90 protein-coding genes and 3 tRNA genes (2 of these 93 cut by a window edge) are annotated in these 115,343 nt (G+C 44.8%); 41 read left to right on the top strand and 52 right to left on the bottom strand.

All coding sequences use genetic code 11. The features are described 5' to 3' along the window. The coding region annotated (locus ABHV44_RS08290; protein WP_459074204.1) for a PPC domain-containing protein crosses the window boundary (this coding region is incomplete at its 3' end): on the bottom strand, positions 1-1,646 show 1,646 of its 6,110 nt. 4,464 nt of the annotated region lie to the left of the window's left edge. 385 nt (positions 1,647-2,031) lie between these two features. On the opposite strand from ABHV44_RS08290, the gene ABHV44_RS08285 reads away from it, so the two are divergent. From ABHV44_RS08285 to aroB, 3 genes are all read left to right on the top strand, one after another. Beyond that, positions 2,032-2,946, top strand: coding sequence for a hypothetical protein (locus ABHV44_RS08285; protein WP_459074203.1), 915 nt, complete (start codon positions 2,032-2,034; stop codon positions 2,944-2,946). 92 nt (positions 2,947-3,038) lie between these two features. Continuing rightward, positions 3,039-3,111: transfer RNA gene (locus ABHV44_RS08280), tRNA-Phe, on the top strand. Next, positions 3,082-4,260 carry a 3-dehydroquinate synthase gene (aroB, locus tag ABHV44_RS08275; RefSeq protein WP_459074202.1) on the top strand — a complete coding sequence of 393 codons (1,179 nt, stop codon included), beginning with the start codon at positions 3,082-3,084 and terminating at the stop codon, positions 4,258-4,260. Before ABHV44_RS08280 ends, aroB begins: the two co-directional genes overlap by 30 nt. Here aroB and ABHV44_RS08270 read toward each other — a convergent pair. Continuing rightward, positions 4,250-4,990, bottom strand: coding sequence for an RDD family protein (locus tag ABHV44_RS08270; RefSeq protein WP_459074201.1), 741 nt, complete (start codon positions 4,988-4,990; stop codon positions 4,250-4,252). The two genes, aroB and ABHV44_RS08270, sit on opposite strands and share 11 nt — an antisense overlap. A 55-nt stretch (positions 4,991-5,045) precedes the next feature. Here ABHV44_RS08270 and ABHV44_RS08265 point away from each other — a divergent pair, with 55 nt between their 5' ends. The 9 genes from ABHV44_RS08265 (at position 5,046) to ABHV44_RS08225 (ending at position 15,463) form a co-directional block, all read left to right on the top strand. Beyond that, positions 5,046-6,920 carry a stage II sporulation protein M gene (locus tag ABHV44_RS08265; RefSeq protein ID WP_459074200.1) on the top strand — a complete coding sequence of 625 codons (1,875 nt, stop codon included), beginning with the start codon at positions 5,046-5,048 and terminating at the stop codon, positions 6,918-6,920. Then, positions 6,904-7,647 (top strand): DUF4129 domain-containing protein, encoded by a 744-nt coding sequence (locus ABHV44_RS08260; protein ID WP_459074199.1) that lies wholly within the window; start codon positions 6,904-6,906, stop codon positions 7,645-7,647. The genes ABHV44_RS08265 and ABHV44_RS08260 overlap by 17 nt, the downstream gene beginning before the upstream one ends. Next, on the top strand, positions 7,634-8,935 hold the full coding sequence (locus ABHV44_RS08255; protein ID WP_459074198.1) for a DUF4350 domain-containing protein: 1,302 nt from the start codon (positions 7,634-7,636) through the stop codon (positions 8,933-8,935). Before ABHV44_RS08260 ends, ABHV44_RS08255 begins: the two co-directional genes overlap by 14 nt. 159 nt (positions 8,936-9,094) lie before the next feature. Then, on the top strand, positions 9,095-10,108 hold the full coding sequence (locus ABHV44_RS08250) for an AAA family ATPase (protein WP_459074209.1): 1,014 nt from the start codon (positions 9,095-9,097) through the stop codon (positions 10,106-10,108). Between the two features lie 15 nt (positions 10,109-10,123). Continuing rightward, complete coding sequence (locus ABHV44_RS08245; RefSeq protein WP_459074197.1) at positions 10,124-11,467, top strand: DUF58 domain-containing protein; 1,344 nt, start codon at positions 10,124-10,126, stop codon at positions 11,465-11,467. An 86-nt stretch (positions 11,468-11,553) separates the two neighbouring features. Next, complete coding sequence (lpxD, locus tag ABHV44_RS08240; RefSeq protein ID WP_459074196.1) at positions 11,554-12,603, top strand: UDP-3-O-(3-hydroxymyristoyl)glucosamine N-acyltransferase; 1,050 nt, start codon at positions 11,554-11,556, stop codon at positions 12,601-12,603. Between the two features lie 23 nt (positions 12,604-12,626). Then, complete coding sequence (locus ABHV44_RS08235; protein WP_459074195.1) at positions 12,627-14,027, top strand: bifunctional UDP-3-O-[3-hydroxymyristoyl] N-acetylglucosamine deacetylase/3-hydroxyacyl-ACP dehydratase; 1,401 nt, start codon at positions 12,627-12,629, stop codon at positions 14,025-14,027. Between the two features lie 36 nt (positions 14,028-14,063). Beyond that, positions 14,064-14,837 carry an acyl-ACP--UDP-N-acetylglucosamine O-acyltransferase gene (gene lpxA / locus ABHV44_RS08230; protein ID WP_459074208.1) on the top strand — a complete coding sequence of 258 codons (774 nt, stop codon included), beginning with the start codon at positions 14,064-14,066 and terminating at the stop codon, positions 14,835-14,837. Between the two features lie 5 nt (positions 14,838-14,842). After that, entirely contained in the window at positions 14,843-15,463 is a 621-nt protein-coding gene (locus ABHV44_RS08225; RefSeq protein ID WP_459074194.1) for an ABC transporter ATP-binding protein, read from the top strand. 2 nt (positions 15,464-15,465) lie between these two features. Here the strand turns inward: ABHV44_RS08225 and ABHV44_RS08220 are convergent, their stop codons facing one another. The 3 genes from ABHV44_RS08220 to ABHV44_RS08210 form a co-directional block, all read right to left on the bottom strand. After that, positions 15,466-16,938, bottom strand: coding sequence for a DUF4301 family protein (locus ABHV44_RS08220; protein ID WP_459074193.1), 1,473 nt, complete (start codon positions 16,936-16,938; stop codon positions 15,466-15,468). A gap of 96 nt (positions 16,939-17,034) precedes the next feature. Next, on the bottom strand, positions 17,035-17,394 hold the full coding sequence (locus ABHV44_RS08215) for an Hpt domain-containing protein (RefSeq protein WP_459074192.1): 360 nt from the start codon (positions 17,392-17,394) through the stop codon (positions 17,035-17,037). Between the two features lie 92 nt (positions 17,395-17,486). Continuing rightward, positions 17,487-17,870, bottom strand: coding sequence for a hypothetical protein (locus ABHV44_RS08210; RefSeq protein ID WP_459074191.1), 384 nt, complete (start codon positions 17,868-17,870; stop codon positions 17,487-17,489). 155 nt (positions 17,871-18,025) lie between these two features. On the opposite strand from ABHV44_RS08210, the gene galE reads away from it, so the two are divergent. Further along, positions 18,026-19,051 carry a UDP-glucose 4-epimerase GalE gene (gene galE / locus ABHV44_RS08205; RefSeq protein ID WP_459074190.1) on the top strand — a complete coding sequence of 342 codons (1,026 nt, stop codon included), beginning with the start codon at positions 18,026-18,028 and terminating at the stop codon, positions 19,049-19,051. After that, the gene (locus tag ABHV44_RS08200) at positions 19,038-19,721 is read left to right on the top strand and encodes a porin family protein (protein ID WP_459074189.1); all 684 of its coding nucleotides are present in this window, start codon (positions 19,038-19,040) and stop codon (positions 19,719-19,721) included. The genes galE and ABHV44_RS08200 overlap by 14 nt, the downstream gene beginning before the upstream one ends. Before the next feature lie 34 nt (positions 19,722-19,755). Here ABHV44_RS08200 and ABHV44_RS08195 read toward each other — a convergent pair whose 3' ends face one another. The 4 genes from ABHV44_RS08195 to ABHV44_RS08180 form a co-directional block, all read right to left on the bottom strand. Next, on the bottom strand, positions 19,756-20,376 hold the full coding sequence (locus ABHV44_RS08195; protein WP_459074188.1) for a hypothetical protein: 621 nt from the start codon (positions 20,374-20,376) through the stop codon (positions 19,756-19,758). A gap of 13 nt (positions 20,377-20,389) precedes the next feature. Next, a complete protein-coding gene (rpoN, locus tag ABHV44_RS08190) occupies positions 20,390-21,835 on the bottom strand; it encodes an RNA polymerase factor sigma-54 (RefSeq protein ID WP_459074187.1) in 1,446 nt (481 codons plus the stop codon). A 186-nt stretch (positions 21,836-22,021) separates the two neighbouring features. Next, entirely contained in the window at positions 22,022-23,461 is a 1,440-nt protein-coding gene (gene asnS / locus ABHV44_RS08185) for an asparagine--tRNA ligase (RefSeq protein WP_459074186.1), read from the bottom strand. 69 nt (positions 23,462-23,530) lie between these two features. Then, positions 23,531-24,235 (bottom strand): ABC transporter ATP-binding protein, encoded by a 705-nt coding sequence (locus ABHV44_RS08180; RefSeq protein WP_459074185.1) that lies wholly within the window; start codon positions 24,233-24,235, stop codon positions 23,531-23,533. Between the two features lie 174 nt (positions 24,236-24,409). Between ABHV44_RS08180 and ABHV44_RS08175 the strand changes: the two genes are divergently transcribed. Then, entirely contained in the window at positions 24,410-27,019 is a 2,610-nt protein-coding gene (locus ABHV44_RS08175; protein WP_459074184.1) for a choice-of-anchor L domain-containing protein, read from the top strand. A 149-nt stretch (positions 27,020-27,168) separates the two neighbouring features. Next, on the top strand, positions 27,169-29,298 hold the full coding sequence (locus ABHV44_RS08170) for a choice-of-anchor L domain-containing protein (RefSeq protein ID WP_459074183.1): 2,130 nt from the start codon (positions 27,169-27,171) through the stop codon (positions 29,296-29,298). A 94-nt stretch (positions 29,299-29,392) separates the two neighbouring features. Here the strand turns inward: ABHV44_RS08170 and gpmI are convergent, their stop codons facing one another. The 4 genes from gpmI to ABHV44_RS08150 all read right to left on the bottom strand — a co-directional run bounded on the left by gpmI (position 29,393) and on the right by ABHV44_RS08150 (position 33,277). Further along, on the bottom strand, positions 29,393-30,907 hold the full coding sequence (gpmI, locus tag ABHV44_RS08165; RefSeq protein WP_459074182.1) for a 2,3-bisphosphoglycerate-independent phosphoglycerate mutase: 1,515 nt from the start codon (positions 30,905-30,907) through the stop codon (positions 29,393-29,395). Further along, on the bottom strand, positions 30,907-31,860 hold the full coding sequence (locus ABHV44_RS08160) for a sensor histidine kinase (protein WP_459074181.1): 954 nt from the start codon (positions 31,858-31,860) through the stop codon (positions 30,907-30,909). The genes gpmI and ABHV44_RS08160 overlap by 1 nt, the downstream gene beginning before the upstream one ends. 66 nt (positions 31,861-31,926) lie before the next feature. Continuing rightward, positions 31,927-32,424, bottom strand: coding sequence for a hypothetical protein (locus ABHV44_RS08155; RefSeq protein ID WP_459074180.1), 498 nt, complete (start codon positions 32,422-32,424; stop codon positions 31,927-31,929). A 58-nt stretch (positions 32,425-32,482) separates the two neighbouring features. Then, entirely contained in the window at positions 32,483-33,277 is a 795-nt protein-coding gene (locus ABHV44_RS08150) for an O-methyltransferase (RefSeq protein WP_459074179.1), read from the bottom strand. Between the two features lie 174 nt (positions 33,278-33,451). Between ABHV44_RS08150 and ABHV44_RS08145 the strand changes: the two genes are divergently transcribed. The 3 genes from ABHV44_RS08145 (at position 33,452) to ABHV44_RS08135 (ending at position 33,917) form a co-directional block, all read left to right on the top strand. Beyond that, positions 33,452-33,526: transfer RNA gene (locus ABHV44_RS08145), tRNA-Val, on the top strand. 73 nt (positions 33,527-33,599) lie between these two features. Next, positions 33,600-33,851 (top strand): GIY-YIG nuclease family protein, encoded by a 252-nt coding sequence (locus ABHV44_RS08140; RefSeq protein WP_459074178.1) that lies wholly within the window; start codon positions 33,600-33,602, stop codon positions 33,849-33,851. After that, positions 33,851-33,917 (top strand) — tRNA-Lys (locus ABHV44_RS08135). The genes ABHV44_RS08140 and ABHV44_RS08135 overlap by 1 nt, the downstream gene beginning before the upstream one ends. A gap of 85 nt (positions 33,918-34,002) precedes the next feature. Here the strand turns inward: ABHV44_RS08135 and ABHV44_RS08130 are convergent. The 9 genes from ABHV44_RS08130 to ABHV44_RS08090 all read right to left on the bottom strand — a co-directional run bounded on the left by ABHV44_RS08130 (position 34,003) and on the right by ABHV44_RS08090 (position 42,952). Continuing rightward, a complete protein-coding gene (locus ABHV44_RS08130) occupies positions 34,003-34,830 on the bottom strand; it encodes a universal stress protein (protein ID WP_459074177.1) in 828 nt (275 codons plus the stop codon). Between the two features lie 15 nt (positions 34,831-34,845). Continuing rightward, entirely contained in the window at positions 34,846-35,712 is an 867-nt protein-coding gene (locus ABHV44_RS08125; RefSeq protein ID WP_459074176.1) for a universal stress protein, read from the bottom strand. Between the two features lie 42 nt (positions 35,713-35,754). Then, complete coding sequence (locus ABHV44_RS08120; RefSeq protein WP_459074175.1) at positions 35,755-36,984, bottom strand: bifunctional folylpolyglutamate synthase/dihydrofolate synthase; 1,230 nt, start codon at positions 36,982-36,984, stop codon at positions 35,755-35,757. Positions 36,985-36,987: 3 nt separating this feature from the next. Next, positions 36,988-37,767 carry an energy transducer TonB family protein gene (locus tag ABHV44_RS08115; RefSeq protein ID WP_459074174.1) on the bottom strand — a complete coding sequence of 260 codons (780 nt, stop codon included), beginning with the start codon at positions 37,765-37,767 and terminating at the stop codon, positions 36,988-36,990. Between the two features lie 4 nt (positions 37,768-37,771). After that, a complete protein-coding gene (locus tag ABHV44_RS08110; RefSeq protein WP_459074173.1) occupies positions 37,772-38,173 on the bottom strand; it encodes an ExbD/TolR family protein in 402 nt (133 codons plus the stop codon). 48 nt (positions 38,174-38,221) lie between these two features. Beyond that, positions 38,222-38,935, bottom strand: coding sequence for a MotA/TolQ/ExbB proton channel family protein (locus ABHV44_RS08105; protein ID WP_459074172.1), 714 nt, complete (start codon positions 38,933-38,935; stop codon positions 38,222-38,224). A gap of 192 nt (positions 38,936-39,127) precedes the next feature. Continuing rightward, a complete protein-coding gene (gene nhaD / locus ABHV44_RS08100) occupies positions 39,128-40,522 on the bottom strand; it encodes a sodium:proton antiporter NhaD (protein ID WP_459074171.1) in 1,395 nt (464 codons plus the stop codon). Between the two features lie 27 nt (positions 40,523-40,549). Then, a complete protein-coding gene (locus ABHV44_RS08095; RefSeq protein ID WP_459074170.1) occupies positions 40,550-41,779 on the bottom strand; it encodes a Glu/Leu/Phe/Val dehydrogenase dimerization domain-containing protein in 1,230 nt (409 codons plus the stop codon). 102 nt (positions 41,780-41,881) lie between these two features. Next, positions 41,882-42,952: an anhydro-N-acetylmuramic acid kinase gene (locus tag ABHV44_RS08090; protein ID WP_459074169.1), complete on the bottom strand. Its 1,071-nt coding sequence runs from the start codon at positions 42,950-42,952 to the stop codon at positions 41,882-41,884. Positions 42,953-43,095: 143 nt separating this feature from the next. Here ABHV44_RS08090 and ABHV44_RS08085 point away from each other — a divergent pair, with 143 nt between their 5' ends. Then, entirely contained in the window at positions 43,096-44,238 is a 1,143-nt protein-coding gene (locus tag ABHV44_RS08085) for an acyl-CoA dehydrogenase (RefSeq protein WP_459074168.1), read from the top strand. Positions 44,239-44,400: 162 nt separating this feature from the next. Next, positions 44,401-47,097 (top strand): hypothetical protein, encoded by a 2,697-nt coding sequence (locus tag ABHV44_RS08080; protein ID WP_459074167.1) that lies wholly within the window; start codon positions 44,401-44,403, stop codon positions 47,095-47,097. A 2-nt stretch (positions 47,098-47,099) separates the two neighbouring features. Here the strand turns inward: ABHV44_RS08080 and recG are convergent, their stop codons facing one another. From recG to cdd, 4 genes are all read right to left on the bottom strand, one after another. Beyond that, positions 47,100-49,202, bottom strand: a complete 2,103-nt coding sequence (gene recG, locus ABHV44_RS08075) for an ATP-dependent DNA helicase RecG (protein WP_459074166.1) — start codon at positions 49,200-49,202, stop codon at positions 47,100-47,102. A gap of 114 nt (positions 49,203-49,316) precedes the next feature. Next, positions 49,317-50,633: a pyruvate dehydrogenase complex dihydrolipoamide acetyltransferase gene (locus ABHV44_RS08070; RefSeq protein WP_459074165.1), complete on the bottom strand. Its 1,317-nt coding sequence runs from the start codon at positions 50,631-50,633 to the stop codon at positions 49,317-49,319. Positions 50,634-50,677: 44 nt separating this feature from the next. After that, on the bottom strand, positions 50,678-51,751 hold the full coding sequence (pdhA, locus tag ABHV44_RS08065) for a pyruvate dehydrogenase (acetyl-transferring) E1 component subunit alpha (RefSeq protein WP_459074164.1): 1,074 nt from the start codon (positions 51,749-51,751) through the stop codon (positions 50,678-50,680). A 65-nt stretch (positions 51,752-51,816) separates the two neighbouring features. After that, complete coding sequence (gene cdd / locus ABHV44_RS08060; protein WP_459074163.1) at positions 51,817-52,311, bottom strand: cytidine deaminase; 495 nt, start codon at positions 52,309-52,311, stop codon at positions 51,817-51,819. Positions 52,312-52,399: 88 nt separating this feature from the next. Here cdd and ABHV44_RS08055 point away from each other — a divergent pair, with 88 nt between their 5' ends. Then, entirely contained in the window at positions 52,400-53,149 is a 750-nt protein-coding gene (locus ABHV44_RS08055; protein ID WP_459074162.1) for a polyphosphate polymerase domain-containing protein, read from the top strand. Beyond that, a complete protein-coding gene (locus ABHV44_RS08050; RefSeq protein ID WP_459074161.1) occupies positions 53,133-53,840 on the top strand; it encodes a DUF4956 domain-containing protein in 708 nt (235 codons plus the stop codon). Before ABHV44_RS08055 ends, ABHV44_RS08050 begins: the two co-directional genes overlap by 17 nt. Before the next feature lie 16 nt (positions 53,841-53,856). Here ABHV44_RS08050 and ispF read toward each other — a convergent pair whose 3' ends face one another. The 3 genes from ispF to porU all read right to left on the bottom strand — a co-directional run bounded on the left by ispF (position 53,857) and on the right by porU (position 59,545). Continuing rightward, positions 53,857-54,333: a 2-C-methyl-D-erythritol 2,4-cyclodiphosphate synthase gene (ispF, locus tag ABHV44_RS08045; RefSeq protein ID WP_459074160.1), complete on the bottom strand. Its 477-nt coding sequence runs from the start codon at positions 54,331-54,333 to the stop codon at positions 53,857-53,859. Positions 54,334-54,338: 5 nt separating this feature from the next. Beyond that, entirely contained in the window at positions 54,339-55,577 is a 1,239-nt protein-coding gene (gene porV, locus ABHV44_RS08040) for a type IX secretion system outer membrane channel protein PorV (RefSeq protein ID WP_459074159.1), read from the bottom strand. 62 nt (positions 55,578-55,639) lie between these two features. Beyond that, positions 55,640-59,545 (bottom strand): type IX secretion system sortase PorU, encoded by a 3,906-nt coding sequence (gene porU, locus ABHV44_RS08035; RefSeq protein WP_459074158.1) that lies wholly within the window; start codon positions 59,543-59,545, stop codon positions 55,640-55,642. Between the two features lie 143 nt (positions 59,546-59,688). Between porU and ABHV44_RS08030 the strand changes: the two genes are divergently transcribed. The 4 genes from ABHV44_RS08030 to tyrS all read left to right on the top strand — a co-directional run bounded on the left by ABHV44_RS08030 (position 59,689) and on the right by tyrS (position 65,135). Then, the gene (locus tag ABHV44_RS08030; RefSeq protein ID WP_459074157.1) at positions 59,689-60,675 is read left to right on the top strand and encodes a PorP/SprF family type IX secretion system membrane protein; all 987 of its coding nucleotides are present in this window, start codon (positions 59,689-59,691) and stop codon (positions 60,673-60,675) included. Positions 60,676-60,719: 44 nt separating this feature from the next. Beyond that, positions 60,720-62,465 (top strand): SUMF1/EgtB/PvdO family nonheme iron enzyme, encoded by a 1,746-nt coding sequence (locus ABHV44_RS08025; protein ID WP_459074156.1) that lies wholly within the window; start codon positions 60,720-60,722, stop codon positions 62,463-62,465. Between the two features lie 66 nt (positions 62,466-62,531). Further along, a complete protein-coding gene (locus ABHV44_RS08020) occupies positions 62,532-63,815 on the top strand; it encodes a UDP-N-acetylmuramoyl-tripeptide--D-alanyl-D-alanine ligase (protein WP_459074155.1) in 1,284 nt (427 codons plus the stop codon). 39 nt (positions 63,816-63,854) lie between these two features. Then, positions 63,855-65,135 (top strand): tyrosine--tRNA ligase, encoded by a 1,281-nt coding sequence (gene tyrS, locus ABHV44_RS08015; RefSeq protein WP_459074154.1) that lies wholly within the window; start codon positions 63,855-63,857, stop codon positions 65,133-65,135. Between the two features lie 39 nt (positions 65,136-65,174). Here the strand turns inward: tyrS and ABHV44_RS08010 are convergent, their stop codons facing one another. From ABHV44_RS08010 to ABHV44_RS08000, 3 genes are all read right to left on the bottom strand, one after another. Then, positions 65,175-70,667 (bottom strand): fibronectin type III domain-containing protein, encoded by a 5,493-nt coding sequence (locus tag ABHV44_RS08010; protein WP_459074153.1) that lies wholly within the window; start codon positions 70,665-70,667, stop codon positions 65,175-65,177. 277 nt (positions 70,668-70,944) lie between these two features. Next, the gene (locus ABHV44_RS08005) at positions 70,945-71,469 is read right to left on the bottom strand and encodes a hypothetical protein (RefSeq protein WP_459074152.1); all 525 of its coding nucleotides are present in this window, start codon (positions 71,467-71,469) and stop codon (positions 70,945-70,947) included. A gap of 69 nt (positions 71,470-71,538) precedes the next feature. Beyond that, positions 71,539-72,507 carry a LuxE/PaaK family acyltransferase gene (locus ABHV44_RS08000; protein WP_459074151.1) on the bottom strand — a complete coding sequence of 323 codons (969 nt, stop codon included), beginning with the start codon at positions 72,505-72,507 and terminating at the stop codon, positions 71,539-71,541. Between the two features lie 63 nt (positions 72,508-72,570). On the opposite strand from ABHV44_RS08000, the gene ABHV44_RS07995 reads away from it, so the two are divergent. After that, complete coding sequence (locus ABHV44_RS07995; RefSeq protein ID WP_459074150.1) at positions 72,571-73,077, top strand: hypothetical protein; 507 nt, start codon at positions 72,571-72,573, stop codon at positions 73,075-73,077. Here ABHV44_RS07995 and ABHV44_RS07990 read toward each other — a convergent pair. After that, positions 73,074-74,765 (bottom strand): Na/Pi cotransporter family protein, encoded by a 1,692-nt coding sequence (locus tag ABHV44_RS07990; RefSeq protein ID WP_459074149.1) that lies wholly within the window; start codon positions 74,763-74,765, stop codon positions 73,074-73,076. The genes ABHV44_RS07995 and ABHV44_RS07990 overlap by 4 nt on opposite strands. A 236-nt stretch (positions 74,766-75,001) precedes the next feature. On the opposite strand from ABHV44_RS07990, the gene ABHV44_RS07985 reads away from it, so the two are divergent. Together ABHV44_RS07985 and ABHV44_RS07980 are read left to right on the top strand one after the other, a co-directional pair. Beyond that, a complete protein-coding gene (locus tag ABHV44_RS07985; RefSeq protein WP_459074148.1) occupies positions 75,002-75,334 on the top strand; it encodes a carboxypeptidase-like regulatory domain-containing protein in 333 nt (110 codons plus the stop codon). Positions 75,335-75,549: 215 nt separating this feature from the next. Further along, positions 75,550-76,011 (top strand): toxin-antitoxin system YwqK family antitoxin, encoded by a 462-nt coding sequence (locus tag ABHV44_RS07980; RefSeq protein WP_459074147.1) that lies wholly within the window; start codon positions 75,550-75,552, stop codon positions 76,009-76,011. A 309-nt stretch (positions 76,012-76,320) separates the two neighbouring features. Here ABHV44_RS07980 and ABHV44_RS07975 read toward each other — a convergent pair whose 3' ends face one another. The 3 genes from ABHV44_RS07975 to ABHV44_RS07965 all read right to left on the bottom strand — a co-directional run bounded on the left by ABHV44_RS07975 (position 76,321) and on the right by ABHV44_RS07965 (position 81,425). Then, positions 76,321-79,482: a lamin tail domain-containing protein gene (locus ABHV44_RS07975; RefSeq protein ID WP_459074146.1), complete on the bottom strand. Its 3,162-nt coding sequence runs from the start codon at positions 79,480-79,482 to the stop codon at positions 76,321-76,323. 240 nt (positions 79,483-79,722) lie between these two features. After that, positions 79,723-80,280: a hypothetical protein gene (locus tag ABHV44_RS07970; RefSeq protein WP_459074145.1), complete on the bottom strand. Its 558-nt coding sequence runs from the start codon at positions 80,278-80,280 to the stop codon at positions 79,723-79,725. Between the two features lie 65 nt (positions 80,281-80,345). Then, entirely contained in the window at positions 80,346-81,425 is a 1,080-nt protein-coding gene (locus tag ABHV44_RS07965) for a T9SS type A sorting domain-containing protein (protein ID WP_459074144.1), read from the bottom strand. Between the two features lie 141 nt (positions 81,426-81,566). Between ABHV44_RS07965 and ABHV44_RS07960 the strand changes: the two genes are divergently transcribed. From ABHV44_RS07960 to ABHV44_RS07925, 8 genes are all read left to right on the top strand, one after another. After that, positions 81,567-82,712, top strand: a complete 1,146-nt coding sequence (locus ABHV44_RS07960) for a 5-(carboxyamino)imidazole ribonucleotide synthase (RefSeq protein WP_459074143.1) — start codon at positions 81,567-81,569, stop codon at positions 82,710-82,712. A gap of 88 nt (positions 82,713-82,800) precedes the next feature. Continuing rightward, positions 82,801-83,595 carry a thymidylate synthase gene (locus tag ABHV44_RS07955; protein WP_459074142.1) on the top strand — a complete coding sequence of 265 codons (795 nt, stop codon included), beginning with the start codon at positions 82,801-82,803 and terminating at the stop codon, positions 83,593-83,595. 13 nt (positions 83,596-83,608) lie between these two features. Continuing rightward, complete coding sequence (locus ABHV44_RS07950; RefSeq protein ID WP_459074141.1) at positions 83,609-84,118, top strand: dihydrofolate reductase; 510 nt, start codon at positions 83,609-83,611, stop codon at positions 84,116-84,118. A 29-nt stretch (positions 84,119-84,147) separates the two neighbouring features. Then, the gene (locus ABHV44_RS07945) at positions 84,148-84,954 is read left to right on the top strand and encodes a hypothetical protein (RefSeq protein WP_459074140.1); all 807 of its coding nucleotides are present in this window, start codon (positions 84,148-84,150) and stop codon (positions 84,952-84,954) included. Positions 84,955-84,993: 39 nt separating this feature from the next. After that, on the top strand, positions 84,994-85,590 hold the full coding sequence (locus tag ABHV44_RS07940; protein ID WP_459074139.1) for a HupE/UreJ family protein: 597 nt from the start codon (positions 84,994-84,996) through the stop codon (positions 85,588-85,590). A 26-nt stretch (positions 85,591-85,616) separates the two neighbouring features. Next, the gene (yidD, locus tag ABHV44_RS07935) at positions 85,617-85,910 is read left to right on the top strand and encodes a membrane protein insertion efficiency factor YidD (RefSeq protein WP_459074138.1); all 294 of its coding nucleotides are present in this window, start codon (positions 85,617-85,619) and stop codon (positions 85,908-85,910) included. Continuing rightward, a complete protein-coding gene (gene hemB, locus ABHV44_RS07930) occupies positions 85,910-86,890 on the top strand; it encodes a porphobilinogen synthase (RefSeq protein WP_459074137.1) in 981 nt (326 codons plus the stop codon). Before yidD ends, hemB begins: the two co-directional genes overlap by 1 nt. A gap of 22 nt (positions 86,891-86,912) precedes the next feature. Further along, entirely contained in the window at positions 86,913-88,190 is a 1,278-nt protein-coding gene (locus tag ABHV44_RS07925) for a sialidase family protein (protein ID WP_459074136.1), read from the top strand. Here ABHV44_RS07925 and ABHV44_RS07920 read toward each other — a convergent pair. The 8 genes from ABHV44_RS07920 to ABHV44_RS07885 form a co-directional block, all read right to left on the bottom strand. After that, the gene (locus tag ABHV44_RS07920) at positions 88,187-88,576 is read right to left on the bottom strand and encodes an HIT family protein (protein WP_459074135.1); all 390 of its coding nucleotides are present in this window, start codon (positions 88,574-88,576) and stop codon (positions 88,187-88,189) included. The two genes, ABHV44_RS07925 and ABHV44_RS07920, sit on opposite strands and share 4 nt — an antisense overlap. After that, positions 88,576-89,052 (bottom strand): transcription elongation factor GreA, encoded by a 477-nt coding sequence (gene greA / locus ABHV44_RS07915; RefSeq protein WP_459074134.1) that lies wholly within the window; start codon positions 89,050-89,052, stop codon positions 88,576-88,578. The genes ABHV44_RS07920 and greA overlap by 1 nt, the downstream gene beginning before the upstream one ends. Positions 89,053-89,153: 101 nt before the next feature. Next, positions 89,154-90,200, bottom strand: a complete 1,047-nt coding sequence (locus ABHV44_RS07910; protein ID WP_459074133.1) for a PorV/PorQ family protein — start codon at positions 90,198-90,200, stop codon at positions 89,154-89,156. A 41-nt stretch (positions 90,201-90,241) separates the two neighbouring features. Next, positions 90,242-94,378: a T9SS type A sorting domain-containing protein gene (locus ABHV44_RS07905; RefSeq protein WP_459074132.1), complete on the bottom strand. Its 4,137-nt coding sequence runs from the start codon at positions 94,376-94,378 to the stop codon at positions 90,242-90,244. A gap of 41 nt (positions 94,379-94,419) precedes the next feature. Continuing rightward, the gene (locus ABHV44_RS07900) at positions 94,420-98,118 is read right to left on the bottom strand and encodes a carboxypeptidase regulatory-like domain-containing protein (protein WP_459074131.1); all 3,699 of its coding nucleotides are present in this window, start codon (positions 98,116-98,118) and stop codon (positions 94,420-94,422) included. 285 nt (positions 98,119-98,403) lie between these two features. After that, positions 98,404-98,709 (bottom strand): hypothetical protein, encoded by a 306-nt coding sequence (locus ABHV44_RS07895; protein ID WP_459074130.1) that lies wholly within the window; start codon positions 98,707-98,709, stop codon positions 98,404-98,406. A gap of 8 nt (positions 98,710-98,717) precedes the next feature. Continuing rightward, positions 98,718-99,632 (bottom strand): hypothetical protein, encoded by a 915-nt coding sequence (locus ABHV44_RS07890; RefSeq protein ID WP_459074129.1) that lies wholly within the window; start codon positions 99,630-99,632, stop codon positions 98,718-98,720. Next, a complete protein-coding gene (locus tag ABHV44_RS07885; RefSeq protein ID WP_459074128.1) occupies positions 99,629-101,647 on the bottom strand; it encodes a thioredoxin domain-containing protein in 2,019 nt (672 codons plus the stop codon). The genes ABHV44_RS07890 and ABHV44_RS07885 overlap by 4 nt, the downstream gene beginning before the upstream one ends. Positions 101,648-101,767: 120 nt before the next feature. Here ABHV44_RS07885 and glyA point away from each other — a divergent pair, with 120 nt between their 5' ends. Continuing rightward, positions 101,768-103,042: a serine hydroxymethyltransferase gene (gene glyA / locus ABHV44_RS07880; RefSeq protein WP_459074127.1), complete on the top strand. Its 1,275-nt coding sequence runs from the start codon at positions 101,768-101,770 to the stop codon at positions 103,040-103,042. Positions 103,043-103,052: 10 nt separating this feature from the next. Here glyA and ABHV44_RS07875 read toward each other — a convergent pair whose 3' ends face one another. The 6 genes from ABHV44_RS07875 to fahA form a co-directional block, all read right to left on the bottom strand. Beyond that, a complete protein-coding gene (locus tag ABHV44_RS07875) occupies positions 103,053-104,639 on the bottom strand; it encodes an OstA-like protein (protein WP_459074126.1) in 1,587 nt (528 codons plus the stop codon). A 37-nt stretch (positions 104,640-104,676) separates the two neighbouring features. Next, positions 104,677-105,957: an adenylosuccinate synthase gene (locus ABHV44_RS07870; RefSeq protein ID WP_459074207.1), complete on the bottom strand. Its 1,281-nt coding sequence runs from the start codon at positions 105,955-105,957 to the stop codon at positions 104,677-104,679. Positions 105,958-105,961: 4 nt separating this feature from the next. Then, positions 105,962-106,315 (bottom strand): STAS domain-containing protein, encoded by a 354-nt coding sequence (locus ABHV44_RS07865; protein WP_459074125.1) that lies wholly within the window; start codon positions 106,313-106,315, stop codon positions 105,962-105,964. Then, a complete protein-coding gene (locus ABHV44_RS07860; RefSeq protein WP_459074124.1) occupies positions 106,315-106,767 on the bottom strand; it encodes a Fur family transcriptional regulator in 453 nt (150 codons plus the stop codon). The genes ABHV44_RS07865 and ABHV44_RS07860 overlap by 1 nt, the downstream gene beginning before the upstream one ends. Positions 106,768-106,848: 81 nt before the next feature. Then, on the bottom strand, positions 106,849-109,074 hold the full coding sequence (locus tag ABHV44_RS07855) for a RelA/SpoT family protein (protein WP_459074123.1): 2,226 nt from the start codon (positions 109,072-109,074) through the stop codon (positions 106,849-106,851). 58 nt (positions 109,075-109,132) lie between these two features. Beyond that, a complete protein-coding gene (gene fahA, locus ABHV44_RS07850; RefSeq protein ID WP_459074122.1) occupies positions 109,133-110,404 on the bottom strand; it encodes a fumarylacetoacetase in 1,272 nt (423 codons plus the stop codon). Between the two features lie 90 nt (positions 110,405-110,494). Here fahA and ABHV44_RS07845 point away from each other — a divergent pair, with 90 nt between their 5' ends. Together ABHV44_RS07845 and ABHV44_RS07840 are read left to right on the top strand one after the other, a co-directional pair. Then, positions 110,495-111,076: a DUF5819 family protein gene (locus tag ABHV44_RS07845; protein WP_459074121.1), complete on the top strand. Its 582-nt coding sequence runs from the start codon at positions 110,495-110,497 to the stop codon at positions 111,074-111,076. Continuing rightward, the gene (locus tag ABHV44_RS07840) at positions 111,073-111,954 is read left to right on the top strand and encodes an HTTM domain-containing protein (protein ID WP_459074120.1); all 882 of its coding nucleotides are present in this window, start codon (positions 111,073-111,075) and stop codon (positions 111,952-111,954) included. Before ABHV44_RS07845 ends, ABHV44_RS07840 begins: the two co-directional genes overlap by 4 nt. Positions 111,955-111,987: 33 nt before the next feature. Here the strand turns inward: ABHV44_RS07840 and ABHV44_RS07835 are convergent, their stop codons facing one another. Further along, positions 111,988-112,797 (bottom strand): peptidase associated/transthyretin-like domain-containing protein, encoded by an 810-nt coding sequence (locus tag ABHV44_RS07835; RefSeq protein ID WP_459074119.1) that lies wholly within the window; start codon positions 112,795-112,797, stop codon positions 111,988-111,990. A 184-nt stretch (positions 112,798-112,981) separates the two neighbouring features. Then, on the bottom strand, positions 112,982-115,343 hold the 3' portion of the coding sequence (locus tag ABHV44_RS07830) for a TonB-dependent receptor (protein ID WP_459074118.1). It continues 539 nt past the right edge of the window; the window shows 2,362 of its 2,901 coding nt (coding positions 540-2,901); its start codon lies off the right edge, out of view; it ends in the stop codon at positions 112,982-112,984.

Genomic DNA, 115,343 nt, shown 5'->3' with positions numbered 1-115,343 from the left:
CCTTCGCACTCATCGTTTTCTGGCCCAACAACTTCGTATTCACAAAGCTCTTCGTTGTCACCACATACTGCTTCCGGATCGAAGTTCAAAGCTTCTTCATCCGTACATCCAGCTTGTTCGCGAACAACTGTAATTGGGTTTGAAAGATCGAAACAACCTTCGAGGTCGTTTGCATTCTCTCCAACTTCAGCTCCTACTAGACCGTCATCAAATGACAGGTGCCAGATCAGGCAAGTACCCGCACCAGCTCCTTCAAGATCAAATGGCGATCCTTCTGGAAGTGCAAGAATGTTTCCATCGGCATCGGTGATAACCCAAGCCATGTTAGGACCTTCAGCTCCTTCTAGAGTAACGTCAATCGGATCGGCAACACCGTCACCAGCGCAAATTGTTGTTTCGCTTTCTGTCGAGATTTGACCTCCGTTAACGATAACACAAGACCCGTCATCTACATCCGCTTCTGGATCGTAGTTACAAGCTGTTTCATCTGTACACCCTTCTACTGGGAATACACATGAACCATCGTCACACTGAGCGTTTTCGTCATAATTAGACGCCTCTGGATCTGTACATCCAGCTTGCTCACGAACTACAGCAATTGGTTCTGAAAGATCGAAGCAACCTTCGAGGTCGTTCGCATTCAAACCAACTTCAGCTCCTACGAGCCCATCGTCAAACGACAGGTTCCAAATGAGGCAAGTTCCTGGCTCAGCACCTTCAAAATCAAAAGGCGGTGCAGCAGGAAGATCAAGGATGTTTCCATCTTCGTCTGTAATTACCCATGCTGTGTTAGGACCTTCAGCTCCTTCAAGTGTTACGTTGATCTCATCTGCAATTCCGTCACCAGCACAAATAGTTGTAGCGTCATCTGTTGAGATAACACCTCCATCAACAATGATACAAGACCCATCGTCAATAGTCGCTGCCGGATCGTAGTTACAAGCCGCTTCAACTGTACAACCCTCTACCTGAGCAGGAATTGGGTAAATACATCCAAGCTGTGAACCATCGATCTCTTCATAACCCTGACCTTCTTCATTAATTGGGTTTTCCCAAACATAACGAAGGCTTCCTTCAGGACCACCAATACCACCATTCAATACCTGAACGTTGATCTTGTAGCTGAATTCACCATCAGTTACGAATTGACCCAACATGATTTGGTTGTTCTCATTGTTTGTGAGATTTGGATTACCAGGAGTACCGAACCATGCACCGTCATCCATAACAAGGCTCTCACCGTTGTTTTCGAATGGTGCAAACGGACTTCCTACAGTCCCTTCACCAGGAACCTCCTGAATACCACTTGCACATGGATCACCTACAGTTAAATAGGTATCATATTCAAGTTCTGGCACAATAGGAAAGAAACCACACTGAGCCCCGATGAGCAACCCCTGAGGGTTTTGATAAAAACTAGTGGTCGTCATCACCTCCATTGGGTGAACACCATAAGCGGCTACCGCGGTAAGGATGTCGTCATCCGACTCCAGCTCGGCATAGACCCTGTAGGCCGTATATCCTGTGAAGTCGGTGGACCCAATCTCACCGCCCAGAGGAATCTCCTCAACAGTGATCCCAACTAATTGGGAACGAGCCGTTACGACACAACACAGTGCCATTAATAAGAATAGAAGTTTTTTCATAATTAAGCATTTTTTTTGGCTATTAGACAATACATTAATTTTTAGAAGGCATACTTAAGGATCTCAAAAGTAGCAAATAAAATCCAGTTTCAAAAAAAAATTTTTAAAATATCGATGCTATTCGGTGATTCATCGAATATTTGAGCTAATCCATCTACAGTGTTCCATCGAAGCAAATTCAAAATTATTTGATCTATTCATTAACCGTGTGATCAAAATATTAACTCCACGACACCAATTGTTTAACCACACAAACAAGAACCAACATGAGTGCAACTAACTCTTTTTGTGGTATTAAGAATAGTTAGCAATACAAATTCTACCAAGTTCGTGCTCTACTAATGCGAAGTGATTATCTTCACTGCCACAACCCCTAAAGTTGAGCATGAAAAAATTGAAATTAAAAAATTCACTCTTTGCGGCATTCACTGTTGTCGCACTTCTCTTTACTGACAGCCAATGTTTGGCTCAAGGCGATTCCACGATAACCAGAAGCTTCAAACAGACCTTCCAGATGGAAGCCGATGGACTTTTCGATGTCAACTTGCAGTATTCTCAATTAAAAGTTGTCAACTGGGACAGTAGCGCTGTGAGCATTGAAGGCATGGTTGAAGCACTCACAGCTGACTCTGCTGAAGCTGAAGAAATTTTTAATCTTTTGACTGTAGATATGTATAGCAGTCCGCTCGAAACCGGACTATCGACCCGAGTGGACGCTGAGTATAAAGAGCGTGAAAAGCAACCTTTCACCATCACTTTCACAGTGAAGCTACCAAAATCTGTGGGCGTACTCGGCCGGTTCGATTTCTGTAAGGTTGACGTTCCGACTCTTTCAGGACCGACTGACCTGAAGTTCAACTACACGGACCTCACCGCAGATAGCCTCAACTTTAACAAGTCAGAAGTAGCCGGAAAACACAGCACAACAGAAATTTCCAATTTTGCCGGAAATATGATCGCCAGTCAGTATGGAACTCTCAAAGTGGGTACAATTACTGACTCTACCGAAGTGATTAACGAATATGGTACTGCAGATATAAATAAGTTATCAAACTCTTGTCGTTGGTTGAAACTCGTCAACGATTTTGGTGACATCCAGATCACAGTATCCGATTCGATTTCTTACAAAATGGATGTAGACTCGAGCTACGGTACTCTGATCTTTCCCGAAGAAGATGAAGACATGCCTCTCACCGATCCGGCAAAAGAAACTGAATGGCAAGCTACATTTGGAAGCGCCAAAGAGGAGGCGATCCTGAAAATCGACAACGAATTCGGGTCTATTACATTCACGAGATAGACTGCGAATCGGGCATTTACAAATCTTCCTGAAAAAAAGTTGCCCCACAGTTTTGCCGAGACAAAATATTTATAAATTTGCCCCTCCATTTCGGTGCCATAGCTCAGGTGGTAGAGCAAAGGACTGAAAATCCTTGTGTCCCTGGTTCGAATCCAGGTGGCACCACTCGAAATCGAAAAAAGGCTGTTTTCCACAGGAAGACAGCCTTTTGTATTTTGCACCTGTAACGAATTGCAAATGTCTGTGAACCCAACGAATTCAGTCGTCTTTTCTCAGGAATTATCAAAGGACATCAAAAATCTCGGCCTGAGCGAAGTTTCCGGAATTTTCCTTTTGGCAGATTCAAACACACTCAAGCATTGCTGGCCCGTTTTGGCAGAATCAATTCCCGAATTCAGAGATCGTATCGAAATTCTGGAAGTGCCTCCTGGTGAAGGAACAAAATGTTTGGAGGTTGCAGCGCAGCTATGGAGCACGCTGATGGAACTGGGAGCTGACCGACAGTCGATGCTGATCAACCTAGGCGGTGGTGTAATCTCGGACCTGGGAGGATTTGTCGCCTCTACCTATAAAAGAGGTATGGCATTTTGCAACGTTCCAACCTCATTGCTGGGTCAGGTGGATGCAGCAATCGGAGGTAAAACGGGGATAGACCTCGACTCCTTTAAAAATCAGGTCGGCACTTTTGCAGATGCGAAGTGTACTCTTATTTCGTCATCGTTTTTAGGAACCTTACCCCAACGCGAACTAACAGCTGGCTTGGCAGAAATGATAAAACACGGTTTGATTGCCCGTGAGGGTTTATTTCATAAGCTCGAAGAAATTAAAAAGGCGACTCCAGCAGAAATCTCACCATTGGTAGAAGAAGCTGCATCAGTGAAACTTTCAATCGTGGAAATTGACCCGAACGAGAAAGGGGAAAGAAAAAAGCTAAACTTTGGACACACTATCGGTCATGCCGTTGAATCACTTTCTATGGAGAGCGATGAAGCTCTATCACATGGTGAAGCTGTAGCCATTGGGATGTTTGTAGAGACACTTTTGTCAAAGAAAATACTCGACCTCAGCAATGCAGAAAGTAAGCGCATCGAAAACTTGCTACTCAAACACTTTCGAGAATCTCTGTGCAGAATTTTTAACAGCCAGGACGTATGGGAGATAATGCAGCACGACAAGAAAAATGTAAACGGTAAAGTGAACTGTACACTTATCTCCTCTATCGGAGAAGCTCAAATTGACAACGAAATTTCTATCGGAGATTTTGAAATAGCATGGAGACAGTTTGAGAGTTTTCAAAATTGGATCAACGAGTAAGAACGATGTAATCCTTTATTAAGGTCTTTAAAAACTTCTTCGGCTCCTTGGGCATTTCATCAAGCTCAAGTTGCTCCGCCATTCTTTCGCTTAGTTCTCTCACGGTATCGCGGTGAGCTTCATTTTTGTGTTTATCAAAACGATCTACCGTTTGCTTAATAAGCAGCATGTCTTCTTCTCTAAATTCCCGAATCTGAGGATAAACCGGTTCGTAATTTTGCTTTGTGTTAATTTTCAAAATATCCTTTAGACTTACCTTGAGCTTCGGCCTTACACGCACCACTGTAGAATTGCTCAGCAAGCCTCCGAGCCTCTGACCATTTTCTGTAGAAGTCACCAAAATCGCGGCTAAACCACCCAGTGAGAGCCAAATGTCTACAAACCGAAAAGCCCAACGAGTTAGGTAATCTGTAAAGTTCAGTTGTTTCCCATCGAGCTTCACCACTTTGATACGGAGGGCCATTTTTCCTACTGTTTGTCCATTAAAAAGCGTCTCCATCCAGAGTGTGTAAAAAGTAACTGGAAGGAAAGCGATAATAAACTGAACCACCTCAGCAGTTTGCCTGGAGTCCAGGGAAATAAAAATCCAGAGAACGAAGAGATTTAACAAAAATGAAGCGGCAAAAAGAATGAGAATGTCGATCAAAAAAGCCAGAAACCGATCGAGCAAACCTCCGAGCTCATAGCTAATAGTCACATTCTGAGTGGTCTTAATGTCGATGGTTTGCATTTGATCTGAAAGTTATATTTTAGCTAATCTCTAAAAAAATTCTGAACTACCGGACATGCGGGAGACGGACTTCATTAAGCAAAATAAAAACAAGTGGATTGAATTTGAGCACGCGCTCAAAGACAATAAAACCGATCCCGAAAAACTCAACCGGCTGTTCATCGAAACTACCGATGACCTTTCCTACTCCAGAACTTACTATTCGAACCGATCGGTTAGGGTATATCTGAATGGAATTGCTCAACGGGTATTCCAACTCATCTATCGCACGAAAAGCAACCGGGCAGGTCGCTTCAAGGCCTTTTGGATGAAAGACCTGCCGCAAGCCATGTGGTTTTCTCGTAACGAACTTCTGCTGGCCTTTCTACTGTTTGTTTTTGGCTTTGGGATTGGTGTCATGAGTAGTATCTACCACCCCGAGTTCGTCAACATCATTCTCGGGGACAGATACGTTTCGATGACGGAGGAAAACATAAAAAATGGCGACCCGATGGGCGTTTACAAAGATGGAAACGCCATCAGTATGTTCATTTGGATTGCCAGCAACAATGTGCGAGTTGCACTACTGGCCTTTGTCTGTGGGGTATTTTTCTCTGCCGGCACTGTCTTGATCATGCTCTACAATTCAGTTATGGTAGGGGCTTTCATTTGGTTCTTTGTGCAACGAGATCTGTTCTTCGAATCTTTCTACGCCATCATGCTCCACGGTACGCTGGAACTTTCCTGTATCGTGCTGGCCGGCTGTGCCGGGCTAGCCCTTGGCCGTGGACTGCTTTTCCCTGGAACCTATTCTCGCGGGCAGGCTTTTCTTTTGTCTGCCAGACGAGGCATTAGAATCATGATGGGCGTGGTGCCAGTTTTGGTTTTTGCTGCAGTCATCGAAAGCTTTGCTACTCGATACACCGAAACTCCAGATTTTTTCCGCGGAGCGATAATCGTATTGAGCGCAGCTTTTATCGTTGGCTACTTTGTGGTACTGCCCTACCGTTTGAGAAAACGCGGAATCCTCGAAGACCAGGAAGAAGAGCAATTGCAACCAACCAAAAACGAGAGGCTCGTTCTCCACGAAGTGAAATCCGTAGGGCGAATTTTCACAGAGCTATTTTTGTTCTACCGCAAGGGAATCAGCAAAATGTTTCGGTCAGCCTTCCTCGGCTTTCTCGCACTGGTCGCCCTGGTTTACGGAACCGGAAATTATTTTTACGAAATCATCGAGACTAACCTCGTTTACGGTCTCCCTCCCGGGCAAATAATATTTCCTTTCCCCACGCTGAATGACTTTTTTGCCTACACCGAGCACTGGGTGCTACTTCCATTCGCCATCTTGTTTTTCTTCCTGGCCACGAGCACTTCAATCTTCATTTTTGAAAAACACCGCTTAGGTGAGCTCGGCTATAAAAAATTTATTCGTGAGAATGGAATGAGCATTGCACTCACAGCAGTGATTATCTCACTGTTTTTCTATCTACCCCACTGGTCCCTTACCACACTGGCTTTTGGTCTGCTGACACCTATCCTACTTCTTTCGCTCTACTCCGCCATCAAGAAAAAGATCTTTCTTTTCAGCGGGTTTAACACAGCTCTTCAGTTATTGAGATCGAATTTTCCTTTTATGATGGGTCTTCACTTTATCATCTTTCTGGTACAGTTTCTTTTCATTCTCGTTGTAGGTGCTCCATTGCTCTACTTCAACCTGGAGCTGGTTACCATGAATTTGCCAGCCGACTTCTTTCTGCTGGACGACATGCCTTACCTTCTCTACTCCTTTGCAGCAATTGTAGGTATGGGAATGGTCTACCCAATGTTGGTCTACGGCATCAACTTGTTTTACTATCACTGCGAAGAAATGGAGCAAGCCGTTTCTCTGAAATCAAAAATTGCCGAAATAGGCATCAAAAAACGAGCTTACGGCCTTGAGAAAGAAGTTTAATCCCATTCGAAATATCGTCTTCACAATCTTCGCAGTCCTACTGGTGGCTTTGAGTCTGTTGACTCCTGCAACTTCTATTGCTCAAGAATCTGACAGAATGAATGAGGAGTCGTGGGAGGAGGCCACTGAAGGAGTGAATTATGGCAACACCAAAGAACAAGAAGAGGAGGAGGAAGAGATTGAACCGCAAGAAGAAGACAAAGAAGATTCTGACAGTAGCTTTTGGAACTGGGACATAGGCATAAGTCAAACCCTCCTAAAAGTTTTATCGATCTCACTGATCGTGATTTTGCTCACTTTCGTCCTGGTGAGGCTGCTGGGAAATAGAATCGGTTTTGGAAAGCTCAAAGAAAAGAAGCTGAGCTTCACGCTGGAAGACGTTGAAGAAAACCTGGAAGAATCTGACCTGGAGCGCTTCAAGCGCGAGGCACTGGATAAAAAAGACTTCAAAACAGCGATTCGCATTTTGTACCTGATGATTCTCAAGGATCTCTCTATTCAAAACAAAATTGCCTGGAAAAGAGAAAAGACAAACAGTCAATACGTCAGAGAGATGCGAGGCAACGAAGGATTCAAGGAGTTTAGAGATTTAACACGCTCATTTGAATACGTGTGGTATGGCGAAATGCCTTTTTCAGCAACCGACTACCAGAAATTGCTACCTGCTTTTAGCAGTTTTCTCGATCGTTTAGAACAACAAAACAGCAAGAGCAATGAAAAAGAGTAACACTGCCCTTATCATTATCGCTCTTGTTTTGGTTGTAGCCTTGCTGGTTTACATCATTCTAAACTCGGGTTATAATTGGGGCGAAAGCTACAAGCCCGATGATGAAAATCCATACGGCACAACTGTGCTAACCGATATTTTTGAAAAAACAGGCGAATTCGAAATCGTAACGGATACGATCTACAAGACAATCCCCGAGGACGCCAGCGGCAACTATGTTTTTGTTGGACGAACTCTCTACACCGATTCACTTGAGTTGGATTTTATCATGCGCTTTGTGGAAAGAGGTGGAAACGCTTACATTTCAAGCAAATACCACAACTACACCTTGCTGGACACCCTTTTTAAATTACCGGAAGGCTCGCTCGACTATTACTTCCAGCAGGGTAGTGAACCGTTGCAATATTCCAACTTCATCAATTCTGTGAGAGACACCATTGTGAACGGAAAGCTCATGGGCTCTGATAGTCTTTTCGAGTGGAAACACGTGTACGACAACGAAATGGTGTGGCACAACTGGAACTATTTCGATCATCAGATTTTATCGGAAGACACTACCCAAAAAGTTGTGATGCTGGGTGACATTCAAACTCCTCTTTATGGCGAGTTTTATTCGAACTACCTGTCCCGCGACTACGGAGAAGGAACTTTTTACTTCCACACCACTCCGGAGGTTTTTACCAATTATTACCTACTTGAAAAGAAAAATTTTGAGTACGCCAGAGAGGTCTTTTCGAGCATGAAAGACGGACCGGTTTATTTTGACGAGCACAACCAAAATTATCAGTACACAGGCTCCAAGGACAGTACCAACAGAGGCGCGGCCGACAACGAAGGACCGCTAACCTTCATCATGTCTCAACCTCCACTCCGGTGGGCCTGGTATCTTTTGCTCCTCGGAGGGTTGTTATATTTGATTCTGGGATCGAAGCGAAAGCAACGTGTTATTCCGGTTTTGGAACCGAACACCAACACTTCGATTGAGTTTGCTGAAACGGTGAGCCAGCTCTACATGAGGCAAAAAGATCATCGAAAGATCAGCTCCACCAAGATGAAGCTCTTTTTGGCTTTTATCCGCGAGCGATATGGAATTAAGACCAAAACGGAGACGAAAAAAGAACAGGAAAAATTAATCGACCGCATTTCCAATCTCTCGGAGGTTGACCGCGAAGTCGTCAAAAAGATTTTCGATCAGGACAAAGAAATCTTGACAGCGTACGAAGTGTCCAACAAAATGCTTGTAGATTTCCACCACCTGATCGAGCACTTCTACCACAATTGCAAATAATCCATTCTTATGAAAGAAGAAGACAAAAAGGAAAATAAAGATTTGACAAACGAGTCAAACCCAAATAACGAGAGTCAGGACAAGGCTCCAGAGTCGGGAGCCAATCAACCATCGCCAACAGGAAGTGAGCAAACACCCGGCCTTCCCGAGACACCTAAAATGGATCAATCCGGTGAAGCATTTCCAAAAGAGCCGGCTTCGCCATACGCTGGTCAGCAGACTCTGGATGTAACACCCATCAGAAAAGCAACTGATGCAATCAAGGACGAAATTGCCAAAGTGGTGATCGATCAGGACGAAACGGTAGAGCTGATGCTGACGGCTTTGCTCACTGGCGGACACTGCCTTTTGGAAGGCCTCCCGGGAATCGCTAAGACGCTCACGGCAAAAATGCTGGCACAAACTATCGACAGCGATTTTAGCCGCATTCAGTTTACCCCAGACCTGATGCCGACTGACGTAACCGGAACTTCAGTTTTCAACGTGAAAAACTCCGAGTTTTACTTCAAGCACGGTCCAATCTTCTCCAATGTGATCCTCATTGACGAGATCAACAGAGCTCCTGCAAAAACTCAGGCAGCGCTGATGGAGGTGATGGAAGAAAGACAACTCACCTACGATGGCACAACTCACCAGATGGAGTTTCCATTTTTTGTGATTGCCACTCAAAACCCTGTGGAGCAAGAAGGAACCTACTCCCTACCTGAGGCTCAGCTCGACCGATTTATTTTCAGAATTGTGATGGAGTATCCAAACCTGGACACCGAAAAAGAAATTCTCTACGAATTCCAAAGCGACTTCAACATCCGCAAAAAGGAAATCGTGAAGCCAGTCGTTTCTCCGCAAGATTTGAAGTCATTCAGCGAATTGATTGAAAAAGTATTTATCAAAAAAGAACTCATCGACTACATCGCCAACATCGTGCACAACACGCGAAACAACGGAGATCTTTTCCTCGGTGCTTCGCCAAGAGCTTCTCTGGCCATCATGAAAACGGCCAAAGCAAAAGCTGCTATCAAGGGCAGAGGTTTTGTGACGCCTGACGATATTCAGGAGGTTTGCTACCCTGTGCTTAACCACCGAATTATTCTTTCTCACGAACGAGAAATGGAAGGAACGACCGTGAAAGACGTAGTTCGCGACATTCTCGAAAAAATTGATGTTCCCCGCTAAAAACTCCCACAAACCTTGAAGACAACCTGGCGCGTATTAAAACAGTTTCAGCTCAATGGCCGATTTTTTCTGGTCATTGGAGCTTTGGTAGTGCTGCTGTCGCTCGGCTTTTTGCACGAGCCGCTCTTCATTGCCGGTAAGCTGGCTCTGGTACTTTTCGCTGTGGTTTGTTTGGTGGATTGCATTCTTTTGGCTCAAAACAAAAACCTGATTCTAGGCAGTCGAAAAACACCAAAACTCTTTTCACTAGGCGATGAAAACGAGGTGAAAATCCACCTAATGAATCGCTTCAGTATCAAACTTTTCATCACTATTTATGATGAGTTGCCGGTGCAATTTCAGCAGCGTGATTTTCAAATGAAAATATCTATGGCTGTGGGTGAAAGAAGAATTTTGAAGTACTCTCTTCTACCTCTGGTTCGCGGGGAATACGCTTTTGGCAAAATCAACCTGCTTATCTCTAGCAAGATCGGATTGCTTTCCAGAAGAATTCGCAAGAACGAAGAGCACACCATTCCGGTTTACCCATCGATCATCCAGATGAAAAAATACGAGTTGATGGCCTTTGCCAGTATCTCCAATTTTCATGGGATTAAAAAAATGCGGAGACTCGGCCATAGCTACGAGTTTGAGCAAATTAAAACTTACGTGCAAGGCGATGATGTGAGGAGCATCAACTGGAAAGCAACCAGTAGGAAAAACCAGTTGATGGTGAATCAGTACGAAGACGAACGATCACAGCAGGTGTATTCGATCATCGACAAAAGCCGATCTATGCGAATGCCATTTAATGGCCTCAGCCTGCTCGACTACGCCATTAACACAAGCCTGGTCATCTCAAACATCGCACTGAAAAAACACGATAAAACTGGACTGATTTCTTTTAGCGACAAGATGGGTTCGACTATCCGTGCAGACAAGGGAAAAGTACAACTAAAAAAAATCTTGCAGGCACTTTACAATGAAAAGGAAGCACGACTGGAAGCCAACTACGAACTGCTTTTTCACGCCATTCGAAACATCATCAAAAGTCGTAGCCTGATTTTTCTTTACCTCAACTTTGAGAGTGCCTACGCTTTGGAACGCGCCCTCCCTGTTTTGAGAAGAATTAATGCCCACCACCTGCTCGTTGTCATGATTTTTGAAAACACCGAACTGGAGGATTACAGCACTAAAAAAGCCGAGTACATACGAGATATTTACACGCAGACCATTGCTCAAAAAATGGTGCTGGAGAAAAAGCACCTCGCCATTCGCCTTCGGAAGCAAGGCATTCAAACCATACTTACAAAACCCGAAGACTTGTCGATGAACACTGTTAACAAATACCTCGAACTAAAAGCTCGCGGCCTCATCTAAAGTAGTCGAAAACATTTTTAATAAGTCCCCGCCACTGGTCACTTTTTGGAGTGCAAAAGACGGGAATATTGTTACTTTTGCGCCACATGGAATTTTCTGCTAGACAAATAGCCGACTTGCTCGGAGGTGAAATTGTAGGGAACCCGGAAACCACTGTAGATAATTTATCTAAGATCGAAGAAGGTGCTCCCGGAACGCTCACATTTTTGGCCAATCCAAAATACACTCCGCACATCTACGACACTCAGGCTTCACTGGCCATTGTCAATAAATCTTTTGAACCGGAGAAAGACCTTCCATCAACTCTCACACTGATTTTGGTGGAAGATGCCTACCGCAGTTTCGCACAACTGCTCGAAATGTATAACCAGATGCAGCAGGCCGAGCCGGGAATCGATAAGTTGGCTTTCGTGCACGAATCTGCCGAGGTTGGAAAAGACGTGTTCATCGGGGCTTTTGCTTACATCGGCCCGAATGCAAAAGTCGGTGATAACGCTAAAATTTATCCGCACTGCTACTTGTCAAACAATGCCGAGGTTGGAAGCGGAACAACGTTACAGGCCGGAGTTAAGATTTACGACAACAGCAAAATCGGGAAGAATTGCATAATCCACGGAGGTGTAGTAATTGGTGCTGACGGTTTTGGTTTTGCACCAAACTCCGAAAACCAGTACAACAAGGTGGCTCAGATCGGTAATGTAATTATCGAAGACCACGTTGAAGTGGGGGCAAACACCACGATCGATAGAGCTACTTTGGGATCTACGATCATCCGAAAAGGGGCCAAAATCGATAACCTCATCCAAATTGCCCACAATGTGGAAATTGGCGAAAACACGGTGATTGCAGCACAGACGGGTATTGCAGGTTCCACAAAAATTGGAAAGAACTGTATGATTGGAGGCCAGGTGGGAATTATTGGTCACCTGAAAATTGCCGATAACGTGAAAATTGCAGCTCAGTCGGGCATTGGCTCCTCCATTCTAAAAGAAGGCGAAATCGTTCAGGGATCGCCACACCTTTCCATTCGCGATTACAAAATGTCATACATCGGCTTCAAAAGGCTACCAAATCTTATGAAGAAGATCGATGAGCTCGAAAAGCAAATCGCACAGATAAAATCAGAAAAAGAATAATAAGACCTAAACCAAACCCCGGAATGAGCTCTAAACAGAGAACCCTAAAACAAAGCGTAAGCCTCACGGGAATAGGATTACATACCGGTGAAAAAGTAACACTCACCATAGAACCCGCTCCCGCCAACACCGGATACAGATTTCAGCGAGTTGACCTCGAAGGCAAACCCATAGTCGTTGCCGATCCGGACAATGTGGTATCTACCAAAAGAGGTACAACACTCGAGCAAAACGGAGCCAGCGTTCACACCACTGAACACGTTCTTGCTGCCATATACGGATCCAAAGTAGACAACGCTCTCGTCACTCTCGATGGACCCGAGGTACCCATCATGGACGGAAGCTCCTGGCCTTTTGTGGAAGCCATTCAAAAGGTTGGTTTCGAAGAACAGGAAGCAGAACGAAAGTATTTGGTTCTCGAAGAAAATATAGCCTTCGAGAACAGCGACAAAGAAGTGGAAATGCTCGCAGTGCCTACCGATGGTGGCGAAATGAGACTTACAGTGATGGTCGATTACAAATCGCCAGTGTTGGGAACTCAGCACGCCAGTATGTATTCCCTCAATGAGTTTGTCGATGAGATTGCAAAATGCCGCACATTCGTTTTCCTTAAAGAAATTGCGCAGCTGGCAGAGCTCGGCCTGATAAAAGGTGGCGACATGGACAACGCCATTGTGCTAGTCGAACGCGAGTACGCTGAAGACGAGATCCAGCGAATTCTTAAGCTTATAGGCAAGGAAGATCTCAAAGTCAAGGTCGAAGGAATTGGAGTTCTGAACACACTCAAACTGCAATACGAAAACGAACCAGCGCGACACAAACTTCTCGACATCGTGGGTGACCTGGCGCTGGTAGGTCGATTTATCCGTGGCCATATTCTCGCAGCTCGACCTGGACATGCCGGAAATGTAGAGTTTGCGAAAGTTTTAAAAGACCTGATCAAAAACGAAAAGAACGCTCCGGAAAAGTTTGACCTTCAAAAAGAGCCGCTCTTTGACATCAACAAAATCACGAGCATGCTCCCCCATCGCTATCCGTTTTTGCTGATCGACAAGATCATGGAAATGGACGATCAGAGCATCGTGGGTGTGAAAAACGTTACCATGAACGAGCCGTTCTTCCAGGGACATTTCCCAGGGAATCCCGTGATGCCAGGAGTATTGCAGGTTGAAGCAATGGCTCAGGTCGGTGGTATTTTTGCACTCAGCTCTGTAGAAGATCCGGAGAATTATTCCACCTACTTTCTGAAGATCGACAATGTGCGATTTAAGCAAAAAGTTGTTCCCGGAGACACCATCGTTTTCAAACTAACTTTGGATTCACCAATTCGTAGAGGACTGGTGAACATGAGCGGAAAAGCGTTTATCAACGGCAAGTTGGTTACAGAAGCTACCATGCTCGCTCAGGTAGCCAAAGAAAATTAATTAGATTCGGCCATGCCATCCATTACTGAGGACAAGATGAATGAAATGACACATATCCACCCCGATTCGAAAATTGGCGAAAATGTAGAAATTGGCGCCTTCACCAGCATTGCAGCTGATGTAGAAATTGGCGACAACACGTGGATTGGACCGAACGTCACCATCATGGATGGAGCGCGAATCGGCAAGAACTGCCGCATTTTTCCCGGTGCTGTTATCAGCGCTATTCCACAAGATTTAAAGTTTGATGGAGAACAGACCACAGCAGAAATCGGAGATTTTTCGACCATTCGCGAATGCGTGACCATCAACCGCGGGACGAAAGATAAATTCACCACTAAAGTTGGACAGAATTGTTTGCTCATGGCTTACGTCCATGTAGCTCACGATGCGCAAATTGGCAACAACTGCATCATTGCCAACTCGGCCAACATTGCCGGTCATGTGATTATTGAAGACTGGGTAGCAATTGAAGGTGTAGTGGCCGTTCAGCAATTTGTTCATATTGGGCAGCACGCGTTCATTGCCGGGGGTTCACTGGTTCGCAAAAACGTACCGCCATATGTGAAAGCTGCTCGAGAGCCACTTTCTTACGCTGGTGTAAACGCCATCGGACTAAGAAGAAGAGGTTTCGAAAACGAATCTATTGCAACTATAGAAGATGTCTACCGCGCCATTTACGTTCACAGCAGCAACATGTCGCAGGCACTAAAAGCAGCTGAAATGGAGCTACCTTCCTCCAGCGAAAAAGAAGTGATTTTGAGCTTCATTAGAAATTCGGAAAAAGGCATCATCCGAGGGCCACTTTAGGATGTATGGAAATCACGCTCGAAAACATCGGTAAACGATTTAATCGCGACTGGATTTTCAGGGGCATTTCAACTCAGCTCACTCCCAACAATCACACTGTCTTGCTCGGATCTAACGGGTCTGGGAAAAGTACGCTACTTCAGATTCTTTCAGGATACATGGAGCCATCTGAAGGAAAGCTCTCTTTTCAGAAAGACAAGTCCGAGGTCTCGGCAGAACTGGCATTTCGAAATGTCAGCATCACCAGCCCGGCCATGAAACTTTACGAAGAGCTCACACTCCAGGAGATGCTAGGTTTTCACTCTAAGTTTAAACCTCTGAGGAACAAGCTCACCGTCAAAGAACTGATTGAGCAAACCGGCCTCCAGCGCCATCGCGATAAACAGCTGAAATACTTTTCCAGCGGAATGCTCCAACGTGTGAAGCTTGCCCAGGCAATTTTTAGCGAGAGTACATTGCTACTTCTTGACGAGCCAACTTCCAATCTGGATCGGCAAGGAATCGATTGGTACAAAAACCTAATTACAGAAAACTCACAGAATCGGCTCATCGTGGTATGCTCAAATCGCCAGCAAGACGAATACGACTTCTGCATCAATTCCATTGACATTGAGCAGTATAAATAAACCTAGACAGCGGGTTGATGAAGCGGCTTCAGTAGATCATTCACTGTTTTCACCGGATTAAACGTTTCAAGAGGAACCTCAACGAAAAACGTATTCCAATAGGCCATTGCTCCGTTCCAAAGCCCGGGAAGCTCCAGTGCTTTCAGAGCTGTTCCATCTTTCGATTTTTCTGAAACAAAAAAAGTAGATTCATCTACAAAGGAGCTTAAGTCGAAAAACTCCCTATTGTAGCGTCTCATGGAGCAAACCAGATCTACAGGATTAAAGTGCGAAGCTGACTCGAGTGCTTCACGGTGCTTTCTGTTGGATAGATTTATCTGTGCTTTTTCTACGATTTGCGGACGGCTCACACCCTGATTGTCTTTTACCCAAAAGGGACCACCGCCCGGCTCTCCCTGGTTCTTCACCATGCCGCAAACCCTCAAAGGCCGATCGAGAAGTGAAATCAATTGATCAGTTTCTGACGCTTCAAAATCAAGACCCAGAACATCTTTCAGAAACCCGTTTGCGGCCTCCACTGCTCCTTCCTTTTCAGACTTCAGTTCATCTATCAGTTGGAAAGTTTTCTCCTGCAATTCCAGTAGGCATCCCGCCAGAGCTTTTTTCCATTTCACTGTGGGAGCAAGATGATGGCGATGAACCACGTTGTCAATGTTTTTCACAAATACAATGTCGGCATTGCTTTGCTGAAGATTCACTAAAAGTGCTCCGTGTCCGCCAGGGCGAAACAAGAGTTCACCACTTTCTTCACGAAAAGGCTCGCCATTTCCAGATGCCGCAATTGTGTCTGTAGCTGGCTCCTGCACGCTCATAGAAAAATCGAAATCCACACCTGAAAACTTAGGTTTTAGCGTCACTGCCCTCAAGTGATTTTCGATTTCGGTGCGAAACTGAGGCGCCACTGTGAAATGAAATTTCAGTGGCTCATTTCCTTTCAGATACTCAACTCCTTCCGCAAGCTGTTCTTCGAATGCCGACCTTACAATTTCTCCCTCACGGTGAAATCCTACCAGCCCTTTCGGAATGTTGCTAAACCTCAGCCCTTCTTCTGAAATCAAGAATTGAGCTATTTCTTTCTTCTGACTTTCCGTGAGCTCTTTTGAAATGTCGAAAGCAAAATTCTCCTGCACTTTTCCGCTAAAAGCAAAATCTGAAAGATTATCGAAGAACTGATCAGAGAGCTCACTTCGCTGACCATTCTGGAATTCGTGCAAGTGGCGAAACATGCGAGAGGCTGCTCCAGATGCCGGCACAAACTTAGCCACCTCAACACCGCTATCGCGATTTTCGAAGCGCTCTATTTTACCTTCGACCTCATCAGCATTGAAGATGCGGATTCCATCCCCGGGAGTGCAGGCTCTCTCAATTTGTAATTCCTTGGGACCAGATTTTATTTTCTCCAATTGACGCTCAACATCCTTGAGCTCAATCCCTCTTTTCGAAATCTGGGCAACATCATTCTCAGTCCACTTCATCACTTCCATTTTGACCATGTGCCGAAAATAAAAAAAGCTGCACTGATATCGATCAATGCAGCTTATTCAATATAGCTTATTTAACTCTTTTGCAGGCTAATCCTGCATGACTTGTTCTAATTGTCCGTAAACTCTGTCGCACTCTTCGCGAATTCTGGAAACCAATTCCGGAATTTCATCGATGTTTTCGCGATGTCTCGAATTGTGCTCAATTTGTAGCACTAATTTTTCCATCTTCTTCAGACCAAGCATGGCAATTGAAGACTTCGACTTGTGAGCCAGAGGATGAAGTGCTAGAAGTTCACCCTTTTCTACGAGCGCCTCCATCTGTTTAATGTAGTTGGGGACTTGTTGTAAAAAAAGCGATATAATCTCGTTGATCATTTCTCGATTGCCCTGAAAGACTTGATTCAGATAGGACAGATCGAACAAGCGCTCTTGTTGTTCTGTATTCATTGACTTAAATTATAGCGTTTAGTAGGGTGGAATTTGGTGTTCCGCTTTCCTTTACGCGTGAGTCAATGAAAGTGTTGCGACTTTTTGGGAATTTAGTTGTGAACGCAAGCCAAGTACCTGCTGCTCATGCTAATTTCTTTTAGAAAATCGAGAATTCGAAGTTTTTCTTTGCCTCCTACGGGGTGAAGATGACAGTTGAATTTGATTCTTTCGGCATAGTTCAGAAAACTTTGAGTGTGGAGTAAATAGGCATTTTCGAGGAAATCAATTCGGCTTATTTCAGTCTTGTTCATATACATCAGAAAAATGTGGGGATAAGACGTTGCTTCCAATTCGGTAGCTGAGAAACTAAGTGCATTTTTCTTGTCGTGATGAAGGCTGATGATTTTCAACTCCTGAAGCCAGTTCAAAACACTCTTGATTCTGATTCCGTCCTTCTCAAAACTCTCTAATAATAGAACATTTGGCTTTACCATTTCCTTTTCTTCTCCTTGTTTAATTCAACTGTGTGCTTGCAAACATAGACTCAAACTAATCGTGCTATCATCAGATTCGAGACGATGCGCTTGTAGGGGAATTCCTATCCTTTCTAATTTTCTACTTTTACCCGCAACAAATGAAGCCGAAAAGCATGAAAAAAGTCCTGGTAACCGGAGGAGCTGGATACATTGGTTCTCATACTGTTGTAGAGCTAATTGAGAGTGGATACAAACCAGTAATTGTAGATAATTTTTCTAATTCGGAACCTTCTGTTTTGGATGGAATCGAAAAGATTACCGGTCAAAAGCCAGAATTTCATAAGGCTGACTGTGCTTCGAAAAAGGAGCTTCGAGAGGTTTTCAAAGCTGAAGGCAATTTTGATGGAGTCATCCACTTTGCCGCTTTTAAAGCTGTAGGCGAATCGGTGGCTGAGCCGCTCAAATACTACCATAATAACCTGGGATCAATGCAAGTGCTGCTGGAGTTGATGCAAGAATTCAGTGTGAAAAACCTGGTTTTTTCTTCGTCCTGCACTGTATATGGTCAACCCGAGACTCTTCCAGTAACGGAGGACTCTCCTGTGCAGCCCGCAAATTCTCCCTATGGCTACACCAAGCAAGTGTGCGAAAGAATGATCTCTGACGTGAATCTCTCCGAGCAGTCGGAGTTGAGTGCAGTTTTGCTTCGCTACTTCAATCCAATTGGTGCCCACAGCAGCGCTCAAATTGGCGAACTGCCTCTGGGAGTACCTAACAACCTTGTTCCTTTTATCACCCAAACTGCGGCCGGTATTCGCGAAAAACTGACAGTTTTTGGAGACGACTATAAAACCGCAGACGGAACTTGCGTGCGAGATTACATCCACGTGCAAGATCTTGCCAGAGCGCACATCCGGGCTTTCGAATGGCTGGAGCAGAACGAAGGTGCCTGCACCCCCTTTAACGTGGGCACCGGCACAGGAAGCTCGGTGAAAGAGGTAATTAATACCTTTGAAAAAGTGAGTGGCGAAAGGCTCAACTATGAAATTGGGCCGAGAAGAGCTGGTGATGTAGAATCCATCTACGCCAGTCCCGAAAAAGCAAACAAAGAACTGAACTGGAAAACGGAAAAATCGCTTGAAGATGCAATGAAAGACGCATGGAGATGGCAACAAAATATTAGTTATGAAAAAGATTAATCTACTTCTTATCGTCATTACTCTGGCAACAACAGCAATGGCGCAGCCGGCAGGCGAACCGACAAAGTTTATCCCCGAAAAAGACGAGGTGGATAAAGACAATTTCACCATCGACCTCTACACCAGTCATTGGCTCGAAGGCCCCGAAGAGTTGAAAATGCGTGGCTACAGCCTCGGCTTCAACTTCGCTTTTATGAAAGAGTACGCTTTCACTGAAAAGTCACCTTTTCGCTTTGCATGGGGTGTTGGTTTTGCTTCACACAACGTTCACAATAATGGAAGGTTTGTGCATAACGAGGAAGACGATTTTACCGAATTTCAAACTTTTCCGGCCAGCGAAGAAGTTGAAAAGAATAAACTTTCAATGAACTACATCGAAGTTCCCATTGAGCTCCGGTTTAGAACCCGAAACGATGCAAAGTTTCGTATTTATGCCGGATTCAAGGGAGGAGTTCTGGTGAATGTCCACTCTAAGACAGTCTATGAAGACAGGACGATAAAGCAGAAGGGATTTGAAAACACGGCAACCTTTAGATATGGACCCACAGCCAGAATAGGATTCAAGAAAGTAAGCCTCTTCGCATTCTATTCGTTGTCCGAAGTTTTTGAACCAGGTGATGGAGTAAAGCTCATTCCTGTTTCTGCTGGGTTGACTTTCTTTTTGCCTTAAGCTTTAGGAAAGTCCTCAATACTCGCAGCTTTTATCAAATCATGAACTGCGCACTTACCAGCCAGTAGCTGATAGACCCGCCAAGCAAAAAGCCAGCGTACACCTGTAGCGATGAGTGCTCTCGAAGCTGTAGTCTGGCGAATGCAATAATCCCGGCAAGTCCGAGAACTACATAGAGCCAAAATGACACATCGAACTGATGGATGGTCGACAACCCGATTAGGGTTCCCAAAACACCTCCGGCTGCGGTAAGATGCACTGAGATCTTCCACCAAAAGTTGATGATTAACACAGCTGTGAGAACAAGAATCAAACAAAGAAGCATGCTGTAAACTACCTCGGGAATTGGTACTGCTTTGAGTCTGAGCAAGAAATAAGTCAGGATGTAATAAGCCAGCACGATAATAAAGGGTAAGAGGCGCTCTTCGCGTTTTCGCAAGTGAAGGGACGAAATCAGATTTCGGTAGCGGAGCATTAGGATACTCACCAAAGGAGCCACGACATTGATCCCCAAGACAAAAAGCAGATACTTTAATAATCCCAGGGGAAGAAAGGCTCTCATGTAGGGATCGATCCACCAGGCGCCCAAAAAAAGATAGAGCGGCATCCAAAGGGGATGAAAAACTACGGAGACAATCTGAGCGATTCGGGTCATCGTTTGCTTTCGCTTATAGCTGTTTGCGAAGTCGCGCAACTGGAATATTCAATTGTTCCCGATACTTGGCAACAGTTCGTCTGGCAATGTTATAGCCTTTGTCTTTGAGAACTTTAGCCAGGCGTTCATCGGTCAATGGTTTCTTCTTGTTTTCAGCATCGATGCTGTCCTGCAAAATCTTTTTAACCTCACGGGTCGAAACCTCTTCACCACTGTCTGTAGAAAGCGACTCACTAAAGAATGATTTGAGCAAGAAAGTTCCATAAGGCGTTTGAATGTACTTGCTGTTGGCCACTCGTGAGATGGTAGAAATATCCATTCCTACAATCTCTGCGATGTCCTTCAGAATCATTGGCTTCAACTTGGTTTCATCACCCGTTTTAAAGTACTCTTCCTGATACTTCAGAATGGCGTTCATGGTGAGCATCAGTGTTTGCTGACGCTGCTTAATGGCGTCAATAAACCACTTCGCAGAGTCTATCTTTTGCTTGACAAACATCACCGCCTCTTTTTGCTTCTTGTTGTCTTTGGTCTTGGCGTAAGTATCGAGCATTGTTTTGTACTCGCGGCTCACTTTCAACTCCGGTGCGTTGCGTTGGTTTAGCGTGAGATTGAGTTCGTCATCGTCATTCACAGTGAGAATAAAATCGGGAACAACGTGCTGAATGGTTCTTACCGAATCCTTCAGCGAATTGCCAGGTTTAGGATTGAGCTTGATGATCTCGTCAATCGCTTCCTTTAGTTGGTCGTCCTCAATTTCCAGTTTCTTGGTAATCTTAGAGTAGTGCTTTTTGGTGAAGGCAGTAAAAAAATCGCGCAGAATAACTTCAGCAAGCTCAACACTTTCATCTTCCCTTTTTATGCGCTTAATCTGAATCAGAAGGCATTCTTGCAAATCTCGAGCTCCAACGCCAGCAGGATCAAAACCCTGGATAAGCTTAAGAACTTCCTCGAGTTCCTCTTCTGTCGTCATGATGTTTTGCGTAAAAGCAAGATCGTTGACAATTGATGGAATGTCTCTTCGCAGATAGCCGCTGTCATCGAGGTTTCCAATTAGGTTTTCGGCTAATTCTTCCTGTCTTTCACTCGTGCTTCTTAGACCCAACTGCCTGCGGAGCACTTCATGAAAAGACCTTCCGCTTCCCAAAGGAACATCTTTCTCTTCGGGATCTGCACCCTGATTTTTTACCGAAAGTTTGTAATCTGGCGTTTCGTCATCATCCAGATAATCAGAAATATCGAAATCATCTTCTTCGCTGCTCTCCTCCTCTTCGTAATCGTCAACATCATTCTCCAAATCGTCATCCTCTTTTCCTTCTTCGAGAGCAGGATTTACCTCCATCTCTTCTTTTATCCGCTGTTCCAGTTCCACGGTGGGCACCTGAAGCAGTTTCATCAGTTGGATCTGCTGAGGAGAGAGTTTCTGGAGTAACTTCTGTTGTAAATTTTGTTTAAGCATCTGATTAGGAATCTAAAATCCGCAAGCCGACTTTTCAACAGAAAGCCAAAGCATTTAGCATGATTGTTGTTAGGCGGAAAGATAAGAAAATGGAGTGCGAATTCGGTATTAAATTAACGGAAAAAGAAAGCTTCCTTACCGGAGGCAAGGAAGCTCAATTTTAGTGTTTTGAAATGACGGCAGGCCTTAGAACTCTGCATTTAGCGGAGTTCGGGGAAAAGGAATCACGTCTCTGATATTGGTCATGCCGGTAACAAACATCATCAGTCGCTCAAAACCTAGCCCAAAGCCAGCGTGCTCACAAGTTCCAAATTTCCTTGTCTCGAGATACCACCAAACGTGTTCTTCAGGAATATCGAATGCTTTGCAACGCTCCTTCAAAACCTCATATCGCTCTTCACGCTGACTCCCGCCAACGATTTCGCCAATACCTGGTACGAGCACGTCCATAGCCGCAACAGTTTCCTGATCGTCATTGAGACGCATGTAAAACGCTTTGATTTTTGCGGGGTAATCAGTGATCACTACCGGTGATTTAAAGTGTTTTTCAACGAGGTATCGCTCGTGCTCGCTTTGTAGGTCTTCGCCCCACTCTACTGGGTACTTGAATTTTTTCTTCTTGAATGGTTTAGAGTTGCGCAAGATATCGATAGCCTCGGTGTAGGTGATTTGCTCAAAATCGCTTTGTGTTACATGACGAAGCTTTTCGATGAGTCCCATTGGACTGCGTTCGTTTTGCGGTTTTGCCTGCTCCTCCTTTTCCTGGCGGTCGTTCAAGAATTGAAGATCGTCAGCGCAATTCTCGAGTGCATAGTCAATCACGTATTTCAAGCAGTCCTGTGCCAAATTGATGTCGTCCTGCAGGTTTGCAAAGGCAATCTCCGGCTCAATCATCCAGAATTCGGCAAGGTGACGTGAAGTATTGCTGTTCTCCGCACGAAAGGTTGGTCCAAAAGTGTAAACCTTACCAAGTGCCAAAGCACCGAGTTCGGCTTCGAGTTGACCAGAAACGGTGAGGTTCGCTGTTTTCCCGAAAAAGTCTTCTTTGACGTCTACATTTCCCTGATCGTCTTTTGGCACGTTGTCCAGGTCCAGAGTAGTAACTCTGAACATCTCTCCTGCACCTTCGGCATCGGAACCAGTGATGATTGGTGTGTGGAGGTTGTAAAATCCGCGGTCGTTGAAAAACTTGTGGATTGCAAAAGACATGGCGTGCCTGATTCTAAAAATCGCCCCAAAAGTGCTCGTTCTGAACCTGAGGTGCGCTTTTTCACGGAGAAACTCGAGGCTGTGCTTCTTCATCTGAATTGGGAAAGTCTCGGGGTCTGCCCCTCCCAAAATCTGAACTTCCGTAGCCTGAACCTCTGTGTCCTGGCCCTGGCCCTGAGATTCTACCAGTCTTCCTTTCACCCTGAGAGATGCGCCTGTGTTAATGCGGTTTTCTTCAGCATCATTCAGAAGTTCTTCGTCCACAACGACCTGTAAATTTCGCAATGTGGAACCATCGTTCACTGCGATAAACCTGTTGTTTCTGAATGTGCGCACCCATCCGTGCACTGTTACTTCTTTTCCCACCTGCGACTTGTCGAGCAAGTCCACAATCCTGTTTTTGCGTAGTTTATCCACGACCTGGTATTTTAAATTTGGAACTGCAAAAGAACAATTTTTTGCGCTGTTATCAATGCGGATAAAAGCTCACTCTCCCACCCTTGCCGGGGAGTTTTTCACATCCGACTCAATTTTACCATCACGCATCCTCACTATCCGGTGAGAATACTCTGCGATATCTTCCTCGTGAGTCACGAGAATGACTGTATTGCCGCGATCGTGGATTTCCTGAAAAAGGCCCATAATTTCGTAAGATGTGGCCGTGTCGAGATTCCCAGTGGGCTCATCTGCCAAAATTATGGAAGGATTGTTCACTAAAGATCTGGCCACGGCTACACGTTGCTGTTGACCTCCACTCATTTCGTTTGGCTTGTGTCCAATTCTATCGCCCAAACCAACTTGCTCCAGAACGCTTTTTGCGCGGGCTTCTCGCTCCTCTTTGGGTACCCCGGAATAAATCATTGGCAGCGCAACATTTTCTAATGCTGAGTAACGGGGAAGCAAATTAAATGTCTGAAATACAAACCCAATTTCCAGATTTCTGATTTCCGCCAGGTCGTTATCATCAAGCTTGCTCACATCTTTGCCATTGAGCTCGTAGTGACCCGAAGTTGGAGTATCCAGACACCCGATGATATTCATCAGTGTGGATTTGCCAGAACCAGAAGGCCCCATCAGAGCCACGTAGTCATTGGCAAAAACCTTCAGGTTTACTCCGTCAAGTGCTTTCACCACTTCCTTGCCCAGGTGGTAGGTTTTTCTCAATTCACTGATGCGGATGATTTCAGACATGAGCCAAAGGTATTCAAGTAGAGTTTGACTAGGAAGCAACTCCTCAGTTTTTAACACGCTTTTGAAAATTTATGTGTATGTTTCAATAACCTTACAGGAAGCAACTTATTCCCTCTGAATTGAGTCTTCCAACCGACTAACTAATTATGCATTGATCAAAATCTAATTGCAGCCATGCGAAAGCTCATCTGTTTTTTATCACTAATTCTTTGCTCTTCGGCTCTTTATTCTCAGCTCGTGATTGAGAACACGTTAACACCTGAAGAGCTAGTAGAGGAAGTACTTCTTGGAGAAGGAGTGACGGTCTCGAACATTGAATACACGGGAGATCCAGTTTTGCAGATAGGAGAGTTTAACTCCGAGAACGCCAATGTGGGAATTCCTTACGGCATAATTATGTCTTCAGGTGATATTCAAAATGCCATTGGTCCAAATGAGGACATGAGTGTTAGCACCTCGGTGGGAACACCCGGAGACGATGATCTTTCTGCAATTGCGGACATTACAACGAATGACGCCTCAGTGCTTGAGTTTGATTTCGTTCCTACAGGGGATACTGTAAAGTTCAATTACGTCTTTGGATCTGACGAGTACATGCAATATGCTAATGGCTCAATAAACGATGCATTTGCATTTATTCTTTCTGGTGTATCTGTAACTCTGGATCCGGTGAACATCGCAGTTTTACCAGGCACAAACATACCTGTGACCTTGAATAATGTGAATGAAACAGTCAACCCCGAATACTACATTGACAATGGAGATGATGACGACTTTGTAAATGGGATTCCTGAGCCATTCGCCTCTGACCCCTTTTACATCGAGTATGACGGTATGACTGTTGTTTTAACAGCGAAGCACCCTGTTCAATGCGGAGAAACCTATCACATCAAAATTGTAATTGCTGATGGAAGTGATTCCATTCTTGATTCGGGCGTTTTCCTCGAAGGTGGAAGTTTTACCAGTGAGCTCATCTCACTCGATCTGGATCTCGGTGCAGTAGGTGTAAACGACTCCACAGTCTATGAAGGCTGTGGTCAAAACAATTTTGTGTTCACTCGACCAGAAGGAAACTCAAGTGCTACGGCAGTAGACCTCACTATAACAGGTTCAGCCGAAAACGGAGTAGACTACGAAGAGCTGCCCGACCAAATATTCTTCCCAGAAGATGTTTATTCAGTTGAGGTGCCTTTCACAACTTTTGAAGATGCGCTAGATGAAGGAGTCGAAAGTCTTACAATTACTTTCGAAACTCAACTGGAGTGTACTGGAGCTTCAATCGAAAGCACTTACACTTTCTACATACAGGATCCAGAACCTCTCGAAGTCGAATCTCCCCCACTCAATACGGATTGCGGAATTGAAGTGAGCCTTGAACCTGAGGTTTCCGGAGGGTTTGGATTGTACAACATTGAGTGGGAAAGTGGATCTGTAGGATGGCCGCTAGATACAGTATTCTACGAATCTACAACTCTCAACTACACGGCAACTGACACTTGCGGTATGGAGCCGGTAGATGGAGTGCTCGAAGTAATCTTGCCCGACTACCCACCAATGACCGTTGACCTTGGTCCAGATCAGCAACTTGACTGCCTGGAAGATTTGGTAGTTGACCCTGCCGTTGAAGGTGGAAGTGAAACGTATGACTACGTTTGGATAAATTCATCTGGAGACACTCTAACCCTAGCTTCGATACTGGACATGCAAGGGATTGACGTGGGGCCAGGAACGCTGACATTAAATGTTTTTGACGAATGCCTCTCGCAAGCCTCAGACGAAATAGAAATTTCTTTTCCACCAGTACCTGTCAACGTTGACCTCGGCCCTGACCTGACCGTGACGTGTCTTGACACCAGCCTCATCACCCCTAACGTAAGTGGGGGAATTGGCGATTATTCCTACGAATGGTTTGAAGAAGGTATTTCCATTAGCACTGACGAACAAATCGAAGTCAACACTGGGGAAACAGTGGAAATCTCGCTTTTCGTAGAGGATCAGTGCGGAAACTCAAATCAGGATGATATGAGCGTAATAATTCCACCTGAGCCTATCGAATTAATCACTCACAACGACACTGTCATTTGTCATGGAGACTCCATCGAACTATTTGCTTTTGCAACAGGCGGACAGGGCGGTTACAGCTATGAATGGTCTCCAGTAAATGAACAAAACGTAACCGAAATAGAAGAAAGACTTTGGGAAACCACAACATATAGCATATACGCTGAAGATGTTTGTGGAAATGCAACTGAAGCGGAGATTTTAGTTCAGGTAGAAGAAGTCATTGCCAATTTCAACTATGATAAAGTCGGTAGTTGGGGATTAGAGTTTACCAATGCTTCGAACTATGAGGGTGACTACCTCTGGGACTTTGATGACGGAACCACCAGCACTGAGGAGAATCCTTCTCACACTTATTATGATCTGGAACCCCACACCATCACACTTTATGTAACGACTGAGAACATGTGCACCGACTCAGCGTCAATAACTTATTATCCGGATGCAGGAATCTACATTCCAGATGCTTTCACACCTAACGGTGATGGAATAAACGATTACTTCAAAGTGGAAGGCCACGATGTAGAAGAATTCGAAATCTGGATTTACAATCGTTGGGGAAGTCTGGTTTACCACTCACAAAATATTGACGAAGTGTGGGAAGGCGAGCATAAAGGAGGCGAGTATTATGTAGAGGATGAAATTTACTCTTATCGAATAAAAGCCACTGGCATTGCTGGAAATGAAATAGAAAAAACCGGAAATATTCTAATTATCCGATAATTATTGTCAACAAATTAGAGAGAAAGCGCTCCAGTAAGGCAGCGCTTTTTCTATTTTCCGAAATTGACGCACATTAAATAACAGGCACAGACAACTTTCTAAAAGTTCATGCCATCACTGTGACAGTAAGTAAATGAAATTGAAAAATCATGTACAGGAAATTTAAATCAGTACTCCTTTTAGCCTTGCTAGTATTAGCAGGAGAAACTGCTTTCGGACAACTGACTGTGAACGAAGGAATAACAGCGGAAGAAGCTCTGGAGCTTTTGCTTGGTGACGGACTTGAGGTGAGTAATGTCACTTACAATGGAGGTCCGGCACAAATAGGATCCTTTGAATGCGTAGACTGCGGAATAGGAATGGAAGCTGGGGTAATTCTCGCCAGTGGCGGGGTTTCTGGAGCAATTGGACCCAATGATTCTGGTAGTGAAACTGTCATAACATCAAATCCCGGAGTATCAGACCCCGACATTGAACAAATCGAGTCGAGTGCTGGAGATATCGCTGTTTTGGAGTTCGATTTCACGGCAACTGGTGACTCCTTGAGTTTCAATTTCGTTTGGGCCTCGGAAGAATATCCTGAGTTTGTGGACAGTTTTAACGATGCTTTCGCTTTTTTCTTGAGTGGGCCAGGGTTAAATGGCCCTTATTCAGACAATGCAGAAAACATTGCACAAATCCCAGGTACAGATCTGGCCGTCACTATTGACAACCTCAACAATGGTGGTGACGGGGTTAGCGGACCATGCGACTACTGCGAATACTACATCAACAACCTTGACAACAATGATCCTAATGGCATCCAATACGATGGCTATACGACTCTTCTTCCGGCAAATGCTCAATTACAATGTGGAGAGACCTATCACATTAAAATTGTCATTGCTGATGCATTAGATACTGCATATGATTCTGCAGTTTTCCTCGAAGCTGGTAGCTTCGAGTCGAATGCTACTTTCATCGAAGGTTCTGGTAACATCAATCCAGACCAGCCAAACTTCCTCGGTGACACTACCTTGATAGAAGGTTGTAACACAGGTTCGTTTAGCGTATTCCGACCAGTAGCTGACGATTCTACGACCATTTATTTCGATATCCTCGGAACTGCAGAAAACGGGGTTGACATTACCGAAATCCCTCCTTTCGTCTTTCTCGACAGTGGTGAGCAGTCAATTGAAATCCAAATAGACGCTATAGAAGATGACATTGACGAAGGAGCTGAAAGTATCATTCTACAATACGTTTATCAAAACTCTTGTGGAGACTTCGACACAACTTCAGCAAGTCTGGCGATTGTAGATTACATCGAACCAGTTCTCGAATTGCAAGGGTCGGGAGTGGCATGTCCTAACGACCCTACAACACTGACTGCAAATGTGGTTGAGGGAATGGGCACCTACTTCTATAACTGGAGCACAGGTGACACTACTTCGGTCATTGAAGTTCTCCCAGACACTACTACTCAATATTTAGTAGAAGTCACTGACTTATGTGGAACGGTCGTGCAGGATTCCATTTCTGTTTCTGTAGACTATACTCCAATGGAATTATCACCTGAAGAATACAGCGTGCTTTGCCCTGGAGGCTCTACGGAAATTACGGTCAATCCGACCAACGGAGCCCCTTCATACATCTACGACTGGGCGAATATAGCATTGCCGGACACGTCAGTGGTGACTGTTTCTCCACTCGACCAGGAGTTTACAGAATACGATGTGACCATAACTGACCAATGTGGTGAAACCATCTCGACAACAGTGACAGTCTTCCTCGAAAATTACGACATCCAACCGATTGTAGCCTCTCCGGATACGCTGTGCGCTGGAACGAATGGCACCATTCAGCCAATTTCTGGTGGAACTGGTGTATTCACTTTCGGAACAGACGTAGAAGGGATTAACATCAATGAGGATGGCTCTTTCACAACTTCTTCGAGCCTGAATGACACCATCAACATTGCTATAACTGATGAATGCGGGAACTTCGGACTTGCAGAAGTGGTAGTTGAAGTATGCGACACGAGCATTCCGAATATCATCACTCCAAATGGAGACAACATCAACGATGTATTCTGGATTGAAGGACTGGAAGGTTTCCAGGGAAGCTCTCTTCTCGTGAAAAACAGATGGGGCATCACAGTTTTCGAAACCTCCAATTATCAAAATGATTGGGATGGAACCACGACATCAGGCGAAGATGTAAAAGAGGGAACTTACTATTACATCTTCAAGAGAACTGATGGAAAAGACTTTGCAGGCTACTTACAAATATCAAGGTAGCCATGTACTAAGTGAAAAAGAAAATCATTTAGGTTCTATTAGACACCCTAAACAATTGAGCACCGTCTTCGCAAATGAAGGCGGTGTTTTTTTTTTAATCCAACAGAGACCTTCCTGTCATTTCCTTTGGTTGCTCCAATTTCATCATCTCCAAAATTGTGGGAGCAACGTCTGCCAAAATACCTTGATTCAATTTGCGCCCGTTTTCACCGGTGACAATTACAGGAACAGGGTTTACGCTGTGAGCAGTGTTTGCTGAACCGTCTTCATTTACAGCATTATCCGCATTTCCATGATCGGCAACGATTACGAATTTGTATCCCAGCTGCTGACCTACTTCAACTACTTGTTTGAGAGCCTTATCCGTTGCCTCGCAGGCTTTTTTAATAGCTTTAAAAACCCCGGTGTGACCAACCATGTCGGGGTTGGCAAAATTGAGACAAATAAAATCCGGCACTTGCTCTCTCATCTCATTAGTGATTTTATCGGCAACTTCTGGAGCACTCATCTCTGGCTGTAGGTCGTAGGTGGCAACCTTTGGGGAGTTGATCATAATTCGCTTCTCTCTGTCAAACTCTCTTTCTCGCCCCCCAGAAAAGAAAAATGTAACATGTGGGTACTTTTCTGTTTCAGCCACTCTCACTTGCGTTAAACCATTCTGAGAAATAACCTCCCCAAGAGTTTTCTCGAGGTCAGGTTTTTCAAAAACTACATTTATGTTTTCAAAAGTATGATCGTAGTTGGTCATCGTCACCAGGTGTAGCGGTAATTGCTTCATTTCATAATCGGGGAAATCCTGCTGGCTGAGCGCCATTACGATTTCTCGACAGCGATCTGTCCTGAAGTTAAAACAGATGACAACATCGTCTTTCTTAATCTTCGCTGATGCCGAGGAATTGAGGACAATTGGCTCGATAAACTCATCTGTTATGCCGGCCTCATGTGAAGCCCGAATACCTTCTAATGCACTGTCGTATTTTTCTCCCGACCCGCGAACCAGCAAGTCATAGGCCTTTTTAATCCTCTCCCACCTTTTGTCGCGGTCCATGGCATAGTATCGACCAACCAGTGTGGCGATTTCGCCTCCGGTTTCTTTGAGCTTTTCTTCCAGCCTGGAGATGTGTTCAAGACTTCCGTGTGGATCGGTATCTCGCCCATCTGTGAATGCATGAACGAAAAACTCACCAACCTGTGACCTTTTGGCCATTTCACACAGGGCATGCAAATGTTCTTGCGAGCTATGGACACCGCCATCTGAAACCAACCCTATGATATGAAGTTTAGAGTTTGAGATAGATGCTTTTCTCATGGCTTCTTTCAGCACCTGGAGCTCAAAAAAGCTACCATCTTTTATTGAGTTATTAATCCTCACCAAATCCTGATAAACAATTCTTCCAGCTCCAATATTCATGTGCCCCACTTCACTATTGCCCATTTGACCTTCGGGCAGTCCCACGTTCTCACCATGCGTGAGTAAAGTACTGTTTGGGTACTCCCTAATTAGTTGGTCAAAAAATGGAGTATCCGCCTGAAAAACGGCATCAGACGAGTCCTTCTTTCCATACCCCCAACCATCCAGGATGATCAATGCGGTTTTGTTTTTATTCATCACTTTTCATTAAAAATTACTCGAAAAATTGAGCCCTGAGGATAATTATCTTCAATGGTAACTTTTGCTCGATGAAGCATTGCAATCTCTTTGACCAAAAAGAGGCCGAGTCCGGTACCTTTGCTCTTTCTCACTTGTTCGCTACCCGTTCTATAAAACTTCTTAAAGACTTCCTCCTTCTCTGCATTTTCAATCCCAGGGCCTTCATCGGCAACAGTTAGTATAATTTTATGATCCTTATTTTTCAGCACAACCTGAATTCGAGTGCCTGCTGGCGTATATTTCTGAGCATTCTCGATCAGGTTTTTCAACAATACCTCCACCGCAAACCGATCGATTTCGGCTTCAATACCATTCTCAACTTCTTCCTCCAGATAATGCTCTCCGTGCTGTGAATCGGAAAGCTGACTACAAACTTTTTTTACAAGTTCGGAAAAATCAGTTTTCTCGAAGTGGAATAACTCACCTCCCTTTTCGATTCTGGAGGCCAATAAAATATTCTCTGTTAAGTGATCTAATCGCTGGCTTTCTTCTAGTGAGCGAGCTATAATTTCTTCCTGTTTATCCCGATCTAGCTCTCTGCGTTGCATGGTTTCCAGGTGCAATCTAATAGCGGCTATGGGCGATTTTAGTTCGTGCGTAACTGACAGCATGAAGTTGCTTTGTAGCTGAGCGAGTTTCCGCTCCCTTTGGAGGTACTGATTCAATTTCCAAATCCCTACAAAAAGAAGAGTTAAGAACACTGCTCCTTCTCCAAGGACCATCAAAAGTTTGGCCTGGAAACGATCATCCAGCAATTCCTGATTCAGCGCACTGTCGGCAGCTTCAATTTCTAATGTCAAAACCTGCCGATGGAGAGTAACCAGGTAATAGGCCCACCACAAAAACTGGAATACAACGTAGCACGCCAGCAAATAAAGCAGGATAATGGATCTTTTAAAGGTAGGCTTCATGGTTCAAAAAAGCCCCGAAGATATTTCGAGGCTAGTTTATGTTATTCAAATGTCGATTTCATTCAATCACTTTCTACGTCCATTTTCTTCCGGCAAGGGCATTCTCAAGATCACCTTCAAAACAGGTTCCTTTATCCCAACCGAGTAACTATCCAGATACTTGAATCCGACCTTGTCAAGTTCATTCAGTGCATCTGTGAGACTTCTAAAAGACGTTGAATTCATGGATTCGAGTTTTCTGGCCTTTACAGGATCACCTATCTGGTCAAGAAGAGATTTTGAAACATTCAATCTCACCTCTTCCTCTTTCCCATTGCTCATAACCGTAAGCTCCATGTAAAGGAAAGAATCTGGTTCTGAGAGAGCACTCCTCATCTCACGCATCATTTCTTGCTGGCGTTCACGCTGCTCCATCTGCTGCTCTTTTCTGGCGCGCTCTCTCTCGTAGTCATTCTCAGTTTGTCCTTTTTCTCTTTGTTTTTGTTCACCGAGCTTTACGTTATCCTTTTGCCCAAAACAAAGCACTGGCAGTGCAAAGGCCAGAATAAAAATCATCTTTTTCATGTGTTTTCTCTTTTGGTTGGTTTAATCACAAAGATACTAATCTAACATCGATCTCAGACTAGGGCCTTTGCTTCAAAACAAAATGCTGTTTTTCAATTCCTTTTCTGAAGAAAACAAACCCCAACCGATACCAATCAATCGTTATAGAATTGCGAGAATCTGCAACGATTTCTGCCCAAGCTTCCTCCATCGGTGGTGACCAGTGGATATCGTCAAAAACCAAAACGGATCCCTCATGAGTTTTGGCAAGGAGTTGTTCGTAATATCTCAATGTAGCGTCTTTTCGGTGGTTGCCATCCACGAAAGCAAAATCAATTGAGTTTGACTTATTTTCCAAGTGCTCCGAAAGTTTTGAGTCGAAATTCCCTTTTATGAGCTCAATATTTTGGACTGATGACCGGCCGAAATTTTCAAGGGCTACGTCAGCAATCTCCGGAGAGCCTTCGAACGTAGTAAGATTATTTTTTGAGGAACTAGCTGCCAGATAAAGCGAGGAGAGTCCCAGGCTCGTACCCAGTTCAATTTGATTTCTGAGCTCATAGTGATTGATAAGTCGAAAGAGAACCTGACAAGAAATCTTCGGGGACAATGAAACATTTGCTATCTCTGAGACCTTTCTCATTTGCTTCGCACCTTTTTTTGAGCCGGCACCCAGGTCATTTACTTCGATCAGCCTTTCATCTTGTAACATTTTTCTTCTCAGCTCCTCCAGTTCATCAAAAGCATAAAAATGCATTGGAGCCATTACGTAGTGGATGAATTCAAAGACAAAAGGAGAGTGTACTCCGTGCCTACTCACGGCTTTTCTCCAGTATGTCCAGAGGCTTCTAATCCTCCAAAATACAATTAACATGGTGCGTGTGATTTCATCCAGGCAAAAGTGATAAAAAACGATCGTTTTCCAGGAGTTGACTAGGAGTCCTCAGAAAATAGTGATTGGCGAAAAGAATTTTTTGCTCGAATATTTGGATGGAATCAAATTCACTTTATATTTGCACTCCTTTTCGCCACAGAGGTGAGTCAAAGAGGGCTCTTAGCTCAGTTGGTTCAGAGCATCTGCCTTACAAGCAGAGGGTCACTGGTTCGAATCCAGTAGGGCCCACAAGGATTAGAAACCCGATCTGGAAACAGGTCGGGTTTTTTTGTTTTCTGATGGTTCATACTAACTTCATTTTATGAACGCATTTTACACCTACATCCTCTTTTCTAAAACCGCTAACAAGTTTTATATCGGTCATACTTCTGATTCCTTAATCGAACGCTTGAGAAAACACAATTCGAATCACAAAGGCTTTACGGGAAAGCATCAAGATTGGAAAGTCGTTTACTTCGAGAAATACTCAACAAAGACAGAAGCCCACTCACGTGAAAGTCAAATCAAAGCCTGGAAATCCCAAAAGAGCATCCAGAAGTTGATATCGAGTTGAGCTCAGTTGGTTCAGAGAATCCCGATTTTACCGGGAGGGTCACTGGTTCGAATCCAGTAGGGCCCACAAGGATTAAAAACCCGATCTGGAAACAGGTCGGGTTTTTAATCTCTAGTCGCTCCTGCACCAGGCAGTAAGACGGATGTAAAAATTATTCGGCATCAGCCTGGAAATCCCTTCTAGACCAGGTTAGTATAGGAAACTTGGAGCGATTCGCCATAGTTTGGACGAGGCTAGACCGCCCCATCAATCGTTGCCAAAAACCTCGATCTCTTGGAATAAGCGAAAGAATATAGCCGGGATGCTCTTCCATAAACTTCAGGATGCCTAATGCCGGAGTCCTCGCTACAACTTGCTCTACAGCTACCTCACCTCTCTTGTAGTTCGCAATCGTTTCACGACCAAATTGATCTGAAACTTCTGCTTCGCTTTTTACCACTCGGAGCATGCTAACTGGAAGCCTGGTCAGATCATTCATCCGCTGCATTTCAACAGAAAATCGCGGCAGCTCACTGGCCGTGGCCAAAACAGCCCCTTTAGGATCAGGAAGGTCGATATCCGGTACCAGGAGCACTGGAATTCTGGCGTTTCGAATGGTTTGAAATGCGATACTACCCAGGAAAACCGTCTCAAGTTCTGATTGTCCAAGGTGTCCCATCACAATCACCTTTTGGTTGTAATTTCCAGCGAGCTGAGCCAACTCCCGTCCACCACTTCCATACTCTGCAAGTATCTGAATGTGTGATGCAGAAATACCTGTCTTTTCAACAAGACGCGCCTTTTCCTTCTTAAGCTCCTCCAACGCATCAGCCTTCATCATTTCTGTGAAGTCTTTCATTGTGGTGGCAGAGCCTCCTTTAGGCTCTTCGTACATGTGCAAAAGCAAGTAAGTCGAGTCTTTGCCGAACAGTCGGACAGCATACTCGGCAGCCCGATCAGCATTCGGACTAAAATCCGTTGGAATTAAAACTTTGGACATTTGTTATTTTATAAATCAATCTGGAAAGAGCACTCCGTCATCTTCCTCTTCCTTGGGAATTTTTATGCTGAGCACAGGCAGTTTCGAATGATTTGCCACGCCTTCTGTAATACTACCAAGCAAAAAGTGCTTTAGCCCGGTCCAACCATGAGTTTCCATGGCAATGATGTCTGGGTTTGTTTCTTCGCAAAAGTGATAAATCCCGTTGGCAACTTTCTCATCACTGTAGATGTGATAATCGTAATTCTTGAGCTTGGTTTCTTTCACAAAGTCCTCAATCAACTTGCGACTGTAGCGGGTGGTTTCAAAATTACCAGGAGTAACAACCTTCAGCAAGTGAATTTTGGCATCGTAAATTTTTGCCAGTTCCTGAACTTTATTGAAGACACTGTATGACTCACCGTAAAAATTGGAAGCGAAAACAATATCCTTTATATCAAAATTCTCAATCCTACTTTTCACAGTTAAAACCGGCACTTCTGCTGTGCGAATCACTCGTTCTGTGTTGCTTCCAATAAAAACCTCCTCAGCACCACTTGAGCCACGAGAGCCCATTACTATCATTCCAGCATTTTGCTCCTTTGCCTGCTTAGCAATGGATTCGTAAACATTATCAAACTCTACCAGTTCGATGACATTCACATCTTTCAAAAATGGCTTTTCGAGGAGTTCCTTAAACCTTTTCTTAACGAGCTTCATCATGAACAAACCTTCGGCAATGTCTTTTGTGTCTTGAATTGACATGTTGGACTCGTAGCTTGGAATATTAATGATGTGCATTAAAATCAACCGTGCGCCAGTCTTTTTAGCAATACTTGCGGCCACCTCAGTAGCGTAGTTTGCGCATTCTGAAAAGTCGGTTGGTACTAAAATCTTTCTCATGGTGTTCTTTGGTTTGGCTTGAGGCTCGGAAGTTATAAAATCTCAACGAATAAAAGCCAGTACTTCTGCTACTGTAAAGAAGCTCCCGCCAACAAAAATCAAATCGTCTTCTCCGGCATTATTTCGAGCTGCCTCAAACGCTTCCACTACACTTGAATACCTCTCTCCCTGAAGACCCTTTTTATTTGCTTGACTTTGAAGTTTTTCGGCATCCAGGCCACGCGGAATATTGGCTTTAGCAAAGTAATAATGACCGTCTTTGGGCAAGAGGTCAAGCATTTTAGAAATATCCTTATCGCTTACCATTCCAAGAACAATGCGCAGTTGATCATGAGGAGTATTTTTTATCTCTTTCATGGCAGCACGGAGCCCATCCTCATTGTGGCCTGCATCGCAAACAACAAGTGGCTTTTCTGACAAGACCTGCCAACGCCCCTGAAATCTGGTATTCTGCAGAACATTCTCGAAACCTCTTTCTAAACCTTCCACCGTAATCTGCCAGCCGTTCTCAGCTAAAAGCTGCAGCGCTAAAAATGCGGTTTTCTCATTTTCTCTTTGATAACTCGCTACCAAAGCTGACTGTGGAACCCGCAAACTGTAATCGTCAACGAACCGAATTGGGGCTGCTTTTTGCTTAGAAACCTCGAGCATTACTGAGTGTACTTCTTCTCCGCAGTGGCCCACAACAACCGGAGTTTCCGGTTTAATAATTCCAGCCTTTTCGCGTGCAATTTCAGGAATGGTATTTCCTAAAAATGCAGTATGATCCAATCCGATGTTGGTGATCACCGATAGCTCTGGCATCAATACATTGGTGGAATCAAGCCTTCCGCCCATTCCAACTTCTACGACCGCAATGTCAACTTCCTGTTTCACAAAGTAGTCGAAAGCCATAGCCACCGTTATTTCAAAAAATGACGGTTTTAATTCCTCGAATCGCTCGTGATATTCTTCCACGAACTGAATCACGTACTCTTCACTGCACAGCTCTCCGTTCACTTTGATTCGTTCTCTAAAATCGACAAGGTGAGGAGACGTGTAAAGTCCCGTTTTGTAACCTTGCTCCTGCAATACAGAACTGATGAGGTGAGCTACAGACCCCTTCCCGTTGGTGCCGGCAATGTGAACAGCTTTGAGTTTTTTCTCGGGATTTCCCAGCATGTCCATCAGCTGGGTAGTGGTTTTTAGGTCTGCCTTAAACGCAGGCTTGCCGATGCGTTGAAACATCGGCAGTTGACTGAACAGATAGTCCAGCGTTTCGGAGTAATTCATAAATTATTCCAGCTTGAAATTGAATGTGATGGTTCCTTTTTGAACAGGAGGAGCATTTCCCTTCGTGTCAAATGTAACAGTCTTCAGAGCCTGTTCAGCAAGAGAAAAAAGGTAGTCACTAGCTGTATTCGATTTCTCATAATTTCTCTTGTGGCGGGTGATTTTCCCTTGCTTGTCCACATAGATGTCGAGGACTACTTTTCCCTCTTCAGTTGGTTTCACGCCTGCTGGCTCACCAATCATTCCGCGACCACTCAAACTGAAACTCACACCGTTCTTTCCTCCAACAACTCCCGAGCCTTCAATATTTCCTTCCTGATTCCCTTCATTTCCTGTTTCAGAGTCATCACCGTCTCCTCCGCCACCGCCCTGATTCATTTGATTCAGTGCATTACTTAAATCACTACTCACCTTCGGCTCCTCTTCTTCAGGCTCTTCCTCAGTTTCCGTATCTTCGGTGCTCGTTGGTGCGCTAATCTCCGAGTCGGCTTGTGTTTCTATTGCGTCAGTCGGAACACTCTCCTGGGTTTGGGGTGTTTCACTCACCTGCTCTTCCACAACTTCTTCTCGCTGTTGGGAAGGAACTTCGGTCTCGGTATCGCCACTTCCGGTAGCGGTGTTTCCATAATCGGCCATAGAAATCTCAACCACCTTTTCTCCCGGAGGAGGATCCGGCATAGAAAAAGCCTGCACGAAGATGAAGATGAGCAAAAGTGCAATGTGCAAAATGCCCGTCACCAACCCTGCGATGCGCTTGTCTTTCTTTTCCGTTTCGGGGTTCATCAATCTAATTTTCTTTCTTTTTGTCTGATGCAATCACCACTTTCCAGTCGTTCACTTTTGCCAGTCCAATCATTTCAACTGTAGCACCGGTAGGTACTTCTTCGTCAATGTTGAGCAAAAGAGTTTTTTCAGCTTTCGACTCAAAAATCGCCTTCAATCGCAGCTCTATTTCTGACTTCGGCATCGGCTGTCCGTTGTTCACGTAGTACTGCATGTCCTTGTTGATAGTGAGGGTAACAGGAGTGTTGTTATTAATCACTCCTTTGCTTTCTGGCAAGTTCACCTCATGTCCACTTTTAGCAAGTGTGGACAAAATGATGAAAAAGATAAGCAATAGGAAAACCAGGTCAGTCATTGAAGACATGCCTCCCTGAATATCAACCTTATTTTGCGTATTTAAATCCATTTGCTTCGAGTTTTATTACACCTCAATCATCGAGGCGTTCATTTTTTGCTACTTACCTGGTTCTTCAAGAATGTCCAGGAACTCGATGGAGTGCGCTTCCATTTTGTTAACCACCTTTCTGACCTTGGTCACCAGGTAGTTGTAGGCGATGTAAGCGATAATTCCTACTACCAAACCGGCAATAGTTGTCATCATGGCAACTTTTGTACCTCCTGAAATCACGTTCACATCAACACTTCCAGAGCTTTCCATGCTAATAAAAACCTGCACCATTCCAATCACGGTACCGAGGAACCCAAGCATTGGGGCGGCTCCGGAAATAGTGGCCAGAGTGGCCAGATTTTTCTCGAGATTAAACACTTCGAGTTTGGCCACATTTTCGATCGATGCAGAAATATCCTTCAGCGGCTTTCCAATTTTTTGAATTCCCTTTTCGAGCATTCTGGCAATTGGTGTTTCGCTGGTTGCGCAAAGATTTCTGGCAGAGTCGAGCTTTCCATCGTGGATGTAATCCTTGATTTTATTCATAAAGTCCTTTTCTTCTTTTAGGGCTTTATTCACAGCAAGAAAACGCTCTACAAAAATGTAAACTGCTACAACAGAAAGAATGGCCAGCGGAATCATGATGTACCAACCGCCTTGCATAAGAAGTTCTAAAATCGATACCTGGGTTTCGGCATCTGCGGCAGCGGCAGTAGTGTCAGCGGCAGCTTGTCCGCCTACATTGAGGTTTCCATCTTGCACAAAAGTGTATAAACTCATGGTTTCAAAAAATTTGATTGTGTATTGTCGTCAATTTACTCGTGCAAATCCGACAAGCGCTCTTTTTCCAGTTGGGTTGCAAACCCAGAGCGACTCGTGCAGGTTTTCACAAGTAACGGTGAAGGTATAGAATAAATTATTGGAGAGTTTGCGACTGTTGCAAATTAATCCATAGCCGGACGTTAATTAGTTTTAGAACCAAACGAAAATGGCCATGTAGGTGGCAGCTCCCGCCAGATAGCCAAGAATGGCCAGCAAACTAATTTTCTTGAGGTACCAGATAAAATCGATCTTTTCAAGACCCATAACTGCTACTCCCGCTGCAGATCCAATGATGAGCGCGCTACCTCCGGTTCCAGCACAGTAGGCCAAAAATTGCCAGAAGTTCCCATCTTTCACAAAGGTGGAAAACCATTCTGGATCAGATGCCATTTGAGCTGCAGAAGGAAAATCGTACATCCCCATGGAAGCGGCTACCAAAGGCACGTTGTCGACAATGGAAGAAAGCAATCCGATGGCAATGTTTATTGAGTAGACATCTCCAAGCTCGGCCTGTAGCCAGCCGGCAAGTTCACGCAGGTGACCAACTTCCTGAAGAGCAGCTACGGCAAGCAGAATCCCAAGGAAAAAGAGTACTGATCCGGTATCAATTTTTCGCAAAACCCCAATAACAGATAGCTGATACTTCTGCTCGTATTTTTTCTTTCTATGAAGAATCTCAGTCACTGCCCAAAGCAATCCCAAACTCATCATCATTCCCATAAATGGAGGAAGGTGAGTAACTGTTTTAAAAATTGGCACGAATAAAAGCCCGAGGACACCGAGTGTGAAAACAGTATTGCGCTCAATCGGGGTCGTTGGGTCAGTGTAATGACCGAGGCCCCGTGTCCTGACAGGTCTTTTTACTTCTCCTTTCATACTGAAACTCAAGAGTCCCAGAGGCACTAGCAAACAAACCAGACTCGGGATAAACAGGTGCGTAACGACAACAGTTGTAGTTAGCTGCCCGCCAATCCAGAGCATGGTCGTGGTGACATCACCAATAGGCGACCAGGCTCCTCCGGCATTGGCTGCAATCACAACCATCCCGGCAAAAAACCAACGAGTTTGCTTGTCGTCAATGAGCTTGCGCAAAAGCGAAATCATCACGATCGAAGTCGTCAGGTTGTCGAGTGCTGCAGAGAAGAAGAAGGAAATCAGGCAAATCACCCAGAGTAGTTTCACCTTGTTTGTGGTCTTGATCCTGTCGGTGATCACCGCAAATCCCTCATGTGCATCAACGAGCTCCACAATGGTCATTGCACCGAGGAGGAAGAACAGAATGTTTGCAATTTCACTGAGGTGGTGAAGCAGTCGATGCTCGAAAAACATGAACCGCACAAGACCTTCTTCTCCAGTGTAATCAGTCAGAAAGTGACTGAACTGTTCAGTAAGATGATCCGGGATAAAATGAATCCCCATCATAAGGATGGCCCAGCAAAAAGTACCGGTAATTAGGGCAGATGCCGCTTTGTCGATTTTCAGAGGATGCTCAAGCGCTATAAAAAGATAGCCCAGGACAAAGACGACAATGATGAGAATTTCCATGTGTCAATTAAATAGTAGATCGCTTAACTAAACCAACTTGCTCAAGGCAATTTCGAAAGCCGTAGCAGCGATATTGAGTTTTTCATTACTCTTTTCATGAACAGCAACAAGGGCCTTGCGAATGGTTTCTGAAGTGTCTCTGAAAATGGCCTCGTCAGTGAGTTCGATATCTCCGTCACTCATGAGGTAAGCAAAGACTCTTGCCATACCGCAGTTGGCAATAAAATCGGGGATTATGCTAAAATGCTCATCCGCGTATTCCATGATGCTGCCAAAAAAGATTTCTTTATCGGCAAAAGGTACATTCGCTCCACACGAAATAACCTCAACACCTGCTTTTGACATACGATCAATTTGATCCTTTGTTACCAATCTCGATGCTGCACATGGAAGAAAAACATCGGCTTCCAAATCCCAGATTCTCTCGTTCACTTCATCGAAGCTCAGCATGTTGGGCGCGTTTAGCGCATTTCCTTTTTTGTCGAGGAAAAGCTGGCGGATTTCATCCATCGAAAAACCATCTTCGTTGATCAACCCACCAACGCGATCGGCAATTCCCACGACCTTGGCTCCATCTCTGGCAATGTAGTAAGCCGCAGCAGCAGCTACATTTCCCCAACCCTGAACAATAACTTTTTTACCTCTCAGGTCTCCTCCGTAAATATCGTAGTAATGACGAACAGACTCTGACACACCGTAGCCGGTAATCATGTCGGCAATCTTGTACTTGCGCTCGAGAGATGGTGAAAAGTTTGCGTCTTCGATCACCTTAATCACTCCCTGACGGAGGTTTCCAATTCGCTTAACTTTTTGAGCTTCATTCGGCTGGAAGTGCCCGTTAAAAACGCCTTCTTGCGGGTGCCAAACGCCATTTTCTTCGGTGATTGGAATCACTTCGTGAATTTCGTCCACATTGAGATCACCACCAGTTCCGTAATAGTGTTTCAAAAGTGGTGACACTACTTTGTACCAGCGTTCCAAAACTTCTTTCTTGCGCGGATCTGAAGGATCGAAATTAATTCCAGACTTGGCTCCACCGATTTGTGGACCTGAAACAGTAAACTTAATTTCCATCGTTTTGGCCAGTGATTCCACCTCGTTTTTGTCGAGACCCGGGCGCATGCGCGTTCCTCCACCAGCAGCACCACCTCTCAGCGAGTTGATTACTACCCAGCCTATTGCATCTGTTTCACTGTCTTGCCATTCGAAAACTATTTCCGGGCTTTTCTCTTCGTACTTCTTCAGTAAATCCTTCATGAATTCCGCTTTTTAGGGTGGTCAAAAATAGGAATTTACTCAAAGGATTTTCTATTTACTCAAAGAAGTTGGAGACGACTGTTTTTTTAGAATTCTGTGCAGCTATGCATGCAAGTAAATCGCACCGGCACAGTGGTCAGAATCTGCACCGGTAACGGAGGAGAGCACATTGTTTCGCTCAGTCCATCTCAGCACTCCGAGGAGTGCAAAAATGATAGCTTCTTTAAACTCCACCACTTCTTTTTCTGGAATGATGAGTTCTGCTTCTGAAATGCCAGACATGCGATCAATCAGATTGGTGTTGAAAGCACCTCCTCCTGTGATCAGGCACCTTTTGTTATGTCCTGTTAAACACTCTCCTACTCTTATGGCAATGTGCTCCGATACCGTTGCAAGTTTGTCTTCGACAGAAATGTGAGAATGTTCTAAAACGGGCATGAAAAACTTCTCAAACCATTCTCGCCCCAACGACCTGGGAGCCGGTTGTTGATAAAACTCAAGCTGTTCGAGTTCAGCAAGCAGCGAATCCGAGACTTCTCCAGAAGCGGCAATCTCTCCACCTCGATCGTATTTCTTACCGAGTTTCTCTGCTAAAAAATTTAGCGCCATGTTGGCTGGCGAAATGTCAAATGCCATTCGCCTTTCACCCTCTTTGTATGAGAGGTTGGCAATCCCACCCAGGTTCAGGCAGTAGTCGAATCCACCAAAAAGCATCTGATCTCCAATGGGAACCAGCGGAGCGCCCTGACCGCCACGCGCAACATCCTGCGACCTGAAGTCTGCAACCACAGGCATTTGGCAGGCTGCTGCGATATGCGCAGGACTACCAATTTGGGTCGTCAATTTGAGTTGTGGTTGATGAAAGACAGTATGCCCATGTGATGCGACAAGTGTAATTCTGCCCTTACACTCTTCTGCTATCAGTTTTGCCTTCTCTCCCATGAAGGTACCGAGGTCAGCATCGAGCATCATCAGATCGTGAGCAGACAAATCCATTGAGCTGGCAAGCCTGTTTTGCAAGCGATCTGGGTAATCGAAAGTGCGAGCCGAAACAACTTTGTAGTTGGCACTGTTAGCATCCAGAGTGAATTCGACAGCTACTGCATCGAGTCCATCGAGGGAACTTCCCGACATCAGTCCGATAGCAGTGCAGTGGATAGGGTGGTCGCTCATTGGCAATTGTAAATTTATCGGCTAAATTTGTGGCCTTTCAATGAGAAAAACAAAACCGTCTCTTTTTACATCACTTTTTTCGCGCCTCTCTAGCGATCGATGAATCAAATAAAAGAGACTAGTTATTTAATTTAAACGTCAGTATGAATCTGGAGCTAACAGAAGAACAAATGGCCGTGAGAGATGCGGCAAGGGACTTTGCACAAAACGTGCTCAAACCCGGAGTTATAGAACGCGATGAAAAGCAGCAATTTCCTAAAGAACAAATTGAGCAGCTTGCCGAATTGGGCTTTATGGGAATGATGGTCGATCCGAAATACAACGGTAGCGGAATGGACACCGTTTCTTACGTTTTGGCGATGGAAGAAATTTCCAAAGTAGACGCATCGGTTTCAGTTTGCATGTCGGTGAATAACTCTCTCGTTTGCTGGGGAATAGAAAAATACGGCACTGAAGAGCAGAAAGAAAAATACTTAAAGCCACTGGCCGGAGGAGAAAAAATCGGAGCCTTTTGCCTCTCAGAACCAGAAGCCGGTTCGGATGCTACCATGCAGCGAACTACTGCCGAAGACAAGGGTGATTACTACCTGCTGAACGGAACTAAAAACTGGATTACCAATGGTGGTTCAGCTTCATACCACATTGTGATTGCTCAAACTGATCCAGAGAAGAAGCACCGTGGTATCAACGCGTTTATCGTTGAAAAAGACTGGGAAGGTTTCGTTGTAGGCGCTAAGGAAAACAAAATGGGAATTCGCGCTTCCGACACGCACACATTGATGTTTCAGGATGTGAAAGTCCCTAAAGAAAACCGCATTGGTGAAGACGGATTCGGATTCAAGTTCGCGATGGAAGTACTCAGCGGAGGACGAATAGGAATTGCCTCACAAGCTCTGGGAATTGCATCTGGAGCTTACGAATTGGCCAAAGCCTACTCACTCGAGAGAAAAGCATTCGGAAAAGAAATCAGCAAGCACCAGGCAATCGCCTTCAAACTGGCTGACATGGCTACCGACATCGAATCTGGAAGACTGCTTTGCCTCAAAGCGGCTTTCTTAAAAGATCAGGGAAGAAACTTTGACCAGGCAAGCTCAATGGCAAAACTGTTCTGTGCCGAAATGGCCATGAAAAACACAGTAGAAGCTGTTCAAATTCACGGTGGTTACGGATACGTTAAAGAATACCACGTGGAGCGTTTGATGCGCGATGCCAAGATCACCCAGATCTACGAAGGAACTTCAGAAGTTCAAAAAATTGTAATCTCCAGAAACTTGCTCAAAGACTAAGATTCGTTGAAATAAACTCAACTAGCCCCGATGATTTTCATCGGGGCTTTTTTGTTTTCTGTATGGCTTAATCCTTTCACAGCACTTTGTTCAAAGTCGGTGGTCGCACAACGTGAGTCGCTTCTTCTAAGGTTTATCTTAGCTCGCTAAAGTGATTGACTTATGGTGAGGAGAATATTCTCGGTTCTACTGGTTTTGGCGCTCGCTGCCGGCATCGTTTACGCTTATCTGGGAATGCGTTCCGAACAGGCACCAAAGAGTGCAGCTATTGATGCTATTCCAAAAAATGCCGTATTGATTTTGGAAACCGGAAATCCCCAATCGCTCTGGAATCAGGCCTCGACCAACAACATGATTTGGGAAGAATTTCAGGCGGTGCCATCGCTGCAACGTGCCGATTCTCTTTTGAATGCGCTCGATTCGGCTTTCACTGCCGATGCCGATCTGCAAAAGCAGCTCGACAGAACAAATTTCACCCTGAGCCTCCACCCGGTAGGAGCACATAATTTCGCGTGGCTATTTTCTTTTGGCGTACCCAATACCTGGAACAAAGCACAAACGCTGAAAGCTCTAGAGCAATTCGTAGGCAAAAACCCAGACTCTCAGACCTACGATGGATCAACGATTTTCACCTCTAAAAACTCACAACTTCACTACGCTTTTGAAGAAAATCAATTGATCCTGAGCCCCGACAAGAGTCTCATTCAGGAATCCGTGCGTCACATAAAAAGCGGAGTTTCGATAACTCAAGACATCGATTTTGACAAGGTAAGAAAGACCGCAGGTAGCTCGGCAGAGGCCAATCTTTTTGTCCAACACGACAAACTATTTTCCTTTGTAGGAGAATCGCTGAAGGAGAGTTTTCAGGTTGAACCGTTTTACGCCACGTGGTCTACCCTGGACCTCGAAGTGAAGCCTAACGCACTTTTTCTCAACGGCTACTCTCTGCAAACCGATTCTGTTTACAAGTACCTGACGGTTTTTCAAAACCAGGATCAGAGAGATTTTGGGTGGTTTGGTGAACTTCCTGCGTCCACCGCTTTTGCCACCGTGCAACAGGTAGAAAACCAATCGGAATTTCGAAGAAACCTCAATGATTACTACGAGGAGTCGGGTTCACTAGCTTTTAGGAATGGGAAAATCAACAATCTCGAGCAGATCTGTGACTGCGATTTGTGGCAAACTTTTTCTCGTGAATGGGATGGACGAATTGCTCACGTTTTGCTTGAGCCTTCTGGTGTAAATGAGCCGGCACCAGCCTTAAATGTTTTCGGGGCTAAAGACACTTCGAGTTTGCTTCAAAACTGGTCTACGTTTTTGAGCCCGCACCCAGAGCTTCCTACTTATCGCGGCATTCCAATCTACTACTTTGCGCTCCCTTCTTCTGTAGAAACGCTTTTTGGCGAGCTGTTCGAGGGATCGGCAAAAGTGGTATCGGTTTTGGAAAACAAGGTGATCTTTTCGGAAAACCTGCGCGACATGCAAACTTTTCTAGCGAATTACTCAACCGGAAGAACGCTTGAAAACGATGCGTCTTTTCGAGAGTACAAGAGCAATTTGGCTGGAGAGTTCAACCTGATGTTCTACAACAACATCGCCAGGTCGCCATTTCTCTTCGCCCGCATGCTCAAGGAAAAAAATGCCGAGAGACTACTTGAGTTTTCAGATCAGCTCAGAAAATTGCAGGCTCTCACACTGCAGGTTTCTTACTCGCGTGACGGACTGTACTACAACAACCTTTATCTGAAGTACAACCCTGTCTACAAACAGCAGACAAGCACCTTGTGGGAAATTGCCCTTGAAACAGGATTCAACTTTAAGCCCGAGTTAGTAACGAACCACTACACCAACGCCCAAGAGGTTTTCTTCCAGGACAAGAACAACACGGTTTACCTCATCAGCCCCACCGGCAAAATCCTCTGGCAAAAAGAAATGCCCGGAAAAATTATGAGTCCGGTTCGCCAAATCGACATTTTTAAAAACGGCAAGCTTCAAATGGTTTTCAACACGAAGGACGCTATCCATTGCCTCGACAGGAATGGCAACACGGTGGAAGGGTTCCCGATCAGGCTACCGGCTGAAGCAACTTCGCCACTTTCTGTTTTTGACTACGACAACAACAAGGACTACCGCCTGGTGGTGGCTTGCGCGGATCGATCCATAAGAAACTACGATGCTTCCGGAAATGCAGTGAAAGGCTGGAATGCTTCCAAAACAGAAAACCTGGTGAATGCACCGCTCAAGCACATCAGGGTAAAAACGAAAGACTACATTTTTGCCCTGGAAGAAACAGGCAAAGTGCATTTGCTGGCCAGAACAGGAGAAACGCGCTTCAACCCAAAATCGAACGTGCAGCACTACGCGGGCAGCGAGTTTACGATCATCAACGGGAAAAGCATCAGCGAAACGCGGATGATCTATCCCGACACGTTGGGGAATATCGTGGAGCTCGAATTTGGAAATGGAGAAGTGGAATTTGGCCTCACCGGAATTGCCGAGGGCTCTTTCATCACCTTTGCCGACATCAACAACGATAGCAAGAAGGATTACATCATCGCTGATGGAAACGAACTGAGAGTTTACGACTCATCGCGTGAGAAGCTTTTCGAAAAAGAATTTGAAGGCCCGATTACTTACTCTCCGCAGGCTTACTCTTTCGGTAGTAACGATGTGAGAGTTGGAATCACCGTGGCCGAAGTCAGCAAGTGTTACCTCATCAACAACGATGGAGAAATGACTGACGAATTTCCACTTTTTGGAAACACGCCTTTCAGTATTGGAGACTTAAACAAAACTGGCGATTGGAATCTGGTGATTGGCGACACACTCGGAAACGTGTTGACCTACAGCCTGGAGTAGATTTAAGAAATCCTTCCCCAGTTGGGTTTTTTGTATTGGATTCTTCTGAGCTCTGCTCCCAGCTCGCGATTTTCGGGCCGGTTGAGCTCTTCATCTTTTTCAAGAATTTCGACAGCACTTTTTCTGGCTTGAATCAGAATTTCGCGGTCGGTAGTGAGGTCGGCAATATTAAACTCAAAGGTTCCACTCTGTCTGGTTCCAGTCATCTCTCCCGGACCTCTGATTTCAAGATCGACTTCGCTGATTTTAAAACCATCGTTGGATTCCACCATGGTTTTAATTCTTTTTCTGGCATCGTTTCCGAGCTTTCCTGCAGTCATCAAAATACAATAGCTCTGCTCTGCTCCACGTCCCACGCGACCGCGTAGCTGGTGCAGCTGAGAAAGTCCAAATCTTTCTGAGTTTTCAATGACCATTACCGAGGCATTTGGCACGTTCACTCCAACTTCAATTACTGTTGTGGCCACCATCAACTGAGTCTCGCCTTTGACAAAACGCTGCATCTCAAAATCCTTATCCGCAGGTTTCATTTTCCCGTGGACGATACTCACGTGGTATTTGGGTTTCGGAAACCGCTTTTCGATGCTTTCAAAACCGTCCATCACGTGTTTGAGGTCGAGCGCTGCAGATTCTTCTATGAGTGGATACACAATGTAAACCTGTCTTCCCTTGTCGATTTCCTGCTGAAGGAAAAAGAAAAGTCCACCTCGCGAAGATTCATTTCTGTGAATCGTTTTGATCGGCTTTCGGCCGGGAGGCAATTCATCAATCACCGACACATCCAGGTCTCCGTAGAGAGTCATGGCAAGAGTCCTGGGAATTGGGGTTGCCGTCATCACCAGCACGTGAGGCGGCAAAGTGTTTTTCCGCCAGAGTTTAGATCGCTGGGCTACGCCAAAACGGTGTTGCTCGTCAATCACTGCCAGACCGAGGTTTTTGAATTCCACTGTCGGTTCAATCAGCGCGTGGGTTCCAAGTAGAATGTCAATTTCTCCCTCGCAGAGCTTTTGGTGCAGCTCTGTTCTTTCAGATTTTTTTGTGGAGCCAGTGAGTAAGCGAACGCTCATCCCTAGGGGTTCTACCAACTCTCTGATGGTCTCGTAGTGCTGGGTAGCCAAAATTTCTGTTGGAGCCATCATGCAAGCCTGAAAGCCATTGTCCACTGCAATGAGCATGCTGAGCAGAGCCACGAGCGTTTTTCCACTTCCGACATCTCCCTGGAGCAAGCGATTCATGTGAACTCCGCGCTTCATGTCGAACCTGATTTCTTTCAGCACACGTTTTTGGGCGCCAGTTAATTCGAACGGGATGTGCTTTTCATAGAATTCGTGAAAGAAGTCACCCACTCGCTCGAAGACAAATCCCTGAAGTTTTCTGGCCAGCACCGACTTGTTTCTCAACATAATCAACTGAAGCATAAAAAGCTCTTCGAACTTCAATCGATTTCTCGCGCCTTCGAGCAGCGTTGTGCTTTGTGGGAAATGCACATTTCTGTAAGCCTCTTCGCGCCCCATGAGCTGGTGCTCAGCTCTCAGCATTGATGGCAGTGTTTCAGAGACCTTACCGTTGAGCTGGGCCACGAGACTCTTTGCCAGTCGCTCGATTCCGTTGCTGTTGAGCCCCATTCCAGATAGCTTTTCCGTGGTGCCGTAAACAGGTTTTAAGGATCCGCCAACTCTGGCAGTCGCATCGGCAGCGGCATTGAGCTCAGGGTGTGGAATGCTCCACTTGTTCTTAAATTTATTGGGCTTACCGAACACGATGTACTCTACACCTGTCCTGAGTTTGGGCATGATAAAGCGAATCCCTTTGAACCAAACCAGATCGATCGTCCCATGGCCATCGCTAAAAACTGCTATGAGACGCTTCTTTCTCTTGTCGCCCATTTGCTGTACTCTCACGAGCTTTCCCTTGAGTTGAACGTAAGCAGCGTCTGAGGAGATTTCCGATGTTTTGTGGAATGTGGATTTGTCGATGTAGCGAAAAGGGAAGTAGTTGAGCAGGTCAAGAAACGTGAATATCTGAAGCTCCTTTTGCAGTGCCTTGGCACGCTGGGGACCAACACCGGTCAGAAATTCAATTGGTGTTTCCAGAAATGATTGCATTACTTTTTGCTCAGTAGATTTTCAGTTCTCCGGGGAGAGCAATTTAATGCAAAGAAAAAAAGGGAAGTAGATTTCTCCACTTCCCTTTTCAAATTATTTTGAACGATCGACCGGTTATGCGATCATCATCACCGGATTCTCCATCATTTTCTTAAATGTGTCGAGGAACTTAGCTCCAGTAACTCCATCTACAACTCGGTGATCGCAGCTCAAAGTCACTTTCATTCTATTTCCAGGAACAACCTCACCGTTTTTCACAACAGGCTTCTGGATGATTCCACCAACAGCCATAATGCACGAGTCTGGCGGATTGATGATTGCCGTGAATTCTTCAATTCCAAACATTCCCAGGTTAGAGATGGTGAAAGTATTTCCTTCCCAATCCTGAGGCTGCAGTTTTTTGTTGCGCGCTTTCTCAGCGTACTCTTTCACTTCGCCATTGATTTGCGACATTGTTTTTCCATCGGCAAAACGAACAACCGGAACGAGCAACCCTTCGTCTACTGCTACTGCTACTCCCACATGCACGTGGTCATTGTAACGGATGGTGTCACCCTGCCAGCTCGAGTTCACCTGTGGGTGTTGTCTCAGAGCAACTGCGGCAGCTTTGATCACCATGTCGTTGAAAGAGATTTTCAAGTCGCTGTTTTCGTTAACCATCTTGCGAGCTTGCATGGCGTTATCCATGTCAATTTCGATGGTGAGGTAGAAGTGAGGTGCTTCAAACTTACTTTCTGAAAGTCTGCGAGCAATGGTCTTACGCATTTGACTCACGTTCTCTTCGCGGTAACTTTCTTCGCCAACGGCTCCTCTAGTAGTCACTGCCGGTCCGGTTGGGCTAACGGCTTTGTCTTCTCTAAAGTTTTCGATGTCACGCTTGATAATGCGGCCATTGTCGCCCGTTCCGCGAACGCGAGAAATATCAATTCCTTTTTCTTCTGCCAGGCTTTTCGCCAGAGGTGAAGCTTTTATTCGTCCTTCAGCATCCGAAGTGTCGGCAGTGGCAGCGGGACGTTGTTCTTTTTTCTCAGCGGGCTTCTTCTCTTCTGGTTTCTTCTCTTCTTCCTTTTTCTCCGTCTTTTCTTGTTCTTGCTTTTCCTCTTTATTCTCCGACTTCTTGCTGTCGTCTTCCTTCTTCTCTCCTCCAGAAGTTTTGCTGTCTGCTTCTTTCAGAATCTTGTCGACATCTTCGCCTTCATCACCGAGAATGGCAAGAATTGAATCTACTGGAGCGGAATCGCCTTTTTCAACACCGATGTAGAGCAGAGTTCCATCTTGAAAGGACTCAAACTCCATGGTAGCCTTGTCCGTTTCGATTTCGGCCAAAACTTCTCCACTTTCTACCTGATCACCCACTTTTTTGTGCCATTCGGCAACGACACCTTCTTCCATGGTATCACTCAGCTTGGGCATTTTAACGATTTCCGCCATTCTATTCGAATATTTTCTGGTTGACTTTTCTTTGATTGAATTCTTTAGTCTCTCACGAATGGGTATTCACCATCGGAGTAAACATCTTCATAAAGCTCTTTTGGATCTGGCTCTGGAGACTCTTCAGCGAAAGTCACTGATTCTTCCACCAACTTTTTCACCTCGTCTTTGATCTCTTTGATCTTGTCTTCGCTGAGCCACTTGTTCTTCTTGATTTTCTCAAGCGCCACATTCACAGGGTCTTTCCCTTTGTATTCTTCGAGCTCTTCTTTGGTTCGATACTTTGCCGGGTCAGACATTGAGTGCCCTTTGTAGCGGTAAGTCTTCACATCGAGTAGCGTTGGTCCGTCTCCTTTTCTTGCTCTTTCAGCAGCTTCGGCAATGGCATCGGCAACAGCTTCTGGATCCATACCGTCTACAGATGCAGAAGGCATTTCGTAGCTTGCTCCGAGCTTACTCAGGTCGTGTACGTTGGAAGTACGCTCCACTGAGGTTCCCATTGCGTAGTTGTTGTTTTCGATTATAAAAATCACTGGAAGCTTCCAGGTCATTGCCATATTGAAAGTTTCGTGAAGAGCTCCCTGACGGGCGGCACCATCTCCAAAGAAGCAAACGGTAACGTGATCTTCATCACGGTATTTATCGGCAAAAGCAATTCCGGCACCGAGAGGAATTTGCGCTCCTACGATCCCGTGACCTCCAAAGAGATTGCGGCTTTTATCGAACATATGCATCGAGCCTCCTTTACCCTTGCTACAACCGGTAGTCTTACCGTAGAGCTCTGCCATCACGTACTTTGGCTCCATTCCCATTGCAATGGGGTGAGCGTGATCACGGTAAGCAGTGATTACACGGTCTGTGGGCTTAATCGCCTCAACCATTCCGGCCAATACGGCTTCCTGTCCGATGTAAAGGTGGCAAAATCCGCCAAACTTCTGCTGCACGTAAAGCTGTCCACACTTCTCTTCAAACTTTCGCATCAAGAGCATGTCGCGATACCATTTGATGTAAGTATCCTTCCCGTACTTCTGCTTGCTCGATGAGGCCGAGCTCTTTTTCGTAGAAGTGGATTTACTCTTGCTTGTTGATTTTTTACTCTTTGTAGTCGAATTTGCCATTCTTACCAGTCTTGTTTAAAAATAGGTTACAAATATATGGTATGAAAAGTTTGTGAGCGGGATAATCAAAGGTGTTTTTTGAGCCCTTCCTCATGGAAGAAAATAGGCAGCATTTGACTCACTCCATGAATCCGGTAAGCTCGCCCTGAAGCCCCTGCCAACACAAGGGTTATGGCGTTGGCCTGATTCACCTCGTACTCGAGCATCACTTGCCTGCAAGCACCACAGGGAGCAATGGGGTGATCGACCTTGATTCGATCGGAGTCGGCAGTAATCACCACTTTTTCGATGGCCACACCTGGAAAGTTGGAAGCAGCTGAGAAGACTGCCACCCGCTCTGCACACATCCCACTTGGATAAGCAGCATTCTCCTGGTTGGTGCCAGTGACTATTTCCCCGTTTGCCAAAAGCACCGCTGCAGAAACAGCGAATTCTGAATAGGGAGCATAGGCACTGGAGAGTTTTTTCTTTGCAGCTTTTAGCAGTTTTAGGTCTTCTGCAGGTAGGTCGACATCACTATCGAATTCTTCCACCTCCACTGAATATTGCAGTTTCTTCATAGGCTCTTACTGTTGTTCACTCTATTTTCATTAGAGGGACGGGCAATTTATTGATTTCTTTTATTTTTACCCCAACTTGGAGGAAATTTTGGACATACTTGACCGCCTCGATCCGATTGGATTAGATGAGATGGAGGAGGTGCGGTTTATGAATCGCACCGACACCAAATATGTTTTGCCTACCCGAGAGGTCACCTCACTTCTCAAAGAAATCGGAGAAGAATATCAGGTGCTCGACATTGCCGGAAATCGAATGGGACGCTACGAGACGCTCTACTTTGACACTCCTTCCTACGACTTTTATATCCAGCATCACAACGGTAAGAAAAACCGCGTGAAGGTGAGGTACCGAAAATACATCGACTCTGATGTGACTTTTCTGGAAGTAAAAAAGAAAAACAACAAGAACAGGACGATTAAGCTTCGCAAACGCGTTGCAGACATCAGCCAAACGATTGAAGGAGAGGACCTCGACTTTGTGGAAGTTGCGGCAGAGCAAAGTTTAATTTTGATGCCGTCCGTTCGCAATGTGTTTAGAAGAACTACATTGGTCAGCAAAAACCAAAACGAAAGAGCAACCATCGACTTCAATGTGGAGTTGATGCTCAATGGGAAGAGCATCACCTTGCCAGGCCTCTCGATTATTGAAGCCAAACAAGACCTGTTTAACAAGGACTCTAAAATTGTGAGGACGCTCAAAGATCGTCATTGCAGATCGATGAGAGTGAGCAAATACTGCCTCGGTATTGCTCTGCTCAGCGAAAACCTGAAGACCAACAACTACAAGAAAAAACTGAGGAAAATAGAAGAATACCTGCAAAATGAACCTGCTACTTGAACTCTTAACCAACCTCGCCTTTTGGGAGCACGCAAGTTCTGCTCTCACCCTGGGCGCCAAAGAAATTACTGTTTTTGAAATGGAGCTTCTCGAAGTGGAAGATCTCTTCGAACTCGTATTTCGGTTTTTCTTCAACCTGATCTTTGTGCTGGTTTTAGTCCGGCTCATTTACTATCCCGTAGCCAAGCGAAAGGATTTTCTCTTCACTTACATCATGATTAGTATCACAGTGTTTTTGCTGTGCTACATGCTCGAGAATGTGAAGCTCGACCTGGCCTTTGCTCTCGGTCTCTTTGCCATTTTTGGAATCATCCGCTACCGAACCGACCCTATTCCGATTAAGGAGATGACTTATCTCTTTGTGGTCATTGGAATGTCTGTGGTGAATGCACTTGTGAACCGAAAAGTGAGCTACAGCGAATTGATGCTGGTGAACGTTGCCATCATTGTTGCCGTTTACGGCCTCGAACGTGTTTGGCTAATCCGTCACGAGCAGTTTAAAACAATTCTCTACGAAAAGATTGAGCTGATTAGAAGTGGCCAAAGGGACGAACTTAAAGCCGACCTCGAAGAAAGAACCGGAATAAAAATCAATCGTGTGGAAATCGGGCGAATCGACTTTCTGACGGACACGGCACAAATCCGAATCTACTACTACGAAGATGACCAGCCAGGACACATGGAAGAGTAAGACGAGAGAGAATGAATTACTTGTGAATCAGAGCTACTGCATTGCAGCTCACGCCCTCTTCGCGACCGACAAAACCGATTTTCTCGGTGGTTGTCGCTTTGATTGAGATTTGATCTTTTTCCCAGCCTGTCACTTCAGAAAGCTTTTCGATCATTGTTGGGATGTGAGGATTGACTTTTGGTTTCTCAAGACAGAGAGTAACGTCTACGTTGCCCAACTTCCAACCTTTTTCACTCAGCAGGCCAACAACTTTCTTCAATAGAATCTTACTGTCGATCCCTTTGAAATCTGCAGAAGTATCGGGAAAGTGAAAACCGATATCGCGGAGATTAGCAGCACCCAGAAGTGCATCGCAAATGGTGTGGATTAGCACATCAGCATCGGAATGGCCGACTGCACCTTTTGTGTGTTCGAGCCGAATTCCACCAAGCCAAAACGGCTCGCCTTCCTTCAGTTGATGAACATCGTAACCAAAGCCTACTCTAAAATTCATGGAAACTATCCTTGTCTGGCCGCCTCACGCTCGCTGAGCAGTTCGAAGCGAAGAGTAAAACGCAGTGTGTTAGCCAGCGGGTTTTGCTGAGTAGTTGAGATCAGGTAAGAAAGGTCAAACCCGAGTACCTGATACTTCAAGCCAGCACCGAGCGTAATGAACTGACGGTTACCTTTAGAAAGGTGCTCGTAAAAATATCCTGCACGGAACGCAAATTGACGATCGTACCAATACTCTACTCCACCACCGATGTTGATTTCCCTGAGCTCTTCTCTAAGGACGCTTCCATCCTCTACTGTAACTTCTCCGTTTTGATCGTAAGAGTACACTCCTGGTGCATCTGTAAACGATTGGAAAATTGCCGTTGCAACACCCACATCAGGATTTTTACCTACTAGAACTTCAGTTGGGTTGTCGGGATCATAAACTGGCGGTGTAGGAACGAGCAGCTTGTTGAAATCTACAAGAAAACCGAGATCATTGTACTGATCTAAGTTGAAAGTCAATGCAGTTCCAAGACGGAGGTTGGTGGGAATAAAATCTCTCTCAGCGGTTTGGGTGTAGCTCATTTTCGCCCCAATGTTGGAAATATTCACTCCCCAGTTCCACGTGATGTCAGTGTTACCTATTTCGAGATCGTCATTGGTGTAAAAAGCAGAGATGTCCACAGCTACTGACCGACCAGGCTTTGAGTCGACTCCCTGAATATTCGTACCACCCGTGAGGTTTGAGTGAATATAACGCGCTGCTACCCCACCAGAGAACCGTTCCGAAAGCTTTTGTGAGAACGCTACATCAAGACTAAACTCGTTGGGTTGAAAAGTTCGGATTTCATTTCCGGTGTTATCTGTAAAAGAAATCGAACCAAGTGAGAAGTAGCGAAGTGCTCCGGCAACTGCCTGCTGATCGTTCAACTTTTTGTATCCCGTAAGGTATCCGAGGTTCATGTCGTTCACCAACTGACGAAGCCATGGCGAATACGAAACAGCAAACTCCATTTCCTTGTCTGTAAATGAAAGTTTGGCCGGGTTCCAATGCATGGCACTGGCATCTGGCGAAGAGGCTACTCCTGCATCACCAAGGGCTCCAGCTCGGGAGTCTGGCGCAATCATCAGGAATGGCACTGCTGTGGTAATCGTGTTGAGCTGTACTTCATTGGCGCGTTCACCCGGAGTAGAGAGTTGGGCAAATGCACTTCCTACTACACCTGTCAGGACGGCTATTAAAAGCGACTTTCTGAGCATTCTTTGAGTTTTTGAAAAGGCTGCAAATATACGCATAATTAGTTAAATCGTTCGGTAATCAATCACTTAAGAATCACGAGTTTCTCAAACTCTTCAGCACTTTCTCCACTAACAGGATTTGAAACTCTCAACCTGTAAACATAAACTCCCTTACCTATATTGTCTCCGAAGTCATCTTTACCGTCCCACGGAATTGGCTCACTCTGAAACCCGTGATTTTCCATGGTACGAGTAATCGATTTCACGAGTTTACCGCTGATTGTAAAAACCTGCACCTGCACATTCAAGACATCGCATGTTTGATTGTGCTGAAACATAAACTGGGTGTTGGTAGTGAAAGGGTTTGGGTAGTTCAAGACATAATCAAGTGCAATTTCTGCGGAGTTTGCTACAACAAATTCGGTGTAAGCTTCAGATGAATTGTTTTGCACATCCCAAACTTTTAGCGTTAGCGTGTGCTCTCCTTCTTCGAGTTGACTCATTTGATATCTCACGCTTCCTTCTTTGTAAGTATCGAGCTCCGATTCATAGTAGTCATTCAGAATAATTGGGTTGCTGCTTTCCTCATCGAGGATTGCTTTGATATCGTGACCAATTCCGCTTCCAACGGTATTGATTCCGTTCTCGTCAAACACCTTTGCAAAAAGCACCGGTGACTCGTCTGTAATTCCTCCAAAAGCAAAACTCTCATCGTTCATGTAAAGGTTCACTTCCGGTCCGTTGGAATCTAGCTCTGCACTGTCGAGTGCTCCACCAATCTGAAACTCTTCGAAGAATCCATGAGCATCGGTTGAGCCTTGTTCTTCCACTGCGTAGTAACTCACTCTACCACTTCCAAAGTTGTAACCAATGTCCTTGGGAACTACAAAAGAAAAAGAGAAGTCACCATTAGTTACACTTGCTTTACCCTTATAAAGTGTGTTCGACCGCAATGGGAAAGAAAATTCACTTCCGCCATCGTTGTTTTGAACGTTTACCTCCTGGACTTTATCGTAAACTGTTGGATAAACAAAACCGTTGTAATCCTCTAGCTTATTGCCATTGGCATCTCCCACGTAACCGGTAATCGTTACCTCCTGAAGTGCTTTCACAGTGTCCTGCTGGGCAGTAATCGGCTGTTCGTTGATCTCTGTGGTGTAAACCTCTTCTTTAGGGTAGGCCAATTTGAGGGCAGGATCACCAAGCAACGTGAAGTTTCTTTTGTTTGGGGCGCTTGAGGCAGAACCATTTTTGGTCAGCATCGATATTTTACCCAAAGTGAGGTCTTCAATAGACTCATCCTCAAGTGCGTAGTTGTAGAATGAGCGTGCCAGTTGGTTATTGTCGAAAGAGAAAACAATTCTTGTTGTTGTCAGTAATCCTATAGCACCACCGTTTGGGTTCAAAAGAATAAGCTCTCCACTAGAAACGAAACTGGGGTCATCAAATCTACTTAGCTCACATGTGGCTGTCATGAAAAGTGGAAGTCTGTTAAAATTCGACCAGCTCTGAATCATCGGGATACTTAAAACTCTTTCATGAGCCCATCCTTTTTCACCACCATGCCCTACGTAATTAATAAGTAAAGCACCGTTTTCAACTTGCCGGGTTATCGCCTCATTTACTTCTGGATATCGCTCTCCTCCAGGAGTCGACTCCTGCGTGTAGGCGTCCATGTAAATCTTATTGACATTATACTCATTGTGTCTTGAGTAAACCGTGTCGGCATATTGCTCAGAATGTGTCATATGAATCTGCTCGCTCGGCCCTCCATTTCCATCCTGATCATCGGACACGAAGCAGATGGTATTTCTCCAACTTCCAAAAGTGCTGCTTCCCGCATTCGATGCACAGTTTTCTTCTCCTGTAAAACCAGTGTTCTCAGACAAATAATTTCTAATCTTGGCCACCAGGGCCTCGGCATCTTCCAGATTTCTGGCAGAGAGTCTTCCAACTCCTATGTCGAGCATGTCATCACCACTATCGGACTCGTTGTCGTCAAGCAAAGCAAAATAATCGTCCGAAACATAAGAGTTGACAGGCGACACAGAGTTCAGAGACTGGAAGGTAATGATCAAATTGTTGTTATTTCTCAGTCCGAACTTGTTGTTGTAGGTTCCATCTCCGAAGAGTAGCAGATGCTTTGGCTCTAGCTCAGGGTCACCTTCAGCTCTATCATAGAGCATTTTCATGATCATCTTAATGGCGGTCACGTCTCTGTTTCCACCAGAAAACTCATTGTAAACCTGATCGGGAGTAACCACTTCAACCACTGAACCTTCTTCTCTGTGAATGTCGGCCAATTCATTAGCGGGGTCCAGGTATCGGCTGGCTGTCACAATCACCATATCTACATTTTCAAAGGCGTGCAGATTTTGGTTCTGCACCATCCCCACCGCTCGGGGCTCTTTATAATTGCTGGAGTTAAAAGCGATGAATTGACGAAGTTCATCTGTAGGAAGGCGAAACGACTTCGTGTTTCCGGCAGACTCCAAATCGACATTACGGGGGTTGATAAAATCAGAGATTTCCCAAACCTGAGTCACAGCTGATCCATTCTCGATAGTAAATTCACTGACATTTCCGGGACCAACTGCTTCAAGACTTCTAAAGTGCATTTGGGCGCCACTCATCCGCAATTCTCTTTCCACATTCAAGGTAATGTAATCCAGCCATCCCTGAGCAGTGGGATTATACTTGTTGAAGCTCAAACTAACACTTACGTTATCTGAGTTGGGCAAGAAATTGAAATTGGCAAAAGCCGAACGGGCGACATCAGCAGTTGTGAAATCCGAAGTCGGATTCACTTGCAACTCTAGGCTGTTTCCAGGAGCTGAGATGTCGAACGTACTGAATGCTCCCTGAGATGAGCTTCCGATGGTACGCCCCATCACTCGCACCCAGGCTTTACCGCTATCCGGCAAAACATTGGGGAAGGGAAAGTTGAATGAGTAATTGGTATTGATGTCGAAATGCTCTCCGAAGAAACGCCTTCCGGACTTTACCAAATTCACCTGATCGAGTTCGTGAAACTGATAATCATCAAAAGTGGTCACTTGCTGGTTGGCCGGCTGACTTGTCGAAGCAAGCGATTGAATTCTGCTCGGATCAGTGTCGTCTACACGTATAAAGTAGTAAGCCGAGTCGGAGTAGTTGTGTTTTGTGTGTCGAAAGCCAGAAGCTGACGGATCGTCTTCATCTTCCACATAATCCCAAGAATGCGGCCCTTTTCCGTAGAACAAAATTTGATCCCCAGAATCGAAAGATCCATCCTGTTCTCCCGTTATCTGAATGGCGTTCTTTTGGAGGTCATCGTAGCGAAACTCACTGTTGTCGTATGGAAGCATTTCTCCACCGTTTCCGTAAATATTGATGTCTTGCGGATTAACCTCATTCACATTCACTCCCAAATCACTCAGGAGGCTTCTGTCGATGCGGTGAATTCCATCTTCAGCAATGGCAATTTTGTACCACTCGCCTTCCGCCAGCACAGAGTTCTCCGCATAAGTTACAGCTCTTGAAGCACCAGAACCAAATGCTCCACCTGCCGGACTCGCTGTTCCAGAAAAAGAAACCAGGCGCTCGTACTGACCCGTAGTCCTGTTCTTTCTTACAGCAGGAACACTAACAACCAAATAAAAGCCATCTCCGCCTCTTTTGACTTCCGCCCGCCATTCCACTTCTTCAGGTACTAAAACATTCTCTAGCTCACTGGCCCATGCTGCAGGAACTGGCTCGAAGTTGCTATCTGAAAGATTAAAACTTGCAGAACTTGATCTAAAGTTACATTTGTAGCTTTTACTAAAACGAGGAAGGTTGTTCTCCGGGTGATCGTAAACAGCGTTTTCGAAAGTGAAGCCGATCTCACGATATTTCTCACCTTTTTTCTGATCTGCCCACTCAATTTCTTCAGAAACCTCCATAGCGCTCTGAGCACCGACAATAAAGGCACACAGCAAGGCAGTTAGTAAAAGAGAAAATCTTAGCATGGTTAATTAGTTTTTCAAAAATATTTGCGAAGCAACAAAGTAAACGATTCGGAAGTACTCTTATTGCAAGTCTTAAAAGAATTTGCACTGAAATATTTTTACTATAATTGTTGATTCATTTGTTCAAAGCCAAACTTATGTCAGTGAAGAAGAATTTATTGGTGTTCGCTATTGGGGCTCTACTACTAACCTTTGGTACCACGCAAGACACTCAGGCTCAAGACCCTGAGTTTACGCAGTTTTATGCCAACCCACTTTATCTGAACCCAGCTTTTGCCGGGTCTGCAAGATGTCCGAGGGTTGCGCTAAATTACCGAAATCAGTGGCCCGCTCTTTCCGGTTCATTTATTACCACCAGCGCCAGCTACGACCAACACGTAGATGCTATCTCAGGTGGTCTTGGTGTGCAGGTATTGCACGACAATGCCGGACAGGGAACGCTTACCACGACTCAGGTGAGTGGAATTTACTCCTACCAACAAGCAATCACAAGGGAATTCTCTTTGAAAGCTGGTTTTCAGGCTACTTATTTCCAAAAAGCACTCGACTGGAGCAAGTTGACTTTTGGAGATCAGATTGATCCGAGAAGAGGTTTCATTTACGAGTCGCAAGACTTTGTGAGAGGTGGAACCGTGTCGAATGTCGATTTCAGTTTCGGGCTCCTGGGTTTCAGCGATAAATACTTTGTGGGAGCTTCCGTTCACCACCTTACTGAACCAAATGAGTCGTTGATCGAAGGCAACAGCCCTCTGCCAATGAAATTTACAGGTCATGCCGGAGCTAATATTCCGATTGATCGCGGACAAAGATTTTCAGATGCCAGCATTTCTCCAAACGTGATGGTTCGTCACCAGGGAGAATTTACACAACTAAATTTCGGACTCTACGTAAGAAAAGGTCCGATCGTAGGTGGTGTTTGGTATCGTTCTGATGAACAATTCACAGGAGATTCCTTCATAGTTTTGGCTGGAATTGAAACCGACATCATCAGATTTGGGTATAGCTACGATGTTACAGTGTCGCAATTGACGCCAGCATCGGGCGGGTCGCACGAAATTTCGCTTACGTTTCAGTTCGACTGCAGACCCAAAAGAAGAAAGCTGAGGACAATAAGCTGTCCATCATTTTAGTTTAGGATTACTGTAAGCACCGAGGAAAATTAATTTAGGAAATCATGAAAATTCTGAAAAACACTTCAGGCCTCATGCTCTTGCTGGGATCAGTAATAGTGCTGTCATCCTGTCAAAAAGAGCGTTCAAATGCTACTGGTTGGGCGTACAACGACCCCGACAACGGTGGATTTGAGAAGGTTCAATTTACAGAACAAGAAACAGGTCCAGGACTCGTATTGGTTGAAGGTGGTACTTTCACCATGGGCCGAGTTGAAGATGACCTCAACTTTTCTGGCGACAATGTGCCGAGAAGAGTGACCGTTTCGAGCTTTTACATGGATGAGACAGAGGTAACCAACTTTTACTGGTTGGAATACCTTCACTGGCTCGATCGTGTTTATGGCGATACCTACCCAGAAATTGTAGATAAAGCACTTCCAGATACACTCGTATGGCGCGAACTCATGGAGTACAACGAGCCATACGTTGAGTACTACCTCCGTCACCCATCCTACCGCGACTACCCAGTTGTTGGTGTAAACTGGTTGCAAGCCAACGACTTTTGCAAGTGGAGAACTGATCGTGTGAACGAATTTATTCTTATCCGCGAAGGTCTTCTCGTGCATAATCCAACTGCTCAAATTGATGACAACCACTTCACAACTGACGCCTACCTGGCCGGTCAGTACGAAGGAGAAAGAAATCAAGACGGACTTCCAAACCTCGACCCATCTGGTAGCGAGTACAGAAATGTTAGAATGGAGGACGGAATCCTTCTTCCTAAATACCGTCTACCAACAGAAGCAGAGTGGGAATATGCCGCTCTCGGTTTGATCGGTAACTCATACCAAGAGTTGATTACAGACAGAAAAACTTACCCATGGACAGGGCACTACGTTCGTAACGACAATAGCGGTGGCCGCTACTATGGTCAGTTCAATGCTAACTTCGTACGTGGACGAGGTGACTACATGGGAGTTGCCGGAGCGCTGAATGACAACGCAGAAATTACTGCACCTGTTTACGCTTATGCTCCTAACGACTACGGTCTTTACAACATGGCCGGAAACGTTTCTGAGTGGACAATGGATGTTTATCGTCCGCTTTCTCCAGAAGACAAAAGTGAATTCCGTCCTTTCAGAGGTAACGTTTACAAGACGAAAGTGCTAAACAGTGAGGGACGCATCGCTCAAAAATTTGATTACGTTCAATACGACTTCGAAGGACTTGAGCAATACCTGAAAGATTATCAAAGCGAAGCTCGTGAGAATCTGAATGAAACCGATCAAAATCTGATCGACAACCTGCTTTCTTATGTGGCTGACGCCAAAGAGCAAGAGAAAAATGGTCAGGACTACGAAGCAAATGTTCGTATCCAGGACGGAATGGACCTCATTGCTGGATCTGAATCTAAAATTGCTCCAGACCTTCGTCAGGGCTTCTCTCAATACATTGTGAACACTCCAGGTACACTTAAGTACCGTGACGTTCGCGCTGAAGAGAACATCGATAGAAGAAACTATCGCGTAGCTGACAACATCGATGTGAGAGATGGTGACTTCCAATCAAGTATCCGATACGAAGATCCTTCTTATGAAGATAGAACAGAAAGAATGTACGATTATGGTTCTACAACTCTAATCAGTAATCGCTCCAGAGTTTACAAAGGTGGCTCATGGAGAGACAGAGCCTACTGGCTTGTGCCTGGAACTCGCAGGTTCCTTGACGAAAGACGCTCCACAGCAACAATCGGTTTCCGATGTGCTATGGAAAGGCTTGGTAGCCCTGTCGGCCTCGGACAACAATAAAATTTTTGAACTAAATGAATTAAAACCCTTCGGAACTTCCGGAGGGTTTTTTTAATGGTTATAAGCATGGTACCACAACAGTTAATCGAAAAGTACAAGCAGCAGCGAAAAGTCACAACCGACTCGCGAAAGGTGAGTGAAGGCGACATTTACTTTGCCCTAAAAGGGCCAAACTTTGATGGAAACAAATTCGCACAATCAGCACTTCAAGACGGTGCTTCCTTCGCAGTAGTTGACGATTCGTCCCTCTCAGGTGACAGGATGATTCACGTTGACGATGTACTCACAGCACTTCAAGATCTCGCGAAGCTGATTCGCTCTGAATTCACATTTCCGGTAATTGGGATAACAGGAAGCAACGGAAAAACAACCACCAAGGAATTGATGCGTGATGTGCTCCAAAAGAAATTGAAGGCCCACGCCACAAAGGGAAACCTCAACAATCACATCGGAGTTCCAATCACAATATTGAACACTCCTTTAGAAACTGAATTGGCCATTATAGAAATGGGTGCAAACCACGTTGGAGAGATTGCATCACTTTGTGAAATTAGTCAGCCTGACTACGGCCTCATAACCAACATCGGCAAAGCTCACCTCGAAGGATTCGGTGGAATTGAAGGAGTAAAAAAAGGTAAGAGCGAGCTCTACAAAAGCGTTGCGAAGCAAGGAAAAACCATATTCGTAAATGGCAATGATGATACTTTGCTTGAGCTTTCCGAAGGTCAGGATCGAATTATTTATGGAGACAGTACAGACAACCTCTTTGAAATCGAACTGGATGAATCGTTCCCCACTGTCTCTTTCACCTGGAAAACACACGACTCGTCTTTTCCAGAAATTTCGACAAATCTAACAGGCGGCTATAATTTACCAAATATTTCCGCAGCCCTGGCTGTAGGTATTCACTTTGGAGTAGACGCCTCGATGATCAATGAGGCTATTTCGGAATACACTCCAGACAACAATCGGTCTCAATTAAAAACAACTGATAAAGACAATCTGCTCATCCTTGACGCTTACAATGCCAATCCAACAAGCATGGAGATGGCTCTGAGAAACTTGAGTGGAATGAGAGCGCAAAGAAAATTTTTCGTGATTGGCGACATGCTTGAGGTAGGAGAATCTTCAAAAGAGGAGCATCAAAACATTGTTGATCTGGCGATCGATCTCGAGTTGGACGGTATTCTTGTCGGTAAAGAGTTTTCCAAAATTTCTAGTCCCTACCCCACTTTCACCGATGCAGATGATGCCATTGCCTATCTAAAAGAAAGGGAGCTCTACTCCACTACTATCTTGCTCAAGGGATCCCGTGGCATTCAGCTTGAAAAGGTGGAACCGATCCTTTAACCAAATGAATATCTTTGCCTTCAAAATTGATCGGAAAGAATGAAAAACTTAGTCGAAGAACTTCGCTGGAGAGGCTTGGTGCAAGACATCATGCCTGGAACTGAAGAGCAACTTATAAAAGAAATGACGACTGGCTACGTTGGATTCGACCCAACAGCTGACTCGCTTCACATTGGAAATCTCGTGCCTGTGATGCTTCTGACACACCTGCAGCGGTTTGGCCACAAGCCTATCGCTCTTGTGGGTGGAGCAACTGGACTTGTAGGTGATCCTTCAGGAAAAACAGCTGAGCGAACCATGCTCGACAAGGAAGTGATTCAACACAACCTTGCTTCGCAAAAAAAGCAACTTGAGCGGTTCCTCGATTTCAGCGATTCAATTGAAAATTCAGCAGAAGTCGTAAACAACTTCGATTGGTTTGGAGAAATTGGGTTTCTAGAATTCATTCGCGATGTCGGGAAACACATCTCGATCAACTACATGATGGCTAAAGATTCCGTTCAAACTCGTCTGGAAACCGGCCTCTCTTTCACAGAGTTCAGCTACCAGCTAATTCAGGGCTACGACTTCTACTGGCTTTGGAAAAACAAAAATGTCGCTCTGCAGATGGGCGGCTCCGACCAATGGGGAAACATCACTACCGGCACCGAACTGATCAGAAGAAAGGGTTCGGGAGAAGCTTTTGCCCTCACTGCACCATTGCTGAAGAAATCTGACGGTAGCAAATTTGGAAAATCTGAAGGTGGCAACATCTGGCTGGACAAAACCAAGACATCGCCTTACAAGTTCTACCAGTACTGGCTAAACACGTCTGATGAGGATGCCGGGAAGTTTATGCGCATTTTCACTTTTAAATCAAAAGATGAGATTGAGCAGTTGGAAAAAGAGCATTCCGAAGATCCGGGTAGAAGAATTCTTCAAAAAGAGCTAGCCAAAGACGTCACCGTCATGGTTCATTCTGAAGAAGACTACGAGACAGCTCTGGCAGCTTCTCAAATCCTTTTTGGAAAGTCGACAGAAGAAGACCTTCGCAAAATCGGAGAAGACGACTTTCTCAGCATTTTTGAAGGTGTAGATCAGGCAGATATTTCTAAAGAATCCCTCGAGTCTGGATTGGGAATAATTGACGCACTGGCAAGCGAAAGCGGTTTTTTAAAATCCAATGGAGAAGCCAGGAGAGCACTCAAAGAAAACTCGATAAGTGTCAACAAGTCGAAGGTCGATGAGGATAAGGTCATCACTCCGAAAGATCTGGTGAACGGTCGCTACATTCTTTTGCAGAGAGGAAAGAAAAAGTATTTTATTTTGAGTGTAAAATAACTATTGGTTCAATTACTAGAGACTGTTCACTAAATATCTTTACTCAATAACCACCCTCCTGACTATCAGGCTCTCCGAGGTAATAATCCGAATAAGATAAAGACCAGGTTCTATTCCAGAAATATCCAATTTGACTTGCTCCATTTGTTGAGTGTTTTTCTTCAGAATGATTGCCCCTTTTGAATCTATGAGTTCAACTACAATGGAATTGCTGTAATTCCCTTCGGGGAATTGAATATTAATTAGATTCTTTGCTGGGTTTGGATAAACTGAAGCACTGGTTGGCAACTGGTTTTCTTCTACTCCAACACATTCTACTATAAATATTTCATAATCGTCAACTGCTGTAGAGTTGCAAGCCAGAGGGTCTAGAATTGTGTAACTAACGACATACTGACCGGGCAAACTACTTCCTGGAGTAACGAGACCGGTAATTGAATCTATGGCTAACCCCTCTTCTGCCTGAAACATGCCTCCTTCATCTCCAGATATTACAGGGGACATAGGTTCATCAATTGTACATAGCACTGTTTCTGGATAAAAAAAAGAAGCGTCTTGATCACACGTTCTTAGAACTACGTCATCAATCCGATACATACTCCCTCCATCCTGGTCAAAGCCCAGAAACCCAAAATTGTATTCCCCAGATTCTGCTACTTGAAATAAGATAGAGTTGTGCTCCCAATCTGTTCCAGGAGATCCATTTATCTGTACAATCTCATCTTCCATTCCATCCATATCCGCGGATGTGCCAATATAAACGGAAAGGTTTTGAAACTGTGAGGCAACATGGCTTTCGAAATCAAGCGCATACACTACGCCATCTTGAAGGTAAAATGAAGGTGTAAACGCCCAGTCGCCATCCTCCGCTTCTGTTGAAACATTTGACAGTTTCAAGCTATTGGGCGGTGTGAAATAAGTGAACATATCAACTTCCCATCTAGGACTGCTAAATTCCGGATTTTCTCTGGTCCAACCACAAGGTAAAGACTCTGAATCATTAAATACCTCAAATGACTCAAACCATGGAAGAGCATCAATGGGTCCGGGATTACAGGGCGTGGTATAGGTAATTGGGCCTATCCACTCTGACAAACCATCTTCTGTATCACATTGACTTCTAATATAAAAATCGAATGTCATCTCATCCTGAAGTCCCTCAATGACAATGCTATTTCCATCAAACGCAGTTACCAGTTCACCATCCCCTATGGTGGGGTCAAAACCTTCTTCATCAAATCTAATTTGCCAAACTGACTGATTGGAATTTCCCCATGAAAGCTCCACAGAACTCGGGGAGAGTTCTTCGAGGTTGAAGGAAGTTGGCTCAGGACAAGATGGTACAGAACGAACTCGAAAGTTGTCTATATGAACTTCTCGAATAGACAACCCCTCATATTCAGGTCCATCTCGCGCATCAAGAGCCAATACAATAACTTGATCTGAGTATTCGGCAAGATTGACGACTACCATTTCTCCGTAAATTGATAAATTCGATCCTGAGTCCCATGTTTCAAGGGTTTGCCAATTCGGTGAATCATCACTCAAAATCTTCAACCTCACAATTTGATCTCCAATTAATGACACAGGCTCATCTGACTGTCCGTAGGATGAGAAAATCATATCAAAATCTAGTTGATATTCGCCATCAGACAAGTCTATCGGTGGGGATATCAGGTAATCTTCTAATCCAATATCATCACTCATGACCATTGAAATAGCCCCTTCCTCAGTTATATTTCCGAAACCAGCAGGCTCCCAAAATTCGAAATCAGAATAAGGGTCACCTTCAAATTGATCAACCCCTTCTCTCCAACAACCGTATGGAAACTCATCAAATGTCTCTATATAATTTGGAATGACAGGCTCACACAAGGTGCGAAAGGATTCTGGCGATGACCACTCTGAGTACGCGAAGTTCTGTTCACAATAAGACTTTACATAAGCCTCATAAGTAGTATTCGGTTCTAAGTCCGTTAAAAGAATAGAAGTATTCCCTTCCACCTGCTGTGGTTCTTGATTCAAATCAGGATCAAAACCAGGTTCTCCGTAAACTACTTCCCATTCATTTGAAAAATCGCTGGAATACCATCCTAACATCGAAGAATTGAAAGAAACATCATAAGTCTCCAAATACTCCGGCTCTCCACACCAGAACTCGTATCTCACCCAAAAATAATCGATCTTGATGGAAACCGACTGATCTTGAAGTGTATGATTAACCCTAAATGCAAACTGAACATCATCGTATTGGTAGTAAGAAAGATTCTCCAAAAACAATTCACCATCTTGACTTGAGGTATAGGTGGAGTCCCATGAATTCAATGTCTCCCAAGTTTCACCATAATCATCTGTTATCATTAAAAGTAATTCAGCTCCAGGGGGAAGCGCAGTTGGGTTTCCTGAATCGTTCTCAAAAACTCTTAGGTTGAAAGCTAATTGCTGATCAGGCCCTGAAAGATCCAAATAATTCGAAACCAACCACGATGGTTCGTCACTGCCAAAGCTGAGATCTACTTTGGCTCCATCATCATTCCCGGTGACCCATGAAGAGTTCTCGTTTTCAAGCTCTCTGGGCCCTGTACTGGCTGTGCCACTGCGGAACCTTCTCCAGCACTCGAGATCATTCTCTTCGAAAAATTCCAAATACTCCGGAGTAATCGGAGAGCAGTAAGTGGTAAAATCTTCCAAATCGGTCCAATCCGAGAAATCTTCTTCTACTTCACACACGGCACGTAATCGCACTTCATATTCCGTTGAAGGTTCAAGTTCATTAAAAACATGAGTAGAATCGGACACTAGTTCCATAGAATCACCAGCATCCGAAGAATAAATGGCTACCTCCCATTGGCTTTCGATCCCGCCTGGACTCCAACTAACTTCCGCATCATGAAACGAGTATCTGTCAATTGTCATGAATTGAGGTGCTGGACATGTTTCAAGAGTTTCGAAGATTAGACTGTTTATCCAATTAGCCACTCCATCATTGCAAAATGGCTTAATGTAAACTTCATACTCCGTTTCATGCGTCAAGTCGGTCAACTCATAACTAGTAGAATCTATTGGTCCGATCAAAACACCTTCATTAAGTTCCGGATTAAAACCAGACTCACCATATTGAAGGATCCATTGACTCTCATCTCCCATCGAGCTCCATTGAACTGTTGCAGTTGAGTCCTCTAGTGTTAAAATCTGTAGTTGTTCTACCGGTAGGCAGCCAGTAAACTCTTCAACTGAGACATTATCAACAGATATAAAGTAGTCATCTCCACCAATTGCTGAGGTTAACCTAAATCCGATCCTTACGGAATTACCAGAAAACCCCGAAGGATAGAGGGTGATGGTTTCACCGTCAGAAGGTGAAGTGTAACTATCATCAAACACTTCTAAAACAGTCCACTGGTCTTGAACAATGTCCAGAAGAACTACTTGCAGGGTATCATCTGACTCCATCTGAGTTGGTTCGTTATCAGAGTCACTTGTCACTGCCAAATCAAAAGAGATGACGGTTGCTTCATCGGGCAATTCAATTATTGGCGAAATCAACCAGTCATCTTCAGGCAAACCATAGTGAGGACGGTTTACCATTGGAGTATCAAGAGGGGTATCTTCCAAGAAGAATTGTCCCCAGGAGGCAGGAAAAAGATCCATAGGGCCTTCTTCTAGTGAACCATTGTGGCCTTCATCCCAGCACGAAGGCAATCCGTCTTGAAAATTCTCAAAAAATGGCACTTGATAAGGCATACATTCTGTCTGAAAATTGTAGGGTCCTAACCAAATTGGATCATCTCCAGCATTGCAACTGACACTATAGTAAAGTGAATATTGCGAATTTGGAGTCAATCCATTCAGATTATAATAAGAGCCTTCAATTTCAGAAATAAGTTGCCCTTCCTCAGAGTAAGGGTCAAAATCACCTTCGGCATATTTCAAATTGAAGTTTTGCCAGTTAAATGGAGAAATTAGGTTTAGTTCAACCGAGCTAAAAAGCGGAGTGGACAGTGAAAGTTCGCTGCTAGCTTCGCAGTCAGTGCCCATAACAATTATATTATCAAAACCTGTTTTAGGTGGCCCATAGGCATTACTTGCAATTGCTACAAATCGAACTTTCATTGATTCAGTGGGAGCTATATAGTCATTTAGAAAATAGTTAAGGGATGTCCAGTATTCTTCGGGCCCACTCAAGCTATCAACCAATACCCAATTCTGTCCATCATCATTTGAAATTTCTATTATTGTTTGATTGTAATCCCCGAGATAGAGCCTTGTTGGCTGAACAAAGCTGAGAGAGAGTTCAAGTCCATTGCTACTGTTTCCATTGAAAGAAGGAGAAATTAATAAAGTTGTATCCGGATCATCATCACCATAGGTGTAACCTCTCTTGAACAGTGCACTCCTTGACCCGTCAAAAGGAAATTCATTGAAATCAACCACACCTTCGTAATCGATTAGACTCGAATTCCCATTCACCAATACTTCCTGCAGGCTTCCCGGTACACCGGATTCAAATCCCTCACACCAAATAACTTCGCCATAATCATTATCACAATGAGTCCCAAAGCTTAACGGCCCGACCCAATCAGTTTGCAAGGTATCTTCACAATTTGCACGAACATACACTTGATAATTTGTAGCAGGCATTAAATCATTAAGAGTTAATGCTCCAACTTCAGCTGAAATTGTAGATCCTTCCTGGCCATCAGGGTCGAAACCCTCAAGCCCAAAATTCAAAATATGAACGGTTGCTGAGTCACTCTGTTCCCAGGATATTTCAGCAGTAGAGTTAGTAATTTCAGATACACTTAAACCCGATGGATTAGGACATTCTGGACTTTCACGGATAATAAAGTCTTTGAAAAATACTCTGTTCTGGACAGTATCTTCCACGGCATCCCCATCAGTAGCCCAAAACGCAAATTGTACTAGCTCCCCAGAATAATTAGTCAAATGAATTAGGTAATGACTCCACTCCTCATAAAATGTACTGTCACTATTCCATGTCAACAAACTTGTAAAAGTCTGACCGTTATCATTTGTGATTAAAAAATGGACCTCATCATCCACCCCCAAGTCTCCCTCAATACCCAGAATGGTAGGGTTTTGTGGATCATCGCGAAAAATCCTCATATCTAAGAGCAGTTGAGATGGCAGAGAGGGCAACAAAACCGTAGGTGACATTATCCATCTATTAACGCCTTCTTCGTTGTTCAATTCAATATCTAAGGCAGAAGACTGTCCACCAAAATTTACATTTGTATCCCATCCGCCAGGGCTTAATGAGTCTGGCCCCATATCGGGAGATCCACCAGCATAGCTGAACCAGCAATTATTGTTTGCATTGTAATTATTAATCATGTTCTGAGGTAGACCGAGGCTATCACAGCTATTAGAAATCAGCATACCAGACTGATTTAACTCTACAGAACCGGTAAGCCCTGTACCTTGTGCATTCGCATTTTCGCTTCTACCTAACGACAATAACAAAATGACTACTAGTAGCTTAAACTTTGGGAAGTTGTTAAGTGGACACATAAACAATCTATTAATCAGCCACTAAAATATTCTTTTGTTAGGGTTTAGCCTCTATTTTTTGAAAAAAATAGAGTTCACAATGAGTATTTGTTTAGTATAATTTTTACTCAACAGCTTGTCACTTAAATGGGCTGCAACTCCCTGAGTGCCGGACCTGAAGCACCCAAATAAAAAAGCGGAGGCCACATTTGGTCTCCGCTTCTTTTTCATTTAGGAAATCATGAAAGTAGGTTAATTTTTTCGGGCTTAGGAGGCCCCTCAGTTTTAACCACTGTCTTTATAGTTTTCTACCCTTCACATATCGGGTAGAGCTATTCATTTTTTGTTCCTTCTTAATCTTCATCAGCAAGTAGGCTTTTCCGCTGCCAGGTGAAGTCAAATAATCTACTCCTCCGTAATTGACAGTGCCTTTGTCGTCTTTCCAGCTTTTTGCCAGCAGAATGTAACGTCCTGTCTGATCATCCGCTCCAAAGACCAGAAAACAATTTGGATCGTCTTCAAAACTTACAAAGAGTTTGTCTTCTTCCTCCTTCACCACTGTACCGGGTGTTCCTTGTTGGATTACAACCCGATCTGCTTTCTGATCGTCTTTTACGACCACAGTGCCATTTTGAGTGTAAGTCCTGACTTTGTCGGACTTTCTTTCGAGCACTACTGTCTGAGAAACATAGAACTGAACTTGCTTGAGTTTATCCTCCGGCAGATCCAACTCGTTGGATAACTGCGAGGAGAAAGGAACTCGCGTAGAACAAGACGAAAGCAAAACCAAAAGGGTTGCTCCTAAAAACCAGAATTTATTCATGAATTGGATCGTTTATTTGGGATTTTAGCAACAATTGTTCCAACCATCGAGATGGAATTGCTTCGCAGCTCAGGACACCATGAGATTGCAGCCACGAACATCAGCCTGATCGAAACGACCAAGCACCTCAAAAGAACCATCCTCGTGAAGTCGGCCCAGATCCTGAGTAGCGATAAAAGCGCAAGAATCTTCGTTGGCCAGGTCGATTACGTTTATCCCTCCTGTTTTTCCGGTGCTCGCTTGCTTAAAAGGATCGTTAACTTCTCTGATCAACACCTTCATCCACGGAGGACACTTAAACCTTCCATTTCCCTTTGAATAGGCCTGGCTCAATAGTTCCGTCATTCCGTATTCGCTGTGAATGCTGTCTACTCCAAAACCAATGGTGAGCTGCCGATGGAGCTCCTCCCGGGTGACCTCCTTCCTTCTGCCTTTCATGCCACCAGTTTCCATTATGATGGTGTTATTTAGTTTGAAACGGTGCTTTTCGATAAGATCTAGCAAAGCGAATGATACCCCGATGAGCAATACTCTTTCGCCTGCCGCATCCAAAGCCTTCAACTTCTCAGCCAATGCATCCAGGTTGTTCAGATAAAAACCACTGTCTGGCTTTTCGCTTTGCTCGATCAGTTTATCAACCATGTAAATCAAACTGCTGCCATCTCTTTCAAGGTAAGATGGCAAAAGTGCCAAAATTGTGTAGTCGGAGGGTGTACCGTAGAATCGGTGAAATCCGATTTTAAAAGATTTTTCGTAGTGACTTAGACTTTTTACAAAGTGTCTGCTTGTCCCTTCACCACTCGTCCCGCTTGATGTAAAGGTCTCCTCGGGCTTCACGGTAAAGCTTTTTATTTCTGCCGATTTAAAGAACTCAATCGGGAGAAAGGGAAAAGGCAAATCGCCAAAGTTCCCGGTCGCTTCCAGTCTTTGACTAAACTCCGCATAAACTGGGTTGTTGCTTTTCTGGTGAGAAAATATTCGGTTTGCAACTTCGTTGAATTCCTGACTGTTAGAGATATCGAAAACTGACTTGACCATAGGCTTTCCAGAGAAGGCAAAGGTATGATCTCAACGCAGAATTTTTATGATTAAATTTGTTTTATGCAAAAGGTGAAACATCTGATTATTCCATTCATTGCTATTAGCGTAATGCTTGCTTCAGTTGGTTGTGAGTCTACTGAAGACTTTCCGGACGAGCCACAGATTACTTTTAAGAGTCTGGACATTCAAGGGCCAAACAGCGCAAAACTCAAAATAAACTTCACTGACGGAGATGGCGACATCGGTTTGAGTGAAGGAGATACTTTACCACCATTTTGCCCTGAAGAATGCGACTACTACTACAACTTGCTCTGTGAATACTATGAGAAGCAAGATGGTGAATGGGTTATTTTCGATGATTTAGCAGCACCCTTCTATTATCGCGTGCCTGTTGTGGAGCCCAGTGGCCAAAACCCAACTCTGGAAGGTGAAATTCACATCGACCTCAACGCTTATTATATTACCGGAACTGGCTACGACACGTGCCGAATGAGCGTAAAGTTAATTGATCGATCGCTTAATGTCAGCAACGAAGTTTTCACGAATACCTACGTGAAGCCAAATTAGACTTCTCCAATTATTCCCTCAGAAACATTTATAATGTGGTCACCCACCTTTTCTAATTGAGAGAACAGATCGATGTAAATCATTCCGCTGTTAATTCCGTATTTCTTCTGCTCAATGTCTCTGAGGTGCTGGCTGCGAAGCTCATCTCTGAAATTATCGATTTCCCTTTCCTTCTCTTTAGCTGGTTTAATATCGACCTTTTCACTTTCCGTTTTTAGGTTTTCTACCATTATCACGAAAGCTTCATCAACGAGTTCGAACATCTTCTTCAGGTTTTCACGCTGTTCAGGTAAGAAATAAACTTTCTTCTCGTCCTTGTTTTCCAGAGTTAGGCTCATTTGATAATAGATATCTCCGATGCGCTCAAGGTCGTTGGCAATACTCAAAAGTCCACGCACTCTCACACTTGTTCTGGGCGACATTTCCCCTCGCGAAACCTGACCGAGGTAATTGGCAATTTCAACTTCCACCCTGTCGGTGATTTCTTCGTATTTCTTGATCTTTTTAAGCAGTTTCTTTTTGGTTCGACCATCTGTTTCCTCAAGAATCTGACTGACAAACTCGCTCATGCGACTCGTGATCTTACCAAACTTGGCCGCTTCCTTGTAAGCTTCCAGTAGAGATAGTTCAGGAGTCCCCATTACACCTGCTCCGATGTACTCCAAAGTAAAGATCTCATCGTCCCCTTTTGATGGGATCATTCTGATTACGACTCTGCTGATTAGCTTGGTAAACCAAAGAAGTATCAATGTGGCAAACAGATTGAATGCCGTATGGAAAAACGCAAGTTTCAGCGTGTTCGCAGCTGCCTGATCTCCACCCACAAAAATGCTGTGGACACCATCGAAAACCCACGAAATGAAGCTGACAAATTGCGGGAAAAAGAGAATAATCCAGGCGATTCCGAATAAGTTAAAAATGAGGTGAGCTCTTGCTGCTCGCTTAGCGTGGGCGTTACCGATAACTGCCGCAATGTTTGCAGTAATCGTGGTACCAACATTTTCTCCTGCTACCATGGCAGCGGCCATCTCGAGGCTTAGGTAATCTTTGAACAACAAAACAATTGTCAGTGCAATGGCCGCACTGGAGGATTGCACTACGATGGTCAAAAGCATTCCGATGAGCACAAACATTACGGTTGAGAGAAAGGTCAACTCTCCAAAATCGGCCAGGAACATACCCACTGCACTACTCAAGTCTATCACAGGGACACTTAACTTTAGAAACTCCAGCCCGATGAAAAGCACGGCAAACCCCATGAGCATCTCACCGGTGTATTTGTACCCATCTCTTTTGAAAAACAAGAGTGGTAAACCGATTGCAATGATTGGCATGGCAAACGACAGCACGGAAAAATCGCCAAACGCAAGAATGGCCATGAGCCAGATCGTAATAGTGGTGCCTATATTGGCACCCATGATTACACTGATTGCTTGTTTGAGCTTGAGAATACCCGCATTCACAAAACTCACAACCATCACTGTGATTGCCGATGACGACTGTACCAGGGCCGTAGACGCAAAACCAGCGAACATGGCAGAGAATCGGTTGGATTTCATCCCACTGAGCATTTGACGCAAGTAGGGTCCGGTGATTCTCTGAATACTCTCACTCATGATTTTCATCCCAATCACAAAGAGCCCAAGTGCACCAGCAAGTTGAAATACTTCGTAAACTCCAAAATCCATAGATAATCTATTAAGAAGACGCAAATGTAACATCGATATCCGGAATAAAACCGACTGCAGCTATGCTATCATTGCGCTTAAACAATCCTTAATGCGAGTGAAATATAATATTTACACTACCCCCTTCTGGAGCTGTTTGCATAACTTTCCATTAACATGTCGTTAATTGTTTCATAACCCCTCATAAACACTGACTTCAAGCTGCAGGATTTTCTTTGTACTCAAAGAATAAAGGAATGAGAATCGCCATTTTTACAGCTGCTTTTTTGTTTGTTGCCAATGCGCTTTTTGCCACTGGAGGAAATTCCGGAGAAAACTCTGCTGAAGAAACCACTACCATCCACGGTAAAGTAATTGACAAAACAAACGGTGATGAGCTCACAGGTGTTCAGGTGAAAATCCAGGGAACAGACCTTGTAACTTACACCGATCGCTATGGCAACTTCACTTTTGAAGATCTCTCTTGCAGCGATTGCCAGGTGCAGTTCTCTTACATCTCTTTTGAAGATCTCAAGCTTCAGGTAAGTGAGCTTTCCAATCAGGAGAAAGTGGCTCTCACCTCAAGATAATCACTCACAATTTCTATATTATCCTCTCGTGCATTCTTTGTCCACGTGACCTATGTTAACCAACCTGTTAACATTGAATTAACATTGGGATCACTTTTTACATGCTGTCTTTCAGTCACTTAAATCTTATCGACCTCTCCGGGCGAATATTTAACACGATCTTATGTTAACTTTTTCTTACCTTTGTCTTAATTGAACATTAAAGCAGAGAAAAAATGAAAAAGCTCATTTGGATTTTAGCGCTGACGATAGGGTTTACTGGATTTAGTAACGCTCAGGATCTAATTAAAAAAGACGGAGTATTCTATACACAAGAAGGAAACGAGTTTTCTGGTGTGTACAATACCTACTACGCTTCTGGTGAAACTGAAGCCACATACAATATTGAAAACGGAATTTTAGATGGCGAAGTAACCTTTTTCCACGAAAATGGCCAGGTGAAAGAAACCGGCTCCTACACAGACGGCAAAAAGGATGGCGTTTGGATGCAGTGGAGTTCCGAAGGTGTTAAGACTGCTCAGGCAGAATACATCAACGGAACGAAAGACGGAGTTTGGATCGTGTGGGACGAACAAGGAAACAAACGCTATCACATGGTTTACCAGGAAGGTGATAAAATTGATGTTTGGAAGATCTGGGACGAACAAGGTAATTTGCTGAGCGAGCGTTCCTACTAAAAATAATCGTTTGAGAGGAAATTTGGTTTCCTCATTTAGAGAAGAAAAAGGTCGGTTTTGAGTCCGACCTTTTTCGTTTTTATACCTCGCATTTCTCCCTAATTATGACATTTGGTTCGTGTTCGTTCGAACTCAATTGTTTCAGTGAAGTGGTCATCTTCGATTCCGCACCTCTTTCATTCTTTTCTTTAAAATGGGAACGTCAGCCATCGATCAAAAACTGGCAGTGTTTCTCAAAAAAGAAAAGCCGACCCTTTTCAGGATCGGCTTCACTCATCAGTCTAACTGATGCTGATTTCATAATGTCTCTTAGTCGGTGCAAATTGCTCCGAAATCCCCAAGCAACAAGAGCAAGTCGTTAGTTGAAATAAGACCTGAACTGTCGATATCAGTGGGACAGCTATTTGCATAAGGGAATTCACAACTTCCGTCATCGTCTGTCGCTTCAGGGTTGTAGTTCGTTGCCTGCTCGTAAGTACATCCGAGAATATCTCCCTGGATGATACAAGAGTCGTCATCGATATCCGCTTCCGGATCGTAGTTCTCTGCATTCTCATCCGTACATCCCAGCTTAGCCACATCAGCTTCATCTCTTGGAGTTAGCTTGTATTGACCAAACGAGAAGTAAAGTGGGGAAGTGATTTGGTACTCGTCTCCTGCCACGACCGGCTGAGCATTGTAACCCAGGTCATCAATTACTACAACCCCACTTCCATCGTCAATTGACCATTCGCCAAAACCGAGATCCTCAGATGCAACCGCACCTGTTGTTTGGAGTAGAACACCTTCCCACTGCTCCTGGCTGGAGTTTACAGTAGAGAGTATTTCAGGATCTGGCAAAGCATTGCCTGAAGAAGTCACCGAAACGCTTGAAGCATTTATCTGAGTAAGGTCGTTATCTTCAGAGACAGAACCTTCAACTGAAACGAGGTCACCCTGAGCTACACCCGTTCCATTCACCCAAATTCCAGTAAACGCACCATTTCCATCCTGAATAGTGAATCGAGATTCGTACACTCCAGTAACTACACCAGAAGTAATCACGAATTCGCCAGTGTGATCTTCACTTTGAAGCTCAACGATAGTATAAGCTGTAGCATCTGGAGCTTCCGAGTTTTGTGCTCCCGGGGTTCCGTTCGGCACAAAGCTAGCCTGCCAGTTCGCTGGATCGTTATTGTCACTGTTTGTGTCAATCAACTCAAGTGAAGGGCAATCTCCATCGGGACTGGAAGGCCATGAGCCACCACCTGAATAGGCCACTTCGTCCACAACAGCAGCGGTGAAGTCCGATAAAACAATCGTCTCGCCAGAATTGGTGAGTCCGCCACTAAACTGGAAAACCTGATAGCCATTACCTTCATACGATACTGCATTTGCAGCTACTATGATATACTCACCTGCAGCGATTGTAGCTTCGCTGAAAGTATAATCTACAGCCTCTGAAAGTGTCCATCCGGTGAGGTCTACTTCAGAATCTCCGTTGTTGTAGAGCTCGAGGAATTCAAAATCGCTATCGCTTCCGAGGTCTGCACAAGGGTTGTAGTGAATTTCGTTAATTACAATATCAGCATTAACTTCTGTGTCATTGTCAACGATTGTGAGTTCTGTTTGAGCGTTGTCTCCGAGGAACGCAGCGTTTCCACCTGCGAGGTTTTGAAGACTGAGAACAACAGTTTCGTTGTCTTCAGTATCCATGTCATCGATCAAAGAGAGCGTTACGCACTGTGGAGTATTATCTCCCGCTGGGAAAGTAAGCGACTGCGGGAAAGAAATTGGAGAACCGGCTCCGTTATCGTAGTCATCACCATTAGTAGCTGTGCTGGTGCCTTCGAGCACAACATCTACGGTGGTTGCGTTTTCTGCGTCAGCATTTTCGAGCAACACACAAATAGTCACTTCTCCAGCTCCTTCAGACTCCGTGTAAGTCGCCTGACTAAACTGAACAATCGTTTCTGAAATAGTGCAAGCACTCACTAGGTCGAGGTTTCCTGGAGTTCCTCCATCGGCAACTTCCTGCCAGTTAGAACCTGTAGTTGAGTTATCCATCCCCGGATCGATTACGTGAAGCGAGCTACCACCACCATCAGCACCGTCAGCGTCATTGTAAGTCACCTCATCGGCAACTGAAATCTGATCTGGCGCCACTAGCGAAATTGTGTTGCTCGAGTTCACCAGGTTGTTAGAGTTATTGGTATTCGCATCGATTCCGTAGTCAGGCGTGAATGGGCAATCGGGGTTGTAAGTTCCATCTCCGTCACTTCCAAGTGAAACTGTGATGCACTCTCCATCCAGGATTTCGGTTCCCGGATCGAACGTAAATTCAACCTCACCACCAACGTTTACAGTGTAGTCACCTACTGACTGAGTCGAACCTGATACGTTGCAGATTTCAATCCACTCATCGTCTGTTCCAGAAGAGTTGTACATGATTTCTGAAATCACCACATCCGGAGTTGCAAGCTGATCATTGTCCTCGATGCTAACAGTTGTTTGAGCTGGAAGTGAAAGCCCGGCATTATCTCCACCGGCTGCATTTTGCAAATTCAACACAATTGATTCCTCAGTCTCTGTCTCCGAGTCATCTTCAATTGAAATGGACAGACACTGATCGTTAGAGTCTCCTGCAGGGAAAGTCAAAGTAACAGGAAACGAAATGGCAGCATCTGATCCATCGTGAAAATCAACACCATTCACGGCAGAGCTGGATCCATCGAGATTAATTTCTACGGTAGTTGCATTGTTGGCATCAGCGTTAACAATCGTAACACAAACATCCAGTGTGCCTCCATCTTCTGACACTGAATAGTCGAATTCTGCGAAAGCGACTTCGGTAGATGTAGAGGGTGCAGCTCCAATCCAGGATCCCGGATCAAAAAGCCCGTCAGTTGTGGCCACAGCAGAAGCTGTATGATTTGTGCAACCTTCAGTTGTACCTTCGCCCCAGACATTCCAGTTGGCTTCATTCCAGGTACCACCATTTCCAGCGGTTACCGAAGCAACTCTTTCAGCTCGCCCGTTTTCGAATTCGTGGCATGTATCAGAGCCGTCTTCTCCAGGAACTCCAAAAATATCGACAACAGTTTCTGAAGGGTCGAGCAACTGAACGTTGTCATCCCCATTGCTGTCTGCAGGACCACCAGTGCCAATTGACTGATTGGCTTCAATTCCATAGCAAGACAAAAAGCTAGCGCCATCTGCAGCGATGATATAGAACCCTCCAGCAGGGATCGATCCTGTTAGAGCCACTGGAGTCTGCGGACTGGTATTAGCGTTGGTGTAGCGTTGCAAAGCCCAGCCAGACCCAAGATCAACAGCCTCGGAGCCTGCGTTGTACAATTCGACATAGCGACAACCGGCATTATCACCCGGGTCGGCAAGTTCTGTAATAAAGACCTGACTCACCGCCATTTGAGAGGACATCATCATCCCCATCAGCAAGGCAGCTGTCAGTAAGTAGATAGATTTTTTCATAATTATATTGGTTTGAAATATTAGACTTTCTCGTCATCCTCCATCGAAGAGGAAGACAAATATAACCATGAAAATAGGGGTTTTATCGACTCATCGGGACATTTAATCGAACCGTAAAGTACAATTCAAGATTTGATAATCGCTGAAGTGACCACAATTAAAAGCCAATAGCGCGATAGCAGGAGCCAATAGATTTATCAACAAAAGGCAACAGAACTGCCGCTTTTGAAAAATGAACTCCTAAAATCCAAAGAAGAAGCCGCCACGAATAGTTGGGTTGCTGTAGGGAGAATACGGGTCTCCAATTACATCGAAGAGGGCCATGATGAAAATGGAAGAATTTTGGCCAACCGGCATTCGATAACCACCACCCAAAAAGAGCACATTAACATTGCGCCTTTGTACCGAGTTCAATTCAAAAACCTCAAGGTTGACGAAGTTGTATTCCACATTTGCGAAAATGTCTTCGGTGATCAGATAGCGCCCAAAAGCACTGCCACCGTAGATAGAAGTCTCAAAAGTCCCAAACCGATCTTTGACACGGTAGTAAGTATAGATCCCGCCAACTCCTCCAATGAGCCTATCTGTAATGCGATAGCCTACCTGAGGAGAGGCTCCAATTATGGTGAAGTTTCCGAACTGAAGTTGGAGGTTCCCACCAAAAAGCCAGCGATCAGATTGAGCATTTCCTTTCTGCTCTTTCTTGTCTTTGTCCTTTTGGTCCTCTTCATCATCAACATATTGACCATGAACCTGACCAAGAAAAAAGAACACTAAAATGAATGTGAAAATTCTCATAATTGAATTCGAATCGCTGTTAGACTAGAACTTCTGCAAACATCAAAAAATTGCATTTTAAATAGCTACCTGGCAACAACAACTTTTTTGGTTCTTAGCTCACTATGGCCAGAACGAACTGTCAGAAAGTAAGTACCCGGCTTTAGGTGGAGGGCCGCAAGGTACACGGTAACCCCTCCCTGCTGATAGTTGCCATCACAAAGGACTTTCTCAACCTGGCCACGACTGTTTATCAAAGCCATCTTGAGATGACCACTTCTGCGGTTGTAGAATTCAACTCTAGACTTACTGGTAATTGGGTTTGGGTAAACCTCGAACCGACCTTCACTTTTCATCTCCGAAACACTAACAGGTGGGGTTATCCCCACAAAAATCACTTCGTTTGAGCCGGAATTCGGAATGGCCAGTGTGTCGATTTCCCAGGCCAAATCGATGTCTGCTGGATTCGACAAGCCGGGAACCACAATCACATCGGAACTTGAAAAATCCGAAGTGTACCTGGTTATCTGTTGCGGACTCCACGAAGACAGGTAAAAGTTTCCTTCCTCGTCTCTCACGATGCCATCAATATTTCCAAGACCCGTGGAAATCTCATCTACTACTGTCTCTTCGAAAGGGTCGATTACAAATACAGAAGCATTGGCTCCCCACTCAACGGCATACAACAATTCTTCATCGGGCGAATACCACAAGCCATTTGGACTACCCCAATTTCCCAGCACGTTAAGTGTCTGCCATTCAGGATTTTCCAGATTGGAGACATCCACAGCGTAAATCTCTCCCGAGCCGAAGTCGCTGATCCAAAGCATGTCTTCACCATTTGAGGCCATGCCGTTGAGAAATTGTGCACCGGCCGGTTCTTCATCAGAAATAATTGATCCGAGTTCCAAATCATAGATTTCAAGAGAGTTGTTATGGATAGCAAAAAGATGATTGTCGAAAATCTCCATACCGTAGTTGGCAGTTGGCACATTCCCCCAGTTAGTAGCCTCGCCACCTGTCTGCATCGTGGCTATGGAGTTTCCATTCGAAACAAACCACCGATGACCAACAGGGTCGAATTCCACAGATTCGATATCGATAAGCTGAGAAAATGCAGTGAATGTCTGCAAGAGGAGGATTGAGAAGACGAGTTTTGTTTTCATGGATCTGAGGTGCATTGGTTAATAGCCGCCTAAGTTAGCAAAGCTTTCAATCCCACGGATCACAAGAAAATGTGAAGCTTCAAATCCCAGGCTGTTCTCGGGCAGTGTTAATGATTATTTTTGCCAAAAATCAGGCAGCACATGAAATCTTTCTACGATAAGTCTTTTAAACTCGGAATTCTTGGAGGCGGACAACTCGGGCGAATGCTCTTGAGAGAAACCAACAACCTCGATGTGAAAACGCACATTGTAGACCCTTCCGAAAACGCTCCCTGCAATGAGCTTGCGAATAGTTTCACGGTTGGCGACTTCAACGATGCAAACACTGTTTTTGAGTTTGGAAAAGAGATGGACGTAGTCACCATCGAAATTGAAAACGTGTCTGTTGAAGGACTAGAAAGACTGAAGGCAGAAGGCGTGCAGGTATTTCCAGACCCGAAAATTCTGAGCACCATCAAAGACAAGGGAAAGCAAAAGCAATTTTACGCTGAAAACGGAATTTCTACTTCTGACTTCAGACTTGCTGAAAACCGATCTGATGCTGCCTCGAAGATTAGCGAGTATCCGGTTGTGCAGAAGCTTAGAACTGGCGGCTACGATGGACGAGGCGTCCAGGTACTCAGGTCGGAAGCCGATTTGGAGAAGGGATTTGACGAACCTTCGCTACTCGAAGATTTTGTCGATTTCGAAAAAGAAATCTCTGTCATCGTCTCCCGCAATGCAAAAGGCGAAACAAGAACTTTTCCGCTAGTAGAACTCGATTTCAACCCAGAGGCAAACCTGGTTGAATTCCTGTTTTCTCCGGCAGATGTTTCGGACAGCGTAGAGCGAAAAGCCTTTGATCTTGCAAAACAGGTCGTTGATGCCTTCGACTACGTTGGGATTTTGGCAGTAGAAATGTTTGTGACTAAAACTGGCGATGTCCTTGTGAATGAAGTCGCACCACGCCCCCACAACTCTGGCCACCACACAATCGAAGCCAATGCCACTTCGCAGTACATGCAGCACTTGCGCTCTATTCTGGGGCTGCCACTTGGTGACACTTCGATTGTTCGTCCGGCTGTGATGTACAACCTCCTGGGCGACCCCAACCACAAGGGTCCGGTGAAATACCAGGGGATCGAAGAGATCATGAGTTGGCCTGGAGTCAACGTACACATCTATGGAAAAGCTGAGACAAAACCATTCCGCAAAATGGGCCATGTAACAATCACAGCTGATACGCTGGAAGAAGCTCGCAAACTGGCCAAAAAAGTGCAGCAAACGGTGAAGGTCGTGAGTCAGTAATTAGATGCTCACAATTTTTCCACATTGCTTTTACGCGTTTTTTCAAATCGTAAATTGCATTGATTCCCGAAAAAGAAAAAAGTAAGACATGAAGCAGTACCACGACCTCCTCGAGCACATTTTAGAAAACGGAACCGAAAAAGACGACCGCACCGGAACAGGAACCATCAGCACATTTGGCTACCAAATGCGATTCGACCTTTCTGAAGGTTTTCCAGTGCTCACAACCAAGAAACTTCATCTGAGGAGCATCATTCACGAGCTGCTCTGGTTTTTGAAAGGAGATACAAACATCGCTTACCTGAAAGAAAATGGTGTGCGGATTTGGGATGAATGGGCCGATGAAAACGGTGACCTCGGACCGGTTTACGGATACCAGTGGCGGAGCTGGCCAAACCCCGATGGCACTCACACCGACCAGATCAAAAAGCTGATTGACGGAATCAAAAACAACCCAAACAGCAGAAGACACATCGTCAGTGCGTGGAATCCATCTTTTATCGATGACATGGCACTTCCACCTTGCCACTGCCTTTTTCAGTTCTACGTGAGCGAAGGAAAACTCTCTTGCCAGCTTTACCAGCGCAGTGCAGACACATTCCTGGGAGTACCTTTCAACATAGCATCGTACGCGTTGCTCACTTTCATGATTGCTCAGGTTTGTGACCTCGAACCTGGAGAATTCGTTCACACTTTTGGTGACGTTCACCTTTACAAGAACCATCTCGATCAGGCTCGCGAACAGCTCACGAGAGAGCCACGCTCACTGCCAACAATGAAAATCAACCCCGAAGTAAAAGACCTCTTCGAATTTAAATTCGAAGATTTTGAGTTGGTAGATTACGATCCGCATCCGCACATTAAAGCCGCTGTTTCTGTTTAAATCAAATCGACTCATGACCGTATCTATCATTGCTGCTGTTCCAAAAAATCGAGTTATCGGTAAAGACAACCAACTCGTGTGGGACTTGCCAAAAGACATGGCCTTTTTTAAATCAACCACCAAAGGTCACCACGTGATTATGGGGCGAAAAAACTACGAATCAATTCCAGAAAAGTACCGTCCACTTCCCGGTAGACCGAATATTGTGGTCACCCGACAGGATGATTACTCCGCTCCAGAAGCACAGGTCGTTAATTCCATTAAGGAAGGATTGGATCTGGCAAAAGAAGCTGGAGAAGAAGAAGCTTTTGTGATTGGCGGAGGCCAGATCTACGATGCAGCACTGAAAGAAAACCTGATCGATGTGATGTATCTAACTCATATCCACAGCGAGTTTGAGGGGGATACTTACTTTCCAAAATTCGATGAGTCAGATTGGGAGCGGACACTCATCATGCATCACGAAAAGGATGAGAAAAATCCTCATGACTTCGACATCTACCGCTACGTGAAATGTTCTTAACTTTGTTAGGATCAATTTTCTGAACATCTATGAAAAAGCTAACGATTTTCTTCCTGGTTTTCACCGTGCTTCTTTTCTCCTCTTGCGACAAAGAAGAAGAGACTGGTGACGTCACGCTTGTAACTGCACGCGACAACATGAAGGCAGAGACGATTTTGAACGACCTGTTCGAGATCATGACCTACTTCATCCATCAGGACGATCCTTTTTCGACAGTGCGTTATCCCTGTATTGACGAAGTTCAGTCGACTTCTGATGGCGGAACTCAAAGTTTTACGATAGACTTCGGGCCGGATAATTGCAATGATGAAGACATCCGGACCAGGAAAGGAATCATCAACTTCTCCACAACTGGAAACCTTAGTGATGCCGGGACGGTGATCACCATGACGACTGAGGATTTCATGCTCGATGACTACGAGTGGCAAGGTGAAGTTGTCATAACCAACGAAGGCGAAAATGCTGAGGGGCACATTGAATTTGAGATTGTGACTAACGGAATTACGATCATTGCACCACTCAACGATTATCAAATAGAATGGACAGCAACCCACACCCGTACCTGGGTTGACGGAATGCAATCCAACCTGGTAGAGGATGATGAGTTTCTCATTGTTGGAACAGGAACAGGCGTGGATCGCACGGACAAAAGCTTCTCTTTTATCATCAACGAGTCTCTCACTTCAAATATCATCTGCAAGTATTTCCGATCTGGTCAGATGGACGTAAATCCTTCAGGTGCTCTGACAAGAGCCATTAATTACGGAGATGGAAGTTGCGATAAAAAAGTAGTGATCAACGTCAATAATCGTGACTACAACGTGGACATTGAGTAATCTCATCAATTCTTTTAATTTGCAGCCAAAACCTGCAAATTGAATTTTTCAGACAGCTTTCTTCAGGGGCTTAGTCATATCACAGACATTGATGGGTATGACCACATGCTCTTTTTACTGGCCCTCTGTGCCGTTTACGAATGGCAGCACGTCAAGAGAGTCGCAATTTTGGTCACCGCCTTTACTATTGGTCATAGTGTCACACTCATCTTTGCCAGCCTTGATGGCACCGCCTGGCTTCCTTCCGAAATCATCGAGTTTTTGATTCCCGTGACTATCGGGCTGACCTGCATTTACAACCTTATTGCAGTTTCGAGGATAAGACGATGGACAGTAGAGAAGGAAAGTCCGGGGCCAAAATATATGCTGGCCTTGCTATTCGGATTGATCCACGGATTTGGTTTCTCCAATTACTTCCGAATGATCTCCATGGAGGGAGAGGGATACGTTGCAAATCTTTTCGGCTTTAATCTCGGAGTCGAAATCGGGCAGCTCGCCATTGTGGTTGTCATCCTCACCATCACTTTCATTTTTCTCAATGTCTTCAGAGTAAGGCAGCGCGATTGGACAGTGCTCCTCTCGGGAATTGCCCTTGGAATTACCTTCTTGCTACTCAGGGACACCTGGCCTTTCTAACGGCTCAAATTGAGTATTTTTGCCCCATGTCTCAATGGGTAAAAAGCATTTTTATTTGGCCTATCCGCTTTTATCAGGCGGCCATTTCTCCGCTTTTAGGAAGTAATTGCCGTCACCAGCCAACTTGCTCAAACTATTCGATTGAGGCAATTAAAGAATGGGGTGTACTGAAAGGCACCTGGATGGGAATGAAGAGAATTTCGAAGTGTCATCCCTGGGGTACTCAGGGCTACGATCCCGTACCGAAAAACCCAGAGAAACGACCTGAGCAAGACACGGGGAAACGGAGTGAACTCGGACAAACTGAAAAAAGAAAGTAATGTTTATAAATATCAGACCAAGACGAAATAGAAAAAACCAGGCGATCAGATCAATGGTCCAGGAAACACACTTGACTACTGATCATCTCATTTATCCTTTTTTTGTGGTGGATGGTAAAAACGTGAAGGACCCTATTCCTTCTCTGCCAGGGCTCTATCGATGGTCGGTAGACACATTACTCAAAGAAGTTGACGAGTGTGTGAATCTCGGGCTGCATCATTTTGTTTTGTTTCCTGCGGTTGACGAAAAGCACAAAGATGCTACAGGAAGTTACAGCTACGCAGAAGACAACTTTTACCTCGACATCATTCGTCAGCTGAAGGAAGCCTTTCCAGAAGTTGTTTTGATGAGTGATGTTGCACTTGATCCTTACAGCTCCGATGGTCACGATGGAATTGTGAAAAACGGAGTAATTCTCAATGACGAGACTTTGTCTGTGCTTTCAAAAATGTCCGTTGCTCAGGCACAAGCCGGAATTGACATTATTGGCCCATCAGACATGATGGATGGAAGAGTTGGGGCTATCAGAACCGCCCTCGACAGGGCCGGCTACTCCGCAACAAGCATTATGTCTTACACGGCTAAATATGCGAGTGCTTTCTACGGGCCATTTCGCGATGCGCTTGACAGTGCACCAAAGGCCGGAGACAAGAAAACCTATCAGATGAACCCGGCTAACAAGAAAGAGGCGATTCGCGAAGCACTACTCGACATGGAAGAAGGGGCTGATTACCTCATGGTGAAGCCTGCTCTCAGCTATCTGGATATCATCCACGAACTAAAAGAAGTGGCTGATGTGCCCATTACTGCTTACAATGTTAGTGGCGAATACGCGATGATAAAAGCTGCCTCAGAAAAAGGTTGGCTCGATGGAGAGGCGATAATGGTAGAAACATTGCTCAGCATGCGAAGAGCTGGAGCCGATGGCATTTTATCTTATTTCGGAAAAGAATTTGCCGAATATCAGAAACGTTCATAATGTCTTAAAAGAAGAATCAAAAATGAGATTAATCCATCTTCTATTTCTCCTTGTGATTTCGGGTGCTGCATCTTGCCAGGCTCCAAATGTTTTGATTCACGCTCAAAGCGAAGGTGGATACCTACCTTGTGAACCAACCATAGACATCCACCCTGACAATCCAAACCTCGTTGTAGCCGGATCAATCCTCGACAATGTATACCGAAGCGAAGACGGTGGACAAACCTGGTTTCACGACACTCTCACATCACCGTTTGGTGTTTATGGCGATCCGTGCGTGGTAGCCGGAGACAGTGCGAGTTTCTTTTACTTCCACCTATCGGACCCAGAGGGAAAAGGCTGGTCACACGAAAGCTTGCTGGACAGGATTGTCTGTCAAACAAGCGAAGATGGAGGCAAATCGTGGAATGAAGGTTCCTACGTAGGGCTGAATAATGGCAAGGATCAGGACAAAGAATGGGCTTGCTACGACCACAAGAATAATAGACTGATCACCACCTGGACGCAGTTCGACAAGTATGGAAGCGGTGCTACGGGAGACAGCACGAACATTCTTTTTTCGATGGCCGATGCCCAGGGGGAAAATTGGACTGAGCCAATTCGAATCAACCAACTAGCAGGAAACTGCCTTGACAATGATGGCACGGCCGAAGGAGCTGTACCGTCAGTTGGTCCCAATGGAGAAATCTATGTGGCCTGGGCTTTAAACGAAACCATCTACTTCGATCGCTCTATTGATGAAGGTAAAACCTGGCTCGAAAAAGACATCGAAGCCGGAGAAATCGTAGGTGGCTGGGACATGGAAATTCCTGGAATTCAAAGATGCAACGGCATGCCCGTAACTGCAACGGACTTGAGTGATGGGCCGAATCGCGGTACGATTTACATCAATTATGCAGATCAGAAGAACGGCAAAAAAGACACGGATGTTTGGATCATCAAGTCAGAAGATCAGGGAGACAGCTGGTCTGAGCCTTTGCGGGTGAACGATGATGGAAAGGGCAACCACCAGTTTTTCACCTGGATGGACGTTGATCCCGTAACTGGCAACATCTACGTGGTGTTTTACGATCGTAGAAATCACCAGGACAAAAAAACCGATGTTTACCTGGCGATTTCCAAAGATGGAGGCGAGACTTTTGAAAACAGGAAAATCAGTGAATCTCCTTTCACTCCAGAGGAAAGCGTGTTTTTCGGTGATTACAACAACATCTCAGCTTTCAATGGCATAGTCCGCCCTATATGGACGCGCTATGAAAATGGAGTGATGAGCATTTGGACAGCCTTGATCAAGGACTAAGCCGTTCGAATTTTCTCAGCAATTTCTGCGAGCTCTTCGTCTGAAAGATTCATTTTTTCACGCTGAAAGTTGATGTCACCTACGCTTTGAAGAGGAATGAGGTGAACGTGTGCATGAGGCACCTCCAGTCCAATAATGGCAACGCCAATACGCTTGCACGGTATTGCTTTCTCTATTTTTGCCGCCACCTTTTTAGCAAAGATGTTGATCCCAGACAGGAGATCATTGTCTAAGTCGAAAAAATAATTGACCTCTTTTTTTGGAATAACGAGGGTGTGTCCTTTGGCAAGAGGTGAAATATCCAGAAAGGCGAGGAATTTCTCATCTTCAGCGATTTTGTGTGCCGGGATGTCCCCATTGATTATTTTGGTGAAAAGTGACGCCATTATCTCGTGATTTCCAGTATTTCAAATTTCACAGTCCCTGCAGGAATTTCAACTTCTGCAATGTCGCCAACCTCTTTACCTACTAACCCTTTTCCAATTGGCGAATCTATCGAGATTTTTTTCTCTGCAAGGTTTGCTTCGTTCTCAGCAACAAGCTTATAAGTCATTACTGAGTTATTGTTCAGATTCTTGATCTTCACAGTACAAAGAATGTAAACTTTTGAATCATCAATTTGAGATTCGTCTACAATCCGCGCATTGGCTATCACGCCTTCCAGTTTGGATATTTTGGCCTCTAGTATCCCCTGAGCCTCCTTGGCAGCGTCATACTCGGCATTTTCGGATAGATCGCCCTTATCTCGTGCCTCAGCTATTTGCTGCGAAATTTTCGGGCGCTCTACGCTCTTCATATGGTTGAGCTCATCCTTGAGCTTCTTAAGTCCTTCTTCTGTGTAGTAAGCTACTTGCTGTGACATAACGTTTCGATTGATATTAGACACATAGACATAAAAACGAGAAAACCCTCGCATGAAGGGCTTTCTCGTTCCTTAAACAAATTTAGTAAAAAGTAGATCTTTTACAAGTCGATGTGCAGTCCTATGTTATGAACACCGCTGAACAAGAATGTCGTTTGGTATGAGTAATCGATTCCAATAATCGTTTCGTTTTCACCGGCTGGAAACTGTGCTGTGAATCCGGCAGATGGACCAGTGAACACAGTCATTCTTGCTTCTTCGTCTGTCAATTCATCCTCCCACTGGTAACCAGCTCTGGCAATGAAGATATCGTTAAACGAGTACTCTGCTCCAATAGCGAACTGATCTCGCGTAAACGAATTCGAAGTAAACATCCCTGTCGCAGTAATGCGATTTTTCTCATCCAGGTTGAAATCATATCCAAACCCAATGTTTACAAGTGAAGGCAGCTCGTAAAGCGCTGACCTTTGTTCCACTGTCAAAACGCTTCCGTTGTTGATTTCTCCTGTGACAGCCAAACCATCACCAGAGTAGCTCATAGATGGACCTACGTTTTTGAGAGCGATACCAAAGTGTACCTGATCCTGTTCACCAGTTACGTACTGGATACCTGCATCAAAAGCAACACCTTGAGCTCTAACGTTGGAGATGGACTCGGACAACATCTTCACGGTAATTCCACCGTAAATACTGTTGGAGAACTCTTTGGCGTAAGAGAGACCGATAATAGTATTTGCCGGTGCGAAAGTACCAATCCCGCCTTCGGGTAGATCCTCAGTAGTGATCATGATGTCACCGAAGCCCATGTTTGAAACTGTTAATCCCAAAACACTAGACTCCCCGACTCTCTGACCCAAACCAAAACTATTGATTTGGATATCGGAACCTACCAGGTATTGTGAGTTTGTGAATAGCAACTCTGTTTTCTCGAGGAATGCCAATCCGGCAATATTCAAGTGAGAAGACTCAATTCCAGTAATCGTGGCCATGTTCGCATTGGAAAGGCCTGAACTTCTGGCCCAGGGGTTGATCAGCAACTGCTGAGCACCGGACGAACCTGCACGGTCTGGGTTTCCCGCTTGAATGGCCGTACTAACACTCAAAAGAAGTGTCAGAAAGCAAAGTTGAATTGATGAACGTAATTTCATAATAATTCTCTTTCAATAATTGATTCTAGTCAGTGACTGGTTTAGAAGTTTTCGAGATCGACTGGGCGCATTGCACCGAACCATTTCAATACAGCTTCTCCAACATCCGGAACTTCCACGTGAATGATATATACACCCGATGCAATCGGAATATTTCTGTGGTTTTTCAAGTCCCATTCAATGTATGTTAGAGGGTCAGCTTTCTTGTACTGACGTACCAGCGTACCACCTACTGTAAATATCGAGACTGTACATTCTTCTGGTAGATTCACAATCTTCACACGGTTGTCCAAACGGTTGTTCTCGTAAGCTGAGAAAGCGTAATATGGATTTGGCACAACGTTGATGCAGTCTAATACTTCGTTCTCTAGTGTGGCCGAGCTTTGTAGCTGCGGAGCCTCATTTCTCGTATTGAATGTGTAGAGCGGATTCCAGAAATTCTCAGCACCAGTCAGGTCTTCCTCATCCAACTGAGTAGGAGAATACTTTCTGTAAGGAACCGCTACTCTCAATCTCACGAGTACTTCGCTTGGAATAAGTCCATCCTCAGGAGCAAGCAATTCTGCATCTTCAGCAAGAAGTGATGAACCAACCCAAGTACAAGACTCCCACACATTTCTAAGTGCAAGAATTCCACCGTCTTCTTCAAGGTTTTCATATAGATAAGCACCCTGATCATACTCTGGCATTTTGCCATCATTGTCTTTATAATCCGCCATGTTGCGGTAGACGTAGATCCAGTGCTGTCCACCAGCGTAGATTTCACCGAGTTGGCTTCCAAGTCGTGAAGTAGGGTTCCACAACATGTCACGTCCGTTCTCACTTCCGTACCATGAGTCCTCACCGAAAGCCATGTTCAATCTTTCACCTGTGTTCAGGTCTACTGCATAACCCGGGAACCATCCCATTCCGATATCTCCAGTGAGATTAGCTTCAGATGCATTACCACCCTCAGCCACTGTCAAACCATTCTTGTCAACAGAAGGGTGTCTACGAAGACCCATTTTGCGACCTTCACCGTCACCAAGAACATCCTGCATCAAGTCTTCATCTACTTGCATCTCCAGTACTGGACATCTCGTCCACTTTGATTTATCTGGAGTCATAACAACATTCACGTTATTCAGAATTCTAAACCCATCTGTGAATTGTGTACCCGCAATGTTCGGCATTGTAGGCGCCATATTCAGTGTGAAGTTTTGACCGTCCACAGAGGCTGCCGCAAGAGCATAAGGCCCCCAGGTTCCTCCAAGAATATTTTCATACAATTCATCTGGATCTCTCAAGATTCCAGATCTATCATCAAAAGCGGCTTCCTCTGGTGGAGCTGTACTCTCACTTTCAAGTGTTCCTGAGCGAATCCAGTTCAAAGGAGTCAAACCATCCTGATCAGGAATACCATTGTACCAAACATTATTAGGGTCTGCAACGAGAACAGATGATTCAAGTGGCACAAGAATGTCATTTGACAATGGCTCAAGTGCATCGCTTGGAGTATACTCCATTGTGTATTGTTTCCATGTTACACTCAATCCCCAGTCAAGAATAAGTTCTTCGTTGAGGACATGGATACTCTGTGTCGACTCAAACCTCCATTCTGATGTGTCATCCGGTGTGGCTTGCTTCTGAGTCAGGTTATCCAGTTCCCAGAAAACAGTGTCTGACTCAAGGTCTGCGTTATTAGGAGCAAGTCTCAATTCGAAATCCGCAGAAATCAATCTAACAGGGTCGGCAACGAAAACATTAACCGGGCCACCATTACCCATATACTCAACAGTTTCTGTTCTGTTCTCTTCGAGTATTCTCTCTTCCATTGCAAAGTCAATGTTGAGAACGTTTCTGCCGTTACCTGTTCCTTCGATTTGCGTAAGACGAACACCATCACCGTAGCCTGAGTTTAAAACTGTTCCACCAGCTTCCGGGCTCACTTTGTGTGGTATTCCAGTGTAAACCCGGATTCCACCCACAGCAGCCTTTCTGGATTCCAGGTATTCTGTATCCTGACCGGTATTTTGATCGGGCATGAATTCTTCATACTGGTTGGCACCATAGGCCATCACAATAAAGTGATAAGCAGTGTGGTTCACGAGCCCAGAACTTCCTTGTGAGAACTGGTCTGTAGTAACTCTGAAAGAGTGTTGAATACCTTCGTTGTTAGCATCTACCATCAACTGAGGCACAGCAGCATTAATATCTGGATCAAACGTGTAGTTCACGAGATCTCCGACCATGTCCTCTTTATCTACCTGATAAATAAGACGTGCTCTTGAATTGTCTCCAAGCTCGTCAGCAGTAACATTTTCGTCTGCCACCTGATAAACTTTGTATCCCTGGAAAGTATATGATCTCTCAAGTTCTGTCAAAGGTTCACCTTCAGAATCGATCGGGCTAATACTTGGGTCGAACTGAACGTAGTTCTCGCGGTAGTTATTCGACACTGGGTTTTCATTGCTGATGTAAAGCACCAGTTCATTTTCCATTTCCTGGATCTGAACATCTGGAGCATCTGGTCCAGAAATAAGGTCGAAGCAGTTATCAAAAAGTGCCTGAGCTTTGTCATCAGCAGCTTTAAGGAGGTCTACTGAAGCAGTGTTCGAACCACTGTTAGCTTTAGCCCAAACCACACCAACTGTAATGTTATTGTAGTCACCTGGTTCAAGAGTAAAAGGACCTGCAGACTGCAAAAATCTTCTATCTCCAGGAGGATTTCCTTCACTTTCTTCTGACCAGGGATCTTGTGGGTTTCCACCTGTTCCCCATCCAATTTCATCTGTGTCTCCAGGGAACATGTAATCAGCTCTAATTGATCCACTAGTTCCATCTCCACCGTAAGTCATAACATCGTTATTCTTCCAACGCCCTGTCATGTAGTTGTAGTGGTGCAGTGCAGTTGATGGGTCACCGTTTACGGGGTTACCACCAATATTGTAGTAAACGAACTTTCTCATACCGAAACGCTCATTATCTACGATAGAATCACCGTATCCAATACCAATACCATTGTAAGGAATACCATCTTCTTCAATGGCTACCTGATAATTTTCAATGAGTGGGTTATCTACACCATCTTCATCCTGGTAAGGTCCTTCAAAGAAATCGACACCAACCGCAGGAGGAGTTCCTGAGTAAGTTTGCTGATCGGATGGTCCATCATCGTTGTCACCATTGTAGGCAAATCCAAGTCCACGCTGAACATCACACCCAACGAAATCATCTTCACTACCTCCAACGTCAGGGTCAACCCACTGACAGAAATAAGTATCGTTCAATGTTTGAGTACCCTGGTTGATCACAACATAGTTGTAAAACGTCATGTTGTTGATCTCATCGTTAGTTGCAAAAGCAAAAGCCTGGGCACGTATCTCCATACCGATAGGTTGTCCCTGAGACTCGGTGTGGATGTTACCTTTATCATTGAAAATCCAGTAGTAGTTTCTGTCACCAAAAAGAGGTACTACATCTTCTCTTCTTCTATTTGCACAGTCAATTTCTGAGAACAAGTCATAATACGGATAGTCACCATCAGTAGGATTGTAGAATCCATCTTCATTATAGTCATAGAATGGTGCCAGGTAGTAATCCTGTCCGACATCTGTGTCACCGTGAGCTGGCCATTCGTCAAAAATAGAAGGCTGCACATAGCCGGCTAGTCCCTGAGATTCCAGGTCACATTCAGGATCATTGAGGCAATCGTAATACTGGCGGTGCTGCTCAGCCATTTGACGAGTTGTTGGATAGAACTCGTCATAAGCAGTACAAGTTTCAGCATCAATTTCAGCGGTGTTCGCTGTGAGCGGCCCCGGCCAAAAATCGTTACCGCTAGTTCTAAATGTAACAGCGGCCAGCTTCAGCTGCTGGTCAGGCGAGTATCCACCCATCCATAAAGCTCCAGCATAAATACTGTGAATTCCTTCTCCTCGTGGAACCTCGTAAGAAGCACGACCTGTAGAGCGGTCCTGCCACATTGATCCACCTTGTTCGATGAATGCTCGCACATTATTAAACTCCAGGAATCTCGAAGCTTCAGCTGGAGCACATCCAGCCGCACGAGTTTGGTTCACTTGCTGATTTTCTGATGAACCATCACCTCCCTTGTGTTCGTATTTGTATGCATAGGAAGAACTGCCTGCAAAAAGGAGGCCTCCCACTACTAGCATAATTCTATTTAAAGCTGTCATAATACTTTGTTGTTTTTGGGACAGATTCGATCTGCAAATTCTTAAAAGTCTAGTTTAACACCTAAGCGGATCGTACGCGGAGCACCATAGTTGAATGGGTCATTTGCGTACATAGAGTAGTAATTTCTGTAAGCAGACGATGAGTTTTGAGTTTCGATGAACTGCTGGAATTGTGCAGCAGACAGGTAACCGTCATCATCCGCAACACCCGTAAAGCGATACACGTCAAGAATGTTTCTTGTGTTAAACAAGTTTGTAATCCAGAGATATACATTCAGGTTAGCAGTCTTGGCTTTCTCTCCATCTTCATCTTTTCCAAATTGGAGAGTGAAGTTTCTGTCGATCTGAAGATCGACCTGGAATTGCCATGGTAAACGCGAACCGTTTATTTGTCCTTCTGTAGTAGCCGAACCTTGTACTCCATCAACCGCAAAAGGAGTTGCTGATGATGTGTAAGGTGTACCACTTCCGAGGTTCGCAATCATATTCGCACCAGTATTGGCGAAAACTTGCTTTCCAAACCAAACAGGTCCGTTGTAATCTTTTCCTTCACCGTAGCGGTAATCAATAGTAGCGTTGATTCTGTGACGCTGGTCGTAGTTGAATGGGAAAGTACTTCTCAAGTTTGGAAGACCCGCGTTGATAAGACGAAGGGCAGTTTGGTTTGTAGATCCAGTACCATCAGCAAACTGAAGCGTGTAAGATCCACGGATCGAAACATTTCCTGTTCTTCTCAAATCGTAGCTAACTGTAAGACCTTTTACAGTACCGAAATCCAGGTTACTGAACGTTCTGTAGTTACGAGGATAAGCTCCAATAAAGCTTCTCACCTGAATCATATCTTTCAGATCGCGGTAGAAGGCAGAGATTTTAAGTGATGACGTTCTTGTCAAAACCTGCTGGAAACCAAGCTCGTAATCAACAGTTCTCGTAGGGCGAAGATCCGGGTTATTCATCAACACGTTTCTCGACTCAATGAAAAGGTAGTCGATCGGGTTAAACTGGATGTTACTTGTAGGTCGCTGAGTAAGGATGTCGTAGTGTGCGAAGAATACTGCCTCATCAGAAATAGGGAATGAGAAAGCAATACGTGGCATCACATTTACCTGAGGAGTGTAATCTTCGAAAGCATCTTCTGTCAATTCATCCGGGTCACCATTCAACAGTGGTGCTGGTTGACCGCTAGTAGAAGCAAGTGACACGAGAGGGTCATCTACGATTGTACCGCTGGCATTGTACCAGGTGTTTCCGGTTCTGTATCCAACAATCGAAGAAGGATCACCAACATCATCAACATATACAACGTAATCGTCACCAATATTTCCTGGGTGTGTTACAGATTGGCCACCAACGCTGGTTACTTCACCTGCAGTAATGGCATCCCCAACTACGTATGGATCTTTTAACACAGGCTGGTTAGCATCGAATCGGTCAACACGCACACCTACGTTAAAGATGATATCATCAAAAGAGAACTTGTCCATCGCGTAACCAGCGATATAAACTGGTTCGTATGCTGCAATCGGACGAGTAAGTTCACCTCTTTCATTCGTTTCATTGAAGAAATCGTCAATTGTAGGACGAGCTCCTGTTTGCAATTCTCCGTATGCATCATAACCGTAGTAAGATACAAGGTTGTTACCCTGGTTCAGCAATTCATCTGGAGAAAACATATCGAGTGAAAGAACTTCTGGATCAATCGCATCAAAGTCGATGAAATCGTTTCCGTTTGGATCAAGTCCAAGTTCCTGACGCAGTCTGTAATCAAACTGGAACTGTCCTTCACCAATCAAACGATCGTAAACGATGTAGTCAAAATTACCTTGGTTATACGTGTTCGCAATACTTGAAGTATCCAACTCAGCAATGTGAGAGTTCACATACTGTCTACCAATAGTCCAAAGACCTACCGGTGAAATTGCGAAGAAGTTATCTCTTCGTTGCTCATACTCAAATCCAATTTGAACAGCGTGGTCTCCAATATCGGCAGAACCTGCAGCCGTAACACGGAACTGACTGTTGTTGCTCAAAGAGTAGCGGTTACCCTGAGTACCTGGGTAAGTCCACAGGTTATAAATTTCTGAAGGGTCATCACCATTTCTAAGAGCGTTACCATTTTGAACTCGGTCAATATTGGAGTAAGGCCCGAGATTATCCGGATCGTATGGATCTGGGTCGTAAAGTCCGAAGTACTGCTCGTTAATTGCAGCCAAATTCGGATTGTAAGGAGAAGGTGCATATGTCACCAATGTATCCTCGAAACCATCGTGGATAAATGCGTTTTGCTCTGGGTCAAAAGTGAAAGAGTTTCTAGAGTATGTGTCGAAGTACCCAACGTGACCGTACTTAAAGTAGTCGTCTCCGTGAGTTTCATCCTCGAAACGTTGGTAGTTCTTTGAGTAATCAATCATCAATGTGTAATACACATTTTTGAGAAGGTTGTCATCATCTACATTCTCATTTTCCTCATCGAGGAAACGCTGAGAAAACTTACCAAACACCCTCCAGTCGCGACTAGTCAACTTAAGGTTGTTTTCCCAGTTCATCAACATATTGTCATAACGGGTGCTCGCAAACTCAGGAGTAGAAACACCGAAATCTCCGGAACCACCAAACGTGAGGTTGATAGTTGGCGTGGTCGTTACATCAATTTTACCAGAGATAGTACCGCTTCTTTGACCGGCATTCAAACGAGTAGGAACACGCTCGAAGGCATCAGCCTGTAGGAAGTCGGTATTGTAAAGAGCTCCTTGCTGACCATCCTGAGTCTGGAATCTTCTCAATGGGTTGGCGAGAATATCTGCTTTAGCTTCATCAGTAATTCTCCAAACGCCATCGTAAGTTGGGCGAGGATCAACTTCACTCGTGTAGTTACCAGAAACGAAGAAACCGAGAAGCGGCTCCGTTTTGTTTCCTTCTTCATCTTTCTTAAATGCAATTGGACCACTGAGGAAACCTTCAAAAAGGTTATAGCCAAAGCGATCTAATCCGTAGGCTGTCTCACCAGATTTAAAACCAGAAGTAACGAATTCCACACCACCGAAGTAAGTAGAAGACGCACCACGCGTTGTAATACTAATGATACCACCAGTTGCATCACCATAGTTGGCAGGAACACCACCAGTGATTACAGAAATTTCTTCAATTGCCGATTTTGGAAGATTAGTTGAACCACGAACCTTGATACCATCTATATAATAGTAGGTATTATCTGAACGAGCACCTCGGATCGAAATTCCACCACCCGTTCCGGCTGTATTCACACCACCAACGGTTGTGGCAATTGCCTGAGCAGAACGTCCAGGCATTTTTTGGATACTCTCACGAGTAACGGTTCCACCCGATGCACCACCATCTTTATCGATCAATGGTACATTAAAATCAATCACCTCTGCCGCTTCGAGCTGAACACCTGCGCTCAGCTTAGCATCGAGGAATGTGATTTTATTGGAATTTACTTTAACACCTGTAACTTTTTTGGACTGATATCCGACATATGAAAACTGAACGTCATACGTTCCGGGATCTACAGGCTTGATGTTATACTTCCCATCGAAGTCAGTGTTTCCACCACTATATTGGCTTCCACCTTTGAGCACAATCACGTTCACAAAAGGAAGCGGCTCGCCAGTTTCGGCATCGGTCACTGTTCCTTCAAGTGAACCGGAGTTGGTCTGTGAAAAGCCCAGCCCAACAGAAAATACAGTTAGAAAAAGGGCAATGTAAAACTTTCGATACATACAGCACGGTTTATGGTTAGACTATCTATTTCTCAACAAACGGGGGTAAATATAGAAATAAATAGTTCAGTTATCAAAACGCCAATTTCGCTTGTCTTGCAAGCCTTTCGTAAGACTTTCAGATTTAGAAAAATCGGTGTTACCTGAGCCATTTATAATTTTTTGGCTCTTTACCCACAATCAAAGATAGATGATTGATACCGTGCCCAAAAAGAATTCGCACGCACAAGATTTCAAAAGTATACAAGTCTACTTTTGAGTGTCGCACGGGGTGTGCCGGGACGGCTAAAATTTTCTTTTTCGGAACCAGCGTTTCCAGAATGGAAGTCGCTTGCCGGAGGAATATCTCTCCGATTTTTTGCGCGTTCGCTTCATTCGCTTGCGCGTTTTCTTGTCCTGAATTTTTTTCTGACGCTCTCGTTTCATTTGAAGCTCTTCCATTTGCTTTTGCTTGCGAGCTTCCTTCATTTCTTTTTGCTCTTTCATTTGCTCTTTGGCCGTCTTCCCTTTTTCACGCTGAGCTGTGGCCGCGTTAGAGAAACTCAAAAAGAGTACTAAAACTGAAACGATTGTGATCAAAAACTTCTTCATAAACTGACTTACTCTTTATCTCCTTTTCTAAAAGTAAAGAAATACTTGGTGATATTCATAATGTTGCTCTCCAGCTCTCTGTGGATGGTCGAGTGCAACAGCATCCTCTCATCGTAAATGAGCTCTGTTCGGTACTTCTTCTTCCCATTCTCAAAATGATCGATAAACAGGAGGTTGCCCATTTCACCGTAAACGAATTTCTTTTCGCTGGTGTTACCTCCCGGAGAATGCTCTTCCTTAATGGACGATATCCAGCCGTTATTATTGTATGAATAGACAGAGCGGATTTTTTGTCCCGACACAGTGTATTCCAACGTTTCTGACAGCAAGTAGCCATTGCTGTTCTTTACTGTCTTTACTTTTTTATACGGAAGCCCGTGATTATTCAGCGTGATCCTGACGGTGACTGTATCGATAATTTCTTTGTATTCGAACTGCTCCTTATTAATAAGGTATTCCTCTCTGGGTTCGAACCTGGCTCGAGTTGTCGACTTATTCGAATATCTGTAATAGCGTTTTTCCTCTAATCTTTCTTCCTCGCCATACTCATTTCGCTCCGCATAGAAGCCACGCTTGTCGGATTCCACCTTCTCGACAACATTGCCATGACTATTGTAGTCCCACAAGATGTGGAGGGTATCCAAAGAGCCGAACATTTTTCTGACCTTGTAGAGTTTCTTCAATTTTCCTTCTTCTCCAAAAACATACTCTTCACCTCCGGGCAGCTTTTTCATGGTCTCGCCATTGCGCTTTATCCAAGACTCTCCTCTGACACTTTCAATGTTGTTGTTTTCGATAAACTCTTCTGAGAAAAACATTTCGTCTTCGAAAGCTCGGCCAGTGCGATTATCGATTAGCTGACTCTGCGCTGAGGTTGTGATCAACACATTCAGCAATAGGATCAAAGTGAATTTTCTCTTCATCGATTCATTTCTTCCAGGGCATCCTCTACTGAAGACACAGGTGACTTGCAGGTTTTGTCCACACAAACGTAGATGGTGTCTTCATCTGGCTTGTGTTTGCCTTTTAATAGTCGCAAATCAGTCGAACGGTCTGCAAACAAAAGTATTTTTCCAGGGAGAAAAAGACTGTTGAGTTTCTCGAGGTTTTTAGCAGAATTCGGCCCCGAAACAACAACTTCGAAAAAAGGATTGGCAAACCACTGTAAAAGTTGCGCCCAATTTGAGAATGCAGAACCGTGGCGCATCACCGGAACTGTGTTGGAGAGCATTTGTCGACTCTTCACGATGTATTTTTCATCACTGAAGAAATGCCCGAGTCTGAAGAAAGATTTCGCCAAAGACGAGTTTGTAGCAGGAATCACGTTGTCCATGACTTCCTGCTTTTTGGCGAACAGCAGTTCAGACTGGTCGGCACTGAACCAAAACATTCCGTTCTCACCTTCAAATTTTTCGATAGTCATTTCTGCCAGACTTTTTGCCCTTTGTAACCAGTCTCCATCAAAGGCGATTTCATAAAGATCCAAAAAGGCCTCGATGGTGAAAGCGTAATCTTCGAGTGATCCGGGAATCGACTTATCCTTCGATTTGAAGCTTCTTACCAATTCGCCATCCACAAAACGACTACTCCAAATCTGCTCAGCTGCCCGAACTGCTTTTTCCCTGTAGTTGGATTTTGGAAACGCCTTAGCGGCAGCCACAAGCCCGGATATCATCATTGCATTCCAGGAAGTGAGCATTTTGTCATCGAGGCCCGGTCGAATTCTCTTCGCCCGTTCCTGAAGCAAGGTCTTTTTTATCCGGTCAACTTTTTCATAAAGCTTGTCTGGAGTGATATTCTTCTTTTCGGCAAAATCCACATCAGAAACAGACCTTAATAATATGTACACATCATTTTCCCAATAGCCTCTGGCGTCCACGCCAAAGTAATCTCTAACAAAAGGAAAATCTTCTTCAAGAATCTCCTCGAGCTCCTGTTTCTTCCAGGTGTAAAACTTCCCCTCGACTCCTTCACTGTCGGCATCGAGACCGCTATAAAAGAGACCACTCTCATCGGTCATTTCTCTTTCGATGAAGTCGAGCGTTTCTTTCACAACTCTCCCGTACTCTCTCTCACCTGTAAGCTGAAAAGCACTGCTGTAGAGGGATACTAGCTGCGCGTTGTCGTAGAGCATCTTTTCAAAGTGCGGCACTTTCCATTCAGGGTCCACGCTATAGCGGGCAAAGCCTCCACCCACCTGATCGTAAATTCCTCCGCGGCACATCTCGTTGAGCGTGGTTTTTACGTAATTCAACACCTGCTCTTCGTCCTGATAAAAAGAGTAATCCAACAGAAACTGATAGTTATTGGGCATGGGAAATTTTGGCGCCCGATTGGGTCCGCCTTTTTGCCGATCCCACGAATTCGACCAGTTCAAAACCAGCGATCTCAACTGACCGTTTTCAAACGGACTTTCTTCTTCTGATTTCTCAACAAGATCTACCTGGGCCACTCCCCGCTGAAGTTTCTCAGCATACTTTTCCATTTTCTCAAGATCCTCGGTTTTGAGTTTTACAAGCGCGTCCATCACGTGCATCCACTGCTCCTTTGGAAAATAGGTCCCTCCGTAAACGGGCCGCCCATCGGGAAGTGCAAAACAATTGAGTGGCCAGCCGCCCGACTGGGTCATGAGCTGCACGGCCGACATGTAAACCTGATCGACTTCTGGGTGCTCTTCGCGATCGACTTTTACGCATACAAAATGCTCGTTCATGACTTTGGCGGCTTCTTCATCTTCGAATGTTTCGCGCTCCATCACATGACACCAGTGGCAAGCGCTGTAACCGATACTTACCAGCACGAGTTTGTTTTCATTCTTAGCTTGTTCAAAAGCATCTTCGCCCCAGGGCATCCAGTCAACAGGGTTGTGCGCATGTTGCAAAAGGTAGGGACTGCTCTCTTCTGCCAGTGCATTTGTGTATTTCTTGTTTTCACTCATATCTGTGCGAAGTTAGTCGGTCAGCCACAAGCACAAAAGACAGGTCCTAAAAATGTTTGAACTGAAGTGGGATAATTTTTTGCAATCGCTAACTTGCAACCTCCAAAACAAGTGTTAACCATGAAGAGAGACAACGCGATTTTCGACCTGATAGAAAAAGAAAAGATTCGACAAAAAGAAGGCATTGAACTCATTGCCTCAGAAAATTTTGTGAGCCAGCAGGTGCTGGACGCAATGGGATCGGAACTCACCAATAAGTATGCAGAAGGACTTCCGTTCAAACGCTACTACGGTGGTTGCGAAGTGGTAGACCAGGTGGAGCAATTGTGTATAGACCGGGTGAAAGAACTCTTCGGTGCAGAATGGGCCAATGTGCAACCGCACTCTGGAGCCAACGCCAACTCGGCCGTGATGCTTGCGGTGCTCAAGCCGGGGGACAAAATTCTCGGGTTTGACCTTTCTCATGGTGGTCACCTCACTCATGGTTCTCCAGTAAACTACTCCGGTAAACTTTATCAACCTGCTTTTTATGGAGTCGAAGAAGAAACCGGAAAAATCGACATGGATAAAGTCGCTGTAAAGGCAAGAGAAGAAAAGCCAAAGATGATCATTTGCGGAGCATCTGCTTATTCCAGAGACTGGGACTACAAGCGTTTCCGGGAAATTGCGGATGAAGTGGGCGCCATCTTGCTGGCGGATATCAGTCACCCAGCGGGGCTAATCGCTACGGGCTTGCTCAAAGACCCTTTAAAACATTGCCACGTGGTGACCTCCACTACCCACAAAACCCTTCGTGGACCGCGAGGCGGAATCATCATGATGGGTGAAGATTTCGAAAATCCATGGGGCATTAAAACTCCAAAAGGGGCTGTCCGCAAAATGTCTTCGCTTCTCGATAGCGGGGTTTTTCCGGGAATGCAAGGCGGGCCGCTCGAGCACGTAATTGCAGCTAAGGCCGTGGCTTTCGGAGAAGCTCTCTCTCCGCAATTTAAGGTTTATCAGGAACAAGTGATCGCAAACGCCAAGGTGATGGCAGAAGAGTTCGTAAAACGCGGCTACAAGGTCATCTCCGGAGGCACCGACAATCACTCAATGCTCATCGATCTCCGCTCAAAAGACCTGACCGGCAAAGCTGCCGAAGCGGCCCTCGGAAAAGCCGACATCACGGTCAACAAAAACATGGTTCCATTTGACGATAAGTCTCCTTTTGTAACTTCTGGAATGCGCCTGGGAACTCCGGCCATTACTACTCGCGGAGTGAAAGAAGATACCATTCGAGAAATTGTGAGAATGATGGATGATGTGCTGAGCGATCATGAAAATGAGTCGCGCATTGCAGAGATTAAAAAAGAGGTGAAAGAGTTGATGTCTCCGATGCCGCTCTTTGCCTGGTAAAGTCTAAGGATCACTCCTCTTTTCTTGCTGCAGAATCTTCGATGGTCACTTCGGGAGTTTTCCGAAAAATGTCCGATCGGTTCACCGGCCTTGCCTGAGCATTCCATACGAATCCTTCGAGCGTGAGGTCATCTGGTGCGATTTTGGAATTTGGATAGAATCCTCCTGAGGGCTGTTCAATCCAGGTTACTTTCTTGATCTCGTTGCTGTCGACAAGAATGCGGATTTCGCTGCAGTCCTGGCGAAACATCCCGAGTAGTTCTTTTTGTTCAGTTTCTTTCTCCTCCTCTATTGGAAAGTAAAGTGTTTGTCCGTTACCCACCACAAGCATTTCGTACAGCTCGTTGTTTCGAAAAAATCCCGTAATCGACCGACCCTTAATTTGATTGTAGCGTTGGGGAAGTGCTTCCGAGATGATCAATCCAGCCTGGTCGACAAACATTTGATCGACATCTCCGTCTTTCATTTTCAGATCAATTCGCTTACCACTAATCTGATTGTCCGAAGACCAAATCATCGGCTTGTCGTACATCACCAAAAGTGAGTCGGCTTCGGAGTAGCTCAGTGAATCGCATTTTCCCTGCAAATCGGGTTTGTAAAAACGAACTCCGTGATATGCCAAAATGATGTTCTTCTTCAGTGAATCGCGGTAGGAAAAAAGCGTGTCGGCATGCAGAAAAAGAGAGTCTTTCTCAAATGCCTGAACCAGTTGCGCCCTGTCGGTGACTAACGCTTCATCGTTCTCTTCATCGTATTTCCCGTAGTTACCAAGGATCAAAAAGTTGTTGGTCGTGTCGCGGATCGAAACATTCTCAAAGACCTCTCCGAATCCTGTGCTTCCGTTGTAAAAAATGCTGTCACCTTTAAGAATGTTGGTCTCAGAATGGATTCTCGCATTTTCGTTGAACTGGCAAACTTCGGTTTTGGTGTCGTACCAGCCGTTTTCACAGTAGATTTCCGTTCCTTCAGAAACAATGGTTGTAGGCCCAAAAAAGTAAGCGACTTCCGTTTGCGTTTGATAACGCAAAGTATCGGAGTTCACTTTGTACTCTGGGTTGGTTAGCACCACATCCTTACGAAAGAGCATCGCCTTTTCATTGGCAATGTAAAAGCCCTCCCGACTTACGAGCACGTTGTCGTTTTCTTTGCTGCGAAGCGTTCCTCCATCGAAGTAGCTCGCCTCTTCCCTGTCCATGTCGTAGTTAAGCACTTCAGTAGTCAGCGTCATGTCGCTATCCACCATGCGGATGTTTTGTCGAAGCTTGGCCAACTTGCTCTCGGCCTCTACAAAAAGCCTGTCGCCATAGATATGAAGTGTGTCCGCCTGATTGATATGTACTCTGCTGAAAGCATCAAAATCGCCATTTTTAAACCGATAGGCGCTGTCGCAGGTCATCACCACGTCCTTGTACTTTAGCTTCACGTTTCCCAGTAGCTTTTGAGCTCCGGGAGTTCCTTTCAAGGGCACCCCACGATCGGCATTAATCAGCTTAATCACTTTGCGCTCGCCCTGCTGGTCTTGTGCAAAACCAGAGTTGACAGACAACATTCCGCAAGCGAAAAGAATGAGTGCAGAAATGATGCGGATAGCCTTCATAAATTTAAATCTGAATGGAATGGCCTACCAACGAAAATCAGGCCATAACATTTTGCCGCTGGATCGTTTGAGTACGGTCCGGACCAACAGACACAATTGTAATTGGCGTCTCAAGTTCCTTTTCTAAATACTCCACGTAGTTGGTGAGCTCTTTGGGAAGATCATCATAAGATTTCATCCCTGTCAAATCCTCCTTCCATCCAGGCAGTTCCTGGTAGATTGGCTCGAGCAACTCTGGAGAGATGTCGTAAGGCATGTGGTCGATTTTTTCGCCTTTGTATTTGTAATGCGTGCAAACTTTGATCGATGAAAACTCGCTGAGCACATCAGCTTTGGTCATATTGAGTTGAGTCACTCCATTGACCATGATGGCATATTTGAGAGCGGGTAAATCTATCCAGCCGCATCTTCTCGGGCGTCCAGTGGTAGCTCCGAACTCACCACCTTGTTTTCTGATTTTTTCACCTACCTCATCGTGAAGCTCGGTTGGGAAAGGCCCACTACCCACCCTCGTGCAGTAGGCTTTAAAAATACCTATCACTTCTCCAATGTTGTTTGGCGCCACTCCGAGACCGGTGCAAGCTCCGGCAGCAGTAGTATTAGAAGAAGTCACAAACGGATAAGATCCAAAGTCGATATCGAGCAAAGCTCCTTGAGCACCTTCGGCAAGCACCGATTTTCCGGCTTTCATCTCACCATTCACAAAATGCTCACTGTCGATAACGTTGAGTGACTTCAGTAACTCCACTCCTTCAAACCATTCTGGTTGCAGGCCATCGAGGTCGTAGTCGTAATTTTGATTGCTCAAAATGCGCTTGTGTTTCTCAACCAGTGCGTTATATTTTTCTTCGAAATTCGGCTCAAAGATGTCTCCCACACGGAGTCCATTTCTTCCTGTTTTATCCATGTAAGCCGGACCGATTCCCTTCAGTGTTGAACCAATCTTTTCTTTTCCTTTAGCGGCTTCACTTGCCGCATCGAGAATGCGATGTGTTGGGATAATAAGGTGCGCTTTGCGCGAGATGCGCAGGGTTTTGTTCACATCGACCTTCATTTCACGAAGCTTGTCGATTTCTTTTTTGAAAATCACCGGGTCTATCACCACACCGTTGCCTACAACGTTGATCACACCTGGGTGAAAAATTCCCGATGGAATAGTGTGCAACACGTGCTTTATGTTGTTAAATTCAAGCGTGTGACCCGCGTTGGGCCCACCTTGAAAACGGGCAATGATGTCGTACTTGGGGGTGAGTACGTCAACGATCTTACCTTTACCTTCGTCACCCCACTGTAGTCCGAGGAGAACATCCACTTTCATATGCTTATTCATTAGCTTTGATAGCGGCAACACCTTCATCGATGCTTTCGCGAATGGTTAATACCGAATTGAGTTTTATTATCTTGAGTAATTCCTGAATTTTTTCCGGGACGGCCACAAACACGAGATTCCCCTTGCTCTGGTTGACCCTGTTCACCATCTTCACAAGTTCATTAATTCCACTGCTGTTGATATACTCCAGATCCTTGAAATCAAAAATGAAGCTCTTTTCACCTTCATCCAAAAGTTCGTGAAACTCATTGACAAGTTGCCTGTCATCAGAACTGTCAATGAAACTTCCCTTAAAATGAAAAACCCTGCAGTTAGCTACAGTGTCGGAGTGAAATGAAAATGGCATTAGGTGTTTTCTTTATTGGATTTCTTGTGGCCGTAGAAATTGAGCGAATGGTGCAAAATTTCGATTCCAAAAATTTCTTCGAGAGTTGACTTTATGTTTTGAATCCTGGGATCGCAAAACTCCAGCACATCACCCGAGTCGGTGAGGATGATGTGGTCGTGCTGGTGATTCTCATGTGCCTTTTCAAACTGAGCCAGATTTTTTCCAAACTGGTGTTTTCTCACGAGGTTGCACGCCAGCAAAAGATCGATGGTGTTGTAGAGCGTGGCTCTCGAAACGCGATACTTCTTGTTCTTCATGTTGATGTAGAGCGACTCGATGTCGAAATGACCATCGTAGTCGTAAATTTCCTGAAGTATTGCGAATCGCTCAGGAGTCTTCCTGTGCCTGTTCTTTTCCAGGTAGGCTGAGAAAATTTCCTTGACTTTTTCCTGTGTTTCTTTTTTTGACATGTGCCCGTTAAAACGACAGACAAAAATACTAAGAACTAACCGAACCCTAAAACAGGGAAATAGCTGTCCTTTTCTGTCTGACTATTCTATAAAATCACTTTCCAATCTGTCAACAGTAAGAACCCCTTCAACGTTTTTGAGTTTTTGAATTACGTTGTAAAGATGGTCGGTGTCATCCACCAGCACTGTCACTTTACCGTCAAAAATTCCATCGTTACTCTCGAAACTGATCGACTTCATATTTACGTGAAGGTCGCTTGAAATAATGTTGGTGATTTTATTTACAAGGCCGACATCATCAATTCCGGTAAACTTCATTCCCGCCTCAAACTGAACCCGATCTTTGCTTGCCCAGCGCGCTTTGATGACACGATAAGCGTAGTTGCTCATGAGTTCTGTAGCGTTGGGGCAATTGGTACGATGGATTTTCATTCCATCGCTAACGGTGATGAAGCCAAAAACGTCATCACCGGGAATTGGGTGACAGCACGAAGCGAGCGTGTAGTCCATTTTCTGCTCATCATCTCCAATCAGCAGCATGTCGCCTTTGCCCGGCATCGGTGTTATGACCTTTTCCCTGGTCGACTTTTTCTTCGGTTCAACCTCCGGCTCTTCCTTATCGAAAGAAATCATACCGTTTTCAACACTGTGGCCTTTGAGCTTCTTTAAATCTATTTTTCCAGTAGCTATCTGAAAATAGAGGTCAAGAGTAGAAGGCATTTTGTAGTGCTTCTCAACGGCAGTGATGTTCTCGCTGTTCATAGTCACCTTGAGGTGATTAAACTTCCGCTCGAGCATTTCTTTTCCCTCGCTGGCTACTTTCTTCTGATCTTCTTTTAGCGCGTGCTTGATCTTTTGGCGTGCTCTGGCAGTCACCACAAAGTCCAGCCATCCCTCTTTCGGCTTTTGCTTTTTGGAAGTGATGATTTCGATCTGATCACCGCTCTTCAACTCGTGACTTAGTGGTACAAGCCTGTGGTTCACTTTTGCACCAATGCATGAGTGCCCCACTTGAGTGTGAATATTGAAGGCAAAATCGAGTGCAGTGGCTCCTTTCGGCAGCGTCTTCAAGTCACCATCAGGAGTGAAGACATAAATTTCTTTGGAGAACAGGTTGAGCTTGAAATTGTCGATAAAGTCCAGCGCGTTGTCACTATCGCTCTCCAGCACTTCGCGAATTTGAGAGAGCCAGTTGTCGAGATTGCTTTCGCTGTTATCTTCTCCGTCCTTGTATTTCCAGTGAGCAGCGAAGCCTTTTTCTGCAACTTCATCCATTCGCTCTGAGCGAATTTGAACCTCCACCCATTTACCAGTAGGACTCATCACCGTGGTGTGAAGCGACTCATAGCCGTTGGCCTTAGGAGTCGAAATCCAATCGCGAAGTCGATCCGGATTAGGTTGATAGTGATCCGTGACTATTGAATAAGCATTCCAGGCATCGGCTTTTTCTCGCTCCATCGGAGAATCGAGAATAATTCGGATAGCAAACACATCGTAAATCTCTTCGAACTTCACGCCTTTCTTGGCAATCTTATTCCAGATTGAGAAAATTGATTTCGTGCGACCTTTAATCTCAAATTTCAGCCCGGCTTTCTCGAGGTCTCTGCGAATGGGAAGCATGAACTTATTCACGAATCGCGTTCTCACGGCTTGCGTCTTTTTAAGCTTCGCCAAAATCTCAGCATAATCCTCAGGCTCTTTGTATTTCAGTGCCAGATCTTCAAGCTCGGTTTTGATGTTGTACAGTCCGAGCCTGTGAGCCAGAGGAGCGTACATAAAAAGCGTTTCCGAAGCAATCTTCAACTGCTTTTCTCTCGCCATTGAGTCGAGCGTGCGCATATTGTGCAACCTGTCGGCTAGCTTGATCAAAATCACCCTCACATCGTCAGAAAGAGTGAGAAGCATTTTTCTGAAATTCTCAGCCTGGGCCGATGAGGAGTGATCAAAGACACCGGAAATTTTGGTGAGCCCATCAATGATCTGACGTTCTTTCACGCCAAACAAATCCTCGATGTCTTCCAGAGAAATGTAGGTGTCTTCAACTGTGTCGTGCAAGAGGGCACAAACTATCGAGATGGTGTCGAGGCCAATTTCTTCGGCTACGATGCGCGCAACAGCGATCGGGTGGTAGATGTATGGCTCGCCCGATTTTCTGCGCATATCCTTGTGCGCTTCCAGGGCGATGTCGAATGCCTTGCGAATGCGTTTCTTATCGCTGCGAGACTTAGAGCGCTGCGCGGCTCTCAACAAACCACGGTAGCGCCTGCGCAACTCCCTGTTCTCTTGTTCTGTGTCTACACCTACCATTACTTTTCCCGACCTTTAGTTAGTGTCTGAATACTAAGCCCCCTATAATCGAAGATAACTAACGAGCCGGTAAAATCTTGGTTTTCACCTCACCAAATCCAACACGAACGTTGTTTTTGGTTGCGAAACCACGCATAATCACGGTGTCGTTGTCCTGGATAAACTTACGCTCAGTCCCGTCAGAAAGCTTAATTGGGTTAGAACCTCTCCAGGTCAGCTCGAGCATTGAGCCGTAAGAAGTTTTGTCTTTACCGCTAATCGTACCGCTGGCCATCATATCACCAACTCTCACGTTGCAGCCGTTCACTGTATGGTGCGCGAGCTGTTGATTCATGTTCCAGTACATGTATTTGAAATTCGACTGGCACACGCGGTTTTCATCTCCTCCATCGGGTTGGATGTAGGTTTCCAGATTGATGTCGTAGTTTTTATCCCCTTCGTACTCGAGGTATGGAAGCACTTTTGGGTCTTGCTTTGGCCCTGGAGTTCTGAATGGCTCAAGCGCATCTAGTGTCACGATCCATGGAGAAATTGAGGAAGCAAAGCTCTTCGCGAGAAATGGCCCGAGAGGCACGTATTCCCATTTTTGCATGTCGCGGGCAGACCAGTCATTGAACAGTACCATTCCAAAAATGTGGTCGTCTGCCTCTGCTGTAGAAATGCTATCTCCGAGAGGTTTTCCTTCAAAAGTGATAAAAGCTGTTTCGAGCTCGAAATCCAGCAATTTTGTTGGACCGAAAACAGGTGGCTTTTCAGGATCGGGGCGAGTTTGTCCTTTCGGGCGGTGCACCGGAACACCGGATACGATAATCGAGGAAGCTCTCCCGTGATAACCTACCGGAATGTGTTTCCAGTTTGGTAACAGCGCGTTATCCGGATCGCGAAACATAGTTCCCACATTGGTCGCATGCTCTTCGCTACTGTAAAAGTCAGTGTAATCACCAACCTCCACCGGCATGAGCATTTCAACTTCGCTCTGGTTGTGAAGTGCCTGGCTCACATGATGCTCCTTACTTTGTAATTCGTTGTTATCTGCATTCAGCAAGTTCGAAATTTCATTTCTAAGCTCCCTTGTCGCTTGTTTGCCATATTTCATCATTCTATTGAGAGATGAGCTGGCAAAGTCATCGATGTTGAAAGGAAGGTTTTTGAGGTACCCGAGCACATGAAGCGACTTGAGGTCCAACACCTTATCACCGATGGCCACACCTACACGTGGGCCTTCGTTTTCGGTCTTAAAAATTCCAAAAGGCAGGTTTTGGATTGGAAAGTCGCTGTTCTCGGGTACGTCTACCCATGATTTTAAACTTGGATCGTTTGCTGATATCATTGAATCTGTTTTTTTAGCAAAATTAATTTATCCCGGCAAATATGTAACTTTGAAAAAGCTTTATCAACCTCAGTGTAAATCACACGTTTCTTGAAGAAAAGTTCATCTGAAAAACGCATTTGGTTTTACCGCCTCCTGACCCTTGGAGCAGGCGGCTTTTTTGTGCTGCATTTTGTCCTGATCACTGTCTTCTGCTTGCCTCATGAGTGGATCAATCCCAAGGCTTACCACATCAGCCAGCAGTATTCGTTGCCACTATTCTATCAGGGTTGGGAGCTGTTTGCACCGAATATTAAAACCACTGAACCCACAATCCACTATCGTCATTGGAATGAAGAGTCGGGTTGGAGCGACTGGGTTTCACCCTATGAACTGAAAGGAAGAACAAGCAAGCCCCTCTTTTATGTTCCCAAGAAAATGACCACAAAAGTCCAGAGCGATTTTAGTAAGAGACTCTATTACGAGGATGGTGAGCCAAAATTTGACGCGGTGATGAATACCCGGAGGTTCTTCCACATTTGGCGCTACATCGCCCAACACCATAAGTTGGAGTCGGATGGAGCCAGGGCGGACAGCCTGCAACTCAAGTTTCATTTTCGAAAAATTGCTCCCCCAGGAGAAGAAGGCGATGAACGCACTTTTGTTTTACCGGCAATCAGCACTAATCCATGAGTTGGAAAGGGAAACTTTTTGACAAATTAGATGCAATTGGTGAGTCCAATTACAAGCCGATAGCGACCTGGATTTTCTCCAGACTGGTCTACCTCTGGATGATTGCTTTTTGGCTTTACCATTGGAATGACTTTCAAATCATGTATGGTGAGGATGCACTTATTACAACTAACAGCGGACGTCCTGGGTTTATCGTGAACAAAGCCTACTTTCTATCTTATCACCCTGGTTGGGCTCAGGCCATTCTGTGGGTTCACCTGGTAGCTTGTGTACTATCTATGTGGGAGCGAATTTCCTACTTTCCACGGATTGTAGTTTACCTAACTATGATGATGTTTTACTTCGGTGCGCACTATTCAGTCAACGCAGGATTTTTGGTAATTATGCTGTTTTCGGCCTACCTGATTGTGGTCAACTTGCGCTATCGAAATCGAATTCTGGTGATGCTCTCAAACTTTGGCGTGTGGGCTTGCATGGTACAGGTTTGTTTAATCTATTTTATTGCCGCTCTTGCAAAATGGCGCGGTGACCAATGGCTCGATGGCACAGCTATGTACTATTCGCTGAGTCTCGACATGTACGGAGACCACCCAATTGCTGAATTCCTGCTTCAATACCCGGCAATTACAGCCGCGATGACTTACCTGGGACTAGCCTACCAAACGCTCGTTCCAATTTTTATTTGGATAAAGCCTACCAAAAGAGTTTTCCTTTTGATGGGACTCGGCTTCCATCTTTTCATTGCGGTAGTGATGAGCCTTTACTTCTTCTCTGCAGCTATGACGTTGGGCTACATTCTCTTTGCAAGGAGAGATACGCTGAGGGCTTTTGCTGAGAGAATCCCCAGATTTGCTCAAGGAATTCGTCTGTTGCAATAATTCAAGAGAAAGAAATTAAATCTTCAAACAGTTTTAAAAAGGTCTAACAGTTAATCCAACGGCCAGATTCCAATATTCCACTTCAAATCCTTTTAGTGGGTGCCATTCGTTATGGCTAAAAAGAAAAGTCAGTTCCTCATAAATTTTGGTAGTGGCAGGAGCTGCCGGACTTTGCCACATTCGGTACTCCTCATCCTTTGAGAAAAGCGAAACTCCTAGAAAGACACCTTCCCTAGGGAGCTGAATTCCGTATTCCTGGATGTCCAGTCTAAATTCATTTCTTCTATTCTCATAATGAATTTCCTTTTCAAAAATCAGTTCCCCAGGATTACCTTTTTCATTAACTGAAAAGAGAAAGACTGTGAATCGATCACCTTTCCTGAGACGATTAAATGGAATTATTATCTCCTCTACTATTTGCCTTCTTTGATTAGTTGAGGTTACAAGAACTGCTGTAATGTAATTGGTACCGACAAATGAATGATCTGAGGAAGCCAAGTCATGATACCCAATTTCATAAGTCTCATACTCACCTTTCACCACAGCTTCATCGAGCTGCACTTGAGATGGAGCGAGAAAGAACGTGTCGCGGACAGAATAGGTTTTCAAAGTCTTCGGGTGGTAACCAATGCACGTCACGCGGTATTCTTCCTCAGTGAGAAGCTCACGAGGAAAACTGCCGTCAACGTGAGAATAAAACCCCGATGTATCACCGGCAATGGTTGCAAACGAAATTGGCTCCCTGGTAGTCGAGTCGCAGACAAAAATCAATTCCGACTGAGCTTTGAGACACCAAGAACTGAAAACAAAAAGGCAAACTAAAACGGGAGTGTAGATTTTCATGGTTAAGCCAATTCTCAAACGGTCTTCTCAAACATAAGGGAAGCCAAAGAAAAACCCGTGTTTTGAATTCTAAAGTTTGCTAAAATCGAGTAAAGCAAAAAGCCGGCTCACATCTGAACCGGCTTTCACTTGGGGGAAATGTATGATGCCTTTTAAGAAGACATCTCTTGCAGTGTACTATTCTTTAAAACTTGTGGCTAATACCCAAACTTACGGCAACCCCAGGGTTGAAGCTTGTAAATATTTGCTCTTGCGCTTCGTACGACTGATAGAAAATCTCTCTTCTATCGTTGAGTAGGTTTGAAGCATTAAAATCAATGCTCGTGTTTCCTTCTTCACCCAATGTTTTTCTGAAGCTCACATTCAAGCTGTGAAATGGCTCCTGGTAGATATCTGGGAACAGACCCGAACCTACGATGTGGAGAGTAGGCCCTTTTACATTGTAGTAAATTCCGGCATCGATTCCATTTTCGGTATTGCCATAGGAAAGTCCACCGTTGATTACCCATGGAGCCTGGCCAGCCATCTGACGTGAGTCATCAATTGTTTGGCCGTCTTTTTCATAAGTCAGGCGTGCATTGAACTCAGTGAGCGTCATGTCGATTTGTGATTCCACGAGTGTGAGGTTTCCAGACACACTGAAGTTTTCGAGTTTCGGAGAAAGGAATTCCAATGTTTTTCTGACTTCGAACTCAACTCCATATAGACTTCCGTCTCCTACGTTTCGCGGCTGATACTCTGTGCTGGTCTGTTGCTCCGGGATACGAACCAACTCAATTGGATTATCAAATGTTTTGTAGAAAGCACTCACAGAAAAGAGTTGTCCTCTTTCCTGGAAAAGCTCCCAACGCAAGTCGAAGTTGTCGATTCTTGTAGAAGTGAGGTTTCCATCCCATGAACCTTCGTAGGCAAACAAGGCACCGTTGAAGAATCTGTTTGTGATAGGATCGAGGATCTGTGCAAAAGACAACTCCTTAAAAGAAGGACGCGCAATCGTGCGAGAGTAAGAACCTCTCAGGTTTTGCATCTCGTTGAGTTCAAAAATGGCAATGGCTGATGGAAAGAAGTCGAGTGACTCAAGTACTTTATCATTGACCAGGTTTTGACCATCAGGATTACCTTGAGCAAAATTTTGATCGCGTCCGGTGTGTCGTTGCACGTAGTTCTCAACTCTAAGTCCAACAATTGTATTCAAGCGATCGAAAGGCTCAAACTCGTTAGAAACGTATGCTCCTGTGTTGTGAACATTACTTTCGTAGGCATTCGGATTAGGCGAGGCATTCTGACTTTGATAATAGACTGAGTTCGGAGTATTTGGATACAAGTTCTCTGGATCAAGAACCTCAGAAGGATGAGGATTTGGCCAATCCTGATTGGTGTTGAACTGAATGTCGTAGGCCAAAATTTCATAGTCCCTTTGCTTGTATGTATGACTCGCTCCGAATTTCAGTTTCGCATCCTTTTCAAGCAACTTGTACTCTTTGGTCACATCAATTTTGGCAGTAGCGTTCAGCTCTATTAGTGATCGCCAGATGCGAGATGGGTTACCACCAGCTCCAGCGATAAATGAAGTATCTACCTGGGTTTGCGTAAATGCTGTTTTACGAATATCTGGATCGTCTCCGGTCGAAATTGTTGGGGAAAGTCGCCAATCGATTTCCCAACCTGATTCGTCCAAATAATGTGTTCCGTTAATCAAAAGATTGTTCAGCGAACGTTCGTTGTACTCCAGGTTATGCGACTCGGCAAAATATCCAGATTGGCCCACTGCAGAACCACTGTTATCTATCTGGAAAATACCTGCACGACTCGTTCCGCTTTGCAGACGCATAGCCGTCAAACGATATTTTGAGTTTCTGGTTTTGTAGGCCAATCCTCCAAGAATTCCACCAAGTACACTCCGTTCACCAAGCTCTCCTTCCTGCACAGTAGCGTAGACAAGCTCGGTCTCATCTGAGGAAATTGGTTTTTGATATTCACCATACTTCACATCATCGTAGTAGCGATAATCAGTTTTGTAAGTAAGTGCAAAGACGTATCCGAGCTTTGGTTGATAGCCTGTTTCGCCTTCCTCACCTTTGCTGATATCAATCTGATTTCCGAAAGAAACACCAGCACTGAAATCCATTAGACTTGTCTGGCGCTCTGCAGCCAATTGCGGACTAAACCTTCTTACAAAATTATTCACCTGCTGAGGTTCAGAGTTCAACGGAGTTGGAATATTAGCACCTCCGGCTCCCGCTGGCAATGCTCTCGTACCATCGTCAAAACCCAGAAAGTCCGTTGCCCCCCCTTCATAAGCCAGGTAGTCTGAGTTGAAATGCATACTAGGATTGTACCCAATTCCTGCATTCACATTAAGGAACTTTTCATCTGGAAAACTTTTTGTTTCGATGTTCAATAATCCTCCGGTAAAGTCAGCCGGCATGTCGGCAGTGAAGTTTTTGTTGACTGTAATGTTGTCTATAAGACTTGTGGGGAAGATGTCCATTTGGATGGTGTTCTTGTCTGGATCCAGACCCGGAACATCCACTCCGTTCAATGTA

The organism is Halocola ammonii (assembly GCF_049334165.1).
Classification (GTDB): domain Bacteria; phylum Bacteroidota; class Bacteroidia; order Flavobacteriales_D; family Sanyastnellaceae; genus JBEGHD01.
The sequence above is the reverse complement of the archived record's forward strand: the minus strand, read 5'-3'. Positions and strand labels throughout refer to the sequence as shown.

Coding starts and splice junctions, on each gene's coding strand:
- recG (WP_459074166.1), bottom strand. CDS start 49,202: ATGCAATCATTTCTGGAAACACCAATTGAATTTCTGACCGGTGTTGGT.
- pdhA (WP_459074164.1), bottom strand. CDS start 51,751: ATGGCAAATTCGACTACAAAGAGTAAAAAATCAACAAGCAAGAGTAAA.
- hemB (WP_459074137.1), top strand. CDS start 85,910: ATGTTTATAAATATCAGACCAAGACGAAATAGAAAAAACCAGGCGATC.
- ABHV44_RS08010 (WP_459074153.1), bottom strand. CDS start 70,667: ATGTGTCCACTTAACAACTTCCCAAAGTTTAAGCTACTAGTAGTCATT.
- ABHV44_RS08070 (WP_459074165.1), bottom strand. CDS start 50,633: ATGGCGGAAATCGTTAAAATGCCCAAGCTGAGTGATACCATGGAAGAA.
- ABHV44_RS08210 (WP_459074191.1), bottom strand. CDS start 17,870: ATGGTAAAGCCAAATGTTCTATTATTAGAGAGTTTTGAGAAGGACGGA.
- ABHV44_RS08255 (WP_459074198.1), top strand. CDS start 7,634: ATGAAAAAGAGTAACACTGCCCTTATCATTATCGCTCTTGTTTTGGTT.
- ABHV44_RS08085 (WP_459074168.1), top strand. CDS start 43,096: ATGAATCTGGAGCTAACAGAAGAACAAATGGCCGTGAGAGATGCGGCA.
- ABHV44_RS07980 (WP_459074147.1), top strand. CDS start 75,550: ATGAAAAAGCTCATTTGGATTTTAGCGCTGACGATAGGGTTTACTGGA.
- ABHV44_RS07970 (WP_459074145.1), bottom strand. CDS start 80,280: ATGAGAATTTTCACATTCATTTTAGTGTTCTTTTTTCTTGGTCAGGTT.
- ABHV44_RS08200 (WP_459074189.1), top strand. CDS start 19,038: ATGAAAAAGATTAATCTACTTCTTATCGTCATTACTCTGGCAACAACA.
- ABHV44_RS07960 (WP_459074143.1), top strand. CDS start 81,567: ATGAAATCTTTCTACGATAAGTCTTTTAAACTCGGAATTCTTGGAGGC.
- ABHV44_RS08105 (WP_459074172.1), bottom strand. CDS start 38,935: ATGAGTTTATACACTTTTGTGCAAGATGGAAACCTCAATGTAGGCGGA.
- porU (WP_459074158.1), bottom strand. CDS start 59,545: ATGCTAAGATTTTCTCTTTTACTAACTGCCTTGCTGTGTGCCTTTATT.
- ABHV44_RS07860 (WP_459074124.1), bottom strand. CDS start 106,767: ATGTCAAAAAAAGAAACACAGGAAAAAGTCAAGGAAATTTTCTCAGCC.
- glyA (WP_459074127.1), top strand. CDS start 101,768: ATGAAGAGAGACAACGCGATTTTCGACCTGATAGAAAAAGAAAAGATT.
- ABHV44_RS08160 (WP_459074181.1), bottom strand. CDS start 31,860: ATGAAGCCTACCTTTAAAAGATCCATTATCCTGCTTTATTTGCTGGCG.
- ABHV44_RS07910 (WP_459074133.1), bottom strand. CDS start 90,200: ATGAAATTACGTTCATCAATTCAACTTTGCTTTCTGACACTTCTTTTG.
- ABHV44_RS07955 (WP_459074142.1), top strand. CDS start 82,801: ATGAAGCAGTACCACGACCTCCTCGAGCACATTTTAGAAAACGGAACC.
- tyrS (WP_459074154.1), top strand. CDS start 63,855: ATGAAAAACTTAGTCGAAGAACTTCGCTGGAGAGGCTTGGTGCAAGAC.
- ABHV44_RS08250 (WP_459074209.1), top strand. CDS start 9,095: ATGGATCAATCCGGTGAAGCATTTCCAAAAGAGCCGGCTTCGCCATAC.
- ABHV44_RS07870 (WP_459074207.1), bottom strand. CDS start 105,957: ATGAAAGTGGATGTTCTCCTCGGACTACAGTGGGGTGACGAAGGTAAA.
- ABHV44_RS08095 (WP_459074170.1), bottom strand. CDS start 41,779: ATGAAGGATTTACTGAAGAAGTACGAAGAGAAAAGCCCGGAAATAGTT.
- ABHV44_RS07840 (WP_459074120.1), top strand. CDS start 111,073: ATGAGTTGGAAAGGGAAACTTTTTGACAAATTAGATGCAATTGGTGAG.
- ABHV44_RS08110 (WP_459074173.1), bottom strand. CDS start 38,173: ATGGATTTAAATACGCAAAATAAGGTTGATATTCAGGGAGGCATGTCT.
- ABHV44_RS08090 (WP_459074169.1), bottom strand. CDS start 42,952: ATGAGCGACCACCCTATCCACTGCACTGCTATCGGACTGATGTCGGGA.
- ABHV44_RS08120 (WP_459074175.1), bottom strand. CDS start 36,984: ATGAATTACTCCGAAACGCTGGACTATCTGTTCAGTCAACTGCCGATG.
- ABHV44_RS08025 (WP_459074156.1), top strand. CDS start 60,720: ATGAAAATTCTGAAAAACACTTCAGGCCTCATGCTCTTGCTGGGATCA.
- ABHV44_RS08195 (WP_459074188.1), bottom strand. CDS start 20,376: ATGACCCGAATCGCTCAGATTGTCTCCGTAGTTTTTCATCCCCTTTGG.
- lpxA (WP_459074208.1), top strand. CDS start 14,064: ATGAATGAAATGACACATATCCACCCCGATTCGAAAATTGGCGAAAAT.
- ABHV44_RS07985 (WP_459074148.1), top strand. CDS start 75,002: ATGAGAATCGCCATTTTTACAGCTGCTTTTTTGTTTGTTGCCAATGCG.
- ABHV44_RS08020 (WP_459074155.1), top strand. CDS start 62,532: ATGGTACCACAACAGTTAATCGAAAAGTACAAGCAGCAGCGAAAAGTC.
- ABHV44_RS08140 (WP_459074178.1), top strand. CDS start 33,600: ATGAACGCATTTTACACCTACATCCTCTTTTCTAAAACCGCTAACAAG.
- ABHV44_RS07965 (WP_459074144.1), bottom strand. CDS start 81,425: ATGAAAACAAAACTCGTCTTCTCAATCCTCCTCTTGCAGACATTCACT.
- ABHV44_RS07855 (WP_459074123.1), bottom strand. CDS start 109,074: ATGGTAGGTGTAGACACAGAACAAGAGAACAGGGAGTTGCGCAGGCGC.
- ABHV44_RS08175 (WP_459074184.1), top strand. CDS start 24,410: ATGCGAAAGCTCATCTGTTTTTTATCACTAATTCTTTGCTCTTCGGCT.
- ABHV44_RS08005 (WP_459074152.1), bottom strand. CDS start 71,469: ATGAATAAATTCTGGTTTTTAGGAGCAACCCTTTTGGTTTTGCTTTCG.
- ABHV44_RS08130 (WP_459074177.1), bottom strand. CDS start 34,830: ATGTCCAAAGTTTTAATTCCAACGGATTTTAGTCCGAATGCTGATCGG.
- ispF (WP_459074160.1), bottom strand. CDS start 54,333: ATGAATTTTAGAGTAGGCTTTGGTTACGATGTTCATCAACTGAAGGAA.
- ABHV44_RS07945 (WP_459074140.1), top strand. CDS start 84,148: ATGAAAAAGCTAACGATTTTCTTCCTGGTTTTCACCGTGCTTCTTTTC.
- ABHV44_RS08115 (WP_459074174.1), bottom strand. CDS start 37,767: ATGAACCCCGAAACGGAAAAGAAAGACAAGCGCATCGCAGGGTTGGTG.
- ABHV44_RS07905 (WP_459074132.1), bottom strand. CDS start 94,378: ATGACAGCTTTAAATAGAATTATGCTAGTAGTGGGAGGCCTCCTTTTT.
- ABHV44_RS07890 (WP_459074129.1), bottom strand. CDS start 99,632: ATGAAGAGAAAATTCACTTTGATCCTATTGCTGAATGTGTTGATCACA.
- ABHV44_RS07885 (WP_459074128.1), bottom strand. CDS start 101,647: ATGAGTGAAAACAAGAAATACACAAATGCACTGGCAGAAGAGAGCAGT.
- ABHV44_RS07900 (WP_459074131.1), bottom strand. CDS start 98,118: ATGTATCGAAAGTTTTACATTGCCCTTTTTCTAACTGTATTTTCTGTT.
- ABHV44_RS08000 (WP_459074151.1), bottom strand. CDS start 72,507: ATGGTCAAGTCAGTTTTCGATATCTCTAACAGTCAGGAATTCAACGAA.
- ABHV44_RS07975 (WP_459074146.1), bottom strand. CDS start 79,482: ATGAAAAAATCTATCTACTTACTGACAGCTGCCTTGCTGATGGGGATG.
- lpxD (WP_459074196.1), top strand. CDS start 11,554: ATGGAATTTTCTGCTAGACAAATAGCCGACTTGCTCGGAGGTGAAATT.
- galE (WP_459074190.1), top strand. CDS start 18,026: ATGAAAAAAGTCCTGGTAACCGGAGGAGCTGGATACATTGGTTCTCAT.
- ABHV44_RS07895 (WP_459074130.1), bottom strand. CDS start 98,709: ATGAAGAAGTTTTTGATCACAATCGTTTCAGTTTTAGTACTCTTTTTG.
- ABHV44_RS08180 (WP_459074185.1), bottom strand. CDS start 24,235: ATGTCTGAAATCATCCGCATCAGTGAATTGAGAAAAACCTACCACCTG.
- ABHV44_RS07995 (WP_459074150.1), top strand. CDS start 72,571: ATGCAAAAGGTGAAACATCTGATTATTCCATTCATTGCTATTAGCGTA.
- ABHV44_RS08215 (WP_459074192.1), bottom strand. CDS start 17,394: ATGAATACAGAACAACAAGAGCGCTTGTTCGATCTGTCCTATCTGAAT.
- ABHV44_RS08125 (WP_459074176.1), bottom strand. CDS start 35,712: ATGAGAAAGATTTTAGTACCAACCGACTTTTCAGAATGCGCAAACTAC.
- ABHV44_RS08080 (WP_459074167.1), top strand. CDS start 44,401: ATGGTGAGGAGAATATTCTCGGTTCTACTGGTTTTGGCGCTCGCTGCC.
- yidD (WP_459074138.1), top strand. CDS start 85,617: ATGTCTCAATGGGTAAAAAGCATTTTTATTTGGCCTATCCGCTTTTAT.
- fahA (WP_459074122.1), bottom strand. CDS start 110,404: ATGATATCAGCAAACGATCCAAGTTTAAAATCATGGGTAGACGTACCC.
- ABHV44_RS07875 (WP_459074126.1), bottom strand. CDS start 104,639: ATGAAGGCTATCCGCATCATTTCTGCACTCATTCTTTTCGCTTGCGGA.
- ABHV44_RS08285 (WP_459074203.1), top strand. CDS start 2,032: ATGAAAAAATTGAAATTAAAAAATTCACTCTTTGCGGCATTCACTGTT.
- cdd (WP_459074163.1), bottom strand. CDS start 52,311: ATGAAGAAACTGCAATATTCAGTGGAGGTGGAAGAATTCGATAGTGAT.
- ABHV44_RS08050 (WP_459074161.1), top strand. CDS start 53,133: ATGAACCTGCTACTTGAACTCTTAACCAACCTCGCCTTTTGGGAGCAC.
- ABHV44_RS07925 (WP_459074136.1), top strand. CDS start 86,913: ATGAGATTAATCCATCTTCTATTTCTCCTTGTGATTTCGGGTGCTGCA.
- ABHV44_RS08235 (WP_459074195.1), top strand. CDS start 12,627: ATGAGCTCTAAACAGAGAACCCTAAAACAAAGCGTAAGCCTCACGGGA.
- ABHV44_RS07865 (WP_459074125.1), bottom strand. CDS start 106,315: ATGCCATTTTCATTTCACTCCGACACTGTAGCTAACTGCAGGGTTTTT.
- ABHV44_RS08270 (WP_459074201.1), bottom strand. CDS start 4,990: ATGCAAACCATCGACATTAAGACCACTCAGAATGTGACTATTAGCTAT.
- ABHV44_RS08220 (WP_459074193.1), bottom strand. CDS start 16,938: ATGAAGTGGACTGAGAATGATGTTGCCCAGATTTCGAAAAGAGGGATT.
- ABHV44_RS07835 (WP_459074119.1), bottom strand. CDS start 112,797: ATGAAAATCTACACTCCCGTTTTAGTTTGCCTTTTTGTTTTCAGTTCT.
- ABHV44_RS08155 (WP_459074180.1), bottom strand. CDS start 32,424: ATGAAAAAGATGATTTTTATTCTGGCCTTTGCACTGCCAGTGCTTTGT.
- nhaD (WP_459074171.1), bottom strand. CDS start 40,522: ATGGAAATTCTCATCATTGTCGTCTTTGTCCTGGGCTATCTTTTTATA.
- ABHV44_RS08170 (WP_459074183.1), top strand. CDS start 27,169: ATGTACAGGAAATTTAAATCAGTACTCCTTTTAGCCTTGCTAGTATTA.
- ABHV44_RS08150 (WP_459074179.1), bottom strand. CDS start 33,277: ATGTTAATTGTATTTTGGAGGATTAGAAGCCTCTGGACATACTGGAGA.
- ABHV44_RS07990 (WP_459074149.1), bottom strand. CDS start 74,765: ATGGATTTTGGAGTTTACGAAGTATTTCAACTTGCTGGTGCACTTGGG.
- ABHV44_RS08265 (WP_459074200.1), top strand. CDS start 5,046: ATGCGGGAGACGGACTTCATTAAGCAAAATAAAAACAAGTGGATTGAA.
- gpmI (WP_459074182.1), bottom strand. CDS start 30,907: ATGAATAAAAACAAAACCGCATTGATCATCCTGGATGGTTGGGGGTAT.
- ABHV44_RS07950 (WP_459074141.1), top strand. CDS start 83,609: ATGACCGTATCTATCATTGCTGCTGTTCCAAAAAATCGAGTTATCGGT.
- greA (WP_459074134.1), bottom strand. CDS start 89,052: ATGTCACAGCAAGTAGCTTACTACACAGAAGAAGGACTTAAGAAGCTC.
- porV (WP_459074159.1), bottom strand. CDS start 55,577: ATGCTCAGAAAGTCGCTTTTAATAGCCGTCCTGACAGGTGTAGTAGGA.
- rpoN (WP_459074187.1), bottom strand. CDS start 21,835: ATGCTTAAACAAAATTTACAACAGAAGTTACTCCAGAAACTCTCTCCT.
- ABHV44_RS07920 (WP_459074135.1), bottom strand. CDS start 88,576: ATGGCGTCACTTTTCACCAAAATAATCAATGGGGACATCCCGGCACAC.
- ABHV44_RS08225 (WP_459074194.1), top strand. CDS start 14,843: ATGGAAATCACGCTCGAAAACATCGGTAAACGATTTAATCGCGACTGG.